Here is a 114,285-nt window from a genome sequence, read left to right as displayed (position 1 = left end):
CCTTGATGTTGTGCGGGTAACCGACCACCGCGGCTTCGGCGACGCTGTCGTGCAGTACCAGGGCGCTCTCGATTTCGGCGGTTCCCATGCGGTGCCCCGAGACGTTGATCACGTCGTCCACCCGTCCGGTGATCCAGTAATAACCGTCGGCATCCCGGCGCGCGCCATCGCCGGTGAAGTACTTCCCCGGATAGAGGGCGAAATACGTTTCACGGAAACGATCGTGATTGCGGAATACGGTACGCGCCTGGCCTGGCCAGGATGCGGCGATCGCCAGGACGCCCTCTGCCGGGCCCGTCAGCTCGTTGCCCTGGGGATCCAGGATGACGGGGACGACGCCGAAGAAGGGGCGGGTGGCGGAGCCGGGTTTGAGCGGTGTGGCGCCGGGCAGTGGGGTGATCATGATGCCGCCGGTTTCGGTCTGCCACCAGGTGTCGAGCACGGGGCAGCGTTTCTCGCCGACTTCCTGGTAATACCATTCCCAAGCTTCCGGATTGATGGGTTCGCCGACCGAGCCCAGTATTCGCAGGCTGTGGCGGTCGGCCTGCTTCACCCAGTCCGCGCCCAGTCCCATCAGCGCCCGGATGACCGTCGGCGCCGTGTAGAAAATGCTGACCTGATATTTGTCGATGATCTGCCATAGCCGTGCCGGTGTGGGGTAGGTCGGCACGCCCTCGAACATCAGTGTGGTCGCCCCGTTGCACAAGGGGCCGAAGACCACGTAGCTGTGGCCGGTGATCCAGCCGATGTCCGCGGTGCACCAGTACACTTCGCCGTCGCGGTAATCGAACACGTATTTGTGCGTAACGGCGGCAAACAGCAGGTAGCCGCCGGTCGTATGGACCACCCCTTTCGGCTTGCCGGTCGAGCCGGAAGTGTAGAGGATGAACAGCGGGTCTTCCGCATCCATGTCCTCGGGGGGGCAGTCGGCCGATGCGGATTGCACGGCCTCGTGAAACCAGTGGTCGCGCCCCGCGGTCCAGTCCACCGGACGGCCCGTATGGCGGACCACCAGCACGGTTTCGACATGCGGGCACTGGCTCAGCGCGGCGTCGACGTTACGTTTGAGCGGGACGAATTTGCCGCCCCGTCGGCCTTCGTCGGCGCAGATCAGGACGCGGCAATCGGCATCCAGAATCCGGTCTTTCAATGCCTCGGACGAAAACCCGCCGAACACGATCGAGTGGATGGCGCCTATATGGGCACAGGCCAGCATGGCTACGGCGGCTTCCGGGATCATCGGCAAATAGATGCACACCCGGTCACCCTTGCCTACGCCATGGGATTTGAGCACATTGGCAAACCGGCAGACCCGGTCGTGCAGCTCGCCGTAGGTCAGGGCGCGCTGGTCGCCGGGCTCGTCGCCCTCCCACAGAATGGCCGTTTGGTCGCGCCGGTCAGCCAGATGGCGGTCCAGACAATTGTAAGACACGTTAAGGCGGGCACCGGAGAACCATTCGATGGATGGGGTATGGAAATTCCAGCGCGCCACCCGCTGCCAGGGGGTGTTCCAGCTGATGAACTCCTGAGCCAGCTCGGCCCAGAATCCTTCCGGGTCCCTGATAGACCGGTCATACATTTCCCGATAGATTTCGTCGGTTATTCTGGCGGACGTCGCAATATCGGAGGGCACGGGGTAGACATGTTCTGTTTTCATTCGATTGTCGCTCGTCCGGTCGGCTGCGGACCGGGAATTATACTCAGGAAGCACCGGTCAAATCGGGTGAATTTTAGGGCGGCATCGGTGACAATGAAATCGAAAACCAGTCCACGGTATCGCAGGCATTCGCCGGTGGCGGTTACCTGGACAACAGGTGTTCGTTTCCTTCATGCAAATAGGGTTTTTCTTGCCCGGAAAGGTATACAATGCGGGGCGAGGTTAAATGGAAGGGGCGTTGTCGCGGACGTTCGCGATAACGGGTGGTGCGAATGCCGCTTCGGCTCATGGGCCGCGGCCGGCGTGTCTGTTGAGGATGAAAATGATGTCGTCTGAAGTCGTTTTGGGGTTGGACGGGAGCCTCGTCGAAGGTTTGGGATATGCCGAAGAGGTGGTCGAGATCGAAATCGAAATGGATGCCGGGGGGGAGAGCGAAAGGGACGCCGAGGATGGCTGCGGCGCCGAGATCTGGTGCGAGGATATCGTCGATGACGGCGGAGATACGGTCGAGACGGGTTCGGAGCTTGATGCAACACGCATCTACATGAACCAGTTGGGGAAATGGAGGCTTTTGACGGCGGAGGAGGAAAAACACTTCGGGCGGCTCGCCCTCGAGGGTGACGAGGATGCCCGCCGCCTCATGATCGAAAGCAATCTGCGCCTGGTCGTCAAGATTGCGCGCCGCTATCTGAACCGCGGATTGCCTTTGCTCGATCTGATCGAGGAGGGCAATCTCGGCCTGATCCGCGCCGTCGAAAAGTTCGAGCCGGAACGTGGTTTCCGTTTTTCCACCTATGCCACGTGGTGGATACGGCAGACGATCGAGCGCGCTCTGATGAGTCAGGTCCGGGCGATCCGGCTTCCAATCCACGTGGCTAAGGAAATGAACGCCGTCCTGAAGGCCTATCGGAGCCTTTCCGCCAAGATGCAGGGCACGCCAACGGCCCAGGACGTGGCCCGGCAACTCGACAAACCGTCCGAGCGCGTCGAACAGCTTCTCAGGCTGAGTGAAAAAGATTTGTCGGCCGATGCGCCGATCACGGCCGATTCTTCCAAATCCTTGCTGGACATGGCGCCGGATGACAGCCAGAGTCCGGTTACCGACACGCTGCTCGCCGAGCGGATTGAACAGAAAATCGACGAATGGCTGGGACGGCTGAACCCGCGCCAGCGGGAAGTCCTCCAGCGCCGTTTCGGCCTCGGCGGGCATGAGGTATCGACGCTCGAGGCAGTGGCCGCGGACTTGGGAGTGACACGCGAACGGGTGCGTCAGATTCAGCGGGAGGCTCAGCTCAAGCTCCGTTCGATCCTGGAGGCGGAAGGCTATACGGCGGATGCGGTCTTGCAGAGTTGAGCAGGCCCGTCGACCCTGCGTTCGATCTGCGCTAAATTTAGCTGGAATGCAACGGCTTCGAGAGACAACCATGATGCTTCGTAAACTCGGAAGCCTGGGACTTGCCGCCGGCTTGGCGGCATGCGCTTCTCTGGAGGAGAAGGTCCAGGATACGGAACAATTGTTGGCGGCGGCGGGATTCAAGATCAACTATGCACAAACGGCGGAGCAGCAGGCCAATGTCAAGGGGATGACTCAGTACAAACTGGTTGCGCATCCGAAAGGTGACAAAGTGATGTACATTTACGCGGATGCCAACATTTGTCAGTGCATCTATGTCGGCGATGCGGATGCCTACGCCCGCTTCCAGAAGCTCGCTGTGGAAAAGGAAATCGCCGACGAACAGAGGCAGGCGGCGGAAACCAACCTCGACGCCACCATGAATTGGGGCATGTGGGGGCCTGGATTGTGGTGGCCGTGAACGGCGGTCGCCCGCCCCGTTGATCGATCAACCCGAGGCGCCCTTTCAGTGCGTTCTTTGGGAGCCTATTTGCGCCAGAACGCCGGCGTGAAAATGATCAGTGCCGTGAAAACCTCGATGCGGCCCAGAAACATCGCGATGGTGCATGTCCAAGTCTGGAAGTCGGAAAGCGCGGCGTAATTGCTGGCCGGCCCCACCACGTTGAGTCCGGGGCCCGCGTTGTTGATACTGGCGATGATGGCGGAGAAGGATGACACCATGTCCAGCCCGCTGACCACCAGCAGCAACGTCAGAATGACGATGCTCATGAAATAGACGAAGATGAAACCGAGCACCGACAGGATGATATTGGAGGGAATCACCATGTGTCCGATCTTGAGCGGATTGACCGCCGTCGGATGGGTGAGCAGCAGCATCTGCAATTGACTTTGTTTGATCAGGATCAGTGTGCGCATCATTTTGATGCCGCCCCCCGTCGAGCCGGTACAAGCCAGAACGCTGCTCAGGAATAACATCCATAGCGGTGCGAACAAAGGCCACTGGTTGTAGTCCACCGAGGCGAACCCGCAGTCGGTGGCGATGGACACGACGTTGAAGCTCGCATGCCGCAGAGCGGTCCAGAAATCAGAATAACTTTGGTGTGCGACCAGGAACAGCGCGATGGCCACGCAGCTACCCAGCGCCAGAACCAGGTAGGGAATGGCCTCGATGTCATGCCGATACACCTTCAGACTCCGGGCGTGGATCGCCAGGAAGTGGGTCGCGAAGTTCATGCCCGCGACCAACATGAAGACCATCAGGACCCCTTCGATCAGGGGGGAGTCGAAATAACCGACGCTGGCGTCATGAGTCGAGAAGCCGCCCAGGCTCATGGCGGCGAAGGCATGGCAGACGGCGTCCAGCCAGCTCATGCCGGCCATCTTGAGGCACAGGATGCAAGCCGCGGTAATAGATGCGTAAACCAGCCAAAGTTTTTTGGCGGTCTCCGTGATCCGGGGTGTCAGCTTGTTTTCTTTCATGGGGCCGGGCGTTTCCGCCATGAACAACTGGCGTCCGCCGATGCCGAGGACGGGGAGGATCGCAACCGCCAACACGATGATTCCCATCCCCCCGAGCCAGTTCAGTTCGTGCCGCCAGAGATTGATGGCGGGTGGCAGCTGATCCAGGCCGGCCAGCACCGTCGCCCCGGTGGTGGTCAATCCAGACATGGCTTCGAAATAGGCGTCCGTGAACGACAGCCCTTCGATGTACGATATCAGCGGGAACGTGGCGAAGGCCGCCATTCCGGTCCAGGCCAGCACGACGAGGATGAAGCCGTCTTTGGACTTCAGATCGTAGCGGTACTGCCGGGTGGCGATCCAAAGTAAAGCGCCGGCGCCGATGGTGAAGAGCGCGTCTTCGATGAAGAGAAGGGCAGTACCGTCACCCGTCAGCAGGGATGCCATGATCGGGAGCAGATAGGTCAGACTGAAGACGATCAGCATCAGTCCGAAGACGCGGGCCAAAGACAGCAGGCGCTTCACGGTGCTACGGGAGGCAGGCCAGGACATCGTCAACGGCATTGTTGGGATAGGCATGGGCACCATGCCGCGCTCAGATTGCCGGCGCGGGCCGCTCTGCGGGATCGGGGCCATGATCCCGGCGCGCCCGACGACCTTGGGCGGTTCATGGGGGCGTCGGATTTACCGCGGCAAGTCGGATCGGCCCATGAGGAACTCGTCCACCGCGCGGGCTGCCTGGCGTCCCTCGCGTATGGCCCAGACTACCAGCGACTGTCCTCGCCTCATGTCGCCGGCCGCGAAGATCTTGTCCACCGAAGTCCGATAGTTTCGAGTATCCGCCTGGACATTGCCGCGTTCGTCCAGCCGGACGCCGGTTTCCTGCAGCAGTCCCTCCTGTACCGGATGGACGAAGCCCATGGCGAGTAGAACCAGGTCGGCCTGGAGTGTGAACTCGGTGCCGGGGATTTCCTCCATGACCCAGCGCCCGCCTTCCTGTTTCCAGTTGACCTTGATGCAATGGATCGCGGTCACCTTGCCGTTTTCACCGCTGAAACGCTTGGTTGCGATGCTCCAATGCCGTTCACAGCCCTCCTCCTGGGAGGAAGAAGTGCGTAGCCGGTTCGGCCAGTTCGGCCAGGTGAGACTCTTGTCTTCCTTGGCCGGCGGTTGGGGCAGGATTTCCAACTGCACCACCGAGGCGGCTCCCTGGCGCACCGAGGTGCCAATGCAGTCGGAACCGGTATCGCCGCCGCCGATGACGATGACGTGTTTGTCGGTCGCCAGAATGCCTTCTGCTTCGTCTATCGTATCACCGGCAACACGCCGGTTCTGCTGCTTGAGGAACTCCATCGCGAAATGGATGCCGGCCAATTCGCGTCCGGGGACGGGCAGGTCGCGCGGTTTTTCCGATCCGCCCGCCAGCACGATGGCGTCGAAATCGGCCGTCAGCCGGCTCAGGGGAATATTGGCTCCGATGTGGCAGTTGGGACGGAAGATCACGCCTTCCGCCTGCATCTGTGCGATGCGGCGGTCGATCAGGTGCTTTTCCATCTTGAAGTCGGGAATGCCATAGCGCAGCAGGCCGCCGATGCGGTCGGCCTTCTCATAGACCACCACGCCGTGACCGGCGCGAGCCAGTTGCTGGGCGCAGGCGAGACCGGCCGGCCCGGAGCCGACGACCGCGACCCGCTTGTCAGTGCGCTTGAGCGGAATCTGCGGCCGGATCCGGTTCTCTTCCCAGGCCTTGTCCACGATCGAGCATTCGATGGTCTTGATGGTAACCGGCTCGTCGTTGAGATTCAGCGTGCAGGCCGCCTCGCAAGGAGCCGGGCAGATGCGGCCGGTGAATTCCGGGAAGTTGTTGGTGCTGTGCAGCACCTCGATCGCTTCCTCCCAGTTGCCCTGGTACACCAGATCGTTCCAGTCCGGAATGATGTTGTTGATCGGGCAGCCCTGGTGGCAATACGGGATGCCGCAGTCCATGCAGCGGGCGCCCTGGCGGCTGACTTCCTCGTCGCTCAGCGGCACGATGAATTCGCGGTAGTGCTGAATCCGGTCGGCGACCAGGGTATAACGCCGATCCTGCCGCGCGATTTCCATGAAACCGGTGGGTTTTCCCATTTTTCTCGATACCTCGTTCTTGATTTTGTGGGCCGGGCTCAGTGAGGCGCGGCTGCACCGGTTCGGGTTTGCTGCATCTTCTCCAGCGCTTTGCGGTAGTCCACTGGCATGACTTTGACGAACTTGGCAGCATAGCAACCCCAGTCGTCCAGAATCAGGCGGGCACGGCCGCTGCCGGTATAGCGCAGGTGTTTTTCGATCAGAAAACGCAGGCGTCGCATGTCGTTGCGGGTCATGTCGCGCATGATGTCGACCATGCCGTGGGTCTCGAGATCCCCGCCCTGGTGCTCGAAGTGTTCCAGCGCGTCGTCCTCCGCAGGTACCGGCTCGAGCTCGACCATGGACAGGTTGCAGCGCCGTTCGAAATCACCGGATTCGTCCAGGACATAGGCGACACCGCCGGACATGCCGGCCGCGAAGTTGCGCCCGGTCGCGCCCAGTACCACCACTACGCCCCCGGTCATGTATTCACAGCCGTGATCGCCCACACCCTCCACCACGGCGATTGCGCCGGAATTGCGGACTGCGAAGCGCTCACCGGCGACGCCGCGGAAATAACATTCGCCGCTGATGGCGCCGTAGAGGACGGTGTTGCCGACGATGATGTTCTGCTCCGGCGTGATCGGACAATCGGCTGGCGGATAGATCGCCAGGCGGCCGCCGGAGAGTCCCTTGCCGACATAGTCGTTGGCCTCGCCTTCCAGTTCCAGCGTCACGCCGGCCGCCAGGAAGGCGCCGAAGCTCTGGCCGGCGGTGCCATGGGCCTTGATGTGGATGGTGTCATCCGGCAGTCCGGCGTGTCCATAGCGCTTGGCGATCTCGCCCGAGAGCATGGCGCCCACGGTCCGGTTGTAGTTGCGGATGTCGATGTCGATGTGGACCGGCTTCTTGTCTTCCAGTGCATGTCGGGCGAACTCGATCAGCTTGCGGTCGAGCGCCTTGTCCAGCCCGTGGTCCTGCGTTTCGCAATTGAAGATGGCGACGCCCGGCCCGGCTTCGGGTTTGTACAGAATCTTCGAGAGGTCGATGCGGGACGCTTTCCAATGGTCGATGGCCTTGCGCATGTCGAGTAGGTCGGAGCGGCCGACCATCTCCTCGTAGCGCCGGAAACCGAGCCGGGCCATGAGTTGGCGTACTTCCTCGGCGACGAAGAAGAAATAGTTCACTACGTGTTCGGGCTGGCCGGTGAAACGCTTGCGCAGCTCCGGATCCTGTGTCGCCACGCCTACCGGGCAGGTGTTCAGATGGCATTTGCGCATCATGATGCAGCCCTCGACGATAAGGGGGGCGGTAGCGAAACCGACCTCGTCCGCGCCGAGCAGGGCCGCGATCACCACGTCTCGACCGGTCCGCATGCCGCCGTCGGCCTGGACGCAGATGCGTCCGCGCAGACGGTTCAGCACCAGGGTCTGGTGGGTCTCGGCCAGGCCGATTTCCCAAGGCAGCCCCGCGTGCTTGATCGAGGTGATCGGGCTGGCGCCCGTGCCGCCGTCGTAGCCGGAAATGGTGACATGGTCGGCATGGGCCTTGGCGACGCCTGCCGCTACCGTGCCGACACCCACTTCCGACACCAATTTGACGCTGATGCGGGCCGCGGGATTGACATTCTTCAGGTCGTGAATCAGTTGTGCCAGGTCTTCGATCGAATAGATGTCGTGATGTGGCGGCGGCGAGATCAGACCAACGCCGGGAGTCGAATGACGCACCTTGGCGATGACCGCATCGACCTTGTGGCCGGGCAGCTGGCCACCTTCGCCCGGCTTGGCGCCCTGGGATATCTTGATCTGGATGTCGTCGGCGTTGACCAGGTACTCCGCCGTGACCCCGAAACGGCCGGATGCGACCTGCTTGATCGCCGATCGCAGGGAATCGCCGTTCGCCAAAGGCACGAAACGCTCCGGCAGCTCCCCGCCTTCGCCGGTATTCGACTTGCCGCCGATCCGGTTCATGGCGATCGCCAGGGTGGTGTGGGCCTCGTACGAGATCGATCCGAACGACATGGCGCCGGTGGCGAAGCGTTTGACGATTTCCCGGGCCGGCTCGACTTCGTCCAGTGGCACGGGTTCGACCGCGAAGCGGAAATCCATCAGGCCGCGCAGGGTCAACAGCTGCTCGTTCTGCTCGTTGATCAGCCGGGCATACTCGGCGTAGGTCGCCGGGTCGTTGGCGCGGGTGGCGTGTTGCAGCTTGGCGATGGTTTCCGGGGTCCACATGTGGCCCTCGCCGCGCAGCCGGTAGGCGTATTCGCCGCCGACGTCCAGCGCATTGCGGTAGAGCGGCGCATTACCGAAAGCCAGGCGATGACGGCGCACGGTTTCCTCCGCAACCTCCCTGAGCTCGATACCGCCCGTCGTGCATTCGGTTCCATGGAAATAACGGTCGAGCAAGTTCTCGCCCAGTCCGACGGCGTTGAAGATCTGCGCCCCGCAATAAGACTGGTAGGTGGAGATGCCCATTTTCGACATGATTTTGAGCAGCGCTTTGCCGATCGCCTTGATGTAACGCTTGTGGGCCTCGTCTTCGCTGATCTTTTCCGGCAGCGAGCCGAGCAGGTCGGATAGGGTATCGAAGGCGAGGTACGGGTTGACGGCCTCGGCGCCGTAACCAGCCAGGAGAGCGAAATGATGCACTTCGCGGGCTTCCCCGGTTTCCACCACCAAACCCGAATGCGTCCGAAGGCCGGCCCGGATCAGATGATGATGCACCGCCGAGGTGGCGAGGAGTGCCGGAATGGCGATGTGACCGGCGTCCATGCTCCGGTCCGACAGGATCAGGATGTTGTTGCCCTCCAGCACGGCCTGTTCCGCGCGTTTGCACAGCGCCTCGAGCGCCGGCTCCATGCCCGGGGCTCCGGCATCGGCCGGGAAGCAGATGCTCAGGGTCTTGGTCTTGAAAGCTCCCTGGGTGCGTGCCTCGATGCGGCGGATCTTTTCCAGGTCGCCGTTGCTGAGGATCGGCTGGTGCACCTCGAGCCGTTTGTTGTTGCCGCCGTTGTCCAGCGCCAGCAGGTTGGGACGTGGACCGATGTGGGACACCAGCGACATCACCAGTTCCTCGCGGATGGGATCGATCGCCGGATTGGTGACCTGAGCGAAACCTTGCTTGAAGTAGTCGTACAGCATCCGCGGCCGGTCCGACAGAACCGCGAGGGCGGCATCTGTGCCCATGGATCCGACCGGTTCCTGGCCGCTCAGGGCGATCGGCTTGAAAAAGACCTTGATGTCCTCCTGGGTGTAGCCGAAGGCCTGCTGACGGTCGAGCAGGGTGGCATGATCCGGTGCCATGGCGGCCACTTCGGTCGGCAGGTTCTGGACGTTGATTTGAGTCTTGTCCAGCCACTCCTGATAAGGGTGGCGACCGGCCAATTCATCCTTGATCTCCTGATCCTCGATGATGCGTCCCTGCTCCAGGTCGATCAGGAACATCTTTCCCGGCTGCAGTCGCCACTTCTTGACGATTTTGTGCTGCGGGACGTTCAGGACGCCCATTTCCGAACCCATGATGACATAGTCGTCATCGGTGATCAGATAGCGGGCGGGCCGCAGGCCGTTGCGGTCGAGGGTGGCGCCGATCTGGCGGCCGTCGGTGAAAGCCACGGCGGCGGGGCCGTCCCAGGGTTCCATCAGCGCCGAGTAATACTCGTAGAATGCCCGCCGCTTGGCATCCATCAGGGGATTGCCGGCCCAGGCCTCCGGAATCAGCAGCATCATGGCATGGACCAACGAATAGCCGCTGGCGACCAGCAGCTCGAGGGCGTTGTCGAAGCAGGCCGAATCGGACTGACCTTCCGCGATCAGGGGCCAGATCTTGTCCAGGTCCTCCCCCAGGAGTTCGGACTTCATCGACTGGCGGCGCGCCGCCATCCAGTTGATGTTGCCGCGGATGGTGTTGATTTCGCCGTTGTGGGCGATCATCCGGAACGGGTGGGCCAGATCCCAGGTCGGGAAGGTGTTGGTCGAGAAGCGCTGATGGACCAGCGCCAGGGCGGAGACAAGGCTCTCGTCGCGGAGGTCGAGGTAGTAGGACCCCACCTGGTCCGCCAGCAGCATCCCTTTATAGACGATGGTGCGCGACGACAGCGACGGCAGATAGAACATCCCGTCGCCGGCGAGTTGACCATCGCGGATGGCATTTTCGGCCTGCTTGCGGATGACGAACAGCTTGCGCTCGAAGGCATTCTGGTCGGCGCAGCCGGTGCCGCGGCCGATGAATACCTGGCGTATGAAAGGTTCCACGGCTTTGACCGTTTCGCCGATGCCGGTGTTGTCCACGGGGACATCGCGCCAGCCGAGCACTGTCTGCCCTTCGGCGATCACATACTGAGTCAGAATTTCCTCGCAGCTGCGCCGCTTCTGTGCGTCACGCGGCAGAAACAGCATGCCGACCCCGTAGTGTCCGGCTTCGGGAAGCGTGATGCCGAGTTTCGCGCACTCCTTGCGCAGAAATGCATCGGGCAGTTGGAGCAGGATGCCGGCGCCGTCGCCTGCCAGAGGATCGGCCCCCACCGCGCCGCGATGCGTCAGATTCTTCAGTATTTCCAGCCCCTGCAGAATGATGTCATGGCTCTTTTTGCCCTTGATGTGGGCGATGAAGCCGACGCCGCAAGCGTCGTGTTCGTGACGTGGATCGTACAGACCCTGCTTGTGGGGCAAAGTATGGTGGCTCATTGGGGTTACCTCTTGAGGATCGCGCCGGGTCAACGAGCGAACGCGTCTGGATTGGCGCCCCGCCCGTTCCGATACGTGACTTCGTCCGCTACGGCACGGCCGCGGTCTGCTCGGACTCGGTGATCGATGGAGCCGGACGGGTTCATGGCATTCGGGGGCGTGGGTCGGCCCGCAAAAAAATGGCTGGACACTATAGGGAATCGAACATGTATTTGCAACACGCCCGGTTTGCCGCGCGGTAGGGACAGTTGTTCAGGGGCTGTGAAAGGGGTATAGTGCACCGTTTTTTGGTGGGGCATAGACCCCTTCTCCTTGCTTTACCGCGTGTGGCGGGAAGCTGACTCAATCCGAAAGGAGCATCAACGTGCGACATTACGAGATAGTGTTCATGGTCCATCCGGACCAGAGCGGGCAGGTGCCGGCGATGATCGAACGGTATCGTTCCATCATCGAGGGTGCGGCAGGCCGAATCCATCGCCTGGAAGACTGGGGCCGTCGTCAGTTGGCCTATCCCATCGCCAAGCTGCACAAGGCGCATTACGTGTTGATGAACATCGAGTGTGATCAGGCGACCCTGGAGGAGCTGGAAAGCGGTTTCCGGTTCAACGATGCGGTCCTGCGCAGCCTGACGATCAGGCGCGACGAGGCGGTGACCGAGCCGTCCGCACTGGCGAGGTCCGGCAGCGACGCCGAGACCGACCGCGCGCCGGCGGACGAGGGAAGTGTGGAAGCCGCCGGCGCCGAGCCGGGTAGCGAGGCGGAGGCGGAGGCTTGAAGCCTTGCTGGCCGATCCAAGAAACATTATCGCCGATCAGATTCTGGAGTTCACCGATGGTTCGTCAATTCAAACGTAGAAGGTACTGTCGCTTCACCGCGGAAGACGTCAAGGAAATCGATTACAAGGACTTGGACACCCTGCGGGAATATGTGTCGGAGACGGGAAAGATCGTTCCCAGCCGCATCACCGGGACCAGTGCGAAGTATCAGCGTCAGCTGGCCACGGCCATCAAGCGCGCGCGCTTCCTCGCGCTGCTGCCGTTCTGCGACGCGCACGAGCAATAAGCGCGGGCCCGTTTGCGCGGAAGGGCTTGAAGATTCGTGAAGGGGCTCGCGGCCTTCGTCATGAAGGAACGATGGCAGGCGGTGTTGGTCATCGCAGGCTTCGTTTGTCTCTCGTTCATGATACCGCTGGTCGGTTTGCTGAGTTCCGCGGCTTTGGGGCTCGTGGTGCTGCGGCAGGGCTTGCCGGCCGCCGCCACGGTGCTGGCTCTGTCCGCGGCGGCGGTCGCCGTGTTTGGCGGTGTGGTTCTGGGCAGTGTGGCGGCCCCCTTGATCTATGCGCTGCTGCTCTGGTTTCCGACGGCCGTGGCGGCATGGGTGCTGCGGATTTCCCGCCGGATCGAGTGGGCCCTGGCATCCGTCGTCGTGCCCGCGTTGATGGCGGTGCTGGCGGTTTACGGTTTGATCGGTGATCCATCGGAGTTCTGGAACGAAAAGCTCATCCGGCTGGTTCAGCCGCTGCTGGATCAGGCGCCCGACGGTCTCGACGCGGACGGCGCGCGGTTCGGTCTGCGTGTGGCGGCCCATTATGCAACGGGATTCGTGAGTGCCGGTTCCGCCCTGAGCGTTTTCTTGACGCTGATGTTGGCGCGGTGGTGGCAATCTCTGCTCTACAACCCCGGCGGGTTCCGCGCCGAGTTTGTCGAGCTGCGGCCCGCACCGGCGTTTGCGTATGCCGCGTTGGCCTGCATTGGTGGCGCCATGTCGTTGCCGGCCGTGGCCGAATTGCTGTGGAATCTCGGTCTCGTGTTTTTCGTGCTGTACCTCATGGTGGGAGTCGCCGTGATCCATGTGCTGTTGTCCCGTCGTTCTGCGGGTAAGTTCTGGTTGGCCGGCTTCTATCTATTGTTGTTCGTGATTCCTCAGGTCGCCCTTCCCGTGGCGCTCATGGGGTTCACGGATGTCTGGATGGACTGGCGCCACAGGCGTGCAGCGGGCGTCTGAAACGCCTGGGCAGAAACAGTTTATTTCTTAAATCGGTTTGTTCGAGGTCTTGGAAGATGGATGTGATTCTTCTCGAAAAGGTGCCGAATCTCGGCAGCCTGGGTGACAAAGTCTCGGTGCGTCCGGGATATGGCCGTAATTTCCTCATTCCAAAAGGAAAGGCCGTTGCCGCGACGGCGGCCAAGCTGGCGGAGTTCGAGCAGCGGCGGGCAGAGCTGGAGAAAAAGGCGTCCGAAGAGTTGGCCGCAGCACAGGCCCGCGCCGAAGCCGTGGCACGGCTGAACGTATCGATCGCCCAAAAGGCCGGCGAGGAAGGCAAGCTGTATGGCTCGGTCGGCACCAAAGATATTGCCGAAGCCGTGACTGCGGCCGGGGTGCCAGTGGAACGGCACGAAGTGCGGCTGCCTCATGGCCCGATCCGGCTCGCCGGGGACTATGAAATCACGTTGCACTTGCATAGCGACGTCAATGCGACGCTGAACCTGAAAGTCATCGGCGAGTGATCCGAACCCTGGCGCCAGAGGGCGGAGCGTGAGGTCCGTTTATACGAGCCTGTTTTACGCGTCCCTCCCTTGGGTGCTAGCGCGCCTGTTATGGCGCAGCCGGGCGAATCCGGCTTACCGGCACCGGATTGCCGAGCGGTTTGGATTCTATTCCGGCCCGCCCAAGCCGGTGGATATCTGGATTCATGCGGTTTCCGTGGGCGAAGCGGAAGCCGCATTTTCATTGATCGCCGCCCTCAGGCGGCACGCGCGGGCTTCCATTCTCGTCACGACCACCACGCCGACCGGGTCGGCGCGGGTGCGCAAGGTGCTTGGCGACACGGTCGAGCACGTTTTTCTGCCGTATGACTTGCCCGATGGCGTCGGTCGTTTTCTGGGGCATTTCTCTCCCCGTGCGGCCGTCATCATGGAGACGGAAATCTGGCCCAATTTGTTCACCGCCTGCCGGAAGCGCGGAGTCCCGCTTCTCATCGCCAACGCCCGTTTATCGGATCGCTCGGCCCGGCGCTATGCTTGGATCCGCGGTACTCTGAGGCGCCTTCTGGCCGGCGTCGACATTGCCGCGCAGACCGAGGCCGACGCGCGGCGTTTCGTCACCATCGGCGCGGATCCTGCGACCGTCACCGTCACTGGCAATCTCAAATTCGATACCGAACCGGACGCTTCGGTCACCGCGGTCGGCGCGGCTCTCAGGCGGTCCTTGTTCCAGGAGCGGCCGGTTTGGCTGGCAGCGAGTACGCATAGGGGGGAGGAAAAGGCGGTGCTGGAGGCTTTCGCCGGCCTCCGTTCCCGGCATCCCGAGCTGCTGCTGGTGATCGCGCCCCGTCATCCCGAGCGTTTCGAAGAAGTCGCGCGGCTGGCCGTAGAGGCCGGTCACCGTGTCGCCCGGCAGACGCAAGCGGGGGGGAGCGTGGCCGGGACGTTCGACGTTTTCCTGCTCGACACGCTGGGGGACCTCATGCGCTTCTATGTCGCCAGTGATATCGCATTCGTCGGAGGGAGCCTGGTCGACATCGGCGGCCACAACGTGGTCGAGCCCGCTTTGGCGGAGACCGCCATCGTGTTCGGGCCATTCACGCGGAATTTCCAGCAGATATGTGATGATCTCGAAAGGAAGGGGGCTGCCGTTCGGGTCCGCGATACCGGAGAACTGGCAGCCGCGGTCGACCGGCTGGTGGCGGATGAGGGCAGGCGCGGTGACATGGTGCGGCAGGCCCTTGCCTTCGTAAGGCGCAACCGGGGGGCTGCGGAGCGGCATTGGCGACTTCTCGCCCGTCATTTGGGAGACTCTTTCCAGGCGCATTGATTTTTTCGGAGGTACGCACCATGAGTAGCGTAACGGTCAAGCCGCTCATTCTCTCGGGGGGAGTGGGCTCCCGTCTCTGGCCGCATTCGCGCGAGGCCTATCCCAAGCAGTTCCTTCCGCTGTTGGGCGAACGCACCTTGTTTCAGGAAACCACCGGGCGTATCGGGGGGATGGCAGAGTCGCGCTTCGACATCCACTCGCCCCTGATCGTGTGCAATGAACAGCATCGTTTCCTGGTGGCCGAGCAGCTTCGGCAGATGGGGTACGACAATGCCGACATCCTCCTCGAACCGAGCGGCCGCAACACGGCTCCCGCGTTGACGATCGCGGCGCTGCATGTAAGTGAGCGGATCGGGGGCGACTGCATTCTGGCGGTCATGCCGGCGGATCATCACATCGCCGACGTGGAAGGTTTCCGTGCCGGTCTGGCGCGGGCGCTGGGGGTTGCTGGGCGCGGGCTGATCGGGACCTTCGGTATCGTGCCGGACCGGCCGGAGACGGGTTACGGCTACATTCGCAAAGGAAGATCGCTGGAGGATGGCACGGTTTTCGAACTGGAAGCCTTCGTGGAAAAACCGGATGCCGAAACTGCCGCGCAGTATCTGAGTTCCGGCGACTACCTCTGGAACAGCGGGCTGTTCGTGCTACGGGCCAATGTCTGGTTGGAGCGGATCGGTTCGCATCGGCCCGACATCCTGGAGTCCTGTTCCGCAGCCTATGAAAAAGCCACCGCAGACGGCAATTTCATCCGGGTTGACCGGACCGATTTCCTGCGTTGCCCGTCCGATTCCATCGACTACGCCGTGATGGAAAAGCTCAATGGCACGGGCCAGGCGGTCGTCATACCGCTGGACGTGGGCTGGTGTGATCTGGGTTCCTGGGCATCGCTGTCTGAAGTCAAGCCGCGGGACGAGCACGGCAACGTCGTGGAAGGTGACGTCTATGCGCGCGATACCAGGAATTCGCTGCTGTATGCGGACAGCCGGTTCCTCGCGGCCATCGGCGTGGACGATTTGCTGGTGGTGGACACGGCGGACGCGGTGCTGGTCGCGCACAAGTCGAAGGCTCAGGACATCAAGCAGATCGCCGAACATCTCGAAGCGGCGAACCGTACCGAGCACAAGGTCCATCGCCGGGTGCACCGGCCGTGGGGAACCTACGAGTCGATCGACACCGGCCAGCGTTACCAGGTCAAGCGGATCACGGTGACGCCAGGCGCCGCCCTTTCGCTGCAGATGCATCACCATCGAGCCGAGCACTGGATCGTCGTGCGGGGTACCGCCCGGGTCGTCCGCGGCGAAGAATCATTCCTGCTGACGGAAAACCAGTCCACTTACATTCCCATCGGGGTCCATCATCGCCTGGAAAATCCAGGAACCATTCCGTTGGAAATCATCGAGGTGCAATCAGGCAGTTACCTCGGGGAAGACGACATCGTCCGCTTCCAGGACCACTATCATCGTACCAAAGAAGGCTAGGAACATTCCCACATGGCATTACACGTCGGCATCGTCGGTCTGCCCAACGTCGGCAAGTCCACGCTTTTCAACGCGCTCACCAAGGCCGCCATCGCGGCCGAAAATTATCCTTTCTGCACCATCGATCCCAACGTGGGTGTCGTGCCCGTTCCCGACCCGAGACTCGAGGTCCTGGCGGGAATCGTGAAACCCGAGCGCGTGGTTCCGACGGCCATCGAGTTCGTCGACATCGCAGGACTGGTGGCCGGCGCATCAAAAGGGGAGGGTCTGGGCAACCAGTTTCTCGCCCACATCCGCGAAACCGATGCGATCGCGCATGTCGTCCGCTGCTTCGAGAATGACGACATCGTGCATGTTGCCGGAAAGGTTGACCCCTTGTCCGACATCGAAGTGATCGGGGTGGAACTCATCCTCGCCGACATGGCGACGGTAGAGAAATCCCTCCAGCGTGCCCAGAAGGCCGCCAAGTCCGGGAACAAGGAAGAGATCGAGCGGGTACGCGTGCTGGAACTCGTCAGCAAGGGTTTGAATTCGGGAACGCCGGTGCGGGCCATACCGCTGCCTCCGGAGGACGCGGCCCTGTTGCGCGAGCTGCATCTGCTCACCGCCAAGCCGACGATGTACATCGCCAACGTCCAGGAAGGCGGCTTCGACAACAACCCCCTCTTGGAGCAGGTCGAAGCCTTCGCACGCAACGAGGGTGCGGTGGTTGTGCCGGTCTGTGCCGCTTTCGAGGCCGAACTGTCCCAGCTCGAAGACGAAGACAAGGCGGATTTCCTGGCGGAGATCGGTTTTGAAGAGCCGGGGCTCAACCGGGTGGTGCGGGCGGCATACCGTCTGCTGAACCTGTTCACTTATTTCACCGCGGGTGTCAAGGAAGTCCGGGCTTGGACCATTCCCGCGGGCGCCACCGCGCCCCAGGCGGCGGGTGTCATCCATAGCGATTTCGAAAAAGGTTTCATCCGCGCGGAAGTGATCGCCTACGAGGACTTCGTCGCCTGCCAGGGCGAGCAGGGGGCCAAAGACGCCGGAAAATGGCGTTTGGAAGGCAAGGATTATGTCATGCGCGACGGAGACATCGTGCATTTCCGCTTCAATGTCTGACCGCTTGCATGGGAGGCGAGGTCGGGGATGATCGCTTCGAGGGAGCCGGCGCCCTGCCACCGAGGTTCGGGCGTTTGCAATGGGAGAAGGGCTGTGGCGGCCCGGAAATTTTTTTAAAGTTTGATCCAGGTCAACTATTGTTTTTCATTGTTTTGTAGGGGTAAACTTGCTGTCAATGAAGCGGTGCGCCGAGTTTGGTCCTGCTTCAGAGTGCAACAATCAATTATACGATGGGGAGGCGGACAGTCCTGGGGCTGAAAGCACAATCCCTGCAACATCGACAACGATAGGAGGATAGAATGGAAAATCAAGAAAAAGACAACTTCTGGTTGTGGATTGGCGCATTGATCGTTGGAACCGTCGTCCTGGTCGTCTTGTTCAAGGCCCGGGAGAACGAAGTGAGCGGCTGGCAGAGCGGTGCCGCGCAAGAAGCCGCCAAGGAAGTCGACGCTCAGATCGCCAAACAGAAGACGAAATAAAGCAGGCGATTCGTAGCTTCCTTAGCTAAATATATCCTTACAAAGAGGGAGCCATTCGCCCTGCGAATGGGAGGCTGAGGTGTATTTGCCGAAGCGATGACAGGACAGTCAGACAAGAGCGCATGCTCACTGTTCGTTTTGGTGCGTAGAAAGAGTGAGTTCTTGACAGCCGGTCCAAGAGGCTCATTTTTTCTGCGCATCAAAACCCGCACAACAGCTTCCTCCTCCTCCCGTATCACGAAAATTCTTCCCTGCGACTAGCCGTTGGCGGGGTATCCTGCGCCCGGAAGTCCGGTCTTACAGTCTGTGGAAAGCGGTTTCGATCGAACCGCAGCCTCCGATCAGTTCAGGAATCGACGACCACGGCGATCCCAGTGGAATCAGCCGCTGGCGCCGCTTGATCGCCCGAACCGCATAGGCCGTCGCCAAACGGACCCGCGAACGGTTCAAGAGAGAACCACGGTTGGGCAGACAGCATTCGGGAGTGAGGCTGAAGCCGGCGACCAGGCAAGTGTCCAGATTGAGGTTTTTCAGCCAGGCCATCAGGCGGGATGGAGTGATGAGGCTGGTCTCAGCATGCTTCAGAAGGAGCGGGACACAACGCGGCAGATTTTTTGGATTCCACGGATTCAGTGCGAGGACGTGAAGTTCCCCTTGAGGTTTGAGAATGCGCTCGCACTCTTTCAAAATCCGACACGGCTCGGGTGAAAACTCCAGGACATGGACGAGGTAGACGAGGTCGACGCTCTGGGAGTCGAAGGGGATGTCGTCGGGTGCGGCGATGAGCCGGGCGGGTGGCCGCTGGGGCTCCTTCGGTCCGCTGGTCATGAGGCATGAAGTGCCGCGCGGGAAACCGTTCAGTGGTGAGATGTCGCCGGGGCAGCCAACTTGTAATGTAATCTGATTGAAAGTAAGCTTTAGCCCACTCGACAAATAATGGAATTCCAATCGCTTGAGTGCCTGCCCCGGCGTCGTGTCTCGATACCATTCTGAGAATATCTCGTGAGGGTGTTGAGCAAAGCCTTTGTTCATACTCATAGAGTTGAGCGGCCTGTTGTAGCTAGCCTCAGCCAGCTGCCTAACTGAGGGAGTATTTTATGAAGCGATTCCCGTTCCGTCCGCGATTGCTTGTCACCGTGTCGCTGGTGGCGCTGCTTCTTCCCGGCTGTGCCAGCAAGCCGAACAACCTCAAACCATCGATGCCAGAGCCCCGGCTGGGGGTCGCTTCCGAGAATCCCGGCAAACCCAAAAAGGGGAAACAGGCATCGTCGGGTTCCCAGTACGACACGTTGTGGGAGCGGATGTTCTCGCTGTATGCCTTGCCCCAGGTTGAACACCGCTCGGTGGAGCGTGAGGTCTCGTGGTTCATCAACCACCCCGATTATTTGAAGCGCGCGCAAAAGCGCGCTGAACCCTTCTTATATACCATCGTTCGGCAACTCGAGAAACAGAAGATGCCGGGTGAGCTGGCGCTGTTGCCCATCGTCGAAAGTGCATTCCAGCCTCACGCGGTTTCTCCCGCACGGGCCGCCGGGATATGGCAGTTCATCCCCGAAACGGGGCGGCGCTATGGTCTGAAACGGAGCCGCTCGTACGATGGGCGCCGCGATGTTTATGCGTCGACGCGCGCGGCGATCAAGTACCTCAAAAAGCTCCACAACGACTTCAATGGCGACTGGCTTCTGGCGATAGCCGCTTACAATTGCGGCGAAGGCGCGGTCGCCAAGGCGATTCAGCGCAATGAGGCACGGAATCTGCCCACCGACTTCTGGTCGTTGGATCTCCCGGACGAGACGAAGGCCTATGTGCCGCGGTTGCTGGCCGTGTCGAAGGTTTTCGCGAACGCCGATAAATACGCGATCGATCTCCATTACATTCCGAACGAAGCCATTTTCAAGCCGGTGAAAGTGAGTTCTCAGCTGGATCTCGCGCTGGCGGCCGATGCTGCCGACATGAGTCTGGAACGGATGCTCGAATTGAATCCCGGCTTCAAACATCCGCATGCCGACATAGAAGGTTCCTACCGTCTTTTTGTACCAGCGGACAAATCGCGTAAATTCAAGAAGGAGCTGGCCAGGTTGGCGATGAGCGGACAATTCGATTCCCGTCCCCCCGCTGATGAGGGGGACGGAAGTACCGGCTTCGGGCATCGTGGCTCGCTCGAGACCGCTACAGAAGATGACGCCGCTCCGGGGCGCGAACGGTCCGTGCGAAAGCCGGTGGTTTCGGGTTACGGGGCGGAGTATGCCGTCCCATCCCGCTCTGCCGAACGGGGCGGTCCGGCGAAGGATTCGAGCCGGAGCGAACGCTGGCAGAGTGTGGAGACGCCAAGCAGGGGAGGTTCGGCCGTGGTTGCCCATCTGCGGGATGGCTCCCGTCTCCGGGACGTTTGGGGGCGGGAGCATGGGCAGGAGGACAAGTCACTGAAAGGAAACCGGCGTCCCGATGAACGCCTTGGTCTTTCCAGCAAGGCGAATCCCAACCGGAAGGAGGGGGGACGGAAAGTGGCGGGAGGGTCTGCACTTTCCCGGGAGGAGGCGCTTCGCGAGGAACGGGGCGACCGTGGCAAGGAAAAGCACGCCATATCGATACCATTCGACGAGCGACATGGCGGCGGGATCAAGGCTTCCCAATCCATCCGCCATACCGTGAAACCAGGCGAAACCCTGTTTGCCATTTCCCAGCGGTTCGGCGTCAGTGTCGCGGATCTCCGGAAATGGAACGGTGTGAAGGAAAACAAGCTCGAAGCAGGCAGGAATATCAGAGTTTCGGCCGGGAAAGATTGACTCGAGCGTGCCGGTCTTGGCGGCGGGGGAGCGACAATAGCCTTTGATTTCACCAACGTTTCTTGCAATTTCGCCCGAGCGGCCTCATGTCGAGCGACATGCCGCTTCCGGTCCTCAGTATCGTTTCATACCGGGCTACTCGGTTCGCCAGTCCTTGATTTCCTTGGTTTCATCCGCATCCTCGCCCGAACAGGGCCTGCCGGCATGCGCTTCGTCCCTTGTCTCCGTTCACAAATTATCTGGAGTCACCCATTTAAGATGACTATATCTGTCGAGTCGTTGCTTGGAATCGTCGTGGCCGCGCTGGATGAAGGTAAAGGGCGCGACGTGAAGATCATTGATCTGCGCGGAAAGACGACGATCGCCGAGTTTTTCGTGATCGCGAGTGGAACCTCCGATCGTCATGTCAGGTCCCTCGCGGGGAATGTCGAAGCCAGTGCCAAAGCGCACGCGCTTCAGCCTTTCGGGTTGGAAGGCGAAGATGCCGGCGAGTGGGTGGTGGTGGATCTCGGTGACGTGGTTGTGCATGTGATGAAGCCGCCAGTGCGGGAGTTTTATCAGCTCGAGAAACTCTGGGCTGAGACTTTCCCCGTTGCCGCCTGACGGGGTGGGGCACCGCCCGCCCGGTATTTTATTGCGGCTGCGGCTTTTTCTGTTTTTTCTTCGATTGAGTGCTGGCCTGACCCTGCCGATAGCCTTCGGCATAGGTCGCGGCCTGGTTTTCCTTGTATTTCTGATAAAGATAGCCACCGGCGAGTCCCGCGGCGGCGCCGATACCGGCCCCCATGGCGGCATTGCCCGCCAGCGCTCCTATGACCGCTCCGCTGCCGGCACCGATGAGTGTACCGGACGTCATGCGCTGTTGGGTCGGGGTCATTCCGGCGCAGCTGGCCAATCCGAGCGCAACGATCGACGCGCAGACGAGGTGGCCGAAACGGGGGGGATCCGGGCATGGTTGTACGGCGGGGGGGCTGGTCATGGCGAACCTCTCGTTACCAGGTCGGACGGATAAACGGGTGACAGTCTATCAACTCGAGGCGTCCGTAGCCATGGCGTCATGCGCCGGCGTAATGAACGCCTCGTCCGACCCAACGGTCGATCAGCGGCGCGACCAGTTCGGGATGGTGTTCGAGCACGCGCTCGGCGCTTGCGCTCACCGTTTCGATCAGATCGGCGTCCCGGGTCAGGTCCGCGATCCGGAATCGGGCCAGGCCAGTCTGACGGACGCCCAGAAACTCGCCGGGTCCCCGCAGTCGTAGGTCTCTTTCGGCGATGGCGAAGCCGTCCGAGGAGTCTTTCAGGATTTTCAGCCGCTCCCGGCCGATGGCGGACAGCGGCGGCTGGTACAGGAGGATGCAGTAGGCGTCGCCCGGTCCTCGACCGACCCGTCCCCGAAGCTGATGGAGCTGGGCGAGTCCGAGGCGCTCGGGGTTCTCGATGATCATCAGGCCGGCATTCGGCACATCCACGCCGACTTCGATCACCGTCGTCGCGACCAGGATGTCGGACTCGCCGGCTTTGAACTCCCGCATGACGCCGTCTTTTTCCGCCGCTGACATGCGTCCGTGCAGCAGTCGGATGCGCAGGCCGGGCAGGGCCTGGGCCAGGCTGGCAGCCGTATTTGCGGCGGCTTCGCATTGCAGCGCCTCCGATTCGTCGATCAGCGTGCAGACCCAATAGGCTTGTCTGCCTCTGGCGATCCAGCTGGCGATCCTGTCGATGATTTCACCGCGGCGGGTCGAGGGAATCAGACGGGTGACAACGGGTGTCCGTCCCGGCGGGAGTTCGTCGAGGACCGAGCAGTCCAGATCGGCATAGCCGAGAATCGCCAGGGTGCGCGGGATGGGCGTCGCCGTCATGACCAGCTGGTGGGGCAGCGCGGCGAGCGGGTGGGCCTTATCGCGCAAAGCCAGGCGCTGATGGACGCCGAAGCGGTGTTGTTCGTCGATGATGGTAAGGCCGAGCCGGTGGAACTCGACGGCATCCTGGAACAACGCGTGAGTGCCGATGACTAGCGCCGTGGCTCCGCTCGCTATCGCCGCCAAGGCGTCCCTCCGACCCTGGCCCTTGATCTTGCCGGTCAGCAGCGTCGTCGTGACGCCGGAGGATTCCAGCCAGCCGCTGAACGTGTGGAAATGCTGTTCGGCAAGCAATTCGGTGGGCGCCATGAGGGCGGTCTGCCAGCCACTGGAGGCCGCAGCCAGTGCCGCATGGGCGGCGACGATGGTTTTTCCCGAGCCGACATCGCCTTGCAGCAGCCGTAGCATGGGGCGGCCGCTGCGCAAATCCGATTCGATTTCACCGATCACCCGCCGCTGGGCGCCGGTCAGAGAAAAAGGCAGTCCGCTCTGGAAAGTCGTTTTGATGGCTTCGTCGGTGTTCAGCACCGGTGCCGACCGGCGACGGATCTCCTGCCGGAAGCGGGCCAGGCTCAAATGATGGGCCAGCAGTTCCTCGTAAGCCAGGCGGCGACGGGCTCGCTCCAGCGCCTTCGGACAGTCGTCCATGGGCCGGTGGAGGGTGCGCACCGCATCCCACCATGACAGGGCGTCGAGCTCGGGGGCCAGCCGCGGAGGAAGTCTGAAAGATTTTTCGTGTTCCGGTTCGGCCAGGCGCAGGGCTTGAGCTACGAACCGTCGCAGGCTCTGCTGACTCAGTCCGTCTGTAGTGGGGTAGACCGGCGTCAGGCCCGTTTCCAGGGGAGCGGGGGCGGTTTCAGGCAGTGCCTCGTACTGCGGGTGGATCATTTCCAACCCATGCGCGCCGACGCGTACCTCGCCGAAACACCGGATCCGCCGCAGGCTGCTCAGTGCCCGGAGCTGCTCCGGCCGGAAATGGAAGAAACGCAGATCGAGGAATCCGGTACCGTCACTGATGCGGCAGATCAGTGACCGGCGGCTGGTGCCGGCGACATCGGTGAACGCCACGCCGCCTTCCACCAGTGCGGGTTGGCCGGGCTGCAGTGCACCCAGAGGCGTAAGCCGGGTCCGGTCTTCGTAGCGGATCGGCAGGTGGAGCAGGAGATCCTGCAGCTTGAAGATGCCAAGTTTGTTGAGGCGGCTTAGGGTTTTTGTTCCCGCTCCCTGCAGGTTGTCGAGGGAGACCCCATCCGGTCTCCTCGATGTCGCCATCGCTCGCTGGGGCTAGTCCGGCAGCACGAGGATCGCGTCCATTTCCACCCCGGCTCCGCGGGGGAGGGCGGCGACGCCTATGGCGGCGCGCGCGGGGTAAGGTTCCGAGAAGTAGTTCGCCATGATTTCGTTGACCAGCGGAAAGTGCCCGAGATCGGTCAGGAACACATTGAGCTTGACGACGTCTCCGAGCGTGCCTCCGGCAGCCTCGGCGACCGCGCTGAGGTTGTCGAAGACCCGCCGGATCTGCATCTCCATGTTGTCGTCGACTAGCGTCATGGTGGCCGGATCGAGTGGGATCTGGCCCGACAGGTAAACGGTGTTTCCGACCCGCACGGCCTGGGAATAGGTGCCGATGGCTTTGGGGGCATGTTCGGTATGAATGACTTGGCGCGGCATGGTTCTCTACTTTCTCAGTTCCGATTTGACTCTGGATATTTTCAGGACGATGCTCAGTCGGCGCAATTCGCGCATGACCCGCGCGAGGTGGACCCTGTCCTTGACGCCGATCGTGATGACGTCCGTGGATATCTGGTCGTCCTGGTTGGTGATCTGGACGTTTTCGATGTCGGCTTCCATCCGGGAGATCGCCGATGCCACCTGGGCGAGGGTGCCAACCCGGTTCATCAGTTCCAGCCGAATCATCGCCGGGAACATCCCGCTCGCCGCGCGATCCCACTCGACGTCCAGGCTGTTGATCTGCTTGCGCCGCAGCTCGGCAGCATTTTTGCAGTCGGTGAGATGCACCACGATGCCCTTGCCTGGGTTGAAGAAACCGACGATGGGGTCGCCTGGAATCGGCCGGCAGCACTTTGCCAGGTTGACCACGACGCCCTCGGTTCCCTTGATGACGAGCGGCATCCTGGCGCTTTTTTCGGCAGCTGGCGACGGCGCGCCTTTGCCGCTTTCGCGTTCACCATGCAGCATTTGCTGCACGACGAGGAAGGGGAGCCGGTTGCCGAGGCCGAGATCTTCCAGCAGGGATTCGAACGAGGCCAACTCCAGGGAGCGGGTAAAGTTTTCCAGTTGCTGCGGCGGAATCGCCTCCAGATTCAGCCCGTGATTGGCCAGTTCCTTTTCCAACAGGCGCCGTCCGAGGTTGACCGCTTCCTGTTTCTTGAAGTTTCTCAAATGGCTGCGGATTGCGGCCCGAGCTTTGGCCGTTACCACATAGTTCAGCCACAGGGGATTCGGTCTGGCCCAAGGCGCGGTGATGATCTCGATGGTCTGGCCATTCTCGAGCACGCTGTGCAGCGGCGCCAGAATGCGGTTGACGCGGGCTGAGACACAGGAATTGCCGATGTCGGTATGTACCGCGTAGGCGAAATCGACGATAGTGGCGCCACGCGGCAGCTTGATGATGCGGCCCTTGGGGGTGAACACGTAGCACTCGTGCTGGAACAGGTCGACCTTGAGGTTGTCGAGGAATTCCAGGGAATCGCCGGCACTCTTCTGGATTTCCAGCAGGTCTCGCAGCCATTCCCGGGCTCGCGCCTGGCTGCCGGCGGCGGGATCGGTTTCCGATTTGTACAGCCAATGGGCAGCGATCCCCGACTCCGCCATGTGGTGCATCGCATGGGTGCGGATCTGGATTTCCAGCGGCAGGCCGAAGGGGCCGATCAGGACGGTGTGGAGCGACTGGTAGCCGTTGGCCTTGGGCAGGGCGATGTAGTCTTTGAAGCGGCCCGGAATCGGTTTGTACAGGTTGTGGACGGCGCCCAGAGCCCGGTAACACTCGTCGGGCGAGTCGACCACGATGCGGAACGCATAGACGTCGTAGACCTGGGCGAAGGGTAGATGCTTGCTGCGCATCTTCTGGTAGAGACTGTAGAGATGCTTCTCCCGGCCGATGATCCGGGCGTCCGGCATGCCGCAATCCTTGAGGCGCGCTTTGAGCGTTGATTCGATGGTGGCGAGGACCTCCTTGCGGTTGCCTCGCGCTTTCTTGACGCACTGCTCGAGTACCCGGTGCCGCATCGGGTACATGGCGGAGAAGCCGAGATTCTCCAGTTCCAGCCGGACCTCGTTCATTCCCAGCCGATGGGCGATGGGGGCATAAATGTCCAGGGTTTCCCGGGCGATGCGACAGCGCCGTCCCGGGTTCATCACATCCAGCGTGCGCATGTTGTGGAGCCGGTCCGCCAGCTTGACCATGATCACGCGCAGGTCCTTGACCATCGCCAGGACCATTTTGCGCACATTCTCCGCCTGAGCCTCGGCGCGCGATTTGCAGTCGAGCTGGGTGAGCTTGCTGACGCCATCGACCAGTTCCGCTACTTCGGCTCCGAAGCGGGCGCTCAGATCCTCCTTGGTCAAGGGCGTGTCTTCGATGACGTCGTGGAGGAGGGCCGCCATGATGCCCTTGGCATCCATCCGCATTTCGGCAAGGATGATGGCGACCGAAAGGGGGTGACAGACGTAGGGCTCGCCGCTGAGGCGAAACTGCCCCTCATGCGCCTTGGCGGCGACTTCGTAAGCCTTCTGGATTTCCGCGACCTGGGCCGGTTCGAGGTAGCTCGAAGTCAGATGGCCGAGCCGGCGCGCCAGTTTTTCCTGAGGCGTTTCCGCCGGCTCTTGCGGCGGCGGGGCATCGGCGACGGCGTACGAGCTCATTGCGGCGGTTGAAGGTTTTCCGGTCGACCTAGATGTCGTCGTCAAGGTCGGCGAGATCGTCGCGGGGTGCCGGCATCGGGCGTTCGATTGGATAACGGTCCGTCTTCACCTTCTCCTTCATGTAGGCAGGTGTAATGTGCCCTTCGGCGATTTCGCGCAAGGCTACCACGGTCGGCTTGTCGTTGTCCCAGGTCACCTTGGCTTCTTCGGGATGGCGTGCCAGCACACGGGCCCGCTTGCTGGCGAGCAGCACGAGCTGAAAACGGTTTTCGACTTTGTCCAGGCAATCTTCGACGGTGATGCGAGCCATTCAAGTCCTCGATCGGTGGCTTTGAGAAAATAGGTAGTATGTATCGCAGTTCCGCGCTCTGTACAGTGCGTTTGACTGCGGAAGCGGCGATTTGTTGCGGACGGGATACAGTCGTCTTGTCCGCCGGGGATTCAGTCCGCGCGGCTCTCCAGCATGGCAACCGCCGGCAGTTGCTTGCCTTCGAGAAATTCCAGGAAGGCGCCGCCCCCCGTCGAGATGTAGGAGATGCGGTCGGCGATGCCATATTTGTCGATGGCTGCCAGTGTGTCTCCCCCGCCGGCAATGGAAAATGCATGGCTTTCGGCGATGGCCAGACCCAATCGGCGGGTGCCTTCCCCGAACTGGTCGAATTCGAAGACACCTACGGGGCCGTTCCAGACCACCGTGCCGGCGCGGCCGATGAACTCGGCGTAGCGGCGGGTGGTCTCCGGACCGATGTCGAAGATCATGTCGTCCTCGGCGATGTCCGCGACGCTCTTGACCATGGCGGGTTCCGCGGCATCGAAGCGTTTGCCGACCACCACGTCGACCGGTACGGGGATCTCCCCGCCCTTGGCCTTGGCGGCTTCCATCAGGCGCCCGGCTTCGGCCACCAGGTCCTCCTCGTACAGTGATTTCCCGACGTTGAAGCCGGCGGCTTTGATGAAGGTGTTGGCGATACCGCCACCGACGATGAGCTGATCGACCACCTGCGAAAGGGAATCCAGAACCGTCAGTTTGGTCGATACTTTCGAGCCGCCGACGATGGCGACCAAGGGGCGCGCCGGGTCGTGGAGCGCTCTGCCCAGTGCGTCCAATTCCGTCGCCAGCAGCAGGCCGGCACAGGCGGTGGGAGCGTATTTGCCCACGCCGTGCGTCGAGGCCTCGGCGCGGTGCGCCGTACCGAAGGCATCCATCACGTAGACGTCGCACAGCGCGGCGAGCTGGCGCGCCAAGACCTCGTCGTCCTTCTTCTCGCCCTTGTTGAAACGCACGTTCTCGAATAGCACGACCGACCCGACCGCCGGGTCGGCGCCACCCAGGTAGTCCTTCACCAGTGTCACCGGCTGCCCCAATAGTTCGGACAGCCGGTCGGCAACGGGTTTCATGGAAAACTCCTCGGCATATTCCCCTTCGGTGGGGCGGCCGAGATGCGACATCAGCATCACCGCAGCGCCGGCGTCCAGCGCGTGGCGGATGGTCGGGAGGGCGGCGCGGATGCGGGCGTCGCTGGTGACCCGGCCATCTTTGACGGGGACGTTGAAGTCTTCCCGGATCAGGACGCGCTTGCCGGCGAGATCGATGTCGGTCATGCGTTTGAAAGCCATGGGATGCTCCTTGGTTCTTTGGAATCTTGAAATGGTGCCCTCAGGCGTTGCGCCACTTGATTGAACAACCCATGCTGGGAATCTGCTCGGCCGGGCCCTTGCCGGTCTCGGCAATCTGCTTCATGGCCTCGTACAGCTCGCGGCGGCAGCCGGGCGGGGACGCCTCCCGCCGGCTGGCGTCGAGCCGGCCGCGGTATTGCAGTTCCAGATCGGCGTTGTAACCGAAGAAATCCGGCGTGCACACGGCGCCGTAGGCCCGGGCGACCGCCTGGGTTTCGTCCAGCAGGTAGGGGAAAGGGTAGGATAGATCCGCGGCGACTTTCTGCATGTTTTCGAACGAATCCTCTGGATAATCGGTCGGATCGTTGGGCATGATGGCCACCACGCCGATGCCCAACGCCTGGATGTCTTTGGCATCGCGCACGAGGCGGTCCTGCACCGCCTTCACATAAGGACAGTGATTGCAGATGAACATGACCAGGAGCCCTTTGGGACCCCGGCATCGTTCCAGCGTCCAGATCTTGCCGTCGACGCCGGGCAGGGCGAAGTCAGGGGCCTTCCGGCCGAATTCGCACTCAGGGGTTTCTGTACTTACCATGCTTGTACGCTCCAAACGGGGGAGTGCCGCATCATAACAGACATCAAGCGAGGCGCTCGCACCGTTTTAGCGCAGTGTCCAGGCGTAGGCGAACAGGCCCAGACCCAGCGTCGCCACCGTCCAGATCAGCGTCGGAGAAGCGAACGCCGTGCTCAGAAGGGTGGCGCTCAGAATCAGCGATCCGCCGCCGATGCCCCCCAGGATACGGCGTTGTCCCAGGCGGATTTCCCGGGTCAGGATACGCAGTTCGTCCGAGCGGATGCTGAGTTCGAGCCGGCCGTTGACCGCGCGATGGAGCGCCTGATAGCCGAGGCCGGGCATTTCCGGCCATTGCTGGGCCCATTCGGGCAGTTTTGCCCCGAGTCTCCGGACCGCGGATTTCGGGCCGCGCTCATCCTGGAACCAGTTTTCGAGAAAAGGCTTGGCGGTCTGCCAGAGATCGAGGTCGGGGTAGAGCTCCCTTCCCAGACCTTCGATATTGAGCAGGGTCTTCTGCAATAAGACCAGTTGCGGCTGCACTTCCATGTCGAAACGCCGGGCGACCTGGAACAGCCGCAGCAACACCTGTCCATAGGAGATTTCTTTCAGCGGCTTTTCGAAGATCGGTTCGCTGACGCTACGGATGGCCGATTCGAATTCCTCGATCCGCGTCGTGGGGGGTACCCAGCCGGATTCCACGTGCATTTCGGCGACCCGGCGATAATCCCGGTTGAAGAACGCCAGGAAATTTTCGGCCACGTAATACTGGTCGGCCTTGGAGATGCTGCCGACGATGCCGAAGTCGACGGCGATGTAGCGTGCGTCCGTCGTGGCGAAGATGTTGCCGGGGTGCATGTCGGCGTGGAAGAAACTGTCGCGGAATACCTGGGTGAAGAAGATTTCCACCCCGCGCTCCGCCAGCAGCTTGAGGTCGACGCCCGCGCGCCGGAGCTGCGGAACGTCGCCGATGGGGATGCCGGCGATGCGTTCCATCACCATGACGTCCCGGCGCGTATAGTCCCAGTACACCTTGGGGACGTAGAGAATCCCGGATGTTTCGAAGCGGCGCCGGATCTCGGCGGCGTTGGCCGCTTCCCGCACCAGGTCCAGTTCGTCCAGGATGGTCTTTTCGAATTCGGCGACGACTTCGGTCGGGCGCAGTCTGCGGGCATCCGGCCAGAACCGCTGCGCCATGCCGGCCAGTGCGTAGAGTAGTTCGATGTCCGCCTCGATGCGTTGCCGGACGCCGGGCCGTAATACCTTGACTACGACTTCTTCGCCGCTGTGCAGGCGGGCGGCATGGACCTGCGCGACCGAAGCCGAAGCCAACGGCTCTTCGTCGAAAGACCGGAACAGCGTGCCGACCGGCTGGCCCAGTGCGGACTCGACCGTCCGGCGGGCCTCGACGCCGGGAAACGGGGGCACGCGGTCCTGCAGCTTCACCAGTTCTTCGCCGATGTCGTCGGGCAGCAGGTCGCGGCGCGTGGAAAGCGTTTGGCCGAACTTGACGAAGATCGGCCCGAGTTCCTCCAGCGCCCGACGGAGGCGCACGGCACGCGGTGCTTCGACGTCGCGGGCGCCCAGCGCGGTGGAGAAGCGGACGGCATGGCGCAACGGCCGGTACAGATGCGTGGCTTCGACCAGTTCGTCGAGTCCATGGAGGACCAGCACGCGCTGGATGTGCAGTAAGCGGCTGACGAGTCGGATCGGGATCACGGCGTTTTCGCTTGAGGCTGGCCGGGAGCGGTGAGCTGCTTGTTCTCGATGCGGACGAGACGGGCTTCCAGCCTTGCGATGCCATCGCGCAGATGGTCGATTGCCGTGTACAGCGCCTCGGCTTCAGGATCGGCGGGGACGATCCGGGTTTCCTCCTGCAGCAGTTCGCGGGTATTCAACCGGAGGGTGGTGCCGAGGTCGGTGCTCCAGTGACGGAGCGTCCGCCCGGCCCCGGTGATGTTCCGGGCCATCGTTGGTCCCAGATAGCGTGCCAACATCGCCTCCCAAGGGATGTCCAGGTCTTTCAGTAATGCGGAAAATTTCCGCGCGGTTTCCGTGTCACCTTCCAGCACCAGCGGTCCGGTCGTGCCCGGACCGATGCGGGCGCGGCTCAATGCCGCCCGCGCCAGCGTGAGGGGAGAACCCGCAATCACGGCATCGGGCGTGCCGGTGCTTTCCCCCAACACCTGGATACCCTCGGGAGTGGGGCACAACAGGATGCCGATGCCGGGCGGCGTCAGCACCAGGGCGATGGTCTTGCCGGCCAGGGCTTCCAGGCGTGCTCGGCTGGAGGGGCTCGACGTGACATAGCGCGACAGCGCTTGCTCCATGGCACCGCGCAGGGCGGCCGCCAGCAAGAGTTTGGGCATTCCCGCCATCTTCAGAACTTGTAGCCCCGGTGCACGGCGACGATGCCCTGCATCAGGTCGAAGTATTCGCAGCGCTCGAAGCCGGCCTTCTCCATCATGGCCTTGAGCTTCTCCTGGTTCGGGTGCATACGGATCGACTCGGCGAGATAACGGTAACTTTCGGCGTCGTTGGCGACGAGCTTGCCCAGGAACGGCAGGACCTTGAACGAGTACAGGTCATAGGCCTTCCTGAGCAGCTCGTTGTGGACCTCCGAGAATTCCAGCACGATGAGTCGTCCCCCCGGCTTGAGGGCTCGGTACATGGAGTTCAAGGCCTTGTCCTTGTGGGTGACGTTGCGCAGGCCGAAGCCGATGCTGATGCAGTCGAAGCTGTCGTCGGGAAAGGGCAGTTTTTCCGCGTCGATCTGGGCGTAGGCCACCGATTCGGCAAGACCATCGTCGATGATCCGGTCGCGGCCGCGCCTGAGCATTTCCGCATTGATGTCGGACAGTACCACGAAACCTCGGGCGCCGACCCGCTTGCGGAACAAGGCGGTCAGGTCGCCGGTGCCGCCGGCCAGGTCCAGCACCTTCTCGCCAGAGCGGACATGTGCCAGGTCCACTGCGATTCGCTTCCAGAGTCGGTGGATGCCAATCGACATCAGGTCGTTCATGACATCATACTTGCCGGCGACGGAATCGAACACGGCGCGGACCATGTTCGCCTTTTCGTGCTCGGGCACGGTACGGAAGCCGAAGTGGGTGGTGTTTTCACTCATGGGGATGTGTTCTCGAAGGGGGCAATGTCAGGCTTTGCGACTGCGGTCCGCCGCCGCCACTTTGCCGAGGTATTCCTGCCAGAGGGTGCTGTAATGGCGGCCGAGATCGTACAGCAGCTTCCAGGTATAGATGCCGGTGTCATGACCGTCGCTGAAGGTCGGTTTGATGCCGTAATGGCCGACCGGATCGACCGCCGTGATGGTCACGTCTTCCTTGTTCAGTGGCAAGGTCTCTTGCCCGGGGCCGTGACCGCGGACTTCCGCCGAGGGCGAATACACCCGCAGGTACTCGCAGGGCAGCTCGAAGCGGCTACCGTCGTCGAAGGAGATCTCGAGCACACGGCTTTCCCGGTGCAGGGTGATGGCGATGGGTGTGGGATCGCTCATGATCACAGGATGTAGCGGCTGAGATCTTCGTCCAGGGCCAGAGAGCCCAGGTGGGCGTCGACGTAACCGGCGTCGATGGTAATGCTGGTGCCGGAGCGGTCGGCGGCGTCGAACGAGATTTCCTCCAGCAGCCGTTCCAGCACCGTGTGCAGCCGCCGGGCGCCGATGTTCTCGGTGCGTTCGTTCACCTCCCAGCTGATCTGGGCGATGCGCCGGATGGCGCTGTCGGCGAATTCCAGGTTGACGCCTTCGGTTGCCAACAGTGCGGCGTACTGCGCCGTCAGCGACGCATCCGGCTCGGTGAGGATCCGCACGAAGTCGTCGGCCGACAGCGGATTCAGCTCCACCCGGATCGGGAACCGCCCCTGCAGTTCCGGTATCAGATCGGATGGCTTGGCCAGATGGAACGCCCCCGAGGCGATGAACAGGATGTGGTCGGTGCGGATGGTGCCGTATTTGGTGCTGACGGTGCAGCCCTCGACCAGGGGCAGCAAGTCACGCTGCACCCCTTCCCGGGAAACATCCGGTCCACCGTAGTCCGCGCGCTTGCAGATCTTGTCCAGCTCGTCGAGAAAGACGATGCCGTTCTGTTCCACCGCATGAACGGCCCGCAGCTTGATCTCTTCCTCGTTGATCATCTTGCCGGCCTCCTCTTCCTTGAGCAGCTTGAGGGCATCCCGGACGCGCAGTTTGCGGGTCCGGGTCCGTCCGGCCTGGAAGTTCTGGAACAGGTTTTGCAGCTGGCTGCTCATCTCCTCCAGGCCGGGCGGGGCCATGATCTCCACGCCGATCGGCGCGGCGGAGACGTCGATTTCGATCTCTTTGTCGTTCAGTTCCCCGGCACGCAGCTTTTGACGGAACTTCTGCCGGGCCGGCGAGTCTCCTTCTTCCCCGGCGTTCCAGGTGCTGGCGTGAGGCACCAGGGCGTCGAGCACGCGCTCTTCGGCGGCGGCTTCCGCCCGGCTCTGCACCTTGGCCGTTTCTGTCTGGCGGATCATCTTGATCGCCGCATCGGTCAGGTCGCGGATGATGGATTCGACGTCGCGTCCAACATAACCGACTTCGGTGAACTTGGTCGCCTCGACCTTGATGAACGGCGCATTGGCCAGCCGCGCCAAGCGGCGGGCGATTTCGGTCTTACCCACGCCGGTGGGGCCGATCATCAGGATGTTCTTGGGGGTGATTTCGTCGCGCAGCGGCGCGCCGACCTGGGCGCGGCGCCAACGGTTGCGTAGCGCGATCGCGACGGCGCGCTTGGCCTCCGCCTGGCCGACGATGTGTTTGTCCAGCTCGTGGACGATTTCGCGGGGAGTCATCTGGCTCATGCTGGATTAGGGAAATTCCGACCTGTCTCGAGTTCTTCGATGGTCAGATTGCGGTTGGTGTAGATACAGATGTCGGCGGCGATGATCAAGGACTTCTCGACGATGTCGCGGGCGCCGAGTTCGGTGTTTTCCAGCAGCGCGCGTGCGGCCGACTGGGCGAAGGGACCGCCGGAACCGATTGCGATCAGTCCGTTTTCCGGCTCGATCACGTCGCCGTTGCCCGAAATGATCAGCGAAGCCTTGTCGTCAGCGATCGCCAGCAGGGCCTCCAGACGGCGCAGCATGCGGTCGGTGCGCCAGTCCTTGACCAGTTCCACGGCGGCTTTGGTGAGGTTGCCGCGGTGCTTTTCCAACTGGCTCTCGAAGCGTTCGAACAGGGTGAAGGCGTCCGCCGTGGCGCCGGCGAAACCGGCCAATACCCGTCCGTTGTAGAGGCGTCTCACCTTCCTGGCATTGCCTTTCATGACCGTGTTGCCGAGGGTGACCTGGCCGTCGCCGCCGATCACCACCTGGTCGCCCCGGCGGACGGAAACGATGGTCGTGCCGTGAAAATTTTCCACAGGATTCCTGAAGTGGTGGCTGAAGCTTGCGCATTCTATACGAATGCAGCAGATACTTACCGGCTTTCCGAACGGTCGCGGAGGAATTCGATGACCCCGTCGATGCCGATCGACTGGTTGTCGGCATCCCGGCGGCCCTTGTATTCCAGGGCACCGGAGTCCAGCCCACGTTCGCTGATGACGATGCGGTGCGGAATGCCGATCAGCTCCATGTCGGCGAACATCACGCCGGGGCGTACCTTGCGGTCGTCATACAGCACCTCGAAGCCGGCGGCCGACATCTCCGCATAGAGCCGCTCGGCGGTAGTCCGCACCCGCTCCGAGGTCTGCATGTTGATCGGGCAGAGGGCCACCTGGAAGGGCGCCAGGGCTTCGGGCCAGACGATGCCGCGCTCGTCGTGGTTCTGTTCGATCGCCGCCGCGACGACCCGGGAAACGCCGATGCCATAGCAGCCCATCAGCATGACCTGGCTGCGGCCTTCCTCGTTGAGTACGGTGGCGTTCAGCGCTGCGCTGTACTTCGTGCCGAGCTGGAAGATGTGGCCGACCTCGATGCCGCGCGCGATCCGCAGCGTGCCCAGACCATCCGGACTCGGGTCGCCCTCGACCACGTTGCGGAGATCACACAGATACTCGTCCTGCGGCAGCGGCAGATCGCGCTCCCAGTTGACGCCGCTGAAGTGGTAGCCGGCCTCGTTGGCGCCGCAGACGAAATCACTCATCACCGCCACGGCGCGGTCGGCGTAGACCGGGCCGACAGCCGTGCCGGCCGGCAGGTTCAACGGGCCGATGTAGCCGGGACGGCAGCCCATGTGGCGTTCGATCTCGTCCTCGCTGGCAAAGCGGAACCGTCCCAGCACCTTGCCCAGCTTGACTTCGTTCAGCTCGTGGTCGCCCCGCAGCAAGACCGTCACGAACATGTCGCGGTCCAGCCCGTCGTCGTCGACGATGGTCTGCATGACTGCGACGGTCTTGAGGATCTGGTGGGGAGGAACACCGAGGAATTCGCTCACCTCGGCGATGGATTTCTTGCCCGGCGTTTCGACTTTGAGCAGTGCGGCAGTGGGCGCCGGACGCGGCGCCGTCGGGGCGAGCGCCTCGGCCTGCTCGACGTTGGCGGCATAGTCGCTGACCGTGGAGAAGGCGATGGCGTCCTCGCCGGAATCGGCCAGCACGTGGAATTCGTGCGAATGGCTGCCGCCGATGGCGCCGGTGTCCGCCAGCACCGGGCGGAACCTCAGTCCCAGTCGGCTGAAGATGTTGCTGTAAGCCACGTACATGGCATCGTAAGTCTGGGCCAGCGATTCCTGATCGAGGTGGAAGGAATAGGCGTCTTTCATGACGAACTCGCGCGCCCGCATTACGCCGAAACGCGGCCGGATCTCGTCGCGGAACTTGGTCTGGATCTGATAGAAGTTGACTGGGAGCTGCCGGTAGCTCTTGAGTTCGTTGCGGGCCAGATCGGTGATGATTTCCTCGTGGGTTGGCCCCAGACAGAATGCCCGGTCGTGGCGGTCGTGCAAACGCGCCAGCTCTGGTCCGTACTGCTCCCAGCGGCCGGATTCCTGCCACAGTTCGGCCGGCTGGACCACCGGCATCAGGACTTCCAGCGCCCCGGCCCGGTCCATTTCCTCGCGCACCACCCGCTCGACTCTGCGCAGTACCCTCAGTCCCAGGGGCAGCCAGGTGTAGAGCCCCGCCGCCAGTTTCCGGATCAGCCCGGCGCGCAGCATCAGCTGATGACTGACGATCTCGGCGTCGGAGGGAATTTCCTTCAGGGTGTTCAAGGGGAACTGGGAGGTGCGCATGGAGGAGGTTTTCGGGCGGTTACAAAATTCTTCATTTTATCGGGATGTGGCGGCGCAAGTCAGCAGATTTTGCAGGTCGGCGCTCGCGGCCTTGTCAATGAATGTGCATTTCCCGGTTGCCGGCTTTGTCGCTCCGCTCCAGCCGGTACCGGTCCGGGTCGCCGGGTAGCGGCTTGCCGTCGCTGGCCAGATAGATCAGTGTGCCTTCATCCTTGATGGCGAGCCGGCGTGGCGGTGCTTCTTTGTTGGGTGTCAGCACGACGATCCCGTTCTTGTCGTCCCACTGGTATTTGCCTTTTTCGAAGGACTCCCGATTTTGCGGCTTGGCGGGTTGGATCACCAGCAGGTAGCGGTCCTTGTCGTTCAAGGACAGCGTCATTTTCAGTCCGTCGCAGTTTTCTTCCTGGCACGGAAGGTAACCGTAGAAGACGCCGCGGAATCTGCCTGTCGTTTCGTCGCCGGCATGCGCCGAATGGTCCATGCCGCCATGTTGACCCAGTTCGCGTGCCTTGAGGGCTCTTTCCTGGATCTCTTTGTCGCTTTCTGCCCCAGCCGGAGGGATCGCGCCCAGCAGCGCGATAAAAACGAGGAAGGATGCCTTCTTGATCATTTTTCCGTTCAATGTCTGCATTGGGGTTACTGAGGATCGGTTTGCCCGGCGGCGGTTCCTGCGGAAGCAAAGTCCGCGCAAGGCTCGACGTTCCGCACGCCTGTCACTCATTTTCACATACTCATTGCCTTCGGAGCACATCCGGCCCGCGGTTTGGGGAAGAAGGGGTTCGCAACTTGCATATGCGGGGAAGGCCAGACCCGATTCATGGCGAGGGCGTTCGCTCCACCGGGCGTCGGGAATGTCCATATCATCGGAAACTTATATACAATGCCTCCAGGGCATCCGTTCGCCATGCGGCCGGAAGCCTTCCCGCATGAAACTCCCCGCCGGGGCGCCCGCAGCAGGGGGTTCGCCATAACTACAGCGACCTCGAGGTCGATAAGGAGGAGGTTATGCCGTCCAGCATTCATCTGTCGCGCCGCCGTTTTCTCCGCCAGACCGGTCTGGGTATGTTCGCTCTTGCCGGGGTGCCGGCCTGGGTGCGGGCCATGACCATGGCGGGTGGTCCGAAGCTCAGCCCGAACAAGGCATCGCCCGCGTTCGCCCCGGACGTGGAAATCGAGCTGGCGGCTCGCCAGTCCTCGGTGTCCATCCTGCCTGGTCCGCCGACCCGGGTTCTGCAGTATGCCGCGCGGCTGGTGAAAGGCCCGGAAGGTACGCTGACGAACCTGCCGGGGTCTTACCTCGGCCCGCTGATCCGTCTCCAAAAGGGGCAGAAGGTGCGCATCCATTTCCGCAACGAGCTGGCCGAGCCGACCATCGCCCACTGGCACGGTATGCATGTCCCGGCGCTGATGGATGGCCATCCGATGTACGCGATGGATCCGGGAGAAACGTTCGTCTACGAATTCGAGGTGCTCAACCGGGCGAGCCTCAATATATACCATCCCCATCCGCACGAGCTGACGGGGCGGCAGGTCTATTACGGTCTGGCCGGCGGCATCCTGGTGAACGACGACGAGGAGGCGGCTCTGGGTCTGCCCGTCGGGGAGTACGAAATTCCGATCGTGCTGCAGGACCGGCGCTTCGATGCCGACAACCAGCTCGTCTATGTCCGCCACATGCACGAAAAGATGATGGGGTTCCACGGTGACCGCATCCTGGTCAACGGTCGCCCGGACTTCACACTGGAAGTGGCGAGCCGGGCGTACCGGCTGCGGATCATGAACGGCTCGAACGCACGTATCTACAAGCTGGGCTGGGACGACGGCACGCCCTTGACGGTCCTCGGTACCGACGGCGGCCTGCTGGAGACGCCGGAGGTCAAGCCCTATGTGATGCTCGCGCCGGGCGAGCGCCTGGACGTGTGGGCGGATTTCAGCGGACGCGCCGTTGGTTCGCAGCTGGTGATGCGGAGCCTGCCGTTTTCGGGGGCTCTGCCGATGATGGCGCGGCGGATGATGGGTGAGATGATGCACAGCGCCTTGCCGCCGGGCAGCGATTATCCGCTGTTCACGGTCCGGGTCAGCCGGGGGGTGAGCGAAAGCCCCAGCCTGCCGAGGCGGCTCGCGAGGATTTCTCGCTACACTCTCGCCGATACCGCCAACCCGGACAAACCGGTGCCTCTGGAGATTTCCGAAGGACCGATGTCCATGCTGATCAACCGGCGGCCATATGCCCACGACGACCTGCAGCCGTTCGAGCGGATTCCGCTGGGCAGCGTCCAACTGCTGGAGATATTCCACGGCCATGGGGGTTCGGGGCATGGCGAAGGAGGGGAGGGCATGGCGCATGGAGGCGGATCTGGCATGGGCATGCATGGCGGCATGGGGATGGGCATGATGGGGCATCGCGGCGGCATGGGGATGATGGGAGGACATGGCGGAGGCATGGGCATGATGATGTCGATGGCGCATCCCATCCATCTGCACGGCCAGTCCTTCCAGATCGTCAGCCGCACCGTGAGCAATGCGACGATGGACGACTATGCCAGCGTGCGCGATGGCTTCGTCGACAGCGGATGGAAGGACACCGTGCTGGCGATGCCCGGCGAACGTATCCGTCTGATCAAGCCATTCCAGGACTTCAAGGGCCTCTTCATGTACCACTGCCACAACCTGGAGCACGAAGACATGGGCATGATGCGCGAATTTTCCATCGAATGAACGAAGTTCGGGCAGGGCAAGGACTGTCCTGCCCGAACTTGCGAGGCACTCGTCTTTTCCTGCGTCCCTGAGGGACGGGAGGGAGTGGTAGCTCCCGGTTCCCGTCATTGATTCCTCTGGAGATTCGGTTCGCGCATGTGGGCTTGCCATTGAACTATTAAATACGAATCATTATCATTTGAATTCGTATCTACTCCGATTCGCCGTTTGGGTAGCCGTACTTTTTCCGAATAACGAAACCACGCGAGCGCGACATGAGATTTCATCTTCTTCTTTCCCGATCCTCCTTGAATTGGCTGGGTGTTTTGATTCCGCTGTGCCTGAGTCCGGCGAATGCTGCGCCGCCGGACCCTTTCGAGGGGGCTCGGCATGTATTGACCGTAAAGTTCAACGTCAACAGGCCCGTTACGGACACGGAGGACCAATTCCGGGCCGTCCTCCAGCTCATGGACGCCATCGATGGTGAAACGGCTGGCGTGGCCGAACATCATCCGGCCAAGGACGCCACCTGCGATCAGTGTCACGTCAAGGATTTCATCTCCGTGGACCATTACGGCCTGATGATCAATGAAGCGAACCCGGCCAAGAGCTGCGAAAAGGCCGGCTGCCATAGCCTGACGGTGGCGGGGGAGATGCCGTTCTACGTCAAACCGTTTGCGTCGCTGGATGAAACCAGGAACGCTGGACTGGCGAAGCAGCGTTTGGCCGCGGCCCGGACCCTGTTGCGATATGCCGGGTCGTTCAAGGGAAACACGGCTGCACGCCTCAGCGGGCTGCCTCAGATCGGATCGTTTTCGATCGACGTCCGTGCCCAGGACAAGAACATCAACAATCTGACGCACGACGTGCCGCTGGTGTTCTTCGAGCCGAAAAACGCCTTCGACGTGAAGAAAAACGCCGATCTGCTGCCCCAGTATGCCGCCGCCCTGTCGAACGAGGTGCTGTCCCTGGTTGAGCAGGACATGAGCGTCCCGACCCGGCTGGAGGCGACGGTGGAAGCCAGGATGGCCAGGGCGGCCGATTTGCACAAGCATCTGGCGCTCGCGGATCAGGATATGTCCATACAGCCTCTGCTGACGAATTCGCAGATCGTGCTGCGTTATCTGGCGACCCTGCCGGCCGAAGCCGCCGATTTCATGTCGTCCCGGCTGGCGGAAGACTTTCCTGCCGCTGTGCTCAAGACCGACGCCACGACCGGCGAGACCTCGACCGGCCTGCGCCGCACCGTCACCTGGGAAATTCCCGCGGTGGCCAATGACGGGGTGAACGCCGCTACGATCGTCTTGCAGCGCAACGAAGAAGGCAGCCGGACCCAGCCCTCGACGCAACTGCAGTTCCAGCGGCTGGCCGGCTCCATGCGCGGTACCGCCGTCCGGATGCTCGAATCCTTCCAGGAACGTTATTCCGCGTTCGCCGCCGATCATGCCCGCTTCACGTTGACCTATCAGGCCAGCCGGGAGGAGGACAAGAGTCTGTTGACCACGGCGATAGGGAATTCCAGGGAAGCTGCGGGTGCGGGCGAGCTCAGGCGGACACTGACGCACAACGAAAACACGGCCACTGGCACCCTGCCGGCGCCGGGCCAAGTGAGTGCGGCCATCGGCGCGGCCAAAGAGATCGCTGCGGCGAATCCTGCCGCGATCCGCAGGGTCCGCAGCACCCTGCGCTTCAAACCCGATCTGACGACCGTGTCCCAGATCGCCGGCGAGGTGCTGCTGGGCTCGCTTCCGCGCGTCTGGGTGTCGGCTGCCCGGACCGAAATTGCCGAAGGAAGCGGAGAGCGGCTGGTTTTCACCGTGTCTCGCGAGACGCCGATGGACAGGTCCTTGACCGTTAATCTGACGCTGGGCGGCACTGCCCGGCCGGGCAAGGACTATATCAAGCCCAAGCTCCGGGTCACTCTGCCAAAAGGCGTCGCCAGCGTGGATGTGTCGGTGAAGCTCCGCGACGACCGCCTGGTCGAAGGGCGGGAAACGGTCACCATGGCCATCGCCGGAAGGCGGGAGTACACCCGCTTGCCGGCGACGGAGGCCACGGTCGCCATCGCCGACGACGATTGATCCCGTCGGGAAGGACGGAGGCTTGGCAACGGAGGGCCGGGGGGGATTAAAATCACCGCCCTTCGGCCTCCTTTCGTCGCCGGTTCTTCCTCCCATTGCTTCGGCCATCGTCCCTATGCGTATCGGAACCCCCAATTCCCCCTCCGCCGTCCGGGTGATACTCCTGGGCGGCGGCGAACTTGGCAAGGAGGTGGCGATTTCCCTCCAGCGTTACGGCGTCGAGGTGATCGCCGTCGACCGCTATGCCGGCGCGCCGGCGCAGCAGGTCGCCCACCGCTCCCACGTCGTCGACATGACCGACCCGGGGGCGATCCATCGGTTGGTCGAGTTCGAGCGCCCACATTTCGTCGTGCCCGAGATCGAAGCGATCGCCACCGATGCCTTGGTCGAGATCGAGCGGGCGGGGTTGGCGGAGGTCGTTCCCAATGCCCGCGCTGTGCAACTCACCATGAACCGCGAAGGCATCCGGCGGCTGGCGGCGGAAAAGCTGGGCCTGCCCACCTCACCCTATGCCTTTGCCGATTCCTGTGCCGCCTTGGCCGAGGCCGCGGCGAAGATCGGCTTTCCGTGTTTCGTCAAGCCCGTCATGTCGTCCTCCGGCAAGGGCCAATCTCTGCTCGAGAGCCCGTCGGATGTCCAGGCAGCCTGGGATCACGCGCGGGAGGGTGGCCGGGTCGGGGCAAGCCGTGTCATCGTCGAAGGCCGGATCGACTTCGATTTCGAGATTACCCTGCTGACGGTGCGCACCCCCGTTTCCGGAGGTGACGCCGGGATCGCGTTCTGTGAGCCCGTGGGGCACCGGCAGCAAGCCGGGGATTACGTGGAAAGCTGGCAGCCGCAGTCCCTGAATCCGAAGGCCAGGGAACGGGCCGAGGCGATCGCCCGCACCGTGGTTGATGCGCTGGGAGGGCGCGGGCTGTTTGGTGTCGAGCTGTTCGTCCGGGGGGATGAGGTGTGGTTCAGCGAAGTGAGCCCCCGGCCGCACGATACGGGCATGGTGACCATGGTCAGCCAGGCACAGAACGAGTTCGAACTGCATGTGCGTGCGATTCTGGGATTGCCGGTCGATTCCTCCCTGCGGCGTCCCGGCGCCAGCGCCGTCATTTACGGAGGGGTGGCGGCGGAAGGCATCGCGTTCGAGGGATTGGAGCGGGCGCTGGCCGTGCCGGAATCCGAGGTCCGCCTGTTTGGCAAGCCGGAGGCCCATCCACGGCGGCGTATGGGTGTGGCGCTGGCGGCGGCGGATACGGTGGAAGAGGCGCGAAGGCGGGCGGTGTTGGCGGCATCGCGGGTGCGGCCGGTCAAAATACCGGCTTGAGGCTTGTCCGGCCGAACGGAGCGGTGGTATAAACCCGCTCGTCCGGATTCGAGAAAACGACGTAAAAACATGCGGATGAAACGACGTCTTTGGATCGCCTTGCTGCTGGGGGGGCTGCCGGCGGCGCAGGTCTCGGCGGATGTCTACAAGTTCGTCGACAAGAAGGGTCATGTCTATTACACCGATCGTCCCCCGCATAGCGGCTACCGGCTGATCGCCACCACCAGGGTGTCGGGCAGGCTGGGGTCACCGGCCCCCGCGTACCAGGAGGCGTCATCGGGCCGGGCTTCGGCTCCGGTCGCCTTCAGGTCCGGGACATTGGCGCGCAACCGCGAAATGCTGGCGCCGCTGATCGCCGAAGCGGCCGAGCGCTACGACCTCGATCCCCTGCTGCTGCACGCGATGATCCAGGCGGAATCGGCATACAACTCGGAGGCGGTTTCGGGTAAGGGGGCTGTGGGCTTGATGCAACTGATGCCGGACACTGCAGCACGCTATGGCGTGCGGGACCGGACCGACCCGGTGGAGAACGTCTACGGGGGGGCCCGCTATCTGCGCGACCTCATTGGCATGTTTAACGATGTCAGCCTGGCGGTCGCCGCCTACAATGCCGGCGAGAACAACATCATCAAATACGGCAACCGGGTGCCTCCTTTTCCCGAAACCCAGGATTATCTGAACCGAGTGATCGAATACTACAATCGCCTGAACTGACGCCGCATCGTGTGGGTTCTGTTCAGAAGACGGCGATGCCAAAGCGTTTCAGTATTTCCGTCAGCAGGATCAGGGGGAGACCGACCAGGGCGTTCGGATCTTCGCCCTCGAAGCGTTCGATGAGGGCGATGCCCAGTCCTTCCGACTTGAAAGCGCCGGCGCAGTCGTAGGGTTCGTCGGCGGTGACGTAGCGTTCTATCTGGTCTCGGTCGAGGCGGCGGAAATGGACGTGGCAGCGGTCCAGGCCGGTATGGCTGACCCCGCTGACCGCGTCGTGCACGCACAATCCCGTCAGGAATGTCACGGTGTTCCCCGAGGCCCGCAGCAACTGTGCGACCGCCTTCTCATGAGTACCAGGCTTGCCCAGTCTCGAATCGCCCAGCACGGCCACCTGATCCGAACCGATGATCAGATGGTCGGGATAGGCGGGCGCCAGTGCCAGCGCTTTCTCACAGGCCAGCCTCAAGGCGAGATCATCCGCAGCCTCTCCCGGTCTCGCTGCTTCGTCGATGTCCGGCGCCACAGCGGTAAAGTGCAGACCCAGTTTGCGGAGTAGCTCGCGGCGGTAACTCGAACCTGAAGCCAGGAGGAGCGGCCTCGACTGCGGTGGGGGAGTCGGCATCGCGGTGTTTCCGGGCTTTGACAGAAGTTGGATTTTGCCTGTATTATTACACGATTATGCTTTCCCGCTTGCCTGAATTCGTCGATCCGCTGAGGTTCGCCGACAAGTGTCGCCGGGTAGCGGGCGAATTGTCGCTGACGCTTTTCGATCGAATCGAAGAGTCCTTGTTTGAAAGGGCCGGAAACGTCCGGGTTGCACTGGATTTCGGCAAGGACGGTCGATGGTCGGTGGTAACCGGTACGGTTGAAACGGATCTCGTGCTGCGGTGTCAGCTCTGCCTGGATCGGCTGCCATGGCCGGTGCGGTTACGGGTCGCGCTGGGTGTCGTGGCCTCGCTGGAGGAGGCTGACCACCTGCCGGCGTCTTACGAGCCGCTGCTGTTCGATGGCGGAGCGCCGATCCGCCTGTCCGACCTGGTTCAGGATGAGCTGGTGCTGGCCATCCCGTTGATACCGCAGCACGCAGCCTGTGGGGATGCCGCGCCGCTTGGGCCGCGGGCGGAAAAGGGAAAGAGGGAAAACCCGTTTGCCGTGCTAGAGCAATTGAAAAACAACGATAGCAAGTCTTCTTAAGGAGTCATCATGGCTGTTCAACAAAATCGCAAGACCCGTTCGAAGCGCGGCATGCGGCGGTCGCACGACGCATTGAGCGCGAGTGCCCTGTCCGTCGAGGCGAACACTGGCGAAACCCATCTGCGCCACCATGTGAGCCCGGACGGTTACTATCGTGGTCGTCGCGTCATCGCGCCGAAGCACGGCGACGAGACTGAAGAATAAGCATAGACCCTCCGGTCTGACGGTTCGTTGCCTTTCTATATCGACTCTTGATGGCGATGCATGCGGCGCGGTGACGGTATGACGACCATCGCATTGGACGCGATGGGTGGTGACCACGGGCCCAAAGTCGTGGTGCCGGCGGCCTTGGATAGTTTGGAGCAAAACCCTTCGCTGCGGTTGGTGCTGGTCGGCGACGAGTCGGTGCTGAGAGAGTATCTCAAGGATACCCGGCGTCGGTTCGGGGATCGGTTGAGGGTGCATCATGCCTCGGAGGTCGTGGAAATGCACGACCAGCCTTCCAAGGCGCTTCGCAACAAGAAGGACTCGTCGATGCGGGTGGCCATCGATCTGGTCAAGCAAGGCGATGCCGACGCCTGCGTGAGCGCCGGGAATACCGGCGCGTTGATGGCAATCGCCAAGTTCGTTCTCAAGACCCTGCCAGGCATCGACCGGCCAGCGATCATCGCGGCCGTTCCTTCCATGACGGGGCATACCCATGTCCTCGATCTCGGTGCCAACGTCGATTGCACTGCCGAGCACCTCTATCAGTTTGCGGTCATGGGTTATGAGCTGGTCAGGGCAGTGGAGGAGCGGGAGCATCCCACGGTCGGTCTTCTCAACATCGGCGAAGAGGAGATCAAGGGGAACGAGCAGGTGAAGCGGGCCGCCGAGCTGCTCAGCGGAGCCCACGTCAACTTCGTCGGCTTCGTCGAGGGCGACGACATTTTCAAGGGCAGCGTCGACATCGTCGTAACCGACGGTTTCGTCGGAAATGTCGCGCTGAAAAGCAGCGAGGGTCTGGCGAAAATGATCTCTCATTTCATCAAGCGGGAGTTCTCCAGCAGTTTGCTGACCCGGCTGGCCGGCCTGATCGCGCTGCCCGTGCTCAATGCCTTCAAGCACCGGATCGACCCGCGCCAGTATAACGGTGCCAGTCTCCTGGGCTTGCGCGGCATCGTGATCAAGAGCCACGGCAACGCGGATCGCTTTTCTTTTGCCAATGCCGTTACGATCGCTGTGAAAGAAGTCGAGAAAGCCGTTCCGCACCGTATCGGCGAGCGGATGACGGATGTGTTCGCCGCGAGGAATCTGGCGTGAGCCGTTACTCCCGCATCGCGGGCACCGGCGGCTACCTTCCCCGGCAGGTGGTGACCAACGACGATCTCGCCATGCGGGTCGAGACGTCGGACGAATGGATCGTCGAGCGCACTGGCATCCGCCGCCGACACATCGCGGCTGCTGACGAAACGGCCTCCAGCATGGCCGAGATTGCCTCCCGGCAGGCACTGGAGGCTGCCGCCATCGATCCCCACGATCTCGATCTGATCATCCTCGCGACCAGTTCGCCGGACCGGGTTTTTCCCAGCACGGCATGCCTCCTGCAGCAGCGTTTGGGCGTGCGCAGCTGTGCGGCTTTCGACGTGCAGGCGGCGTGTTCGGGGTTCATCTTCGCGTTGAGCATCGCCGACCAGTACATTTCCGCCGGCAATGCCAACCGCGTGTTGGTGGTCGGTACGGAGGTCAATTCGCGTTCCGTGGATTGGGACGACCGCTCGACTTGCATTCTGTTCGGTGACGGTGCCGGGGCCGTGGTGCTCGAATCTGCCACCGAGCCCGGCATCATGAGCACCCATATCCATTCCGACGGCCATTACCAAGATCTGCTCTATCTGCCCAATCCCGCCAGCAACGGCGAAGGCAGCGACGAGAGCCGCACCATCCGGATGCAGGGCAGCGAGGTTTTCAAGGTCGCGGTCAACACACTCGGTCGCATCGTCGATGAAACCCTGGAACAGAACGGCCTTCAGAAATCTGACGTCGACTGGTTGGTGCCCCATCAGGCCAACATCCGCATCATTGCGGCGACCGCGAAGAAGCTCCAGTTGCCCATGGAGCGGGTGGTCGTGACGGTGGACGAGCAGGGCAACACTTCTTCGGCATCGATTCCTCTGGCTTTCGACGAGGCCGTTCGCGACGGCCGCATCAAGCGCGGACAAACCGTGCTTATGGAAGCCTTCGGCGGCGGGTTCGCCTGGGGCTCCGCTCTTCTGCGCTATTAAAGACCATTCGTAATGCCCAACATCGACAACAGCCTCGCTTTCCTTTTTCCGGGGCAAGGCTCTCAGTCCATCGGCATGCTGGCGGATCTCGCCGCAGTCCATCCGGTGGTCGGCGAGACCTTCGCTGAAGCCTCGGAAGTGCTCGGTTTCGACCTCTGGTGTCTGGTCCAGGAGGGCCCCGAGGAAGAGCTCAACCAGACCGTCAACACCCAGCCGGCGATGCTGGCCGCCGGGGTCGCGACCTGGCGGATCTGGTGCAGTTTGACCGATCGCCGCCCCGCCTGGATGGCCGGCCACAGCCTGGGGGAGTATTCGGCATTGGTCGCCGCCGGCGCGCTCGGCTTCGCCGATGCGGTGAAACTGGTGGCCCAGCGCGGCAGACTGATGCAGGAAGCGGTCCCGCCGGGCGCGGGATCCATGGCCGCCATCCTCGGTCTGGAAGATCCCCAGGTCGTCGCGGCATGCAAAGAGGCATCCACCCGAGATTCGGTGGTGACGCCGGCCAATTTCAATGCCCCGGGCCAGGTGGTGATCGCCGGCGCGAGCCAGGCGGTGGAGCGTGCGATCGTGGCGGCCAAGGCGCTGGGGGCGAAACGGGCGGTGCTGCTGCCGGTCAGCGTACCCTCGCATTGTGCGCTGATGGCGCCGGCCTCGGAAAAATTCGCGGCCCTGCTGTCGGAGACGTCGTTCGAATCGCCCCGTGACCGGATCGGCGTGGTCCACAACGTCGACGTCGCCATGCATCCGTCTCCCGAGGTGATCCGGGCGGTGCTGGCTCAGCAGATTTCCCAGCCGGTGCGCTGGTCGGAAACCATCCGCTTCCTCAGCGACCAGGGCGTGAGGCGCTTCGTGGAATGCGGGCCGGGCAAGGTGCTGGCCGGCCTCAACAAGCGGATCGTCAGCAGCGAAGCGACGCTCGCCATCGTGGATCAGGATTCGTTGAATACAGCCTTGGAGTCGATTCAATGACGGACCAGATAGCCATTGTCACGGGGGCCAGCCGAGGAATCGGGCGGGCGATCGCCCATCGTTTGGCGCAGGCCGGTCATACGGTCGTAGGCACCGCCACCTCGGAAGACGGAGCCGCAGCGATCGGATCCGCGCTCACCGATGCCGGCCTGAACGGCTGCGGGCGGGTGCTGGACGTGAGCGATCCCGCTTCGGTCGAGGCCTTCGTGGCCGCCGTCAACGAGGAATTCGGCATACCGACGATCCTGGTCAACAACGCCGGCATTACCCGTGACGGTCTGCTGATGCGTATGAAAGATGAAGACTGGGATGCGATCATCGACACCAATTTGTCTTCCGTCTACCGCATGAGCAAGGCTTGCCTCAAAGGCATGATGAAGGCCCGTACCGGCCGCATCGTCAACATCACTTCGGTCGTGGGGTTGACTGGCAATGCCGGGCAGACCAACTATGCGGCGGCCAAGGCCGGTATCATCGGTTTCACCAAATCCCTGGCCAAAGAGATTGGCTCGCGCGGCATTACGGTGAATTCGGTGGCGCCGGGCTTCATCGATACCGATATGACCCGCGCCCTTCCGGAAGCACACAAGACGGCCCTGCTGGCGTCGATTCCCCTGGGACGGCTGGGACAGGCCGAGGAGATTGCGGGGGCCGTGGCTTTTCTGTGCTCCGACGACGCCGCTTACATCACCGGAGAAACCCTCCATGTCAATGGCGGTATGTTCATGCCCTGAGCGGCTTTTTACGCCAGAGTGCTTGTGTTCGCGGGAATTCACACTAAAATCTCCGCACCTCTAAACTTGAATAACACTGAGGACAAAAAACAATGAGTGATATAGCAGAACGTGTAAAGAAGATCGTCGCCGAACAGTTGGGCGTGAAGGACGAGATCTCGAACGAGGCATCCTTCGTGGACGATCTGGGCGCCGATTCTCTGGACACGGTCGAGCTGGTGATGGCACTCGAGGAAGAGTTCGAGTGCGAAATTCCCGACGAGGACGCCGAAAAGATCACTACGGTTCAGCAGGCGATCGATTACATCCAGAGCCATACCTGATTCGTCTTACCGTTCCATCAGCCCCACGGGACAGCGTCATCCGGTGGGGTCTTCTTTCGTTTACCTCCAGGTGTCAGCGTGAGCAAGCGTCGCGTCGTCATCACCGGACTGGGGATGGTCTGTCCGGTGGGCCTCAATGTCCCCGAGAGCTGGGACAGCATCCTGAACGGCCGCAGCGGAATCGGCCCGATCGAGCATTTCGATGTATCCGACTTCGCTACCCGCTTCGGTGGCAGCGTGCGTAACTTCGATGTCACCCGGTATCTGCCCGAAAAAGAAGCCAAGAAGATGGATACTTTCATCCACTACGGCATGGCAGCGGGCAGTCAGGCGTTCGAAGATTCGGGGCTGGAGGTCACCGAGTCCAATGCGGACCGCGTTGGCGTCTGCGTCGGCTCCGGCATCGGCGGGATCACCGGTATCGAGCACGGTTACGGCGTGTTCCTCAAAAGTGGACCCCGCAAAATTTCTCCTTTCTTTGTGCCGGCCAACATCATCAACATGATTTCCGGCAACCTCTCCATCAAGTACGGCCTGAAAGGCCCGAATTACGCGATCGTCACTGCCTGTGCCACGGCGACTCACAGCATCGGCAGCGCGGCCCGAATCATCCAGTATGGCGATGCCGACGTCATGTTGGCCGGTGGTGCCGAAATGGCGAGTTCACCGACGGCCTTGGGTGGATTCATCTCGGCCCGTGCCTTGTCGCGCCGCAATGACGACCCGGTGCGGGCGAGCCGTCCTTGGGACAAGGACCGCGACGGCTTTGTACTGGGTGATGGTGCCGGCGTGGTGGTGCTGGAGGAGCTGGAGCATGCCAAGAAGCGCGGTGCCCGCATCTACGCGGAGCTGATCGGCTTCGGCATGTCAGGAGATGCCCATCACATGACCCAGCCGCCCGAGGACGGCGATGGTGCGGCGCGTTGTATGATGCACGCGATGCGGGATGCTGGAGTGAATCCGGAAGACATCGATTACGTCAATGCCCACGGCACTTCGACGCCGGCCGGCGATCTGGCGGAGACCCGCGCCATGAAGACGGTGCTCGGGCCGCATGCGTACTCGACGGCTATCAGCTCGACCAAGTCCATGACCGGCCATCTGCTTGGTGCGGCGGGTGGAATCGAGGCGATCTTCTCTGTCCTTGCGATTCGGGACCGCGTGGTACCGCCGACCATCAATCTGGATACGCCCGATCCGGAATGCGATCTGGATTATGTGCCTCATACCGCCCGGGAAAAAGATCTCGAAGTGGTCATGTCCAACTCGTTCGGCTTTGGCGGTACCAACGCCACTTTGATTTTCAAGAAATTCAGATAGGCGCTGGAAGCCACCCCAGGCTTCCGCACCTGCTGTCATCTCTGCCGGATTCCGCCGATGAGGGTCCTGGTCAATGGTCGATCCAGCGGTTGTGTCGATGTGCGGGACCGGGGATTTCAATACGGCGACGGCATCTTCACTACCCTGCGCTTGCGCGCGGGAAAAGCCATGCTGCTGTGTCGCCACTTCGGTCGTCTGGCAGATGCCTGCTTCCGTCTCGGCATCCGTTATCCGGGGGACGAGGCGCTGTCCGCCGATCTGCGACGGCTGGGATTGGAAGCGGCCGAGGGTGTCGTCAAGATACAGATCACACGAGGCGTCGGCGGTCGCGGCTATCGGCCCGTGGCGGAAGGGGAGCCGACGCGCGTGGTGTCGCTTCATCCCGCCCCCGAGTTTCCGCAGGACTATTACCGGTCTGGGGTGAGTGTGACGCTATGCCGTACGCCGCTCGGCATCAATACCGCGCTGGCCGGGGTCAAGCATACGAACCGTCTGGAGCAGGTGCTCGGGCGGGGTGAGTGGGCCGATGAATTCCAGGAAGGCTTGATGTGCGATACCGAAGGCTTTCTCGTGGAGGGTACCATGAGCAACGTCTTCATGGTGAAGGCCGGTAGGCTCGAGACTCCGCTGATCGACCGCTGCGGTGTGGCCGGTGTGATGCGGCGTCTGGTGCTGGAAATCGCCCGGTCTCGAGGTGTCGAGGTGAGCGAAAGGCGTATCCGGCCGGAAGAACTGGCAGCGGCCGATGAGATTTTTCTGACCAACTGCGTCATCGGCATTTGGCCGGTGGCACGGGTGGCGGAGACGAATTACCCGGTGGGCGAGATGACGACGATGCTGAGCCGGGGCTTGGAAATCCATCAGCTGTATGAGGCCGTGGCTGGATGAGGCGTACCCTGCTGCTCGCGGTAATGGCGCTGGTGGCCGGCGTCGCGGTGAAGGATTTCATCGAGTCTACCGAGCGGCCGCTTGCCAACACCGAGCCAGTCGTGTTCGAGATCGCACGGGGACAGGGCCTGAAGGACGTGGCTCTGGCGCTGAAGGAGGCGGGCGTGATCGATGAGCCCTGGTGGCTCATGCTGCAGGCCTGGAGGGAAGGTCTGGCGCGCAGGCTCCAGTCGGGGGAATACGAGATTCCGCCGGGCCTGGACCGACGCGGGTTGCTGGCGCTGTTCGCTTCCGGGAAAGTCCGACAGCATGCCGTGACCCTGGTCGAAGGCTGGACTTTCCGGCAGATGTTGGCGGCGCTGCGGGCCCAGCCGGCTCTCGAGCACCTCGTCACGGCGGAGAGCGACGGTGTCGTGCTGATGCGGGTGCTGGGAATCCCGGAAGGAGATCCGGAAGGGCGGTTTTTCCCCGATACTTATTTCTTCACCAAGGGCACGTCGGACATCGAGATCCTCAAGCGCGCTCACCGGCGTATGGCGACGGTCCTGGCTGCGGAATGGGCGCGGCGGGCGCCGGACCTTCCCTACCGGACGCCGGACGATGCACTCATCATGGCTTCCATCATCGAGAAAGAAACCGCCCTGCCCGCTGAAAGAGCCGAAGTGGCCGGTGTGCTGGTCCGGCGGCTGCGCACCGGTATGCCTTTGCAGGTCGATCCGACCGTGATCTACGGTCTGGGCGACCGCTTTGACGGCAATCTGCGTCGCGAACACCTCAAGGCGGACACCCCCTACAACACCTATCTTCATCGCGGTCTGCCGCCGGCACCGATCGCCGCGCCCGGGCTGGCTTCGCTGCGGGCCGCTCTGAACCCGGCACCGGGCGACAGTCTGTATTACGTGGCACGGGGAGACGGCGGCCACCGCTTCTCGCGGACCTGGGACGAACACCGACAGGCGGTAGAGCTTTATCAGAAGGTCGGGCAGCCGTGACACCGGGCAAATTCATCACGCTGGAGGGAGGCGAAGGCGTCGGCAAGAGCACCAACGTCGATTTCGTCGTGAGCCGGCTGCGCGCCCGAGGCCTGAAGGTCGTCGCGACCCGGGAGCCGGGCGGTACCGCTTTCGGGGAAGCGGTACGGGAAATTTTCCTGCGTCAGGATACGGTGCGGCCGGAAGCCGAATTGCTGTTGTTGTTCGCGGCCCGCGTGCACCATCTTCGGGAAGTGATCGAGCCGGCTTTGCGGCGCGGTGACTGGGTGGTCTGTGACCGTTTCACCGACGCCAGCTATGCCTATCAGGGCGCCGGGCGTGGTATCGCCCCTGGCGTCATCGATTTCCTGCGGGACTGGATTCAGGCCGGGCTGAGGCCCGATCTGACCCTCCTGCTGGATGCACCGGTGGACACCGGTTTGAAGCGGGCGCATCAACGCAGCGGTCCGGATCGGTTGGAGAGAGAAGACAGCGCCTTTTTCGCCCGGGTGCGGGAAGGCTATCTGGCGCTGGCGCGGGCAGAACCGGGCCGGATACGGGTGATCGATGCCGACCGGCCTCTGGCCCTGGTTCAGACGGCCATCGCCACCCAGGTGGATTCCCTGTTGGCCGCTCATGTCTGAGTCCATCGGTCGTTATCCGTGGCTGGCACCGGCACGCCGCCGGTTGAGGGCGTATCTGGAGGCGGGACGTTTGCCGCAGGGCTTGCTGATTTCGGGCGCCGCCGGCGTGGGGAAGGGAGTGCTGGCCGACGATTTCGCCCGCCGGCTCCTGTGCGCCAGCCCGCCGGCCGAGGGGGCGTGCGGTACCTGCCATGCCTGTCGTCTGGCGGTGGCTGGCAATCATCCGGACTATCTTCACATCGAGCCGGAGGAAGCCGGTAAACGTATCACCGTCGAGTTGGTTCGCCGGCTGATCGACAGACTTTCGCTCAAGCCGCAATATGGCGCTTCCCGGGTCGTGGTCATCCGTCCGGCGCATGCCATGAACATGGCGGCCGCGAACAGTCTGTTGAAAACGCTGGAAGAACCCGACCCGCATACGCTTTTCCTCCTCATCAGCGAACGACCTGCGCAACTGCCGGCGACGGTGCTCAGTCGCTGCCAGCGGCTGGATGTGAGGCTGCCGGAGCGGGAAGAAGCATTGCGCTGGCTGCGTGGACAGGGGGTCGGGGAAGAGGCAGAGGCCTTGCTGGCGATGGCGGGTGGTGCACCGGTGCGAGCGGTCGAGCTGCATGGGGGCGATCTGGCGCAGCGCAGAAGAATGCTCTTCGATGAGTGGGTGGCCGTGCTCAGGGACGAGAGCGATCCGCTCGCGGTGGCCGAGCGTTGGGCCAAGGAGGACGGCGAGACCGTCCTGATTTGGTTGCGCGGCTGGATCGCGGACCTCATCCGTATCAGTAGCACTGAAGCATCGGTTCCGTTGCGCCTGGCCAACGCCGATCTGGAACCGGGATTGCGGAAAGCGGCGGCGGGCCTGGATCTCCGCGCCCTGTTCGCCTGCCTCGACGGTGTTGATGCGGCCCGCCGCAATCTGGAGGGCCAGGCCAACCGGCAGCTGGTCATGGAAGAGATCCTGATAGACTGGAACCGGTCGAGACCACGGGGGGCGAGGCATTGAGCGAAGAGCAGACGGGTGCCCGCCAGGGTATCCTGGCGCTGACCATCAAAGACAAGAATGCGCTTTACGCCGCCTACATGCCGACCATCAAGAACGGCGGTCTCTTCATCCCGACGACACGCAGTTACCGTCTGGGCGACGAGGTCTTCATGTTGTTGCAGCTGATGGACGAGCCGGAGCGGATCCCGATCTCGGGACGGGTCGTCTGGATTACCCCGAAAGGGGCCGCCGGTTTCCGTTCCGCCGGCATCGGCGTGCAGTTCAGCGACGAGGACGGCGGCGTCACCAAGGCGTTGATCGAGAGTTATCTGTCCGGGCACCTTGAATCGGATCAGCCGACCCATACCATGTAAGCTTTGCCGGCAGCGCCCGGCCTCCCCTCTTGCATCCAATCCTATGTTCATCGACTCCCACGCCCACCTCGATCGCCTCGACCTGAAACCGTTCGGTGGCGATTTTTCGCGCTTCATGGAGGCGGCCGGCGCCGAAGGCGTCGACCGCATGCTGTGCGTAGCGATCAATCTGGACGACTATCCCGCCATGCGCCGGCTCGTCGAACCCTATCCGAACGTGTGTGTTTCGGTTGGCGTGCATCCCAATGAAACCGATACCGAGGAACCAAGCGCCGAACGGCTGGCCGCACTGGCGGATGACGACCGTGTCGTCGCCATTGGCGAAACCGGCCTGGACTATTTCCGCAGCGCGGGTGACCTCGCCTGGCAGCAGGAGCGCTTCCGCATCCACATTCGCGCCGCCAAACTCATCGGCAAGCCGCTGATCGTCCACACCCGCGATTCCCGCTCCGACACCCTGCGCATCCTCGCGGAAGAGGAGGCGGGCGAGGTGGGTGGCGTGTTCCATTGTTTCACCGAAGACTGGGACACGGCGCGCCGCGCGCTCGATTTGAATTTCTCGATATCCTTTTCGGGAATCGTCACGTTCCGCACCGCCGAAACCATTCAGGACGTCGCGCGGCGAGTGCCGGACGAGCGCTATCTGATCGAGACCGACTCGCCCTATCTGGCCCCGGTGCCGCTGCGGGGCAAACCGAACTATCCGCAGCATGTCCGCCATGTCGCCGGTATGATCGCCGAGCTGCGCGGCGCGTCACTGGGCGAGGTGGCGGATCGGACGACGCGGAACTATTACACGCTGTTCGGAAATGGCTAAGTTTACGGAACAGATATTGCTAGCCCCATTGGGTTTTTCCTACCATCCGGTTTCTTGATGGATTCGTACGCTAACTCCCGGCGTTTCGATGCGCTGCCCCCCCAATGGCTGGCGGTGGCCCTGTGCCTGGCCTTGTCAGCAGGATGCGCGCAGCGGAAAGTGGTCAGGCAGCCTGCTATGCCGAGCGTCCGTCCGGCCCCCACGGCAGCACCGGCGCCCAGTCCCAGGCCGAAAGCGGCGGCTCCGCCCGCGAGGCCGGCACCGGGAGCCTGGGCAGGCGCGAAGAAGCAGCCGGCGCCGACCCCCGCCGTGGCAGCCCTGATGTCCGAGGCGGACAAGGCTCAGGGTTCCGGTCAGCTCGACAACGCCGCCACCACCCTGGAGCGCGCCATCCGCATGCAGCCGCGTAATCCGGAGTTGTGGTACCGTCTGGCGACGGTCCGGATGGCCCAGCAGCAGCCGCGTCTTGCGCTCGATCTGGCACGAAAATCCAAGGTCTTGGCTCGGGGCAATCCGGATCTGGTCCAGAAATGTCAGGCGCTGATCGAGGAAGCCGGCCAGCTCGCGGGCGGCGTGGAAAAATAGGGTGAGCGGCGTCGACGACGTCTTCGCGGAGGACGGCCCGCTGGCGCGTTTCCTGGCGGGCTTCCGCCCGCGTGATGCCCAAATCGGTATGGCGCGGGCGGTGGAACAGGCCATCCGCGGCGGCCGCTGTCTGATCGCCGAGGCCGGCACCGGCACCGGCAAGACATTCGCCTATCTGGTGCCGGCCCTGTTGAGCGGCAAGCGGGTGCTGGTCTCCACCGGCACGCGGAATCTGCAGGATCAACTGTTTCAGAAGGATCTGCCCTTGTTGCGGCAGGCGCTGGGGACGCCGGTGCACACCGCTCTGCTCAAGGGCCGATCGAATTACCTTTGTCCCTACCGGCTGGAAAACGTCGTCGATTTCGGCTTTCGCGCCGGCTTCAGCGCCGAGGAAGCCGATCAGCTCGAACGCATCCGGCGTTGGGCGAAGACGACCCGCAGCGGCGATGTCGCCGAGGTGAACGACGTACCGGAGGCTTCACCGCTGTGGCGCTCGGTCACCTCCACGGCCGAAAACTGCTTGGGACAGGAGTGTCCGCTCTACGAAGGCTGTCCTGTGGTCCAGGCCAGAAAGGCCGCCCAGGAGGCGCAGATCACCGTCATCAACCACCATTTGCTGTGGGCCGACTGGGCGGTCAAGACCGACGGCTTCGGCGAACTGTTGCCGGTGGCCGACGTCATCATCGTGGACGAGGCCCACCAGTTCGCCGAAACCGCCACACAGTTCCTGGGGGTCAGCCTGAGTAGCCGCCAGTTCGCCGAACTGGCGGACGACACCCTGATCGAGCGGGCCAAGGATGCACCGGACATGGGTGGGCTGGCCGACGCCGCGACTCTGCTCAAGGTGGAGCTGACGGCCATGCGCGCTGCGCTGGGCGAGGAACCTCGGCGGGACGCCTGGCACGCAGTGGCCGGAAAGGAGGAGGTGAATGCCGGACTCGGGCGTATGGAGGAAGCCTTGCTGGCGTTGGCCGCGCAGCTCAAGATTGCGGCGGTGCGCGGCAAAGGGTTGGAATCTTGCTGGAAGCGCTGCGACGAGTTCATCCAGCGGCTGGAGGCGTTCCTGGCCGAAGATACCGAGGAATCGGTACGCTGGTTCGAGATCCATCGCCGCGGCTTTTCCCTGAGCCGAACGCCGCTGGACATCGCCGGCGAGTTCACGCGTTTCCGCAAGGCGCGGCAGGCGACCTGGATCTTCACCTCGGCGACGTTGAGCGTGGCCGGGCGTTTCGAGCACTTCTCCCGTCAGCTTGGTATCGTCGATGCCGAGTGCCGGCGCTGGGAGAGTCCCTTCGACTACCGCCGCCAGAGCCTCCTGTACCTGCCGCCCGGTTTGCCCGATCCGGGCGCCGGCAACTACACCCGGGCCGTGCTGCGGGCGGCATGGCCGGTGCTCAAAGCGAGCCGGGGGCGCGCCTTTCTGCTGTTCACCAGCCATCAGGCACTGACCGAGGCGGCCTCTATTCTGGAAGGCAAGACCGAATTTCCGCTGTTCGTCCAGGGCAGCCGGCCCAAGACCAGGCTGCTGGACGACTTCCGCGCCTCGGGCAACGGTCTGTTGCTCGGGACCGCCAGCTTCTGGGAAGGCGTCGACGTACGGGGAGAGGCGTTGTCCTGTGTGGTGATTGACAAGCTGCCGTTCGCATCGCCCGGCGATCCGGTCGTCAGTGCCCGGCTCGAGGCCATCCGCAAGCGCGGTCACAGTCCATTCGGCGTGTTCCAGCTTCCGGCCGCCGTCATCGCCCTCAAACAGGGTGCCGGCAGGCTGATCCGGGACGTGGACGATCGCGGTGTCCTGGTACTGGCCGATCCCCGGCTCGTGTCCAGGAGTTATGGGCGAGTGTTCTTGGACAGCCTGCCGCCGATGCGTATCGCCCGCGATCCCGGTGCGGTGCGGGCCTTTTTTGCCGATCCGCCGGCGGAAGGTTCCGTCTGAGTTTTTCGGACGGCCTCGGCTCGTGCCCGGCGGGTCGGCGATTGGCATAGAATATGTGGTTTTTTCGTTCCGCAAACCTGTTCCATGTCCGAACTTGAATTCGAAATCGAGCGGCGGCGAACCTTCGCCATCATTTCCCATCCCGATGCCGGTAAGACCACGCTGACCGAAAAGCTGCTGCTGTTCGGCGGAGCGATCCAGCTTGCGGGTTCGGTCAAGGGTCGGAAGGCGACGCGGCATGCGACCTCGGACTGGATGGAGATGGAGAAGCAGCGCGGCATCTCGGTCACGACCTCAGTGATGCAGTTCCAGCACCGTGACCGCATCTTCAACCTGCTCGACACGCCGGGCCACGAGGACTTCTCCGAGGACACCTACCGGACCCTTACGGCGGTGGACTCTGCCCTCATGGTGATCGACAGCGCCAAGGGTGTGGAGGAGCGGACCATCAAGCTGATGGAGGTGTGCCGGCTGCGCGACACGCCGATCCTTACCTTCATCAACAAGCTGGACCGTGAGGGCCGGGAGCCGGTGGAGCTGTTGGACGAGGTCGAGCGGGTGCTGAACATCCAGTGCGCGCCCATCACCTGGCCGATCGGTATGGGCAAACGCTTCAAGGGCGTTTACCACTTGTACGAGGATGCGATCCATTTGTTCAGTGCATCGCACGGCGACCGCATCGTCAAGGGCGAGGTCGTGGAGGGCTTGAACAGCCCGAAGCTGGATGAACTCCTGGGGGATATCGCGGACGAACTGCGCATGGAGATCGAACTGGTGCGGGGTGCGAGCCACGAGTTCGATCCGGACGCCTATCGCGCCGGGCGCCAGACGCCGGTGTTCTTTGGGTCGGCGATCAACAACTTCGGCATCCTCGAATTGCTCGATGCCTTCGCCGAGTATGCACCGCCGCCGCAGGCGCGCCAGGCGCGGGAGCGCCTCGTGGCGCCGGGGGAGGACAAGTTTTCCGGCTTCGTATTCAAGATCCAGGCTAACATGGATCCGGCCCACCGCGATCGTATCGCTTTCCTGCGCGTGTGTTCCGGTCGTTACACCAAGGGTGTGCGGCTGTTCCATGTGCGCTCGGGCAAGGCCATGCAAGTGGCCAACGCCATCACCTTCCAGGCCGACAGCCGCGAGAATGTGGAAGAGGCCTATCCGGGCGACATCATCGGTCTGCACAACCACGGTACCATTCAGGTTGGTGACACCTTCACCCAGGGAGAGAACCTGAAATTCGAGGGAATCCCCTCCTTTGCCCCGGAACTGTTCCGCCGCGTCGTGCTGAAGGATCCACTGCGCTCCAAGGCCTTGCAGCGCGGTCTCCAGCAGTTGAGCGAAGAGGGAGCGACTCAGCTGTTCAAGCCTTTGCGCAACAACGATCTGATTCTGGGTGCGGTGGGGGTGTTGCAGTTCGACGTGACGGCGTTCCGGCTCAAGGCCGAGTACAATGTGGATTGCGTCTACGAAGCGGTGCCGGTGACGACGGCACGTTGGGTGTCGTGCAGCGATCCCAAGAAGCTGGAAGAGTTCAAGCGCAAGGTCCACGACAACCTGGCCGAGGACGGCAGCGGCTATTTGGTTTATCTTGCCACCAGCCGGGTGAATTTGTCGCTCACCGAGGAGCGCTGGCCGGAGATCCGTTTCAGCGCGACCCGGGAACTGTAATCACTCGATGACGCCTTCCTGCGATTCTGTGTTGCCGAGATTGTCGGTCCAGTTCACCCGGATGCGTTCGCCCGGTCGTCCGCCGCGGAATTGGAAGGAAAAATAGGGGTCCTTGGACACGGCGGTGGTGAGGCGGCAGCGCACCACGGGTTTGCCGTCATGCTCGAGGGTGAGTTCCTCGATATAGTGTGCGGGGACGACCACACCGCTGGTTTCGTCCCGGCGGCGGCCGGTTTCCATCGGATGGGTGATCAGCAAACGGACGGTCGTGATGCCGTCAGCGGTTCGGGCGCGGATTTTCATACTACCTGATATCCGTGTTCATGGCCGGTGCGGAACGCCGGTTTCTGCTGCGCGGGGCTTCTTCAGGGAGAGCGGCCCGCGGTCGGGAGATCCTCATGAACGGCAGGAAACACTGCGGTGAGCGGGCGGGTTCGGCCGAAATCGGGAATCCGCCGTGGGGCCTTGCGAAGAAACGAGGCCGCCCGAGCCGGATGACGCACCGTGGCCGATCGGCATCGGCCCGGCGGTCGAGGTCGAGTGGCGATTCGGTTCTTTCCGCCGGAGGCCGCGATCGATCATGAGGGGGGAGCGGAAACGTAGCCGTCATCCCATGTATGGCATCGGCTTGGATCAAAAGGCTCACGGATTCAGGATAGTGGAGAACAAGGGGTTTGGCCGGGGCTCAGGGTAACGATAAGCTGGTTGCACCGGCAAGTTGGGCATGTTCGATGAGCTTCCATCTCTCCCGCCGCCGTTTCGTCCTCTCCGCCCTGAAGGGCATCGCCGTATGGCGGTTGTCCGTTGCCCCCTCGGCTTTCGGGAGGGAGGCCGATCCGGCGGCCTATGAGGCCGTTCTGCGCTCCCTCACCGCCGATCGCAAGCTGGAAGAAACCGCCTTGCTGGCCTTGGATGTCCCCGACAGTGCGGAAAACGGCGCGATCGTGCCGGTCACCCTGGAGAGCCGTCTCGAGGGCACCACGGCGTTGCATCTTCTGGTGGTGCGCAATCCCAGGCCACTGGCGGCATCCTTCGAGTTCCGGAACGGAGCCGTACCTTTGGTTTCGTTCCGAATCAAAATGAACGAGAGTAGCCCCGTGGTGGCATTGGTTGAAGCCGGGGGCCGCATTTACGGGTGCCGCAAACAGGTCAAGGTAACCATCGGCGGCTGCGGCTGATCCGGATCACGAGGACTCGGCGAAGCGGGTCAGCAGCGCGACGAAATCGGCCATCCCCCGCGCTAGATGCCGCTCGATTTCGGCCAAGGTGATTTCACCTTCACTCTTGCCGGCAGCCCAGTTGGCCACGATCGCGCAGGCCGCGTAGGGCAGTTCGAGTTCACGCGCCAGCGCGGCTTCCGGCATCCCGGTCATGCCGACGAGGTCGCAGCCGTCGTGTTCCATTCGTGCGATTTCAGCCGCCGTCTCCAGCCGTGGTCCCTGGGTGCAGCCATAGACGCCGCCGTCGACGACGGAAAGGCCGGCGGCACGGGCCGAGGCGATGAGCTTCTGGCGCAGGCTTTCGCTGTAAGGGGTGGTGAAGTCAATGTGGGTGACATGGTCCAGCCCCTCCTCGAAGAAGGTGGCGGCCCGCCCCCAGGTGTAATCGATGATCTGGTGCGGGATGGCCAGTCGGCCGGGGGAAAGGTCGGGCCTGATGCCGCCAACCGCGGCGGCGGCGACGACGGCCTCGGCGCCGGCCTGTTTCAGGGCCCAGAGGTTGGCGCGGTAATTGATCCGGTGGGGCGGGATGGTGTGCGGGTCGCCATGGCGTGCCAGGAATACGAAATCGCGACCGGCCAGCCGGCCGAAAGTCAGCTCGGAGGACGGTGCGCCATAGGGTGTGGCCGGGGATTCACGGCGGTGGACTTGGAGGTGCGTCAACCGAGTCAGGCCGGTGCCGCCGATGATTGCGGTGAGGCTCATGTCAGGTTCCTTGGGATTCGATCGGGGGGCAGGCATAAATGCCCGCGGCGTTGCGCAAATAGCCTTTGTAGTCCAGACCGTATCCGAACAGATAGCGGTTTTCGGTCACCAGGCCGACGAAATCTGCCCGGCAGGGCTTTTCCCGGCCCAGATCCTTGTCGACCAGCACGGCGATCAGGACGCGCTCCGCCCCTCGGTCGAGACAGTGTTCGCGTACCTCGGCGAGGGTGACGCCTTCGTCGAGGATGTCGTCGACCAGCAGCACGGTGCGGCCCTGCAGGGAAAGGCCAGGTTCCAGTCGCCAGTGGGTTACGCCGCCTGCGGTCCGGCCGCGGTAGCGGGTGGCGCCGATGGCGTCGAGCTCCAGCGGAAACCGTAGATGGGTGAGCAGCTTGCCGGCGAACACGATGCCCCCGGTGAGAATGGTCATGACGATCGGATTGCGGTCCGCGATGGCTTCGGTGATTTCCGCGGCCAGGCGCATGATGGCGTTTTCGACCTCGGCTTCGGAGTACAGCCGTTCGGCGGCCGTCTCGACCTGCCGTATTTCTTCGAGTCTGTTCATTGCGCAGAGTCGTTGAAAGAGTGAATGCGGTCGACCGCATTGCGCCATTCGCTACTTGCCACCAGCGCGTCGCGGTCGATTCGCGAGCGGCCGTACATGGCGGCGAGACGGCGGGTACTGCCGGGGGATGCGGTACGGTTTTCCAGGGCTTCCAGAATGCTCGCCGTCGCCTCGGGGGTGTTGCAGACCACCAGCATGTCGCAGCCTGCCTCGAGTGCCGCCAGCGCACGCGCGGCATAGTCGCCGGCCACGGCTGCGCCGGCCATGGACAGGTCGTCCGAGAAGATCGCGCCATCGAAATTCATCCGTTCGCGCAGGATGGTCTGCAGCCAGAAAGGGGAGAAGCACGGCGGCCGGGCGTCTATGCGGGAGTAAAGGACGTGGGCCGGCATGATGCCTTCGAGGTTCTCACGGATCAACGCCGAGAAGGGCAGCAGATCACGCGCGAGCAATTCTTCGAGTTCGCGTCGGTCTTCGGGCAGCACGAGGTGCGAGTCGCCGGCCACACCACCGTGGCCGGGGAAGTGTTTGCCCACCGCCGCCATGCCCGCACGCCGCATGCCGGTGGCGAAGGCGCGGGCCGCGGCGGTGACTTCCTCCGGTGTACGGGCGAAGGCGCGGTCGCCGATGACGGTGCTGATGCCGCTGTCGATGTCGAGCACCGGCGCGAAGCTGAAGTCCACGCCCACGGCGCGCAGCTCCGCTGCCATCAGCCAGCCTGCCGTTTCGGCCGCTGCCAGTCCGGCTTCGCCAGCCACTTCGAGGTACGCGGAGGCCGGCGGCAGCCGGGTGAAGCCTTCGCGGAAACGCTGGACCCGACCGCCCTCATGATCCACGGCGATCAGCATGTCGGGCCGCAAGCTGCGGACCTCCGATACCAGCGCCAGCATCTGGTCCGGTGACGCGTAGTTCCGGCTGAACAGGATCAGCCCGCCGGCGGCGGGGTGACACAGGAATTCACGTTCGTCTGCGGACAGCCGGGGCCCGACGAGGTCGAACATCACACAGCGCGGGGGGGAGATGGGGTTCATGGAGCTCTCTTCGCTTCGGGGCCGGCATTGTAAACCATGGAGCGTCGGTTGGACGGCGGCGGTTTTCCATTGAATTGTAAAAGGGACGACTGGGATCGGCGATGAGGCGGGAAGGAGAGGAGTCGGATCCTGGCACCGCGGAAAATTTTCATGGGAAGGCTTGAATTGCAAACGGTTTGTCTCAAGATTGTGCAGATAGCGATGCCGGTGTAATTCTGTTAATTTGTTCCGAGTCTTGGATGGGAAGGTAATCCAATCCAAAAAACAACAAGGAGAAAGAGGATGTCGAAGGGCCAAAATCTGCAAGATCCATTCCTGAATACACTCCGGAAAGAGCATGTTCCGGTTTCGATCTATCTGGTCAACGGAATCAAGCTGCAAGGAAAGGTGGATTCGTTCGACCAGTACGTAATCATGCTGAAGAACACCGTCAGCCAGATGGTATACAAACATGCGATTTCGACCATCGTGCCCGGCCGCCCGGTGCGCGTCCCACATGCGGGTGAAAGTGGCGACGAGGAGGCCGAATGAGGCAGAGGGAGGTGTGCCTCATGGAACCGTCGTCGTGAGGGAGTCGGTTGTTCGATAGGCCGGGTATCGGATCACGCGCGGTACTGGTGCACATGCCGCTGGCCGGGCCGGATCAGGAGGATCTGGACGAGTTTCGGCTCCTGTCTCTCTCCGCGGGGGCCGAGGCGGTGGCGACTCTGGCGGGACGGTTGCGTGCGGTCGATCCGCGCTTCTACATCGGTCAGGGCAAGCTGGAAGAGCTGGCCGAGACGGTCAAGGTGCATGAGGCCGATCTGGTGCTCTTCAATCACGCGCTCACGCCGAGTCAGGAGCGCAATCTCGAAAAGGCACTAAACATCCGGGTGGTCGACCGTAACGGCCTCATTCTGGACATCTTCGCCCAGCGCGCGCGCTCGTTCGAGGGGCGGCTCCAGGTCGAACTGGCTCAGCTGAAACACCTTTCCACCCGGCTGGTAAGGGGCTGGACTCACCTCGAGCGCCAGAAAGGTGGGATCGGCCTGCGCGGCCCGGGCGAAACCCAACTCGAGACCGACAAGCGTCTTCTGGCCAACCGTATTCGCCAGATCCAGAAGCGGTTGCAGCAGGTGGAGGTGCAGCGCGATCAAGGGCGGCAGGCCCGTCGCCGGGCGCAAGTGCCGGTGGTCGGCCTGGTCGGTTACACCAACGCCGGCAAATCGACTCTGTTCAACGCCTTGACCCGGGCTGACGTCTATGCGGCGGACCAGCTGTTCGCGACCCTCGATCCGACCCTGCGCCGTCTGAGCACCGGCGGTCTGGACATGGTGCTGGCAGACACCGTGGGGTTCATACGTCATCTCCCGCACGAACTCGTTGCGGCGTTCCGCTCCACCCTCCAGGAATCGGCCGAAGCGGATCTTCTGCTGCATGTCGTCGATGCCACCGATGAACGGATGGATGAAACCATCGCCGAGGTGCGGCAGGTGCTGGCGGAGATCGGTGCCGACCGGATTCCGTGCATCGAGGTACATAACAAGGTCGATGGCCTGGACGGTGTGGTTCCTCACGTCGAACGCGATGCGTCGGGTCGGCCCGCCCGGGTCTGGATTTCGGCGCGGAGTGGCGCCGGCCTCGATTTGCTCAAGGGGCTTCTGGAGGAGGTCTTGGGGGGCGGCGTCGAGCGTCGCATCCTGACCCTGACCGCGGGTCAGGGTCAACTCCGGGCACGCCTCTATCGCGAAGCGAGGATATTGTGGGACGAGCCCGATGGCGAAGGCGGCTGGCGGCTGTCCGTGGAGTTTCCGGCCAGTGCCCGCGCTTTGCGCCGTGCCATCGGGGACGCCCCCGAACGTGCCGACTGCGAGGATTTGCTGACCGTGAGCCCCCGATGATTCCACTGGGGATTTTTGTATGTTTGAGGAATTTCCGGGATAATCCGGGCAATGCTGCAAATCGAAAGCAATGGCTAATAGATCGTCACAGGAGTGTTCACATGGCTTGGAATGAACCGGGCGGTGGAAAGAAGGACCCGTGGAGCGGGCGCGACCAGCAGGATACCCCGCCGGATCTGGACGAAGTTCTTCGCAATTTGCAGGAACGCATCAACAAGCTGTTCGGACGCAAGCCCGACGGGGGCGGCGGGAACGCGACCCGGTTGGCGGGTATGATCGGTGCGGCCGCCGTGGCGGTATGGGGTCTGACCGGCATTTACATCGTCGACGAAGGCAGCCGCGGCGTGGTCTCGCGTTTCGGCAAGTACGTCGAAACCACCCAGCCCGGTCCGCACTGGCACTGGCCATCCCCGGTAGAGACCGTGACGGTGGTGAACGTCGAACAGCAGCGCTTCGTCGAAGTCGGTTATCGTTCGGGGGGGCGCCAGCAAGCGGTTGGCTCACTGGGTTCGGTGCCGCGCGAAGCGCTCATGCTGACCCAGGACGAAAACATCGTCGATGTGCGTCTGGCCGTGCAGTACCAGATCAAGGACGCCAAAGAGTATCTGTTCAACGTGCTGGATCCCGAGGGCACGCTGAAACAGGTCACCGAGAGTGCCGAACGATCGGTGATCGGCAACAGCACCATGGATTTCGTGCTCACGGAAGGACGCAGTAGCATCGCCTCGGACATCAAGTCCGAAATCCAGGAGATTCTCGATCAGTACCACGCAGGCATCCGGATCATCACCGTCAATCTGGTCGATGCGCAGCCCCCGGAAGATGTGCAGGCGGCGTTCGAGGATGCCATCAAGGCGCGCGAGGACGAGCAAAGGCTCAAAAACGAGGCCGAGGCCTATGCGAACGAAGTGGTCCCCAAGGCGCGGGGCGCGGCGTCGCGACTGATTCAAGAGTCGGAAGGCTACAAGGAAAAGGTCATCGCCCGGGCGCGCGGCGAAGCAGGCCGGTTCGAGCGCATTTTGGCCGAGTACGAGAAGGCGCCGGAGGTGATGCGAGAGCGTCTTTACATCGAATCGATGCAGGAAGTGATGGGGCGTGCCAACACTCTGTTGCTGGACGTGAAGGGCGGGAACAACGTGGTCTATCTACCGCTGGACAAGATCAGATCGGGTCGGGTCGGCGCCGATACGGCGGTTTCGGAAACGGAAACCGGCAGCGTTTCCGTGCCGACGCAGATCGATGGGCAGGACGGAGGGGCCAAGGGCGGCGGCGGGCGCGCCTCGAGCCGCGGCAGGGACGGGAGGGGACAATGATGGTGCAGACCAAGGTAATCATCGCAGTGGCAGGCGCGGCGGCGGTGCTGGCGTCGTTGTCGGTATTCACCGTCTCCGAAACCCAGAAGGTGATCCGGTTCAGGCTGGGCGAAATCGTGCAGTCGGACTATACGCCCGGGATTTACTTGCAAGTTCCGTTCATCAACAACGTCAAGAAGTTCGACGGACGGATTCTGACCCTGGAGTCCAAGCCGGAGCGCTTCCTGACATCCGAAAAAAAGAACGTCATCGTCGATTCCTTCGTGAAATGGCGGGTGAAGGACGTTGCCAAGTATTACACGACCGTCGCGGGCGACGTGATCCAGGCGAACATTCGCCTGGATCAGATCGTCAAGGACGCGATGCGCAGCGAATTCAGCAAGCGCACCATCCGGGAACTGGTATCGTCCGAACGTTCGCAGATCCGTGACGTGCTGAGCAATGCGGCGAGTCCGGTGGCGGAACAGCTGGGGATCCAGATAGTGGATGTCCGCGTCATGCGTATCGATCTGCCGAGCGAGGTCAGTTCCTCGGTCTATCGGCGGATGGAGGCCGAGCGGGCGCGGGTGGCCCGCGATTTCCGTTCTCGCGGCGCCGAGGCGGCCGAACGGATTCGTGCGGATGCCGATCGTCAGCGGGAAGTGATCCTGGCCGACGCCTACCGGGATTCCGAGCTCAAGCGCGGCGAAGGGGAGGCCGCGGCGGCGGATATTTACGCCCAGGCCTATGGGAAGAACAAGGAATTCTTCAGTCTCTATCGCAGTCTTTCGGCTTACCGCACTGCGATCCAGGAAGACGACGCCCTGGTGCTCGAGCCTGATTCCGAGTTCTTCAGGTATTTCAAGAAATCCACCGGCAAGTAAAGGAGGCGGGGTGCCCGTCGCCGACGGGCACCCGGGCGATTCCTCCGCTATAATCCGTCACCGACGTCTTTCGCCCAACGGTGTTCCGGGAAGGGCCGGTTGATTGCGGTCCGACCCCACGATTCCTTATGTTCCCTTTTTCTTATCCGGCCGATGACCGCTGGCTGTTGCCGGAAGGCATCGAAGAACTCCTGCCCGAGGAAGCCGAGCGGCTGGAACTGCTTCGGCGAAGGGTGCTCGACCGCTTTGCGGCCTGGGGCTACCGCCTGGTGATGCCGCCGCTGATCGAGTTTATCGACTCGCTGTTGACGGGCGCCGGCCACGACCTGGATATCCAGACGTTCAAGCTGATCGATCAGGCCAGTGGGCGCCTTCTCGGCATCCGCGCCGACATGACACCACAGGTCGCCCGCATCGATGCCCGCACCCATGCCGGCGATACGCCGGGACGGTTCTGCTACCTGGGGTCCGTGCTGCATACCCAGGCCGATCGTCTGGAAAAATCGCGCAGTCCCATCCAGTTCGGCGCCGAGCTTTACGGCCACAGCGGCCGGGCCAGTGATCTCGAGATCATCCGCTTGATGCTAGAGGTTCTGACGACGGTCGGCGTGGAACGAATCCATCTGGATTTGGGGCACGTCGGTATCTTCCGTGGCTTGGCACGCCAGGCTGGTCTGACCGGGGAGCAGGAAGGCGAGCTGTTTTCCCTCTTGCAGCAGAAGGCGCGCCCGGAACTCACCGCGGCTGTCGCAAGCCTGGACATCGATCCACCGCTGGCCCGCATGTTTACTGAGCTGGTCGACCTCAACGGTCGTCACGGTGTCATGGAGCGGGCCCGGGAATGCCTGTCCGAGGCCAATGCCGCGGTGCACACGGCTCTGGAGGAGCTGGCGGTGCTGGCAGAGCGGCTCGGCGACTGCTGCCCCGAGGTTCCCGTCAATTTCGATCTGGCCGAGTTGCGGGGCTACCGTTATCAGACCGGTGTGGTGTTCGCTGCGTTCGTGCCGGGCTATGGGAGGGAAATTGCTCGCGGCGGGCGATATGACGACATCGGGAAGGTGTTCGGGCGGGCGCGCCCGGCAACGGGATTCAGCGCCGATCTCAAGGTCGTCCTCCGACTGTCCGGGCTCGGCGAATCTTTTGTCGGCAGTGGAGAGGCCATATTCGCTCCCGCCGTCTCCGACCCCGCACTGATCGCGGCCATCCGTGAACTGCGCGACGCCGGGCGGATCGTGATAGAGGCACTTCCGGGTCAGCAGGGCGATGCGGCAGCTCACGGATTCCGCAGCGAGTTGCGGCGCAATGGTGAGCGCTGGTGTGTCTGTCCTGTTGCCTCCAAAGACACCTGACACCGGTTTCCGGCTTTTGCCGTCCCCGCGGCGGTGAAGGCCAAACGATACAGCTACGGAATCATCTTCAATGGCAAAAAACATAGTCGTCATCGGAACCCAATGGGGGGACGAGGGTAAAGGAAAGCTGGTCGATCTCCTGACCGAACACGCCAACGCCGTCGTTCGTTTCCAGGGGGGACACAATGCGGGGCACACGCTGGTCATCGACGGCCGCAAGACGGTGCTCCACCTCATTCCCTCGGGCATTCTTCGGGACAGCGTCACCTGTCTCATCGGAAACGGCGTCGTGTTGTCACCGGAAGCCCTGATGCAGGAGATCGGGGTGCTGGAGAGCGTGGGACTGTCGATTCGTGACCGGCTGATCGTCAGCGAGGCCTGCGCCTTGATCCTGCCGGTGCATATCGCTCTGGACAATGCCCGGGAGGCGGCGCGGGGGGGCAAGGCCATCGGTACGACCGGCCGCGGCATCGGACCTGCCTATGAAGACAAGGTCGCGCGCCGGGGGCTGCGGGCGGGCGATCTCCGGGATACGGCGGGACTGCCCGAACGCCTGCGCGAGCTGCTCGACTATCACAATTTCATGTTGACCCGTTATTACGGCGCGCAGGGCGTGGATTTCCAGGAAACCTTGGACAGCCTGCTGGATCTCGGTGGGAAAATCTGCCCCATGCTGGGGGACGTGGCGGGCATCCTGCATCGCTACCAGAGTGCGGGCGAGAACGTTCTGTTCGAAGGCGCCCAGGGAGCGATGCTGGACATCGACCACGGCACCTATCCTTACGTCACTTCGTCGAACACCACCGCCGGCGGCGCTTCCTGTGGTACCGGCGTCGGTCTTCTGAACTTCGACTACGTGCTGGGAATCACCAAGGCCTATGCCACGCGCGTGGGCAACGGGCCGTTTCCGACCGAATTGCTCGATGCCACGGGGGAGATATTGACCCAGAAGGGTGCCGAATTCGGCGCGACGACGGGGCGCCGCCGGCGCTGCGGCTGGTTCGATGCCGTACTCATGCGCCGGTCGGCCAAATTGAACGGTCTCAGCGGCATCTGCCTGACCAAGCTGGACGTACTCGACGGTTTGCCCCGGATCGGGATTTGCACCGGCTACCGATACGACGGACAGGAAATCGATACCGTCCCTATCGGTGCGGACAATTACGCCCGCTGTGAACCGATCATCGAAGAGATGCCAGGCTGGCAGGAGTCAACCGCGGGTATCCGGGCTCTGGACGATCTGCCGGCCAATGCCCGGGCCTACATCAGGCGGTTGGAAGAGACCACCGGAGTCAATGTCGATATCATCTCGACCGGCCCCGACCGACAGGACACGATCGTCATACAGAATCCCTTCGCAGCGGGCTGAAATGTCCGGGATGCGGGTTTCCTCGACAGGGGAGGCCCGCAGGTCGACGAAATCGACCATGACATGCCACGCCGGCGCGGATACAGGCTCAAACCCTCAAAGTACGCTCGAATCGCGCATGAGGAGAGTTACGCGACTTGAGAACGGCGGTGCCGTCACGACGCCGCCGCTTACCCTCTTCGCGGCTCCTTCCGCCCCTTTTCCTCCCGATTCTTTCCCATTCATCCCGGTCAAGGTTTCGTCACGTCGTCGGGCGCTTGGTCCGTTCGGATGGCGGCTCGAAGTCTGGCGATGGCGCTATCTTTCGGCGCTCCGGCAGGTGCTCGGCATGGTTGCAGGCCGCTTTCACCTCGTTGCCTTCCGCGCGGCCAAGCTGCCGCTCGATCATGTCCATGGGCCATCCCTGCCCGTTAACATGGGAGACTTCGGCTTGACGGGATCGGTTCCGCCAAAGGCCGCGGTACCGTCAGGAATACCATCGAACGTCACGGGATGGGACGCTAGCCGGTGACACGGTATGAGACGAAAAAACCCGCCAAGCCTTGGCGCTTGCGGGTTCGTGGCACGCCCTGAAACGGCGTGATACAGTAGTATTTTGGTGCCGAGGAGAGGACTTGAACCTCCACGAGTCGCCTCACATGTACCTGAAACATGCGTGTCTACCAATTTCACCACCTCGGCAAGATGATGAGGCCCGAAAGCCTTGCTAGAGCTGATATCATAGCTAGCTCCACCTTCACTGTCAACAATCAAGCACTCGAGAGAACACATTGAGCATCAAGGAGCAGGAAAGCGATTTGAATACGTCTTCGGCCGCTGCGGCTTCCCGCGAGCGGGAATTCCGCCACAAGGATCCGTATGCCGAACGTGAGGCGAGGAAGTACGAACGCCCCATCCCCAGCAGGGAATTGATTCTCAAGGTGCTGCAGGACATCGGTGTGCCGGCCAACCTCGAGGAGGTCGCCGATGCGCTCGGCGTGGATGACGCCGAAGACCGTGAATCGTTGCGGCGTCGGCTCAATGCCATGGAACGCGACGGGCAATTGTTGCGCAATCGCCGCGACCGTTTTTGCGTGGTCAATGCCAAGGATCTGATTGCCGGTCGGGTGATCGGCCATCCCGATGGCTTCGGTTTTCTCCATCCCGACGACGGCAGCGCCGACCTGTTCATCTCGCCGAAGGACATGCGCGCGTTGATCCACGACGACCGGGTGGTCGTCAGTGTGCGCGGCATCGACCGTCGGGGGCGGCGGGAAGCGGCGGTGGTCCAGGTTCTGGAACGAAACACCCACAGCACCGTCGGCCGGCTCTACATAGAGAACGACATCGCTTACGTCGTTCCGGACAACAAACGCATCCCCCTCGATATCCTGGTTCCGGAAAATGCCCTCGCCGGTGCCAGCCACGGCCAGATCGTCGTGGTCGAGATCGTCGAGCAGCCGACCGCGCGGCGCGAACCCATCGGCCGGATCGTGGAGATCCTGGGTGACCACATGGCGCCCGGCATGGAGATCGAGGTCGCGATCCGCAATTACAATCTGCCGAACCAGTGGCCGGAAGAGGTCGAGACCGTGATCGCCAGTCTGGCTCCGGCGGTGCCGGAGGAGGCCAAGGCCGGTCGGATCGATCTGCGCGAGCTTCCCCTGGTCACCATCGACGGCGAAGACGCGCGCGATTTCGACGACGCCGTGTATTGCCGCCGCACCCCCAAGGGCTGGAAGCTGTATGTCGCGATCGCCGACGTTTCGTATTACGTCAGGCCGGGCACGGCTCTGGACCGGGAGGCACAGACCCGTGGCACTTCGGTGTATTTCCCCGAACGGGTGATTCCAATGCTGCCGGAGGTGCTGTCCAACGGGTTGTGCTCCCTCAATCCGGAGGAAGACCGCTTGTGCATGGTCTGCGAGATGGTCCTGGATGAAGACGGAAATATCGGCCGCGCGAAGTTCTACGAAGCCGTGATGCGGTCTCATGCGCGCCTGACGTACACCCAGGTCGCGCGCATCCTGGTCGACGGCGACAAGGAGCTCAGGCGCCGTTACAAGGCACTGGTGCCGCATCTGGAGAACCTTTATTCGGTCTACCGGAATCTGCGGCGGGCGCGGGAGGAGCGCGGCGCCATCGATTTCGAGACTCAGGAGTCCCGGATCGTGTTCGGCGCCGGACGTAAGATCGACACCATCATACCGGTCGTGCGCAACGACGCCCATCGTCTCATCGAGGAGTGCATGATCGCCGCCAACATGGCGACGGCCCGCTTCCTCGCGAAGAAGAAGGTTCCGCATCTGCTGCGTGTCCATGAGGGTCCGACGGCGGAGCGTCTGGCCGATCTGCGCACCTTCCTTGGGGAGGTCGGCCTGAACCTGGGCGGCGGAGACAATCCAGAGCCCCGGCATTATGCCGAGCTGATCGAAGCCATCCGGGGTCGTCCGGACGAGCACCTGGTGCAGACCGTGCTTCTGCGGTCGCTGGCGCAGGCCGTCTACAGTCCGGACAAGAAAGGGCATTTCGGTCTGGCTTCCGACGCCTATACCCATTTTACTTCGCCCATCCGGCGCTACCCCGACCTGCTGACCCATCGCGCCATCAAGCATGCTCTGAGCAAAGCCAAGGCCAGCGACTTTGCTTATTCCCACAACGATCTGGTGCTGGCCGGCGAGCATTGCTCGACCTGCGAGCGTCGCGCCGACGAGGCCACCCGCGACGTGGTGAGCTGGCTCAAATGCGAGTTCATGCTGGACAAGCTGGGTGAGGAATTCGACGCCGTCATCTCGGCCGTCACCTCGTTCGGCTTTTTCGCGGAACTGCGCGACATCTTCGTCGAGGGACTGGTGCACATTTCCAACCTCGACAAGGATTTCTTCCACTACGATCCCATCGGTCATCGCCTCACCGGAGAGCGCAGCGGCGTTCGATACCGGCTGGGCGACACGGTGCGGGTCAAAGTCGCCCGGGTCGATCTCGACGAGCGCAAGATCGATCTCGATCTGGTCAAGAAGACCGCGGATGCCCCGGAGCCGCGTTCCAAGCGCAGAAAGCGCAGCCGGAAGCGGGGCAAGAAATGACCGGAGTGCGCCGGGTCTGGGGCATTCACGCCGCCGAGGCGGCTCTGGACTACTCGCCCGACAAGATAGTCAAGGCCTGGCTGGACGATCATCGCATGCAGAACCGCCTCCAGGCCGTGGCGACGCGGTTGGACGAACTGGGGGTGGAGATCGTCCGGGCGGACCGGAAACGACTCGATCGCCTGGCCGATCCCCGCAAACACCAGGGCATCCTGCTAGAACTCGATCTGCCGGGGGAGCAGGGAGAGGCCGAATTACTCGATACACTGGATGCCGCCGACGGCCACCCTCTCTATCTCGTGCTCGACCACGTGCAGGATCCCCACAATCTCGGGGCTTGCCTACGCACCTGCGACGCTGCGGGGGTGAAAGGGCTGGTGGTCACCAAGGACCAGTCGGTCGGGCTGACACCCACGGTGGCGAAGGTCGCTTCGGGCGCCGCGGAGACCGTGCCGGTCTACCGGGTGACGAACCTCGCCCGCTGCCTGGATCGATTCAAGCAGCGCGGCTATTGGGTGGTCGGGGCTGCGGGTGAGGCGGAGCGGACGCTGTACGAGCTGGACCTCCGCCTCCCGCTGGTGGTCGTGATGGGTGCCGAAGGCGTGGGGCTGCGGCGCCTGACCCGCGAGCGCTGCGACTTCCTGTTACGGATACCGATGGTGGGCGGGGTGGAGAGCCTCAATCTTTCGGTGGCAACCGGCATAGTCCTGTACGAAGTGATGCGCCAACGGAGCCGGCCGGCACCGTGAGCCGTCTCCCGGGTGTCCATGGCCAATCGTGCCTTCAGTCCGTAAAATCGGTCCTTTCTGCCGCTCGCCGGCAGCCATAGCAACGCTTCAGGGTATCCTTGCCGTGTCAGATCATTCATTTTCCGCGGTTTCCGCCGTCCAGGCACTGAAATGGTCGGATGGTGGCCTGGAGGTGCTCGACCAGCGTCTGCTGCCGGGAGACGTGGTTTACCAGATTTTCGACACGGCGGCCGGCGTGGCCGAGGCGATCGCCAGCATGCGGGTCCGTGGGGCGCCCGCCATCGGTATCGCCGCGGCGTATGGCGTGGTCCTCGGCGCGCGGGCCGCTTACGCACGCGATCCCGCCCACTGGAAACGGGCGGTCGAGGACGACATCGCCGTGTTGGCACGCTCCCGGCCCACCGCCGTCAATCTGTTCTGGGCGCTGGAGCGCATGCGCGAGGCCATGGCCGCTATCGAAGGCGACCCGGTACCGGCGCTCCTGGCCGCAGCCCGCAGGATTCACGAAGACGATCTCGCCGCCAACCTGGCGATGGGCGAACTCGGCGCCGCCATTTTGGGCGGATGCAAAGGGGTCCTGACGCATTGCAACACGGGCGCGCTGGCGACCGGTGGATATGGCACTGCGCTGGGCGTCATCCGAAGCACCTGGCGCCGTGGCGCGCTGGAAAGGGTCTACGCCACCGAGACCCGGCCCTGGTCCCAGGGTGCGCGGCTGACGGTCTGGGAACTCGGTCAGGACCGAATCCCGGCGACGCTGCTGGCCGATTCCGCCGCCGCCTGGCTGATGAAATCGGGGGCCGTGCAATGGGTGGTGGTGGGTGCCGACCGGATCGCGGCCAACGGCGATGTCGCGAACAAGATCGGCACGTATTCACTGGCGGTGCTGGCCAGACATCACGGAGTGAAGCTGATGGTGGTGGCGCCGATTTCGACGGTGGACTGGGCGACGGCAACAGGGGAGGACATCGTGGTGGAAGAGCGCGATCCGCGCGAATTGCTGCATCCCCTCTTCCTCGGCAGCGACAGCGTGATCGGCGCCTGGAATCCGGTGTTCGACGTGACCCCGGCAGCGCTCATCGACGCCATCGTCACGGAGGCCGGGGTGGTGACGAATCCTTCGCCCGATACCATGGCTACTCTGCGCGGAAAAGCCCGATGAATCTGTCGCTGTTTGCAATCGCGCTGGGCGGAGCCGCCGGGGCGTTGGCGCGCTTCTGGGTTTCCAACGGCCTGTACGGCTGGCTTGGACGGGATTTCCCGCACGGAACCCTGTTCATCAACGTCAGCGGCTCGTTCCTCATGGGATTTTTGTCGGTAATGCTGATCCAGCGTTTCGCTCTGGCTGCGGAATACCGGGCCGCCGTGCTGGTCGGCTTTCTCGGTGCCTACACGACGTTTTCGACGTTTTCTCTGGAGACGCTGGCGCTGTTCGAGGAGGGGAGCCTGCTCAAGGCGGCGCTCAACGTCCTGCTGAGCGTCGTTCTGTGTCTTGCGGCGGTTTGGGTCGGGGCGGTGCTGGCGCGCCGGCTGGCCGTCGGTGAGATTGCGGCGCTGGTCGGCGGGCCAGGACTGCGGATCTTCGGAGCCGCCTGTGGGATGTCCTTGCTGGCCGGTTTCGCTGCGGCTCTCGCCTTCGCACGGGCCGGCTTGGGTCCGCAGCTCGAATCGTTGGTGCTGGTGGCCCTGACCGGTCTCGTCGTGGTGGGCACGCTGGTCGCCCTGGTCGTGACGGGCACCGAGTTGCGGGGTGCGTTTCAGCTTTGGGGCGCTTTCACGCTGTCGGCGTTCGCCGCCGTGGTATTTCTCAGCCTGGGACTGGTGCTGGCAAGGGGGGCGGGATGAGCCGGTTGGTGGCTCCCTCCGGACCGATCCCCGCGAGGGCGAGGACATCCTGAGCGACCTGGTGAAGCAGGTGCCGGCAACGCGCTAGGTCGCCGGGTCGTTCGCCCCACCCGTGCGACTCGAATCGGCCCCGGCCAACCTCAGCGAAACATACGACTTTCATCATGCGGTGACCTGGCCGGCTCTGGCTTACGGCGCCACGAATCCCAATCGAGGAGAATGAGCGATACATGTTGGATCCACGTTTATTCCGCACCCAACTGGAAGAGACCGCACGGCAGCTCGGTCGCCGCGGCTTCGTTCTGGACACCGCTGCCTTCGGTGCGCTCGAAGAGCGCCGCAAGGCCCTGCAGGTGGAAACCCAGAACTTGCAGAACGAGCGTAACAGCCGTTCCAGGTCCATCGGCCAGGCCAAGGCGCGGGGGGAAGACATCGAGCCCTTGCTGGCAGCCGTGCAGGGGCTGGGGGAGCGGTTGAAGGAAAACGAGGCTGAATTGGCGTCGATCCAGGAACGCATGGAAGCCCTGCTGCTCGGCGTGCCCAATCTCCTGGACACCGACGTGCCCGAGGGGCGCAGCGAGGCTGACAACGTCGAGATCCGGCGCTGGGGCGAGCCGCCGCAATTCGACTTCGAACCCAAGGACCACGTCGATCTAGCCGTCGGTCTGGGCTGCGCGGATTTCGAAGCGGCCGCCAAACTGAGCGGTTCGCGTTTCGTGGTCCTGACCGGGCCACTGGCACGGCTGCAGCGTGCCCTGACGCAGTTCATGCTCGATATCCACACCGGCGAGCATGGCTACATCGAAACCTACGTGCCGTTCCTGGTCAACGCCGACAGCCTGCGCGGCACCGGTCAGCTCCCGAAGTTCGAGGAGGACCTGTTCAAGGTCCAGCACGAGCCGGTGTTCTATCTGATTCCGACCGCCGAGGTCCCGGTCACCAATCTGGTGCGGGACGAGATCGTGGAGGAAGAACGCCTGCCGCTGAAATACGTCTGTCATACGCCGTGTTTCCGCAGCGAAGCCGGCTCCTATGGCCGTGACGTGCGCGGACTGATCCGGCAGCACCAGTTCGAGAAGGTGGAACTGGTCCAGATCGTCCGTCCCGAAGACTCGCGCGAGGCCCACGAGGCATTGACCCGCCACGCCGAAGTCGTCCTGGAGCGGCTCGGTCTGCCCTACCGGCGTGTGCTGCTGTGTGCAGGAGACACCGGCTTTTCCTCCGCCAAGACCTACGACCTGGAAGTCTGGCTACCGGGCCAGCAGTCCTACCGGGAAATCTCGTCTTGCAGCAATTTCCGCGACTTTCAGGCGCGCCGGCTCCAAGCGCGTTGGCGCAATCCGGAAACCGGCAAACCGGAGCTGGTCCATACGCTCAACGGTTCGGGACTCGCCGTCGGACGTACCCTGGTCGCGGTCCTGGAGAACTGCCAGGATGAAGCCGGGCGGATCCGGGTGCCGGAAGTCCTGGTGCCGTACATGGGCGGCGTGAAGTTGATCGGCCCCGCCGCATGACCGGCTCGGCGACGGAAAAAACCGCTGACCGCGGCACATGAGGTCCTGGGAGAGGGAGTTTCCGTGTCTCCGGTGACCCGGCAGCGGCAGATTCGCCCGAGTCCCGAATCGCGGCGCGCGCTGGCCGAAGCTGGAACCGACCTGCCGCAGCGGCCGGACGGGCTGGATTTGTTTTTCCATTTGGCACAGGACGTCGGGGACGCGGATTCCCAGGCGTTCTGGGCTCGCGTGTCCATGAAAGAAACGTCCGCCCCCGGGTTCCATGCGCGCCGCTCGCCCTCAGCCGGATGGAGGTGGGGGAGCTGGCCGGTTTCCCGGAATGCCGCGTCTTCGTTTTCACCTTCGAATCCGGCGGGCGTTTCCTGTTCGACGGGTCGCTGATGCGGCCGGAAACGTGGAGCCACGTACATCGCAACGACCTGACTCAGCATTGCATCGGCAGCGGGCGGCTGGCATCGGAGTCCGGCGTCTGGAGCGCTGGTTCTCGCAGACCTTGGGTGGGGTATTTCGACCGGGTCTGTGAAATCGCTGCCACGTGGGCGGAAAATCCGGGTGTCATTGGTTACCGCGGGTTTTCACCCATCGGCCAGCGGCTCGCCGCTATCCAGGTCAAGCCGTGCAATGGCTATGCCCGTATTCCGATCAAGCGGGTCAACGAGGAATGTGGCGTCGCGTTGGAGGCCGTCGAGCTTTGAGCCGTTCTGACGGGATTGATTGGAAAAGGTTTTTCGTGGACACAGGAGCGGTTCGAGTTGACTGAATCCAACCCAGTCCCGACAATACGCCTTTTTTGCGTTTTGAACTGACGATACGACGCGCGTAGCGGCCCAATGACCTTCCAGCCTTCGGACACCCCGGCGCTCGTTTCCATCCGCGGCCTGAGTTTTTCCCGCAATGGTCGCAAGATTTTCGACAACATCGACCTCGACATTCCCCGCGGCAAGATCACCGCGATCATGGGGCCCAGCGGCACCGGCAAAACCACGCTGCTCAGGCTCGTCGGCGGCCAGCTCCGTCCCGACAGCGGTACCGTCCGGGTGGCCGGCATCAACGTTCACCGGCTGGGGCTGGATGAACTTTATGCCTTGCGCAAGCGCATGGGCATGCTGTTCCAAAGTGGAGCGTTGCTAACCGATCTTTCGGTCTACGAGAACGTCGCTTTCCCCTTGCGCGAGCACACCCGACTGCCGGAGTCCATGATCCGCACCCTGGTGCTGATGAAGCTCGAGGCGGTGGGCTTGCGCGGCGCGCGCGATCTGATGCCGGCTCAACTTTCGGGCGGCATGGCTCGGCGAGTCGCGCTGGCGCGAGCCATCGTGCTCGATCCCATGATGATCATGTACGACGAGCCGTTCACCGGCCAGGATCCCATTTCGATGGGGGTGCTGGTGCAACTGATCCACGATCTCAACCATGGTCTGGGGCTGACCAGTATCGTGGTGTCGCATGACGTGCAAGAGACCGCGTCCATCGCGGACTATGTCTACTTGATCTCGGGCGGCAAAGTGGTCGGGCGCGGCACGCCGGCGGAGCTGGCGCGGTCGGATTCACCCTGGATCCGGCAGTTCATGGACGGGTTGCCGGACGGTCCGGTCCATTTCCATTATCCTTCCAAGGATTACGCGAGCGACCTCTTGGGTTTCGTGGCAAGCCGATGAATATCGTGTTGAAGCCGTTCCAGCTGCTTGGCCAGTCGGCCTTGGTCGGCATCCGCAAACTGGGGCGGGCCCATTTGTTCATCCTGCATGTGCTGACCGGGTTGCCCGGGCTGGTTGCTCGCCTGGACCTCCTCATCGTTCAGATGTATTCGGTCGGTGTGCTGAGCATCCTCCTGATCATGATCTCGGGGCTGTTCGTCGGGATGGTGCTCGGGCTGCAGGGCTATTATGTTCTCTCGGATTTCGGCGCGGAGGAGAGTCTGGGCGTGATGGTGGCCGCATCGCTGGTGCGGGAGCTGGGGCCCGTGGTGACGGCGCTCCTGTTTGCGGGTCGGGCTGGTTCCGCCCTGACGGCGGAAATCGGTCTCATGAAGGCGACCGAGCAGCTCTCGGGCATGGAAATGATGGCGGTCGATCCGGTGAAACGGATCATAGCGCCACGCTATTTCGCCGGTGTGGTGTCGATGCCGCTGCTGGCGGCGTTGTTCAGCATCATCGGCGTGCTGGGCGGCTATTTCGTCGGCGTCGGTCTGCTCGGCGTGGACGAGGGCGCGTTCCGCTCGCAGATGCAGGCCAAGATCGATTTCGACGAGGATATCGTCAACGGTTTTATCAAGAGCCTGGTGTTCGGCGCGGTCGTCACTTGGATCGCCGTTTTCGAAGGTTACGATGCCACGCCGACCTCGGAGGGCGTCAGCCGGGCGACGACGCGGTCGGTGGTCTACTCGGCATTCGCAGTGCTGGGCTGCGACTTCGTGCTCACGGCCCTGATGTTTGGAAAGGATTGAGGCGTGCATTCGAAAACGATTGAAATCTGGGTGGGGATATTCGTCGCCCTGGGGTTGGCGTCGCTGTTCCTGCTTGCCATGAAAGTGAGCAATCTCAGCGAATTCGAGACCGGTGCCGAGGGCTACCGGATCACCGCGCGGTTCCAGAACGTCGGCAGCCTGAAACCCCGGGCGGCCGTCTCCATGGGCGGGGTACGGATCGGGCGGGTCACGTCGGTGTCTTTCGACAAGAAATCCTACGAGGCGGTCGTGGAAATGCGTATCGACCGGCAGTACGACACCCTCCCCGACGATACCAGCGCCAGCATCCTGACCGCCGGACTCCTGGGGGAACAGTACGTTGGTCTTACGCCGGGCGGGAGCGACGACTATCTGGCGGACGGGGGGCAGATCGAACTGACCCAATCGGCGCTGGTCCTGGAGGAAGTCGTCAGCCGGTTCCTGTTCGACAAGGCGGAAGGCGGGGATAAGTCCCGGGACGAATCGGGCAAGAAGAAGAAATAGCGATGCGTCCGGCAGCGGGACAAAAACGCGTCTTCGTCTTACGGGAGGAGGCACCGGGGCGGTACGCGGTGAGGGGCGAACTCACATTCACGACCGCACCGGCGGCGCTCAAGGAAACGCTCCCTCTGTTTCGTACCCGAAACGGGGTGGCGATCGATTTGCGCGGGGTGGAGCGCGCTGACAGCGCCGGCATCGCCCTGCTGATCGAATGGGTGAGGCTGGCACGGAAGCGCGGGGTGTCCCTGCGCCTGGAAAACATGCCGGCCCAAGTCGAGAATCTGGTTCGCGTGTCCGGAACTGGTGTGTTGCTGGCGTCTTGTTCCGGAGCGGCATCTCAAACTACGGATACAGAACTGCATGGATAAACTTCTCATCGGGGGCGGCAGGCCGCTTTCCGGCGAACTGCGGATATCGGGCGCCAAGAACGCGGCGCTGCCGGTGCTCGCCGCGACCTTGCTGTCGGACGGCCCCGTGACCGTGGGGAACGTCCCCCATCTTCACGACATCACGACCACCATGGAGCTGCTCGGCCGCATGGGTTTGAATCTCATGGTCGACGAGAAGCTGAACATCGAGGTCGATCCGAGCACCATCCAGAATTTTTTCGCGCCCTATGAATTGGTCCGCACCATGCGGGCTTCCATTCTGGTGCTGGGGCCATTGCTGGCCCGTTTCGGGCGGGCGGAGGTGTCCCTGCCAGGCGGTTGCGCCATCGGTACCCGACCGGTCAATCTCCACCTGGAAGGACTGGCCGCCATGGGGGCCGAAATCAACGTCCGCAACGGATACATTTACGCCGAGGCGAAAAGGCTGAAGGGCTGCCGGCTGGTGCTGGATCAAGTGACCGTGACCGGCACCGAAAACCTGATGATGGCCGCAGCACTCGCCGACGGTGTGACCATCATCGAAAACGCGGCAAGGGAGCCGGAGGTGGTCGACCTCGCCAATTTCATCAATGCCATGGGCGGCAAGGTGAGCGGGGCGGGGACGGACGTCCTGCAGATCGAGGGCGTCGACTCACTGAGCGGCGCGGGGTTGAACTACCGGATCCTGCCGGACCGCATCGAAACGGGGACCTACCTGGTTGCCACGGCGATGACCGGCGGTCGCGTCAAGCTCAAGGGGACCCGCCCCGATCTGCTGGACGCGGTTCTGGCCAAGCTGGAGGAGGCCGGCGCGGAAATCACTCTGGGAGACGACTGGATCGAGCTGGACATGAAGGGCCGGCGGCCTCAGGCGGTATCGCTCCATACGGCGCCCTATCCGGCGTTCCCCACCGACATGCAGGCCCAGTTCACCGCCATGAACGCCATTGCCGAGGGCGTCGGCGTGATCACCGAAACGGTGTTCGAAAACCGCTTCATGCACGTTCAGGAAATGCAGCGCATGGGGGCCGACATCAAACTGGAGTCCAATACCGCCATCGTCAAAGGCGTGTCCCGCCTGACCGGGGCGCCGGTCATGGCCACCGACCTGCGCGCATCCGCCAGCCTGGTGCTGGCAGGACTGGTGGCCGAAGGGCAGACCAAGGTCGACCGTATCTACCACATCGACCGCGGCTACGAATGCATCGAGGAAAAGCTGGCTCAGCTCGGTGCCGAAATCCGCCGTGTGCCGAATTAGCCGCATGCTGACCATCGCCGTTTCCAAGGGCCGCATTTACCAAGAAGCCCTGCCGCTCCTGGCCGAGGCAGGCATCGTGCCGTCGGTGGACCCCGATAAAAGCCGTAAGCTGATCCTTCCTACCGAGCGGGACGACGTGCAACTGGTCATCATCCGGGCGGCGGACGTCCCCACCTATGTCGAATACGGCGCGGCCGATCTCGGCATTGCTGGCAAGGATGTCCTGGTGGAATATGAAGGCGAGGGACTCTACGAGCCGCTCGATTTGGGAATAGCGCGCTGCCGGCTGATGACCGCGGGTCCGCCGGGCAGGCCGGTGGCCAGCCGCCGTCTGCGGGTCGCCACCAAGTACGTCAACACCGCCAAGCGTTTTTTCGCCCGCCGCGGCGTGCAGGCCGAAGTCATCAAGCTGTACGGCTCGATGGAGCTGGCGCCGCTGGTAGGTCTGGCGGACTGCATCGTCGATCTGGTCGATACCGGCAACACCCTGCGCGCAAACGGCCTGGCGCCGCAGGAGCTGATCATGGACATCAGCAGCCGGCTGGTGGTGAACAAAGCGGCCATGAAGATGAAGCACGGGCCTATCACGGAACTTGCAGGCCATTTGGCCCGGATCGTTTCGGCGCGGGCCGCTCGGGAGAGGTGAGTTTATGACCGAAGTAAAAATCAAACGGCTTTACACCGGCGATGCGGACTTTGCATCGCAACTGGACAGGCTGCTTGCCTGGAGCGAAAGCGAGGACACCGACATCCACCAGCGCGTGACCGAGATCATCGGCTGCATCCGCCGCGATGGCGATGCGGCCCTGGTGGAGCTCACGGCCCGTTTCGACCATTTCGTCGTGGATACCGCTGCGGCGCTCGAGCTGCCGCGTGACGTGCTGGAAGCGGCCTGGCAGGCGCTGCCCGCCGAACAAGCCAAAGCCCTGCGGGAAGCGGCGGAGCGCATCCGGGCCTACGCCGAGCGGCAAAAGCTCGATTCCTGGGACTACCGTGAAGCCGACGGCACTTTGCTGGGACAGAAGATCACGCCGCTCGACCGGGTCGGCCTGTATGTACCCGGTGGCAAGGCCGCATATCCTTCCTCGGTACTGATGAATGCGGTTCCTGCCAAGGTGGCGGGCGTGCCGGAACTCATCATGGCGGTGCCGGCTCCGCGGGGAGAGCTGAACGCCCTGGTGCTGGCTGCCGCCTATATTTCCGGAGTGGACCGGGTTTTCCGCATCGGTGGCGCACAGGCCGTCGCCGCCCTGGCTTATGGGACGGAAACGGTGCCGCGGGTCGACAAGATCGTCGGCCCCGGTAACATCTATGTGGCGACCGCCAAAAAGCTGGTGTTCGGCCAAGTCGGGATCGACATGGTCGCAGGCCCCTCGGAGATCCTGGTGATTTCGGACGGGCGGACCGACCCGGACTGGATCGCCATGGATCTGTTTTCGCAAGCCGAGCATGACGAGGATGCCCAGGCGATCCTGATCAGCCCGGATGCAGCCCATCTGGAGGCGGTACAGGCAAGCATCGAGCGGCTGTTGCCCGGCATGGAGCGCGCCGAGGTCATCCGCACCTCGCTGGAGCGGCGCGGCGGCATGATCCTGGTCGATGATCTGGAGCAGGCGGCGGCGGTCGCCAATCGCATCGCGCCAGAACATCTGGAGCTTTCGGTGGAGAGTCCGGAGGTCCTGGTGGAGTCGATCCGCAATGCCGGGGCCATCTTCATGGGGCGCTATACCGCGGAAGCGCTCGGCGATTACTGTGCCGGTCCCAACCACGTCCTGCCGACTTCGGGCACGGCACGCTTCTCGTCACCGCTGGGCGTCTATGATTTCCAGAAGCGGTCCAGCCTGATCTACTGTTCGCCAGACGGCGCAGACCAACTGGGTCGTACCGCTTCGCTGCTGGCCTGGGGCGAAGGGCTGGGGGCGCATGCCCGTTCGGCCGAATATCGGATCAGGCACCATTAAAGCGTGCCGTGTCGCTCGGGTTCACGGGGGTAGCGGCAACGGGCCCGCCGTGGAAACCGTCCCCGGGCGGACCGGAGGCCGCCGGCCCCCTGGGTGTTACAATAAACCCGGTTTGGCTTGACCAAACTGCGCACTATGCAACACAATCGGCGGCCAAACAATAAGGAGGATTTCGAAATGGATTGTTTCCAAAGGGGGGTAAGAACGCTCCCGATCACCGCTGGAGAATTTTCACCATGACTGAAGGCGTCGATTCGGAGAAGCGCCGGTTCCTAACTCAAGCCGCAACCATGATCGGTGCCGTCAGCGCCGGCATGGTCGCCGTCCCGTTCGTCGGCTCCATGCAGCCCAGCGCCAAGGCTCAGGCTGCCGGCGCCCCGGTCGATGTCGATATCACCAAACTCGAACCGGGCCAGCTCATCCGCGTGCTCTGGCGCGGCAAGCCCGTGTGGATTCTGCGCCGGACGCAGCAGGAACTCGATCGTCTGGCAACGCTCGGCGAAGACGTTCTGCGCGATCCTTTGTCGAAGGAGTCCGATCAGCCGAAAGCGGCGACCAATGTCGTTCGCGCGATCAAACCCGAAGTTTTCGTGGCGATCGGTGTCTGCACCCATCTGGGCTGTGCCCCGACCTTTCGTCCGGACGTGGCGCCGGCGGATCTCGGTTCCGACTGGCCCGGAGGCTTTTTCTGCCCTTGCCACGGCTCCCGCTTCGATCTGGCCGGCCGCGTGTTCAAGGGAGTGCCGGCGCCCAAGAATCTGGACATCCCACCCTACAAATACCTGAGCGACTCCCGGATCCTGATCGGAGTGGCCGGCGAGGAGGAGGCCTGATGCCCAACGAGAGAATGAGAGCCGTCATGGACTGGGTGGACCAGCGTCTTCCGGTGAGCGCCTTCGTCCGTGATCACCTGACCCAGTACTACGCGCCGAAGAATTTCAATCTGCTGTATTTCTTCGGCTCGCTCGCCCTGTTCGTCCTGGTCAACCAGATCGTCACTGGCATTTTCCTCGCGATGCACTACAAGCCGGATGCCGGTCTCGCCTTCGATTCGATCGAATACATCATGCGCGACGTCAAGTGGGGCTGGCTGCTGCGCTATATGCATTCGACGGGTGCGTCGGCGTTTTTCATCGTGATCTATCTGCACATGTTCAGGGCGCTCTTCTACGGGTCGTTCAAGAAGCCCCGGGAACTGCTGTGGCTGTTCGGTATGGTGATCTTTTTGCTCTTGATGGCCGAGGCGTTCATGGGTTATCTGCTTCCGTGGGGACAGATGTCCTACTGGGGGGCGCAGGTGATCATCTCGCTGTTCGGCGCCATACCGGTGATCGGCGAGGATCTCGCCACCTGGGTGCGGGGCGACTACGTGGTGGCCGACGCCACGCTGACCCGCTTCTTCGCCCTGCACGTCGTGGCGATTCCGCTGGCCATCGTGCTGCTGGTGGTGCTGCACCTGGCGGCGCTGCACACTTCAGGATCGGGCAACCCGGACGGCATCGAGATCAAGGAGAAGAAAGATGCCGACGGTGTGCCGCTGGACGGCATTCCGCTCCATCCTTACTACACGGTTAAAGATCTGTATGCCATGGCGGTATTCGTGATTTTGTTCGCCCTGGTCGTGTTCTACGCGCCGGAAATGGGGGGCTATTTCCTGGAGCACCCCAACTTCGAGCCGGCCGATCCCATGAAGACGCCGGAACACATCGCGCCGGTGTGGTACTTCACGCCGTTCTACTCGATCCTCAGGTCAGTGCCGGACAAGCTCGGCGGCGTCATCGCCATGGGGGCGTCGATCGTGTTGCTGTTCGGACTGCCGTGGCTGGACCGCTGCCAGGTACGCTCGATTCGCTACAGGGGCATCTATTACAAGACCGCCCTGACCCTCTTCGTTCTGAGCTTCGTTGGGCTCGGCATCCTGGGCACCAAGCCGGTGACACCCGCCACAACGTTCCTGGCCCGGTTTTTCTCGCTCAATTATTTCGCCTTTTTCCTGCTGATGCCTTGGTACAGCCTGAAGGACAGGACCAGGCCCCTGCCGGAGCGTCTGACCGAAGCCGTGATTCCGCTGGAAAAGCGGCAGGGCGTCGTGTGGGAAGGGGTGAGGCGGGCCATCGCCGCGGTGGCGAATTCCAAATGGTATAGAAAGGCCGGCGCAAGGGTCGCCGCTTGCTTGGACAGAGCCAGGGAATTTAGCGGAATCGAAAAATGAGACGAATCGCCGGATTTTTTTTGACTTTGGTAGCCGGCAGTGCTCTAGCCGTGGAGAGCGTCATGCCGCTGGACGACGTCGCCGTCGACGTTTTCGACAAGGAGTCGCTCAGACGCGGGGCCGTGACCTATGCAAACTACTGCCAGGGGTGTCATTCCCTCAAGCATCTGCGCTATTCGCGCATGGCGCACGATCTGAAGCTGGAGGAGGGGGTGCTGGAGCGTGATTTCCTGCGGGGTCAGGCCAAACTTCAGGACAGCATGCTCAGCGCCATGCATGCCGCCGATGCGGAGCGCTGGTTCGGAGTCGCTCCGCCCGATCTTTCGCTGATCGCGCGTTCGCGTCATCCCGACTGGATCTACAGTTATCTCCGTGGCTTTTATCTGGATCCGTCACGGCCGAACGGCGTGGACAATGCTTTCTTCCGGCAGGTCGCCATGCCGGACGTATTCGCCTCGCTCCAGGGTGCTCAGCGGCCAGTGATCAAGAAAGGCGGCGGCGTGGAAGCCATCGTCGGCCTGAAACACGTCAACCAGGGGGCGTTGCCGCCCGAGGAGTTCGACGGGATGGTGGCCGATCTGGTCAATTTCCTGGTTTATGCCGCCGAACCCGCCCAATTGGATCGGCTGCGCATCGGCAAATACGTGATCGTCGTGCTGATCGTTCTGGCGTTCGTTCTCTACCGGCTCAAGCAGGAATACTGGAAGGACATCGCCTGAAGCGATCATGATACAATCCGGACCAGTCGGGGACGCTCCAAGCGTCCCGATCCGTCCGGCCAACGCACGGGGATTCGCTCCAAGCGGGCGAGCGGTCCGGGAACCCCGGGATGGGAATTCCCCGAAGGGCTCGGGTGTTCTGCCGCTCCCACGGGGACGGGCCCGCCGATACGCGGTTGGCCATGATCAGGAAGGGGATTCCGGGCGTGATCACGACATGAAAGAGGTGTGATACGTGGCAACTGCGGCCAGCCGAAAATCCGTGATGACTCTGTTCTGTTCCCCGACCTGCGTGTACAGTCATCGTACACGGATCGTGCTGCATGAAAAGGGAATTTCCGCGGACGTCGAATATGTCGACATGGGCGACCCTCCCGAGGATTTGGTCGAACTGAATCCCTACGGCACCATGCCGACGCTCGTCGATCGGGATCTGGTGCTCTATGACTCCCGCATCATCATGGAATACCTCGATGAGCGTTTTCCCCATCCTCCGCTGCATCCGATGGACCCCGTGTCGCGGGCCCGGGCGCGTTTGCTGGTCCATCGAGTGGAGCAGGACTGGTACGGTCTTGTCGAGGAGATCGAAAACGCGTCCGATGGGGGCGCCCAGAAGGCCAGGAAGCAGTTGCGGGAAAGTCTGCTCGCTGCCACACCCGTGTTCGCCGCCAAGCCCTATTTTCTGAGTGACGAATTCTGCCTGGTCGATTGTTCGCTGGCGCCCTTGCTGTGGCGACTGCCCATGCTGGGTATCGAACTGCCGCGCCAGGCCGAGCCGGTCAAGGCTTACGCGGCCCGGCTGTTCGAACGTCATTCGTTTCAGGCGAGCCTGAGCGACGAGGAGCGGGAGTTCGGCGCGGCGGCCCGCCTCACCCCGGAAAACGCATGATTCCGCTCAAGCCCTATCTCATACGGGCGGTGTACGACTGGCTGGTGGATAATGATTTCACGCCCTACCTGCTCGTCGACGCCGAAGTGCCCTCGGTGGACGTGCCGCGTCAGTATGTGCAGGAAGGGCGCATCGTGCTCAATCTCCGCCCCCAGGCAGTGCAGCATCTGGACATGAACAACCGCGAAGTGACGTTCAGCGCCCGTTTCGGCGGCACGCCCACCCGCGTGTACATCCCGATATCGGCCGTCATGGCGCTGTATGCCCGGGAAAATGGTCAGGGCATGGTGTTCGACCAGGAAGAGGGGCCCGGCGGCGGACCGCCCACTTCGCCCGAGCCGCAGGAGCCGGCGCAGAAAAAGCGGCCGGCGCTGCGGGTCGTGAAATAGGGCTTTTCCCTAATAGGTCAGAGTGAGGCCGCCGTAGGCCGCGGCCCCGGTGGTTCCGTAGCCGTAGACCTCTTCGTGCCACTTGTTGAGCGCGTTGTCCACCCGGGTCCACAGCGACAGTCGGTCGCTCACTTCATAGGATGCGGCAAGATCGAGGATGACATAACCGGCTGCGGTCCGGTTTCCCGTGCTGAGCCGGGGGCCGACCATCACGATGTTGGCGTGGACGTTGGCGCCGTTGTCGAAACGGTAGTTGAGGTCGAACGCTCCTTTGTTCCGGGCTCTTTGATAGAGCGGGGTTCCGGTATCCTGGTCCCGGCTGTCCATGTAGGTATAGGTGCCCCGCAGATCCAGGCCGGCCAGCGGATTCAGTTCGACATAGGTTTCCACCCCTTCGGCCGTGGCATTGTTGACGTTTTCCATGCGGAACGCGACGGGATCGAACTGGATCAGGTCTTTGAATCGGTTGTTGAAATACACGATGCCAGCATTGCCTCTCACGGCTTGCCCGAACGGCTGTTCGACGCCGATGTCCCAGTTGGTGCTGGTTTCAGGACGAAGGTTCGGATTCCCTGTGTCGTACAAGGGGTCGTAGAGCTGGGCGAGCGCCGGCACCTTGAAGCCGGTTCCGTAGTTGGCCTTCAAGCGGGTTTCCAGAAGCGGCAGGGTCCAGACTTGACTGACCCGCCAGGTCGTCTTGCCGCCGACGGAATTGTTGTGGTCATGCCGTACGTTCGCCGTGGTGGACCACCCGTCGAAGGGGTTGAGCTGGTCTTCGAGAAAATACCCGAGGGTGTTGTAGCCCTCGACGAACTGCGAGGGTTCCATGATGGTCATGGTGTCCTCTTCATCGTCGATGCCGAAGGATACGGTGTTGGTTTCGTGCGGACGCAGCGTATTGAGCCAGTTGCCCTTGATCTTTTCGCCCAGGTAGGCGGCGCGGAATGGGAAGGGATCGCCCGGGTTGGCCGCATTGTCGTACTGGCGGTCCACACGGGTGTAGGCCATTCCGACCGTCTGCTCCCATAGGCTGTCGAAGAGCTTGAGGGTGCCGAAGCCGCGGGTATAGAGCTCGTTGGCGTTGCCGGTATAGTTGGGGTCATCCACGGGTCGCCGGAGCAGGAAGTCGTAATTGTCCAGCTTGGTGAAGCCGTCGTCGTAGCGCAGGCTCCAGCCCAGCTCCAGGCCGTCGGCGGGTGTGCCGCCGATGCGGGTGCTGACGGTGGTGTTGCGGTACCCGTCGCGCTCGGATGCGCCGAAGTGCTGGTCGGCGGCGGAAAAGCCGCGGACCTCGCGGTGACTGGCGGTGAGGCTGTAGTCGAAGCCGGGATCGCCGCCGGCGAGGTCGCCCATGACTCGCCAAGTGTCGTAGCTACCGCCGTCGACGCTGGTTTTCAGCCTCGGTTTGCCAGAGCCCTTCTTGGTGATGATGTTGATCACTCCGCCGATGGCTTCGGAACCATAGATCGAGCTCGCCGCGCCGCGCAGGATTTCGATGCGCTCGATGTTGTCGACGGTCAAGTTGGCGAAGTCGAACCCGGCGTTGGCCGACGAGGGGTCGTTCATTTCGGTCCAGTCGATCAGGACGATGGTCTGGCCGGAGTTGGCGCCGCGCAGGAACACCGAGGTTTCCCGTCCCGGACCGCCGCTCTGGGCCATGTCGAGACCGGGAACGATGCGCAGGATCTGGTCGACCGAATAGACGCCCCGCTCCTTGATGTCCTCGGCGGTCAGGACGGTCACGGAGCTGCCGACCTGCCGGCTCGGCGTTTCGGTGCGGGTGGCCGTGACCACCACGGTATCGAGTTCCGCGGGATCGCTGTCGATGGCCGGTGTGTCAAGGGAAAGGGTGGCGCCGAGCGCCGTCAGGGAAAGGCGGAAGAGCCGGGATTTCACGATGGACCTCTGCATGGGATGGCCATGCACACCCGCATGGCGTCAACGGTTCCGCGGAGGTCGAAAGGCCGGCCCGAGCCGGTGGGGAACCTGCCGGCAAATGCGGGATGCGACCCGCGCCCTCCGCGGGGTCTTCATGTCATCGCAGGCCGGTCTCCGGGCTGATGAGCGGCATGACGCCGGGCGGTGTTCCGCCTTCCCGCGCAGGCGCGCAGTGGCTTGAGGAAGCCGCCTCGGAACGTTTGTTACGTTTCGGCTCAATCACCGTTGCGGGGGCAGCGCCGGATTGGGACAAGGTATCCGCACCGGCTTCCCGTTTCACCGACCGGCCAGGCCGCCGGTCGACACCTGTGAAGGGCGCGGATTGTAGCGGATGGAAGCCGGAACGCCAATGTTCAATAATTGATTTTCTTAGAGATTTCGACGGAGATACGGTTATGGGCTGGGACCGAAAGAACTTCAGGAGGCCGACGGAGGAAGAGATCAAAGAACGGCTGAGCGAGGAACAATATGCGATTTGCCGGGGAAACGGCACCGAACGACCATTCGCCAATCCGTACTGGGACAACCATCGGGAAGGCATCTACGTGGATATCGTGTCGGGTGAGCCGTTGTTCAGCTCGGTCGATAAATTCGATTCGGGAACGGGCTGGCCGAGTTTCACCCGGCCGCTGGAGCCCGATCACATCGTCACGTTGACCGACCACTCCCACCTGATGGTCCGGACCGAAGTACGCAGCAGATATGGAGATTCCCATCTGGGACATGTCTTCGACGACGGGCCGGCGCCGACCGGCAAACGCTATTGCATCAATTCCGGCGCCTTGCGCTTCATCCCCAAGGAGGAACTGGCGGAGGCCGGCTATGAGGAGTATCTGAAACTGTTCGATTGATGGAGACCGTGGAAGGCAATAGAACGGAGAAGGAGGGGGGACGTTTGGTCATCAGTAAAGTCAAAGGCATCAGCAAGTCGACACGGATCATGCTGGCGGAGCACGGGATCTTTTCGGTCGAGGAGCTCGCCGACGCCGACGTCGGCCGGCTCACCAAGATTCCGGGCCTGAGCCGGCAGAAGGCACTGCGCATGGTCAGGGCCGCCAAATTCATGGTGGGTGACATGGAAAAAGGGCGCGATGAGGCCTCTGCCGGCACGGGCTCCGCCGAAACGGCGGAGATTTCCTCGGCGGACGTCGGTCTGGATGATTCGCGATGCTTCCTGAACCGTGAACTCAGCCTGCTGGAGTTCAACCGCCGGGTACTGGACCAGGCCAAGGATGTACGGACGCCGCTGCTGGAACGGCTCAATTTCCTGAGTATCGCCTGTTCCAATATGGATGAGTTCTTCGAAATCAGGGTCGCCGGTCTGCTGCAAAAATCTGAACTCGGGGCGGCGCAAACCGAACCGGATGGCATGACGCCGCAGGAGGTCCTCGCCGCCATCAGCGAACGCGCCCACGAGCTGGTCGCCGAGCAGTATCACGTGCTCAATCAGGAACTGCTGCCCGCGCTGGAAGCCGAAGGCATCCGCTTCATCCGCCGTTCCGACTGGACTGATGCCCAGCATAAATGGCTGCGGCGCTACTTCGAGGAGGAGCTGGCGCCGATTCTCAGCCCGATCGGGCTGGATCCGACCCATCCGTTTCCGCGTCCCCTCAACAAAGCCCTCAATTTCATCATCTCCCTTGCCGGTAAGGATGCCTTCGGCCGCAACATCCATCTCGCCATCCTGCAGGCGCCGCGGGCGCTGCCGCGCATCATCCAGTTGCCGAAGAGCGTGACCAGCGGCCGGCTCCACGATTTCGTATTCCTTTCCTCCGTCATCCACGCCTTCGTCGATGACCTGTTTCATGGCATGAAGGTGAAAGGGTGCTACCAGTTCCGGGTGACCCGCAACAGCGATCTGTTTCTGGACGAGGAGGAAATCGACGATCTGCTGCAGGCGGTCGAAGGCGAACTGGCGAGCCGCAACTACGGCGACGAGGTACGGCTGGAGGTGGCCGACAACTGCCCGGACGCAGTCATCGAGTTCCTGCTGAGCCAGTTCGGTCTCGGCGAGGACCGCCTGTACCGGGTGGACGGTCCGGTCAATCTGAGCCGGGCCCGCGAGATCTACGATCTGGTCGACCGTCCGGACCTCAAATATCCGCCCTTCACGCCGGGCTGGCCGGCGCAGCTCACGGGCCACCAGGATTTCTTCGAGGTCCTGCGCCGGCAGGACATCCTGCTGCACCATCCTTACGAGTCCTTCATCCCCGTCATCGACCTGATCCGCCAGGCCGCCGACGATCCGCAGGTGGTAGCCATCAAGCAGACGCTGTATCGCACCGGACCGGATTCACCCATCGTTGATGCACTGGCGCGGGCCGCGCGGGCTGGCAAGGAGGTGACCGTCGTGGTCGAGCTCCTGGCGCGGTTCGACGAGCGTGCCAATATTTCACTCGCCACCCGCCTGCAGGATGCCGGGGTCCAGGTGGTCTATGGCATCGTCGGCTACAAGACCCACGCCAAGATCCTGCTGATTCTGCGCCGGGAAGGGCGTTCGCTGCGGTACTACACCCATCTGGGCACTGGCAATTACCACCCCCGTACCGCCCGGATGTACACCGACTACGGCCTGATGACTTCCGACAAGGCGCTGGGTGAGGACGTGCAGCGAGTGTTCGTCCAGCTCACCAGTCTGGGCAAGATGGGCAAGCTGCACAAGCTCTTGCAGTCACCTTTCACTCTCCACAAGACCCTGATCCGCAAGATCGAGCGGGAAATCGAGCATGCGAAGGAGGGAAAGCCGGCGCGGATCGTCATCAAGATCAATTCCCTGGTCGAGCCCAAGCTGATTCGCGCGCTTTATCGCGCCTCGTGCGCTGGGGTACAGGTCAGGCTGATCGTCCGTGGCATCTGCTGCTTGCGGCCTGGTATTCCCGGTGTTTCGGAGAACATCGAGGTGCGTTCCATCGTCGGCAGGTTCCTCGAACACAGCCGCGTGTACTGCTTCGAAAACGGGGGAGAACCCGAGGTCTATGCGGCGAGCGCGGATTTCATGGCGCGCAACATGTTTCGCCGGGTGGAAACCTGCTTTCCCATCGAAAACAAGAAGCTGGCCGAGCGGGTACGCAATGATCTCGAGCTTTATTTGAGAGACGATTGCCAGACCTGGCAGCTGCGCTCGGATGGAAGCTACGAGCGGCTGCCCGACGTCCACCATTGCGACGCTCAGGCGGAACTGCTGGAGGCGCTCAAGAAAACCGTCTGACCGTCCTGCGGGGCCGGCATCCCTGCTGGAGCTCACACCGCGAGCATGAGGCGGACGGGGTCTTCGAGCAGTTCCTTGATGGTAAAGAGGAACGAGACGGCATCACGGCCGTCGATGAGTCGGTGGTCGTAGGACAGTGCCAGATAGATCATGGGCCGGATCACGATCTGGCCGTCTTCCACCACCGGCCGTTCCTTGATGGCATGCATGCCGAGGATGGCGCTCTGCGGCGGATTGAGGATCGGAGTCGACAGCATGGAGCCGAATATGCCGCCGTTGGTGATGGTGAAGGTCCCGCCGCTGAGTTCGTCCAGGCTCAGCTTGCCACTGCGCGCTTTCTGCCCGAATTCTGCGATCGCTTTCTCGATCCCGGCGAAATCGGTCCGGTCGGCATCGCGCAGGATCGGTACGACCAGCCCGCGGTCCGTGGAAACGGCGATGCCGATGTCGTAATAGTCGTGGTAGACGATTTCCTCGCCTTCGAGGGAAGCGTTAACGATGGGAAATCGGCGCAGCGCTTCCACCGAGGCCTTGACGAAGAACGACATGAAGCCGAGCTTGATGCCGTGCTGCTGCTCGAAACGGGCCTTGTGTGCGTTGCGGATGTCGAACACCTTCTGCAGATTGACCTCGTTGAAGGTGGTCAGGGTGGCGGTCCGATGCTGGGCTTCCAGCATGCGCTCGGCGATCCTGGCGCGCAGTCGGCTCATCGGTACCCGGCGTTCGCTTCGCCCTCCGGCTGGCAGGCGTGCCTTCTCCGCAGCGGGTCTGGTTTCCAGGAAGTCCAGCACGTCCTGTTTGGTCAGCCGTCCTTCGCGTCCACTGGCCGGAATCACCGCCGGATCGAGGGCATGTTCGGCAACCAAGCGGCGTACCGCCGGGCTCAGCACCGGCGCCGGTTTCTCCGTCGCCGCGCTGGCGGCGGGCGCGGCGGGCCGAACCGACGTGTCGATCACGGCGATCGGCTGTCCGCTGACCACGACATCGCCCTTGCCGCCCCGCACCTCCACCACCACCCCGTCCTCCGGAGCCGGAACTTCCAACACCACCTTGTCGGTTTCGAGGTCGACCAGGTTTTCGCCCTTGCCCACGGTCTCGCCGACGTTCTTGTGCCAGTCCAGCAACTTGGCGTCGCTGACGGACTCAGGCAGAGGAGGCACACTGATTTCGATGCGCATGGGCTATTTCCGTCGTGGCAGTGGGAGTGACAGGAAGAACGAGGGCGCGTTCCACCAGCATTTTCTGCTGTTCGATATGCTGGCGGAAATGACCGACCGCCGGAGAGGCGGACATCGGCGGACCGGCATAGCCGATGTCGAAGGGACGGTCCAGAATGCCAGGGAAACGGTGTTTGATTTGATGCCAGGCCCCCTGGTTTTCCGGCTCTTCCTGGCACCAGATCAGTTCCTGCAGATTGGGATAGCGTTTCAGCATCGCCAGAAAGTCATTCCGCGGGAAGGGATAGAGCTGCTCGATACGGACCAGGGCGACGTGGTTCGTCTGGTACCGCCGCCGGGTTTCCAGCAGGTCGTAATAGACCTTGCCGGCGCACAGCACCAAGCGGGTGATGCGGGCCGGCTCATGCCGGTCGGTTTCATCGATCACGCAGCGGAAACGACCCTGGGCGAACTCGGAGAGGCTGGAGGTGGCCAGCTTGTGGCGTAGCAGGCTCTTGGGTGTCAGGACGATCAGCGGTCTGCGGTAAGGACGCAGCAGCTGGCGCCGCAGGAGGTGGAAAATCTGAGCCGGGGTGGTCGGCACGCAGACCTGGATATTGTCGCCGGCGCAGAGCTGGAGATAGCGTTCCAGACGGGCGGAAGAATGTTCGGGGCCTTGTCCTTCGTAGCCGTGCGGCAGCAGCAGCGTCAGCCCGCTCAGGCGTCCCCACTTGGTTTCGCCGGAGGAAATGAATTGGTCGATCACCACCTGCGCGTTGTTGGCAAAGTCGCCGAACTGGGCCTCCCAGATCACCAGCGTGTCGGGTTCCGAGCTGCTGTAACCGTATTCGAATCCTAGCACGCCCTCCTCGGACAACAGCGAATCGTAGATGTCGAACCTGCCCTGGCCCGCCCTGAGGTGCTGGAGCGGGGCGCAAACCTCTCCGGTCCGCTGGTCGTGGACGATGGCATGGCGGTGGAAAAAAGTGCCGCGTCCGACGTCCTGGCCCGTCAGTCGGACGTTGCGGCCTTCCCACAGCAGGGAGGCGTAAGCGAGGGTTTCGCCGAAGCCCCAGTCGGCGGGAAGTTCGCCCGCCGCCATCCGCCGGCGCGCGGTATGGATCGCTTCGACCCGGGCGTGTGCTTCGAAGCCGGCGGGCAGCGCCGTCATCCGTTCCGCAATGGCGGCGAGGTCCGCCATCGGCAAGCCGGTCTCTGCCGCTGCAGTCCAATCGGTGTCCCGGTAGCGGTCCCAGCGGGTCTTGACATAGCCGGCGGAGTCGCCGAGCAGCGGTCTGGACACCGGTTCGCCGCGGGCGAGAGCGTCCTGGTAGTCCTGCTCCATCCGCGCCGGCTCGTCCGGGGTGACGATGCCTTCCGCGATGAGCCGTTCGGCGTACAGAGCCCGGACCGGCGGATGCCGGCGGATGAAGCGATACATCAACGGCTGGGTGACCGCCGGTTCGTCCGCTTCGTTGTGCCCGTGGCGGCGGTAGCAGAGCAGGTCGATCACGACGTCACGGCGGAATTTCATACGGTAGTCGACGGCCAGCCGGGTGACGTAAAGAACGGCTTCCGGATCGTCGCCGTTCACGTGGAACACCGGTGCCTGGATCATGTTGGCGACATCGGTGCAGTACAGGGTGGAGCGGGCGTCGAAAGGATTGCTGGTGGTGAAGCCGATCTGGTTGTTGATGACGATGTGGATCGTGCCGCCGGTGGTATAGGCCCGGGTTTCCGCCATGTTGAGGGTTTCCATGACCACGCCCTGGCCGGCGAAAGCGGCGTCGCCGTGAATGAGTACCGGCACCACCGCGGCCTCGGCATCCCCGGCGAGCCGGTCCTGGCGCGCCCGCACCGATCCCTCGACCACGGGATCGATGATTTCCAAATGCGAGGGATTGAACGCCAGGGTCAGATGGACCGGACCGCCGGGGCTTGCCACATCGGAGGAGAACCCCAGGTGATACTTGACGTCGCCTGAGCCGCCTTCGTGACTCTCGGTGCCCTCGAATTCGCGGAACAGCAGTTCGGGTTTCTTGCCGAGGATGTTGATCAGGACGTTGAGGCGGCCCCGGTGCGCCATGCCGAGCACGACTTCCCGCGTGCCCTTGGCACCGCAGCGCTGGATCAGTTCATCGAGCAGCGGAATCAGGCTTTCGGCGCCTTCCAGCGAGAACCGCTTCTGACCCACGTATTTCCGGTGCAGGTGTTTCTCGATGCCCTCGGCCGCGGTGAGCAGGCGCAGCAGCTCCCGCTTCTGTTCCGTGTCGAAATCGCCTTGGGCGCGCGATCCTTCCAATTTCCGCCGCAGCCACTCCCGGATCTCGGAGTCCATGATATGCATGTATTCCACGCCCACGTGCCGACAGTAGGTCGCCTGCAGGGTATCCAGGATGTCTCTCAGCGGCAATTTCTCATCGCTCTGAAGAATGTCCAGATAGAAAACGGCGTCCATGTCGGTGGCATCGAGGCCGTAGCGGGCCGGCTCCAGGTCGCGCGAAGGCGAAGCCGGCTTGAGGGGGTTGTTGTCCGCCGACAGATGGCCGTGGGTGCGGTACTGGTCGATCAGTCGGTCCACCGCCGCCTGTTTGCGCACGGCGCGGTCGACGTCGACGGTGAGGGGGGGGATCGCCCGCTCGGCCGGCCTGCCTTCGCGGAAGGCGCGGAACTTCTCGCGCCAGTCCGGCGCCACGGTTTCCGGATCGCGCAGGTATTGTTCATACAGCGCCTCGACGAAGCCGGCGTTGTCCTCGGAAAATGCGGTGCTGTTCGGAAATAGTCCGGATTGGGTGCTCATCTCACGCGTTCCTTGCCAAAGACAGGCGGGCTCGGAGGAATGCCCGGGAATTGTGGGGGGCAAGGCGGCGAGCTTTCAAGGGTTGAAACACTGGGGAAATCCTTGGGGGACGGACCGGTTCACTTTTGGACCGTAAACACGGCATCGCTGACATCGCAAATGGCCGGGGTTTTCCGGGTCATGGGCAGGCAGACCCGGATCAGCGCCTGAGACGTCGCCTGGCTTTTCCTGACCTTCCAGTTCCAGCTCCCGCTGTTCCGGGCGCCGGACTTCAAGAGACTCCATTTCGCTCCGCCGTTCTTGGACAACGCGATGTTCACTTTCGCTTTGGAGCCGTAGCCGGTCAGTTGCCACTGGACCGGCACGACTTCTCCCGCCGTGAAGGTTTCGCCGCCGGCAGGATGAACGACGGTCATGGAGGCGGAGTCGGCGGAATTCGTGCAGGTCTGATGCTCATAGCTGCCGCTGAGGCTGCCGTCCGAACATCGCCGGACCTCGGCGACCGATGCGCAGTTAACGGCTTTGTCGATCTGATAGGCGGTGACGCTCCGCCCGTCTTCCAGGCTGCCGCCCCAAGGCAGGGTACAGGATGCTCCTGCCACGTAGGTACAGGTTTCGTAGGTATGGCTTCCGCTGAGCTGGCCGTCGGTGCAGGTCCGAACTTCGGCCACGGCAGCGCATTGTGTGGCAGTGGGTTTCTGATAGGCGGTGACGCTTTGGCCGCCCGGGATGCTGCCGCCCCAGGGCAGGGCGCAGGACGTGAGCCAGGGCTTGATCTGCTCGTAATACCCGGCGAAATGGCTGTACACACTGTCCTGGTAGTCGTTCTCCGAGCCGCCGAACAGCGAGCCTTTCCAATACGCATTACCGCCGGAGACGGCAAACAGACCGGAGCCGCTGCTGCCGCCTTCGGTACCGCCGTAGGTATATTGCACTTCGTCCAGCAGGTGGGTTCCCCCCTGGCCGCTGTCGGTGAACGTCTTCTGCAGCGCCGTGACCTTGCCTTTGCTGACCATGGTGTGGTCGCCACGCGGGTGATGCACGCCCCATACGGCATCCCCGACATGGATGGCCGTATCCCAGCCGGAGAGATAGACGTCTGCCGGGGGGGGATTCCGAAGCCTGAGAAACGAAGGCTCCCGGTTGAACTCAGTCCAAAGCAGTTGTGCGCCGCCGAAGGTCTGGCCGTAGCGCGGATCGGTGGCGTAGGCGTTGCAGTCTATCGCCTGCCAGAACCATTCGAAGGATGCGGTATCGGCGACGGTCTGATCCGGCAGGCAGTGGTTGGCTGTGGCGAACCAGGGGGTCTGGGTATCGCCCTTGTCTCTGAGGAGGGTGCCGCTGCAGAGATAAGAAGAGCCCTTTCTCAAAAAATGGATGTTGGCGGTGGCGGCCGCCGCGGTCTGCAGCGCAGGATACGCCGGATCGTTCGACCAGCAGGCGAGATCGTATTCCTTGTATTGGGCGAGTCCTGCACTTTGGGCGCTGAAGCCCGAAGTGCTCGCCCCGCTGGTGTCCACCAGGATGAGATTGATTTTGTCCAGCCGCAGGTCGAGTGCCTCGGGGGAAACGTCGGCACCGACGAAAATTTCCAGATCGGCGTCGCTTCCCCGGGTGACGGGCAACCAAAGCTCATTTCCATGAATCTCCGTGCTGGCGATCGGCGCCGGCAGGGTCACGTCCTCGCTGCCCTGAAGGCGCAATTCGAGGGAGGGCGGAACACTGCCGAAAACCAGGTGCAGCCGGAGCCCCACCGCATTTGCCGTCGATATCCGGATACGGCTGGCATGACCGCCCGCGACCGATTCCCAGTACGACAACGACGGCGTGACGGGGATGGGCAGCGAATATACCGTGCCGGTCTTGAACTCGCCGGGGTTTTCAGGAGTGAGGTCCGCCACTACGGTGGGGACCTCGAGTTCGAAAGGCCGGCTGCCACTGCCGAGAAAACCGCTCTGCGGGACGCCTGCCGTGTTCAGCGGCGCGACCGGCCGATACCGCGCCGGTTCGGCCCGGTCGGCGAACGCGGGGTAAGAGCTTGCGATGGCAATGGCCAGGGAGAGCGAACGCAGCTTCATGACCGGAGTCCTTGTTGAGAAAGTCGCAGCCGTATAGTAGTGCATGTGCCGACTTTTTTTCAGACAGCGCAAAAACCGGGGAGGTTCCCGCCTTTACTCGCCGCGCAAAGCGTTCTAAGGTGACTTCCGAATCTTGCCTTTCGGAGCTTGTCGTGATGAAGAACGGGAATGCTGACGTCGGACTCATCGGCCTGGCCGTGATGGGCCAGAATCTGGCCCTCAACATCGCCGATCATGGCTATACGATCGCGGTTTACAACCGCAACTACCAGCGTACCCAGGAATTCATGGCCCATTGCGAACGCGCGGAGCCGTCACGGGTACGCATTCGTCCCTGCGCCGAATTGGCGGAATTCGTGCAGGCCATCGCAAGGCCGCGGCGCATCATCCTCTTGGTGAAAGCCGGTGCGGGAACCGATGCCGTGATCGGCCAGCTGCTGCCGCTGCTGGACCCGGGCGATCTCGTCGTCGATGGCGGCAATGCCCATTGGCTGGACACGATCCGGCGGGAGCGGGAACTGGATGCCGCCGGGATCCGCTTCATCGGTTCCGGCGTCTCCGGCGGAGAAATCGGCGCCCGCTTCGGGCCCTCCTTGATGCCGGGCGGCAGTGCGGAAAGCTGGCGTTTGCTGGAGCCGGTCTGGCAAGCGATCGCCGCCAAGGTCGATCCGGCCACCGGGAAGCCGCTGGAGGGGGCGGCGCCCGGTCGTCCCGTGACCGGCGGCGAGCCCTGCACGGCCCTGATCGGACCGAACGGCGCCGGGCACTATGTGAAGATGGTGCACAACGGCATCGAATACATCGACATGCAGCTGATCTCGGAAGGCTATTGGCTGCTGAAGCACCTGGGCGGTCTGGAGTCCGGTGCCATCGCATCCATTTTCCGGGACTGGAACGAAGGCGAGCTTTCGAGCTATCTGATCGAGATCACCAGCGACATCCTGCAGCAGCAGGACCCGTCCGGCGACGGATTCCTGGTCGACAAGGTCCTGGATGCGGCGGGGCAGAAAGGCACCGGCCAATGGACCGCGGCCAGTGCGCTGGAGCAGGGCGTACCGGCCAACGCCATCGCCGAGGCGGTCTTCGCCCGGGCGCTGTCGGCCCTCAAGGAGGAGCGGGTGGCCGCGAGCGTCGTCCTGCAAGGCCCGGAGGTCCGGTTGGAGGCCGATACCGTTCACCTGGTCGAGGCGGTCCGGGATGCCCTGTACTGCGCCAAGATCTGCGCCTATGCCCAAGGTTTCCAACTCATGGCCCAGGCCCAGAAAACCTATGGTTGGCAACTGGACTTTGCCACCATCGCCCGCATCTGGCGGGGCGGCTGTATCATCCGCGCCCGTTTCCTGCAAAAGATCACCGACGCTTATGGTCGGGATGCCGCGTTGTCGAACCTGATGCTCGATCCCTATTTCCGCGATGCTCTCCATCGCGGCCAGGGCCACTGGCGGGAAATCGTGGCGCTCGCCGTCCGCAACGGGCTGCCGGTCCCGGCTTTCGGTTCGGCCCTGGCGTATTTCGACGGCTACCGCAGCGCCAGCCTTCCCGCCAACCTGTTGCAGGCCCAGCGCGACTATTTCGGCGCTCATACCTACGAACGCACCGACCGGCCGCGGGGCCGTTTCTTCCATCTCGACTGGCCGGCGCCGGATCGTCCCGAGGCGGAGGCCGGCGGCTGAATGTGTCCGCGAGAGGGTTCGCCGGAACGCGAATCCGCCCTGTGCAAGCTTCCGGCCGCTACCGGAGCTTTCAAGGCGCGGTCAACGATGGGAGAATACGCGGCATGACCGTTTCGCTCGTTCCCATGGCCAGCACTTCCGCGCCACCCTCCGGTCTGATCGACCGCTTCGGCCGCCGCGTCAACTATCTGCGCATTTCGATCACCGACCGCTGCGATCTGCGCTGCGTGTACTGCATGAGCGAGGAGATGGATTTCCTGCCACGCGCGCAGATTCTCACGCTGGAGGAGATTCACACCCTCGCCGCCGCGTTCGTGGCGCTGGGGGTCGACAAGATCCGTATCACCGGCGGTGAGCCGCTGGTGCGCAAGGGCGCCCTCGACCTGTTGCGGCGGCTCGGACGGCTCGAGGGGCTGCGCGAACTGGTGGTGACCACCAATGGCATGCGGCTGGCGCAGTCCGCCGCCGAGCTCAAGGACTGTGGGGTGCGCCGCATCAACATCAGCCTGGATTCGCTTCGACCCGAGCGGTTCCGGGCGCTGACCCGCGTGGGCGATCTGGCCATGGTCCTGCGGGGCATCGACGCCGCGGTGGCGGCCGGCTTCGAGCGGATCAAGCTCAATGCCGTGATCCTGAAGAACCGCAATCACGACGAGGTGGCGGATCTGGTCGGTTTTGCCGTGGACAAGGGCGTCGACATCAGCTTCATCGAGGAGATGCCCCTGGGATGGGTCGATGGCCGCGACCGCCTGGAAGGCTACTATTCGAGCGACGCCATCCGGAGTGATCTGGAGATGCACTTCAGCCTGCTGCCGACCCCCGAAACCACCGGCGGGCCGTCGCGCTATTTCCGGATCGCCGGGACCGACACCCGGGTCGGCTTCATCTCTCCCCACTCGCACAATTTCTGTGGCAGTTGCAACCGGGTGCGGCTCACCGCGGAAGGGAGGCTGCTGCTCTGCCTGGGCAACGAGCATTCCGTGGACCTCAAGCGGGTCGTGCGGGCTCATCCCGGCGATGTCGAGCGACTCAAGGGGGTGATCGCGGAGGCCATGAGCCGGAAGCCGGAGCGCCACGACTTCGATCTGGCCGCCCGACCGGTGATCCTGCGCCACATGAACGTCACGGGGGGTTGAAAAGGGGCGATGACGGCGCGGGGTTTCCGTCGTCGGGCGGATCGGTTCGGCCGGTGGCCGGTCGTTTCCCTGATATTGCTGTGCTTGGCGGGCTGTGCCGGCAAGCCGCCGGTAGCGTCCGCGCCGCAGCCCGTACCCGCCAAACCGGCCAGGCCGGTCGTGCAGAAGTCGCCGGAGCCGCTTGCCACCGACCGTCGGGAGGTATCCCCGGTGCCCGGCGTTCCGCTGTGGCGATGGGAGTCCTGGGATCAGCACGGCAAGATGCATCTGGTGTCCAAACCGGAAAAATACACCTTGCAATTGCTCGCCAACGGCTGGCTCAAGTTTTCGGCCGAATGCCTCAAGGGCGAGGGCATCTATGAGACCCACGGCGACCGGATCGTGATCGCCGTCACCCGGTCCGATGCCGGGCGCTGCCGGCCGGGGCCGACCGCCGAGCACTTCATTCAGTCGCTGGAGGCCGCGTCGCATTATCATCGGTCCGGCGGCCGCTTGTTCCTCGATCTGGGGCGCAACGGCGGCGGAATGAGCTTTTCCCTGTTGCCGGACTAGCCGTCGGTCGCAGCGGACCCGCGGAGGCATGACCGGCAGGGGCACCCCCGACCGCCTCGGCAAACGGTCGTCCCGTATGGCCGCGATCCACCGATACGTTCCCGACCTGGATCGGGTTGGCCGCACAGCGGTCCATCGCCTGTAGCGCGCCTTGGCGATCGGTCACCTCCGCCGTCGTCATCGCGATGGCATGCGGCAACCCTTGGGCATCCACCGCAGGATGACGCTCGATGGCCGAAACCTCTTTGCCGGCGTCGCAGCCTTTCCGACCGGCGCCGTCGGTGTTCTTGAAGCTCTGGGCATCAATGGTCAGAAAACGCGTCCTGGCCCGGCGCCTCATGGAACCGGACCTGGACACGCCCGCCACGGCCGGCCTTTTCCGGTGCCGCAGGTCAGCTCCCCGACGGCTTACGTCCGGCATCGGTCATGAACACGGAATCCGGGGTATTTGAAGACGACCCCTTGTGGCCACTGGCCTCTGGGCGTCTATCCAAGACGGACCTGGTCGGAGAGATGGACGGCCTGCGCATCATCGATGTTTGGGACAGACCCCCGGGCACGTCCTCCCGGTTATCCTCCCCTCTGGCCCCCGGCGCTCCCCGGCGTCTTTGGGAAACAGGTGTCGTTCGCGGCTGCCTTGGCGTCCTTGAGTTTCTTGCGCAGCTGTTCGGATTGCGGCGGATCGCGGAACACGGCGCCGCGTTCGCCCCCCATGCCGAACAGGTTGGTGAAGGTCACGGCCTGGTCGTATTCGTCGGGGGTCATCGCCTTGGCGACGACGTCGACGGCGCAGGCGCAGTGGTACATGTTGTCGTAGTTTTGACCGCCGTGTTCCTGCATGCACTGCAGAACGTATTCGACCCGCGTCAGCGTCGGGAAATCTCCGGTGCCCTGGGAGGCGGCGGGCTGCTCGGAAGCGGCGGAGGACTGGACCGTCGGCTGCACCGGTTGGGGATCACAGGCAGCCAGACCCGCCAGCAGCAGGGTCAGTGCAACGGGCCGGGTCGTTCTGGCAGGGAAGGTTTTCTTCATGGTCGTGTCGGATCGGTGAGAGGAGAGGAAACTAATTCTCGGCGGCAAAGTCGACGATTTTCTTGAGTTTTTCGTTCATGCCCCTGGCGAAATCGTCGAGGGGCGGGTTTCGGGTGGTTTCGGGCAAGAGATGCGCCGTGATCCGTGTGCGGCCGCCCTCGAAGCGGACGGCGACGTTGCAGGGCATCCAGGCCACCGCCGCCGGCTCGATTTCGAGCATCTGCCGGGCCAGGGTCAGGTTACAGAATTGCAGCGTGTCATAATCGGGAAAGTCTATCTGATCCCGCTGGCGTATCACACTGCCGATCTTGTTGTGGCCGGTGATCCGGAAATTCTGCTCGGTGATCGCCAGCTCCAGCTCGGCCATCACGTCGGCGTACGGTTTGGCGGTTTCCACTTCGTAATAGTCCGCGCGCCAGTCCGCCGGCTTCGAGGCGCAGGCGGACAAGACCGCTACCGCCAGGAGGGGCAGGTGCCGCATTGGTTTTTCGATCATCGTCAGGATTTGCGCCGTGAAATACCCTTCCCCCAAGATTACCGGATGCGTGCTGGCCGGCGGAAGAGGAAGCCGCATGGGCGGCCGCGACAAGGGCCTGGTGCCGTTCCGGGGCAGGCCGCTGGTGGTTTATGCGCTGGATGCCTTGCGGGCGGTGGCAGGGCAGGTGGTGGTCAGCGCCAACCGTAGCCGGGAAATTTACGCCGGCTTCGGCTGCCCGGTGATCGCCGACGCGAGCGGGGAATTCGAGGGGCCGCTGGCGGGACTCTTGAGCGCAATGGCCTGGGCCGACACGGAATTCGTTCTGACCGTGCCTTGTGATACGCCGCTGGTCACCGGCTGCATGTTGAAACGCCTGGCCGAGGATCAGGCAACGTCGGACTGCGACATCGCGGTGGCGCACGATGGCGAGCGCCTGCATCCGGTATTCCTCATCGCGCGGCGGTCCCTGCTGGCCGATCTCCAGGCATTTCTGGCTTCGGGGGAGCGCAGGGTCGAAGCCTGGCTGGCCCGGCACCGGACCCACCGGACCGACTACAGCGACGTGCCGGAGCTGTTCGCGAATGCGAATTCCCTCGAGGAGCTTAAGGTACTGGAAGCGCGCAGGGGTCAGCCCAGCGCCTGACCGGCCCCGTCGAAAAAATGCCAGTCTTCCGGCGCCATCCTGAGGCGGACGGCATCGCCCCGGGCAAAGGGCTGCAGGCCGGGGAGGCGGGCGATGAGGCAGGCCGGTCCCGCTTCATGGGCGAAATGCAGCAATGTTTCATGGCCGAGATATTCCACCTCCTGGACGCGGGCGGCGATCCCCTCGGACGATTGTTCCGCCAGCCGGACAGCTTCCGGCCGGATGCCGGCGACGGCCGTCTGTTTCGGCGCCTCCGTTCTTCCCGGCAGCGGGCAGCCGCCGAATGTGGGGAGGACGATCCGGCCGGAGTGCTCGAGCCGGACCGGCAGGAGGTTCATGGGTGGGCTGCCGATGAAGCCGGCGACGAAAGTGTTGGCGGGGTGCGCATAGAGATCGCGGGGCGAGGCGGCCTGTTGCAGCCGGCCGCGGTCCAGGACCGCGATGCGCCGGCCCAGCGTCATGGCTTCGACCTGGTCGTGGGTGACATAGATCATGGTCGTCCCGGTCCGCCGCTGCAGTTCGGCGATTTCGGCGCGAACCTGCACGCGCAGGCGGGCGTCCAGGTTGGCGAGGGGCTCGTCGAGCAGGAACACCGCGGGCTCGCGGACCAGCGCCCGTCCCATCGCCACGCGCTGGCGCTGGCCGCCGGAGAGCTGGGCGGGGCTGCGGTCGAGGAGCGGCGCAAGTTCGAGCATCGCGGCCACCTGCTCGATCCGGCGCCGGCGTTCGGCGCGGCCCATGCGGCGCATCTTCAGCGGAAATTCGAGGTTGCCGCGCACCGTCATGTTGGGATAGAGCGCGTAATCCTGGAACACCATGGCGACATTGCGCGCCGCCGGGGAGAGCGTGTTCACGTTGGTGCCGCCGATCCGGATCGAACCGGCGGTGGGGCGGTCCAGCCCGGCGATGAGCCGCAGCAGCGTGGATTTGCCGCAGCCCGAGGGCCCGACGACGACGAGGAGTTCGCCGCCGGCGATGTCGAGGCTCAGGTCCGACAGCGCGGGGAAGCCGCCCGGGTAGGTTTTGCTCAGGCCTTCGAGTGCGATGCTGCCCATGCGGAGTCGCCTGATCCGTTGCCGGCATAGCACTTCACCTGATTGCGGCCGGCATGCTTGGCTGCGTACAGCGCCCGGTCGGCGGAGCGGATCAGGAGGTCGCCGGTGTCGCCATGGCCCGGAAATGCCGCGACGCCGTCGGTGCCGCCGATCAGCCGCGCATGTTCCCGGAGCGCCGGCCGTCCGTTGATTTCCCGGACGATGCGGTGGGCGGTGTCGGCTTCGGTGACCACCACCCGTTCGTCGGTGACGGCGAAGTGTTCGGTCGTGAACGCTTGGAAAGGCGAGGGCGTGCTGAAAAGCGTCAGAACCGCGGCGTCGGTGTCGAAATGGCCGTCGAAATAGACCTGGGTCTTCGCGAACTTCATGCCGTCGCCGGCCGCCCCGCCGATCAGCGGAAGTTTGCCCAGAGCGTCCTGCAACACATGGGCGACCTCTTCCCCGCGAACCGACAGGCCATCGATCATCAAGAGGGCGAAACCGTTCTCCGGACGCGCCCCTGGGGCCGAAACCTCGAGCCGTTGCAGGAGTGCTTGCGCCAGGGCATAAGCTCTGGCTCCGTCGAATTGCCGCAGACCGGTCAGGATGTCCGCCACCGCATGGAAGCTCGCGCCCGCCAGGCTGTGGTCGCGGTAGCCGGCCGGTCCGATTTCTCCCGCCGTGGTGCAGCCGACGACGGGGATTCCGGCGAACAGGCGGCGTATTTCAGCGGCGATCGCATCGAGATCGTATTCGCTGGAGCAAAAGAACGTCACGAGTGCCGGCTGTTGGGACGCGACGCCCGCATGGAATTCACGCACGGCTTCGCGGGGGTCTTCAGCGCAGGATTGTGCGATTCGGATGGAGGACGAACCCGCTTCTCCCGTGCCTGAGCGGACATCCCGGTTTTTCATGAGCATGGGGGGCCAGATATCCTAGCCATTCCGTCGATTGAGCTGGCTGACATGAGCGTTATCCCGACAGCGAAAATCCATAAATGCAAGTGACACCGCGGTGACCTTACAATTGTATACGACTTGACATATCTGGCTGTCTGGATCAGCATGCAAGCGGGCCTGGGGGATTGTCCAATCGTGCTGAACTTGTTCAGATACAGAAGACGTCGATGCTGGATAGGCTTTCTGGCGTTGACGTTAATCGCCTTGCAGGTGTCGTCCTTGCTGCGGGTGAGCTGCAACGGGCGTGTGACACCCGAGGAACATCCTGTCTCGCTGGATTGTGCGGGCCAATCCTCCCATATGCATGAGGGTGGCGGTCATCGTGTCCCGGTATTGCTGGATTGTGCGGCCCATCCGTGTATAAACGCCTTTTCCGGCAGCGACGACGATGCCGTCCTGAAAAAAGAAAACCAGCCTGAGTTGGTTATCTGGATAGCCATGGCTATACTTCAGACGCTGATATCCGTCGCGCTTCTTGAGATTTGCAGTTACTCGCGTCGTTCACGCGATTTCCGGCTGCGAGAGCGCGAAATCCCCCTTATCTATCGATTCTGCAGTCTGCTCAACTAGCCCCTTCCCGTCTAAAAGCCTCGAGATATAAGGTTTTTACGACGAGGAGTGGCTATGTCTTTGTTACGCCGGATTTACCCGGCAAACTCAAATTCGTTCATTGCGGCGCTTTATGTCATCGGGGCTTATCCGAGGAACGCGTTCGCCCGCAAAAAACCGGGGGCTGAACGGATGCCATCAGAGGTCGCAGGTCCGTTTTCCGAACATCACGCAGAAATCAAGGAGGTAACATTAGGCGGACAGTTAATAATATGTTGTGTTTGAATAAATAATCCGGTAATCAATCTAAAATAGGTCAATGAGGTATGCCATGAACAAAATGATCAAAACATTAGTGCCAGTTGCTATAGTCCTTGGGATGCTGGCGAGTTGTGCCCAACCGAATCTTCATCCCATGGACATGACCGCGGCGGTACAGAGCGCCAAGACCAGAGCCGATCACGAAGCGCTGGCGGCGCATTATGAGCAAGCCGCCCAGGAAGCGGTGAGCAAGATTGACGAGCACAAGAAGCTGCTCGAGCAATATAAAACGCGGGGCTATCTTTATGGAAAACAAGCCTTGAACTTACAATCTCATTGTGAAGCGATTATTCGATCTTATCAGCAGATTGCGAATGCCAACTCGGAGATGGCAAAAACGCACCGGCAGTTGGCCGAAAGTGCGAATTGATCGGTAAGACCAAGGGGCGCGGCAGAAGCGGGCTTTCAGGTCTGTCGCGTCACTCCAGGTGGTTATTTCATTGATGAGATATGGCATATAGCGCGGAGGACAGGCGCCGTGAAATCCGCATTACTCTGGTTGGGGCTGATGTGGCCCGTTTTCGCTGCCACTCAGGTGAACCTCCCGCAGGTGTCACTGGAGCAATTGATCCAGGAGGCGCGGGACCATAACCCGGAGATTCACGCCATGCGCCAGCGATGGGAGTCCGCCAGAGCGGTGGTTCCGCAGGTGCAAACTTTGCCGGACCCCAAGATTGCCGTCGGGTACACCGATATAGCCCCGATGAAGGGCCCGATGTACGGGATAAGCCAGGAAATCCCCTTTCCCGGCAAACTGGCTCTCAAGGGTGAAATTGCCTCACGCGAAGCCGAGCGTACCGAACAGGATTATCTGGCGACCCAGTTGACTGTCATCGCGCGCTTGAAAGAGCTGTTTTACGAACTTTGTTTCATCCATAAATCCAACCAGGTCATCACCAAGAACAAGTCTCTGCTGGAGGGTTTCGCGAAAACCGCGGAGGGACGTTATTCGGTCGGACAGGCCGCCCAGCAGGACATCTTGCGGGCGCAGACCGAAATATCTCGTCTATTGGCCCGCTTGGCCATACTCGAGCAGCGCAGGCAGTCTCTGCATGCCGAAATCAACCGCATCCTGAACCGCTTGCCCAGCGATCCTTTGGGCGCCCCGCAGGAAATTCGGATCACGCCGATGAGGCATGCGCTCACGGAGTTGAACACCTTGCTGGAGCAGGGCTCCCCGCTGCTGCGCGGCCAACAGAAGGGTCTCGAACGCGGCAATCAGGCCGTCGCGCTGGCGAACCGGCAGTATTATCCGGACTTTGAACTGGATGCACGGGGACAACACGATACCGCCATGCATGCGGAAGGCTACCAGGTCATGTTGCGCGTTCAGGTTCCGCTTTATTTCGCCACCAAACAGCGGCAAGGCGTGCGCGAGGCTGTCGCCAGCCGCGAGGCTGTTTTTCAGGATCTGCAAGCGCTGCGTCAGGACTTGTTGGCCCGGATCAAAGACAACGTGGCGCAGGCCGAGCGGGCGGAGCAACTCGTCAGGCTGCTGAGAGACGGCATCATTCCCCAGTCCCGGCTTACGCTGGCCTCCGCCCAGGCCAGCTATGCGGTCGGCAAAGTGGATTTCCTCACCCTTCTCAACAGCCTGCTGACGCTTCAGGAAAACGAACTGGAGTTTCACGGCGAGATAACCGAGCACGAGAAGGCACTGGCGCGGCTGGAAGCCATCATCGGAGAAACGCCGTGACCTTTCGCTATCGGGACGTGCTTGTCGGCGCAGTCCTGGGGTCGGTCGTCACCTTGGCCTTGGTCCTGCTCTTCCGCGCGGATCACCCGAACCTACGGCAGGCATCGCCCGCCGATGGAACGGAAAAACCGGCTCAGGGTGATTGTGGAACGGCGGTGGAGCTTCCCGCGACAGGGGAAGATCATGCAGGCCATGTACAAACCTCGACGGCACCTGAAAACTCCCTGGTCATCAGCCCGGAGCGGCTGCAATCCGTCGGCGTCAAGTTCGAGCCCGCGGCGCGGCGCCTCCTGGAGCGGACGATCCGCACGGTGGGCAGGGTGGAGGTCGACGAGCGGCAGCTCTCCCGTGTCACCGTCAAGCTGGAAGGCTGGATCGATCGGCTGTTGGTCAATACCACTGGAGCGTCGGTCAGACGGGGCCAAGTCTTGTTCACGCTTTACAGCCCGGAACTGGTGGCTACCCAAGAGGAGTACCTGATTGCTCTTCGCAGCATCGAAACCTTGGGCGAAAGCGAGTTCCCGGAAGTTGCGGCCGGTGCAAGCGCCTTGTTGGAAGCGTCACGCCGCAGGCTGTTGCTTTGGGACATCCACGAAAGCCATATCCGTGACCTGGAGCGTACGGGGAAGGTATGGACGACCTTGCCGATCCACGCGCCACGCAGCGGCACGGTCATCAACAAGATGGCGGTGGAGGGCTTGCAGACAAAGCCGGGGGATGAGTTGTACACGATCGCCGATCTGTCCCGCATCTGGATCATGGGCGACATTTACGAGTACGAAATGCCCCTCGTTTCCGTCGGTCAAGTCGCCAGCGTGAGTCTGTCCTACGTGCCGGAAGTCTCTCTCCAGGCGCGCATTGGCTTCATCTATCCCACGGTAGACCCGCAGACCCGCACCGCCAAGGTTCGCTTCGAGTTGGACAATCCGGGCGAACGGCTCAAACCCGGCATGTACGCCAATCTGGAACTGAAGATTCCACTCGGTATGCGATTGGTCGTGCCCAAGGATGCGGTCCTGGAATCCGGGGAGCGGCAGATCATTTTTATCCATCTCGGCGGCGGTCGGCTCGAATGGCGTAACGCCAGGATCGGGCTTCGCAGCGGAGACTGGGTGGAAGTCCTGGAGGGTACTCGGGAAGGCGAACACGTCGTGACCTCGGCGAATTTCCTCATCGACTCCGAAAGTCGGTTGAAATCGGCGGTCGGTGGCATGCCTGGCATGAAACATTAACTTTTTTATCGATCGGGGTTTTTTCTCATGAGTGGTTGTTGCGATGACGGCTGTTCTTTGGATCGGCTGCGCGAACGACAGCGAGGAACGTTACAGATCGTTCTCGGCATCAACGCCGCGATGTTCCTGGTCATCGTCGCCGCTGCCTTCTATGGAAAGTCATCCGCCCTGTTGTCCGACAGTCTCGATAATCTCGGAGACGCGCTGACCTATGGCCTTAGCCTTCATGCCGTTTCAAGGGAGCGTGTCGTCAAGGCCAAAGTAGCCTTGTTCAAAGGCGGGCTCATTTTTCTGGCCGCCTGCACCGTGGCCGTTCAAATAGCTTTCAAACTGAGTGCCCCCACCATCCCCCTGTTCGAGGTTATGGGCGGCTTTAGCCTTCTAGGCCTTGCCGCCAACTCCCTTTGCCTGTTCCTTCTATGGCGCCATCGCCGTGACGACGTGAATATGAGTTCGGTGTGGGAGTGTTCGCGAAACGACATTGCATCGAATCTGTCCGTTTTTATCGCGGCCGGCGCGGTTTGGTTCAGCGGATCGGGCTGGCCCGATATCGTCGTCGCGTCCTGTCTCGTGCTGCTCTTGATGCGCTCCGCCCTTGGCGTCATGACCGCAGCAAAGGCGGAGATGAGAGCGGCAAGCTAACGCTGACGCGAACCTTCGGATCGGAACCATGAGGTAACCGTGTGGTAGAAAAACTCATCGAGTTCTGCGCCAAGAACCGCTTTATCGTCTTTCTGTTGGTCTTTGGCTTGGCCGCCGGCGGCTTTTGGGCCATGAGGAACACCCCCATCGACGCCCTGCCGGATCTATCCGACACTCAGGTGATCGTCTATACCCCATGGATGGGGCGCTCGCCGGACCTGGTGGAAGACCAGATCACCTATCCCATCATCACCGCGTTGCTGTCCGCACCCAATGTGACGGTCGTGCGGGGATTTTCGGACTTCGGTTACTCCTACGTCTACATCCTGTTCAAGGACCGCACCGACATCTATTGGGCGCGCTCCCGTGTACTGGAATATCTCAACCAGCTCTCGGGACGTCTGCCGGAAGGGGTGACACCTCAGCTTGGCCCGGATGCTACGGCGGTGGGTTGGGTATTCCAGTATGCCCTCGTGGATGAAACCGGCCAGCAAGACCTGGGTTCGTTGCGTTCCTTTCAGGACTGGTATCTGCGCTATTGGCTGCGGAGCGTCGACGGCGTGGCCGAGGTCGCCAGTGTGGGGGGCTTCGTGCGCCAGTACCAGATCAATCTCGATCCCACCAAGGTACTGGCGTACCGGCTCAACCTCAATGAGATCATCGAGAAAGTGCGGATGAGCAATCTCGATGTGGGGGGGCGTGTCGTGGAGTTCTCCGGGGTGGAATACATGATCCGGGGTCGCGGTTATATCAAATCGACCGCCGATATCGAGCAGATTGCGGTAGGCGTGAATCCGAACGGAACACCCGTCCTGTTGCGCGAGGTCGCCACGGTTACCCTGGGTCCGGATATGCGGCGTGGGCTGGCGGAATGGAACGGCCGGGGCGAGGCGGTAGGCGGCGTCGTCATCATGCGCTACGGCCAAGATGCCTTGGAGGTGATCGACCGCGTCAAGGCCAAGCTCAAGGAAATCGAGCCCTCTCTCCCCAAGGGTGTCAGGATCGTCACCGCCTACGACCGCAGCGACCTGATCAAGGAATCGGTGGCAACGGCCGCCGAGAATTTGACCGAAGAGCTGGTCGTCGTCAGCGTACTGATCATCGGATTTCTGCTCCATATCCGCTCCGCTTTGATTCCCATCATCACTCTGCCTCTCGCCATCCTTATTGCGTTCATCCCGATGTACTGGCTCGGTGTCGGCCTGAACATCATGTCCATCGGCGGCATCATCGTCGCCGTGGGCGATATGGTGGACGCGTCCATCGTCATGGTGGACAACGCCCACCGTCGGCTGGAGGAATGGGAGCGGGGTGGAGGGGTGGCGGAGCGCAATCGGGTCCTCATCGATTCCGCCAAGGAGGTTGGTCCGCCGATTTTCGCCTCGCTCCTGGTGATCGCCGTTGCCTTCATGCCGGTGTTCACCCTGGAGGCTCAGGAAGGCCGATTATTCAAACCTCTGGCGCTGACCAAGAACCTGTCTATCGCCATGAGCGCGGTGCTGGCCGTTACGCTGATCCCGGCTCTTCTATCCCTTTTTATTCGGGGCCGGATCATTCCGGAGCGGCGCAATCCGGTCAGCCGAATCCTGCAAGCGCTTTATGTCCCGATACTGAGGCTGGCGCTGCGCTATCGGGCGCTGGTGGTGGTACTCGCCCTCCTGTTGATGGCCAGCATCGCCGTACCGTTCCAGCGCATGGGTTCGGAATTCATGCCGCCATTGTACGAAGGCACCATTCTCTACATGCCGACCACGCTGCCGGGCATCGCCGTGACCGAGGCCGGGCAGCTCCTGCAACAGATGGATCGCAAACTCATGGCATTCCCCGAAGTCGAGCATGTGTTCGGCAAATCCGGCCGTGCCGAGACCTCCACCGACCCGGCCCCGTTCAGCATGATGGAGGTGGTGGTGGAGCTCAAACCGAAGGAGCAGTGGCGAGAAGGACTGACCTACGAAGACCTGATCGCCGAAATGGATCGCGCGCTGCAATTCCCCGGGGTGACCAATGCCTGGACTATGCCGATCAAGGCGCGCATCGACATGCTCACCACCGGTGTGCGCACCCCCGTAGGCATCAAGATCTTCGGGCCGGATCTCAAAAAGATAGAGGAGATCGGAAAAGCCATCGAGATGATCGCCAAGGCGGTCCCCGGCACCCGCAGCGTTTACGCGGAACGGGTTTCTGGCGGCTATTTCCTGGACTTCGCGATCAAGCGCGACGAGATCGCCCGCTTTGGGCTGACCGTCATGGATGTGGGCAAGATCATCGAGTCCGCCATCGGAGGGGAAAGCATCACCACCACCGTCGAGGGGCGCGAGCGCTATCCTGTCAATCTGCGCTATCTCCGGGAACTGCGAGATGACCTGGACAAACTGGGCCGTCTGACCGTCAGTACGCCCAGCGGTGCCCAGGTGCCCCTCGCCCAGCTCGCCGATTTACGGATGGTCAGCGGGCCGGCGATGATACGCGACGAGGACGGCATGTTGTCCGGTTATGTTTATGCGGACATGGCCGGGCGGGACGTAGGCGGTTACGTGGAAGACTTAAAGCGCGTGGTGAAAGAGAAAATCGAGCTGCCCGCGGGTTATACCCTGATTTGGTCCGGACAATACGAATTCATGGAGCGGGTCCGGCAAAGGCTCACGATTTTCGTGCCGTTGACGCTGGCCATCATCTTCGTACTGTACTACTTCACCTTCCGTTCAGTGGCGCAAACCCTCATGGTCATGCTGGGTGTGCCGCTGGCGCTTGTGGGCGGCGTATGGGCGTTGTACGGGCTCGGTTACAACTTGAGTATCGCCGTGTGGGTGGGACTGATCGCTCTGGCCGGTGTCGCCGCTGAAACCAGCGCGGTCATGCTGGCCTACCTCGACGAAGCTGTCCGGCGGCGTCGGGACGCCGGCCAACTACATTCGCTGGCGGATCTGGTGGAAGCCGTGCAGACGGGCGCCAGGGAGCGCATCAGGCCGGTGATGATGACAGGCCTGGCCAATATCGTTGGCCTGTTCCCGACCATGCTGGCGACCGGTACCGGCGCGGATGTGATGAAGCGCCTGGCGGCACCCATGATCGGCGGCATAGGTTCGGCCATGTTGTTGACATTGCTGGTCATTCCGGCGATTTACGTCATCTGGCGATGGCACGGCGACATAAAGTCGATCGCCGAAGAGGCAAGGGCTTGAGGTGACCGGGATAGGGGGCAGTACCTGATCAGGTTGGCGCCGGCATGGAATTCCCGCGCGGCTTTACGTAGATCGGCGGAGTAGTACCTTACTCGGACTCGGCGGCCATTCGACAACAGCGGTTCCTCGTCATGGCAATCACGGCGGATCCAGCAGGCGGCGACAGGCGCGGGACGTCAGGCCCCGCGCTGTTGATCCAGGCACCGCGAGCGATCTACCTGCTAGCGGACGACGAGACCGGTGATGCCTGGGGGCAGGGCGCCCAGGCTCTGGAGCTTTTGCAGCGCGCCTCCCTTCAGGATGCGGTAAACGCCGATACTGTGGTCGCCACCGCTCAAGGTATACAGCATTCGGCCGTCGGTAGAAACGGCGAGGTCGGTGGGCCGGTTTTCCTCGGCTGCACGGGTGTGCAACAGCGACAGACGGCCGGCGGCATCGATTGAGAATGCGGAAATGGCGTTGGCGGGGGTATCGGCGGTGAAGGCGATGCGGCCCGTGGGTGTCGTGGCCAGCCAGCAGGCGGCGGTTTGTCCGGCCGCGACCGCTCCATCGATCAATTGGGCGGTTCCGTCTTCCAGCAATTGGTAGGACGACACGGTCGCGCCATCCGGGGCACCGCCCTGGGCTTCGGAAACGAAGAACTGGTCGCGCTTGCCGAAGGCAAAGCCGAAGGGCGTCGATCCGGCGGAATCGATCGAATGCCTGGCCTCCGGGCTGCCGTCCTCGTTCAGAGAAAATGTCGTGATTTTGTTGGTCGCTTTTTCGGTGACGACCAGGGCGTCGCCCCCGCGGTCGAAGCTGATCTGGGCCGGTGCCGTGCCGTCTCCGCTGAGCTTCTGGTGGGATTCGGGCAGGGGGTGCAGCTTGCCGGTGCGGTGGTCGAAGCGGAAGCCGAAGATGGAATCGTCTCCCGAGTTCACGACATAGACCCGATTCGGGCCGACGGCCACGCTGACGGGGGTGGTGCCTTCCTCACCGGCGCGGTCGATGAGTTGCAGCCCGTCCCGGTCGATCCGGAACACCGATAAGTCGTTGCTGCCCGCATTGACGGCGAACAGGTACCGCGCATTTGCGCTCAGTGCCAGAGCACCCTGGTTGCCGAGTCCGGAGCCGGTACCGGTTCCCCCGGTGGCGAAGCGGCCTGCCGGCTCCATTTGGCCGTTGCCGTGGTGGTGAAATGCGAGCACCTCGTTTCCATCGGCATTGTTGGACAGCGTGTATACCGTCTCCAC

105 protein-coding genes, 1 tRNA gene, 1 pseudogene and 1 riboswitch (2 of these 108 cut by a window edge) are annotated in these 114,285 nt (G+C 62.7%); of the genes and pseudogenes, 70 read left to right on the top strand and 37 right to left on the bottom strand.

Going from position 1 to position 114,285, the window contains the following annotated elements; genetic code table 11:
• Positions 1–1,657 carry the 5' portion of an acetate--CoA ligase gene (acs, locus tag ACSHWJ_RS04930; protein ID WP_432539417.1) on the bottom strand. 278 nt of this gene lie to the left of the window's left edge, so the window shows 1,657 of its 1,935 coding nt (coding positions 1–1,657); the start codon lies at positions 1,655–1,657; its stop codon lies beyond the left edge, outside the window.
• A 322-nt stretch (positions 1,658–1,979) separates the two neighbouring features.
• Between acs and rpoS the strand changes: the two genes are divergently transcribed.
• Both rpoS and ACSHWJ_RS04920 read left to right on the top strand, forming a co-directional pair.
• Complete coding sequence (rpoS, locus tag ACSHWJ_RS04925) at positions 1,980–3,011, top strand: RNA polymerase sigma factor RpoS (RefSeq protein WP_238536912.1); 1,032 nt, start codon at positions 1,980–1,982, stop codon at positions 3,009–3,011.
• A 70-nt stretch (positions 3,012–3,081) separates the two neighbouring features.
• Positions 3,082–3,471, top strand: a complete 390-nt coding sequence (locus ACSHWJ_RS04920; RefSeq protein WP_017366339.1) for a hypothetical protein — start codon at positions 3,082–3,084, stop codon at positions 3,469–3,471.
• 65 nt (positions 3,472–3,536) lie between these two features.
• Here the strand turns inward: ACSHWJ_RS04920 and ACSHWJ_RS04915 are convergent, their stop codons facing one another.
• From ACSHWJ_RS04915 to gltB, 3 genes are all read right to left on the bottom strand, one after another.
• Positions 3,537–4,994, bottom strand: coding sequence for a TrkH family potassium uptake protein (locus tag ACSHWJ_RS04915; RefSeq protein WP_017366338.1), 1,458 nt, complete (start codon positions 4,992–4,994; stop codon positions 3,537–3,539).
• Positions 4,995–5,153: 159 nt separating this feature from the next.
• Entirely contained in the window at positions 5,154–6,593 is a 1,440-nt protein-coding gene (locus ACSHWJ_RS04910) for a glutamate synthase subunit beta (RefSeq protein WP_432539418.1), read from the bottom strand.
• A gap of 38 nt (positions 6,594–6,631) precedes the next feature.
• Positions 6,632–11,260 carry a glutamate synthase large subunit gene (gene gltB, locus ACSHWJ_RS04905; protein ID WP_017366336.1) on the bottom strand — a complete coding sequence of 1,543 codons (4,629 nt, stop codon included), beginning with the start codon at positions 11,258–11,260 and terminating at the stop codon, positions 6,632–6,634.
• Between the two features lie 364 nt (positions 11,261–11,624).
• Here gltB and rpsF point away from each other — a divergent pair, with 364 nt between their 5' ends.
• The 8 genes from rpsF (at position 11,625) to ACSHWJ_RS04865 (ending at position 18,134) form a co-directional block, all read left to right on the top strand.
• On the top strand, positions 11,625–12,035 hold the full coding sequence (gene rpsF / locus ACSHWJ_RS04900; RefSeq protein ID WP_017366335.1) for a 30S ribosomal protein S6: 411 nt from the start codon (positions 11,625–11,627) through the stop codon (positions 12,033–12,035).
• Between the two features lie 56 nt (positions 12,036–12,091).
• Entirely contained in the window at positions 12,092–12,322 is a 231-nt protein-coding gene (gene rpsR, locus ACSHWJ_RS04895) for a 30S ribosomal protein S18 (protein ID WP_010961282.1), read from the top strand.
• A 36-nt stretch (positions 12,323–12,358) separates the two neighbouring features.
• The gene (locus ACSHWJ_RS04890) at positions 12,359–13,264 is read left to right on the top strand and encodes a hypothetical protein (protein ID WP_017366334.1); all 906 of its coding nucleotides are present in this window, start codon (positions 12,359–12,361) and stop codon (positions 13,262–13,264) included.
• A 56-nt stretch (positions 13,265–13,320) separates the two neighbouring features.
• Positions 13,321–13,767 carry a 50S ribosomal protein L9 gene (rplI, locus tag ACSHWJ_RS04885; RefSeq protein WP_010961280.1) on the top strand — a complete coding sequence of 149 codons (447 nt, stop codon included), beginning with the start codon at positions 13,321–13,323 and terminating at the stop codon, positions 13,765–13,767.
• A 28-nt stretch (positions 13,768–13,795) separates the two neighbouring features.
• Positions 13,796–15,073 carry a lipid IV(A) 3-deoxy-D-manno-octulosonic acid transferase gene (waaA, locus tag ACSHWJ_RS04880; protein ID WP_432539419.1) on the top strand — a complete coding sequence of 426 codons (1,278 nt, stop codon included), beginning with the start codon at positions 13,796–13,798 and terminating at the stop codon, positions 15,071–15,073.
• Between the two features lie 20 nt (positions 15,074–15,093).
• Positions 15,094–16,551 (top strand): mannose-1-phosphate guanylyltransferase/mannose-6-phosphate isomerase, encoded by a 1,458-nt coding sequence (locus tag ACSHWJ_RS04875; protein ID WP_218800324.1) that lies wholly within the window; start codon positions 15,094–15,096, stop codon positions 16,549–16,551.
• 12 nt (positions 16,552–16,563) lie between these two features.
• Positions 16,564–17,655 (top strand): redox-regulated ATPase YchF, encoded by a 1,092-nt coding sequence (gene ychF, locus ACSHWJ_RS04870; RefSeq protein WP_432539420.1) that lies wholly within the window; start codon positions 16,564–16,566, stop codon positions 17,653–17,655.
• A gap of 299 nt (positions 17,656–17,954) precedes the next feature.
• Positions 17,955–18,134 (top strand): hypothetical protein, encoded by a 180-nt coding sequence (locus ACSHWJ_RS04865; RefSeq protein ID WP_010961275.1) that lies wholly within the window; start codon positions 17,955–17,957, stop codon positions 18,132–18,134.
• Positions 18,135–18,431: 297 nt separating this feature from the next.
• On the opposite strand, the gene ACSHWJ_RS04860 is transcribed toward ACSHWJ_RS04865, so the two are convergent.
• Positions 18,432–18,962: a class I SAM-dependent methyltransferase gene (locus tag ACSHWJ_RS04860; protein WP_017366330.1), complete on the bottom strand. Its 531-nt coding sequence runs from the start codon at positions 18,960–18,962 to the stop codon at positions 18,432–18,434.
• Positions 18,963–19,231: 269 nt separating this feature from the next.
• Here ACSHWJ_RS04860 and ACSHWJ_RS04855 point away from each other — a divergent pair, with 269 nt between their 5' ends.
• Both ACSHWJ_RS04855 and rsfS read left to right on the top strand, forming a co-directional pair.
• Complete coding sequence (locus ACSHWJ_RS04855; protein WP_218800321.1) at positions 19,232–20,920, top strand: lytic transglycosylase; 1,689 nt, start codon at positions 19,232–19,234, stop codon at positions 20,918–20,920.
• A 294-nt stretch (positions 20,921–21,214) separates the two neighbouring features.
• Complete coding sequence (gene rsfS, locus ACSHWJ_RS04850; RefSeq protein ID WP_238536911.1) at positions 21,215–21,523, top strand: ribosome silencing factor; 309 nt, start codon at positions 21,215–21,217, stop codon at positions 21,521–21,523.
• Between the two features lie 28 nt (positions 21,524–21,551).
• Here the strand turns inward: rsfS and ACSHWJ_RS04845 are convergent, their stop codons facing one another.
• The 15 genes from ACSHWJ_RS04845 to ACSHWJ_RS04775 all read right to left on the bottom strand — a co-directional run bounded on the left by ACSHWJ_RS04845 (position 21,552) and on the right by ACSHWJ_RS04775 (position 36,921).
• Positions 21,552–21,797: a YMGG-like glycine zipper-containing protein gene (locus ACSHWJ_RS04845; RefSeq protein WP_228370174.1), complete on the bottom strand. Its 246-nt coding sequence runs from the start codon at positions 21,795–21,797 to the stop codon at positions 21,552–21,554.
• A gap of 178 nt (positions 21,798–21,975) precedes the next feature.
• Complete coding sequence (gene recG, locus ACSHWJ_RS04840; RefSeq protein ID WP_432539421.1) at positions 21,976–24,051, bottom strand: ATP-dependent DNA helicase RecG; 2,076 nt, start codon at positions 24,049–24,051, stop codon at positions 21,976–21,978.
• Between the two features lie 12 nt (positions 24,052–24,063).
• The gene (locus ACSHWJ_RS04835) at positions 24,064–24,450 is read right to left on the bottom strand and encodes a RidA family protein (protein WP_010961269.1); all 387 of its coding nucleotides are present in this window, start codon (positions 24,448–24,450) and stop codon (positions 24,064–24,066) included.
• Positions 24,451–24,456: 6 nt separating this feature from the next.
• Positions 24,457–26,664 carry a RelA/SpoT family protein gene (locus tag ACSHWJ_RS04830; RefSeq protein WP_010961268.1) on the bottom strand — a complete coding sequence of 736 codons (2,208 nt, stop codon included), beginning with the start codon at positions 26,662–26,664 and terminating at the stop codon, positions 24,457–24,459.
• Positions 26,665–26,692: 28 nt separating this feature from the next.
• Entirely contained in the window at positions 26,693–26,974 is a 282-nt protein-coding gene (gene rpoZ, locus ACSHWJ_RS04825) for a DNA-directed RNA polymerase subunit omega (RefSeq protein WP_010961267.1), read from the bottom strand.
• A gap of 131 nt (positions 26,975–27,105) precedes the next feature.
• Complete coding sequence (locus tag ACSHWJ_RS04820) at positions 27,106–28,281, bottom strand: phosphoglycerate kinase (RefSeq protein WP_432539422.1); 1,176 nt, start codon at positions 28,279–28,281, stop codon at positions 27,106–27,108.
• A gap of 40 nt (positions 28,282–28,321) precedes the next feature.
• On the bottom strand, positions 28,322–28,879 hold the full coding sequence (locus tag ACSHWJ_RS04815; protein ID WP_010961265.1) for a thioredoxin family protein: 558 nt from the start codon (positions 28,877–28,879) through the stop codon (positions 28,322–28,324).
• 66 nt (positions 28,880–28,945) lie between these two features.
• Entirely contained in the window at positions 28,946–30,574 is a 1,629-nt protein-coding gene (gene ubiB / locus ACSHWJ_RS04810; RefSeq protein ID WP_282213296.1) for a ubiquinone biosynthesis regulatory protein kinase UbiB, read from the bottom strand.
• Positions 30,571–31,224: a ubiquinone biosynthesis accessory factor UbiJ gene (locus tag ACSHWJ_RS04805; RefSeq protein ID WP_017366322.1), complete on the bottom strand. Its 654-nt coding sequence runs from the start codon at positions 31,222–31,224 to the stop codon at positions 30,571–30,573. The genes ubiB and ACSHWJ_RS04805 overlap by 4 nt, the downstream gene beginning before the upstream one ends.
• Before the next feature lie 11 nt (positions 31,225–31,235).
• Positions 31,236–31,982, bottom strand: coding sequence for a bifunctional demethylmenaquinone methyltransferase/2-methoxy-6-polyprenyl-1,4-benzoquinol methylase UbiE (gene ubiE / locus ACSHWJ_RS04800; RefSeq protein ID WP_017366321.1), 747 nt, complete (start codon positions 31,980–31,982; stop codon positions 31,236–31,238).
• Positions 31,983–32,009: 27 nt separating this feature from the next.
• Positions 32,010–32,375, bottom strand: coding sequence for a gamma-butyrobetaine hydroxylase-like domain-containing protein (locus ACSHWJ_RS04795; protein ID WP_218797985.1), 366 nt, complete (start codon positions 32,373–32,375; stop codon positions 32,010–32,012).
• Positions 32,372–33,694: an ATP-dependent protease ATPase subunit HslU gene (gene hslU, locus ACSHWJ_RS04790; protein WP_010961260.1), complete on the bottom strand. Its 1,323-nt coding sequence runs from the start codon at positions 33,692–33,694 to the stop codon at positions 32,372–32,374. Before hslU ends, ACSHWJ_RS04795 begins: the two co-directional genes overlap by 4 nt.
• The gene (gene hslV, locus ACSHWJ_RS04785) at positions 33,691–34,254 is read right to left on the bottom strand and encodes an ATP-dependent protease subunit HslV (protein ID WP_017366320.1); all 564 of its coding nucleotides are present in this window, start codon (positions 34,252–34,254) and stop codon (positions 33,691–33,693) included. The genes hslU and hslV overlap by 4 nt, the downstream gene beginning before the upstream one ends.
• 56 nt (positions 34,255–34,310) lie before the next feature.
• Positions 34,311–36,062 (bottom strand): proline--tRNA ligase, encoded by a 1,752-nt coding sequence (locus tag ACSHWJ_RS04780; protein ID WP_282213297.1) that lies wholly within the window; start codon positions 36,060–36,062, stop codon positions 34,311–34,313.
• 94 nt (positions 36,063–36,156) lie between these two features.
• Positions 36,157–36,921: a copper resistance protein NlpE N-terminal domain-containing protein gene (locus tag ACSHWJ_RS04775; RefSeq protein ID WP_432539423.1), complete on the bottom strand. Its 765-nt coding sequence runs from the start codon at positions 36,919–36,921 to the stop codon at positions 36,157–36,159.
• A 146-nt stretch (positions 36,922–37,067) separates the two neighbouring features.
• Between ACSHWJ_RS04775 and ACSHWJ_RS04770 the strand changes: the two genes are divergently transcribed.
• The 4 genes from ACSHWJ_RS04770 (at position 37,068) to ACSHWJ_RS04755 (ending at position 42,872) form a co-directional block, all read left to right on the top strand.
• Positions 37,068–38,780 (top strand): multicopper oxidase domain-containing protein, encoded by a 1,713-nt coding sequence (locus ACSHWJ_RS04770; protein WP_432539424.1) that lies wholly within the window; start codon positions 37,068–37,070, stop codon positions 38,778–38,780.
• A 374-nt stretch (positions 38,781–39,154) separates the two neighbouring features.
• On the top strand, positions 39,155–40,840 hold the full coding sequence (locus ACSHWJ_RS04765; RefSeq protein WP_432539425.1) for a Calx-beta domain-containing protein: 1,686 nt from the start codon (positions 39,155–39,157) through the stop codon (positions 40,838–40,840).
• Positions 40,841–40,955: 115 nt separating this feature from the next.
• Entirely contained in the window at positions 40,956–42,158 is a 1,203-nt protein-coding gene (gene purT, locus ACSHWJ_RS04760) for a formate-dependent phosphoribosylglycinamide formyltransferase (RefSeq protein WP_218797979.1), read from the top strand.
• Between the two features lie 69 nt (positions 42,159–42,227).
• The gene (locus tag ACSHWJ_RS04755) at positions 42,228–42,872 is read left to right on the top strand and encodes a lytic transglycosylase domain-containing protein (RefSeq protein ID WP_017366314.1); all 645 of its coding nucleotides are present in this window, start codon (positions 42,228–42,230) and stop codon (positions 42,870–42,872) included.
• Positions 42,873–42,894: 22 nt separating this feature from the next.
• Here the strand turns inward: ACSHWJ_RS04755 and ACSHWJ_RS04750 are convergent, their stop codons facing one another.
• Positions 42,895–43,494 carry a Maf family protein gene (locus ACSHWJ_RS04750; RefSeq protein WP_432539426.1) on the bottom strand — a complete coding sequence of 200 codons (600 nt, stop codon included), beginning with the start codon at positions 43,492–43,494 and terminating at the stop codon, positions 42,895–42,897.
• A 68-nt stretch (positions 43,495–43,562) separates the two neighbouring features.
• On the opposite strand from ACSHWJ_RS04750, the gene ACSHWJ_RS04745 reads away from it, so the two are divergent.
• The 17 genes from ACSHWJ_RS04745 to ACSHWJ_RS04665 all read left to right on the top strand — a co-directional run bounded on the left by ACSHWJ_RS04745 (position 43,563) and on the right by ACSHWJ_RS04665 (position 58,532).
• Complete coding sequence (locus tag ACSHWJ_RS04745) at positions 43,563–44,066, top strand: YceD family protein (RefSeq protein ID WP_228370171.1); 504 nt, start codon at positions 43,563–43,565, stop codon at positions 44,064–44,066.
• A 9-nt stretch (positions 44,067–44,075) separates the two neighbouring features.
• Positions 44,076–44,270: a 50S ribosomal protein L32 gene (gene rpmF, locus ACSHWJ_RS04740; protein ID WP_010961250.1), complete on the top strand. Its 195-nt coding sequence runs from the start codon at positions 44,076–44,078 to the stop codon at positions 44,268–44,270.
• A gap of 78 nt (positions 44,271–44,348) precedes the next feature.
• The gene (gene plsX / locus ACSHWJ_RS04735; RefSeq protein WP_010961249.1) at positions 44,349–45,368 is read left to right on the top strand and encodes a phosphate acyltransferase PlsX; all 1,020 of its coding nucleotides are present in this window, start codon (positions 44,349–44,351) and stop codon (positions 45,366–45,368) included.
• The gene (locus ACSHWJ_RS04730) at positions 45,365–46,330 is read left to right on the top strand and encodes a beta-ketoacyl-ACP synthase III (protein WP_010961248.1); all 966 of its coding nucleotides are present in this window, start codon (positions 45,365–45,367) and stop codon (positions 46,328–46,330) included. Before plsX ends, ACSHWJ_RS04730 begins: the two co-directional genes overlap by 4 nt.
• A gap of 12 nt (positions 46,331–46,342) precedes the next feature.
• Entirely contained in the window at positions 46,343–47,299 is a 957-nt protein-coding gene (fabD, locus tag ACSHWJ_RS04725; RefSeq protein ID WP_218797975.1) for an ACP S-malonyltransferase, read from the top strand.
• Positions 47,296–48,033 (top strand): 3-oxoacyl-ACP reductase FabG, encoded by a 738-nt coding sequence (gene fabG / locus ACSHWJ_RS04720; protein WP_218797974.1) that lies wholly within the window; start codon positions 47,296–47,298, stop codon positions 48,031–48,033. Before fabD ends, fabG begins: the two co-directional genes overlap by 4 nt.
• 92 nt (positions 48,034–48,125) lie before the next feature.
• Positions 48,126–48,356, top strand: coding sequence for an acyl carrier protein (gene acpP, locus ACSHWJ_RS04715; protein ID WP_010961245.1), 231 nt, complete (start codon positions 48,126–48,128; stop codon positions 48,354–48,356).
• A 78-nt stretch (positions 48,357–48,434) separates the two neighbouring features.
• Complete coding sequence (fabF, locus tag ACSHWJ_RS04710; RefSeq protein ID WP_017366310.1) at positions 48,435–49,676, top strand: beta-ketoacyl-ACP synthase II; 1,242 nt, start codon at positions 48,435–48,437, stop codon at positions 49,674–49,676.
• A 57-nt stretch (positions 49,677–49,733) separates the two neighbouring features.
• Complete coding sequence (gene pabC, locus ACSHWJ_RS04705; protein ID WP_010961243.1) at positions 49,734–50,564, top strand: aminodeoxychorismate lyase; 831 nt, start codon at positions 49,734–49,736, stop codon at positions 50,562–50,564.
• Complete coding sequence (mltG, locus tag ACSHWJ_RS04700; RefSeq protein ID WP_432539427.1) at positions 50,561–51,556, top strand: endolytic transglycosylase MltG; 996 nt, start codon at positions 50,561–50,563, stop codon at positions 51,554–51,556. Before pabC ends, mltG begins: the two co-directional genes overlap by 4 nt.
• Positions 51,553–52,179 carry a dTMP kinase gene (tmk, locus tag ACSHWJ_RS04695; protein ID WP_432539428.1) on the top strand — a complete coding sequence of 209 codons (627 nt, stop codon included), beginning with the start codon at positions 51,553–51,555 and terminating at the stop codon, positions 52,177–52,179. The genes mltG and tmk overlap by 4 nt, the downstream gene beginning before the upstream one ends.
• A complete protein-coding gene (gene holB / locus ACSHWJ_RS04690) occupies positions 52,172–53,176 on the top strand; it encodes a DNA polymerase III subunit delta' (protein WP_432539429.1) in 1,005 nt (334 codons plus the stop codon). Before tmk ends, holB begins: the two co-directional genes overlap by 8 nt.
• On the top strand, positions 53,173–53,529 hold the full coding sequence (locus ACSHWJ_RS04685) for a PilZ domain-containing protein (RefSeq protein WP_010961239.1): 357 nt from the start codon (positions 53,173–53,175) through the stop codon (positions 53,527–53,529). The genes holB and ACSHWJ_RS04685 overlap by 4 nt, the downstream gene beginning before the upstream one ends.
• Positions 53,498–54,346, top strand: a complete 849-nt coding sequence (locus tag ACSHWJ_RS04680; protein WP_010961238.1) for a TatD family hydrolase — start codon at positions 53,498–53,500, stop codon at positions 54,344–54,346. The genes ACSHWJ_RS04685 and ACSHWJ_RS04680 overlap by 32 nt, the downstream gene beginning before the upstream one ends.
• A 57-nt stretch (positions 54,347–54,403) precedes the next feature.
• Positions 54,404–54,931, top strand: a complete 528-nt coding sequence (locus ACSHWJ_RS04675) for a tetratricopeptide repeat protein (RefSeq protein ID WP_143708517.1) — start codon at positions 54,404–54,406, stop codon at positions 54,929–54,931.
• A 1-nt stretch (position 54,932) separates the two neighbouring features.
• Positions 54,933–56,867: an ATP-dependent DNA helicase gene (locus tag ACSHWJ_RS04670; RefSeq protein ID WP_432539430.1), complete on the top strand. Its 1,935-nt coding sequence runs from the start codon at positions 54,933–54,935 to the stop codon at positions 56,865–56,867.
• 84 nt (positions 56,868–56,951) lie between these two features.
• Complete coding sequence (locus ACSHWJ_RS04665) at positions 56,952–58,532, top strand: peptide chain release factor 3 (protein WP_010961235.1); 1,581 nt, start codon at positions 56,952–56,954, stop codon at positions 58,530–58,532.
• Here ACSHWJ_RS04665 and soxZ read toward each other — a convergent pair whose 3' ends face one another.
• Positions 58,533–58,835 (bottom strand): thiosulfate oxidation carrier complex protein SoxZ, encoded by a 303-nt coding sequence (soxZ, locus tag ACSHWJ_RS04660; RefSeq protein WP_017366302.1) that lies wholly within the window; start codon positions 58,833–58,835, stop codon positions 58,533–58,535.
• A 428-nt stretch (positions 58,836–59,263) separates the two neighbouring features.
• On the opposite strand from soxZ, the gene ACSHWJ_RS04655 reads away from it, so the two are divergent.
• Positions 59,264–59,710 carry a thiosulfate oxidation carrier protein SoxY gene (locus ACSHWJ_RS04655; RefSeq protein ID WP_010961232.1) on the top strand — a complete coding sequence of 149 codons (447 nt, stop codon included), beginning with the start codon at positions 59,264–59,266 and terminating at the stop codon, positions 59,708–59,710.
• A 6-nt stretch (positions 59,711–59,716) separates the two neighbouring features.
• On the opposite strand, the gene ACSHWJ_RS04650 is transcribed toward ACSHWJ_RS04655, so the two are convergent.
• From ACSHWJ_RS04650 to nagZ, 3 genes are read right to left on the bottom strand one after another with little or no spacing between them, the layout of a single operon-like run.
• The gene (locus tag ACSHWJ_RS04650; protein WP_010961231.1) at positions 59,717–60,457 is read right to left on the bottom strand and encodes an S-methyl-5'-thioinosine phosphorylase; all 741 of its coding nucleotides are present in this window, start codon (positions 60,455–60,457) and stop codon (positions 59,717–59,719) included.
• A gap of 1 nt (position 60,458) precedes the next feature.
• On the bottom strand, positions 60,459–61,022 hold the full coding sequence (locus tag ACSHWJ_RS04645) for a hypoxanthine-guanine phosphoribosyltransferase (RefSeq protein ID WP_432539431.1): 564 nt from the start codon (positions 61,020–61,022) through the stop codon (positions 60,459–60,461).
• Positions 61,019–62,053 carry a beta-N-acetylhexosaminidase gene (gene nagZ / locus ACSHWJ_RS04640; protein ID WP_256992955.1) on the bottom strand — a complete coding sequence of 345 codons (1,035 nt, stop codon included), beginning with the start codon at positions 62,051–62,053 and terminating at the stop codon, positions 61,019–61,021. The genes ACSHWJ_RS04645 and nagZ overlap by 4 nt, the downstream gene beginning before the upstream one ends.
• Before the next feature lie 282 nt (positions 62,054–62,335).
• On the opposite strand from nagZ, the gene hfq reads away from it, so the two are divergent.
• The 6 genes from hfq (at position 62,336) to ACSHWJ_RS04610 (ending at position 68,827) form a co-directional block, all read left to right on the top strand.
• A complete protein-coding gene (hfq, locus tag ACSHWJ_RS04635; protein WP_010961228.1) occupies positions 62,336–62,584 on the top strand; it encodes an RNA chaperone Hfq in 249 nt (82 codons plus the stop codon).
• A 47-nt stretch (positions 62,585–62,631) separates the two neighbouring features.
• Complete coding sequence (hflX, locus tag ACSHWJ_RS04630; RefSeq protein WP_218797964.1) at positions 62,632–63,933, top strand: ribosome rescue GTPase HflX; 1,302 nt, start codon at positions 62,632–62,634, stop codon at positions 63,931–63,933.
• A 101-nt stretch (positions 63,934–64,034) separates the two neighbouring features.
• Complete coding sequence (hflK, locus tag ACSHWJ_RS04625; protein WP_432539432.1) at positions 64,035–65,246, top strand: FtsH protease activity modulator HflK; 1,212 nt, start codon at positions 64,035–64,037, stop codon at positions 65,244–65,246.
• Positions 65,246–66,109: a protease modulator HflC gene (gene hflC, locus ACSHWJ_RS04620; protein ID WP_432539501.1), complete on the top strand. Its 864-nt coding sequence runs from the start codon at positions 65,246–65,248 to the stop codon at positions 66,107–66,109. Before hflK ends, hflC begins: the two co-directional genes overlap by 1 nt.
• A 128-nt stretch (positions 66,110–66,237) precedes the next feature.
• Positions 66,238–67,458: an ATP phosphoribosyltransferase regulatory subunit gene (locus tag ACSHWJ_RS04615; protein ID WP_432539433.1), complete on the top strand. Its 1,221-nt coding sequence runs from the start codon at positions 66,238–66,240 to the stop codon at positions 67,456–67,458.
• A gap of 70 nt (positions 67,459–67,528) precedes the next feature.
• The gene (locus ACSHWJ_RS04610; protein ID WP_010961223.1) at positions 67,529–68,827 is read left to right on the top strand and encodes an adenylosuccinate synthase; all 1,299 of its coding nucleotides are present in this window, start codon (positions 67,529–67,531) and stop codon (positions 68,825–68,827) included.
• A gap of 241 nt (positions 68,828–69,068) precedes the next feature.
• On the opposite strand, the gene ACSHWJ_RS04605 is transcribed toward ACSHWJ_RS04610, so the two are convergent.
• Positions 69,069–69,221: a phage integrase site specific recombinase gene (locus tag ACSHWJ_RS04605; protein ID WP_010961222.1), complete on the bottom strand. Its 153-nt coding sequence runs from the start codon at positions 69,219–69,221 to the stop codon at positions 69,069–69,071.
• Positions 69,222–69,423: 202 nt separating this feature from the next.
• Positions 69,424–69,508 (bottom strand) — tRNA-Leu (locus ACSHWJ_RS04600).
• A gap of 116 nt (positions 69,509–69,624) precedes the next feature.
• On the opposite strand from ACSHWJ_RS04600, the gene rnr reads away from it, so the two are divergent.
• The 18 genes from rnr to ACSHWJ_RS04510 all read left to right on the top strand — a co-directional run bounded on the left by rnr (position 69,625) and on the right by ACSHWJ_RS04510 (position 86,743).
• Complete coding sequence (gene rnr, locus ACSHWJ_RS04595; RefSeq protein WP_432539434.1) at positions 69,625–71,892, top strand: ribonuclease R; 2,268 nt, start codon at positions 69,625–69,627, stop codon at positions 71,890–71,892.
• On the top strand, positions 71,889–72,641 hold the full coding sequence (gene rlmB / locus ACSHWJ_RS04590) for a 23S rRNA (guanosine(2251)-2'-O)-methyltransferase RlmB (protein ID WP_010961220.1): 753 nt from the start codon (positions 71,889–71,891) through the stop codon (positions 72,639–72,641). Before rnr ends, rlmB begins: the two co-directional genes overlap by 4 nt.
• Positions 72,642–72,744: 103 nt before the next feature.
• A complete protein-coding gene (gene mtnA, locus ACSHWJ_RS04585; RefSeq protein WP_010961219.1) occupies positions 72,745–73,803 on the top strand; it encodes an S-methyl-5-thioribose-1-phosphate isomerase in 1,059 nt (352 codons plus the stop codon).
• Positions 73,800–74,486 (top strand): fluoride efflux transporter CrcB, encoded by a 687-nt coding sequence (gene crcB / locus ACSHWJ_RS04580; RefSeq protein WP_218797961.1) that lies wholly within the window; start codon positions 73,800–73,802, stop codon positions 74,484–74,486. Before mtnA ends, crcB begins: the two co-directional genes overlap by 4 nt.
• Positions 74,487–74,716: 230 nt before the next feature.
• Positions 74,717–76,000 carry a serine--tRNA ligase gene (gene serS, locus ACSHWJ_RS04575; RefSeq protein WP_218797960.1) on the top strand — a complete coding sequence of 428 codons (1,284 nt, stop codon included), beginning with the start codon at positions 74,717–74,719 and terminating at the stop codon, positions 75,998–76,000.
• Between the two features lie 293 nt (positions 76,001–76,293).
• Positions 76,294–76,695, top strand: coding sequence for a hypothetical protein (locus ACSHWJ_RS04570; protein ID WP_432539435.1), 402 nt, complete (start codon positions 76,294–76,296; stop codon positions 76,693–76,695).
• Between the two features lie 135 nt (positions 76,696–76,830).
• Positions 76,831–77,658, top strand: coding sequence for an ABC transporter ATP-binding protein (locus ACSHWJ_RS04565; protein ID WP_010961215.1), 828 nt, complete (start codon positions 76,831–76,833; stop codon positions 77,656–77,658).
• On the top strand, positions 77,655–78,446 hold the full coding sequence (mlaE, locus tag ACSHWJ_RS04560; RefSeq protein ID WP_010961214.1) for a lipid asymmetry maintenance ABC transporter permease subunit MlaE: 792 nt from the start codon (positions 77,655–77,657) through the stop codon (positions 78,444–78,446). The genes ACSHWJ_RS04565 and mlaE overlap by 4 nt, the downstream gene beginning before the upstream one ends.
• Before the next feature lie 3 nt (positions 78,447–78,449).
• Positions 78,450–78,950: an outer membrane lipid asymmetry maintenance protein MlaD gene (gene mlaD, locus ACSHWJ_RS04555; protein WP_010961213.1), complete on the top strand. Its 501-nt coding sequence runs from the start codon at positions 78,450–78,452 to the stop codon at positions 78,948–78,950.
• 2 nt (positions 78,951–78,952) lie between these two features.
• Positions 78,953–79,315: an STAS domain-containing protein gene (locus ACSHWJ_RS04550; RefSeq protein ID WP_017366287.1), complete on the top strand. Its 363-nt coding sequence runs from the start codon at positions 78,953–78,955 to the stop codon at positions 79,313–79,315.
• A complete protein-coding gene (murA, locus tag ACSHWJ_RS04545; RefSeq protein ID WP_010961211.1) occupies positions 79,308–80,573 on the top strand; it encodes a UDP-N-acetylglucosamine 1-carboxyvinyltransferase in 1,266 nt (421 codons plus the stop codon). Before ACSHWJ_RS04550 ends, murA begins: the two co-directional genes overlap by 8 nt.
• Positions 80,574–80,577: 4 nt before the next feature.
• Entirely contained in the window at positions 80,578–81,219 is a 642-nt protein-coding gene (gene hisG, locus ACSHWJ_RS04540) for an ATP phosphoribosyltransferase (protein ID WP_017366286.1), read from the top strand.
• A 4-nt stretch (positions 81,220–81,223) separates the two neighbouring features.
• On the top strand, positions 81,224–82,534 hold the full coding sequence (gene hisD / locus ACSHWJ_RS04535; RefSeq protein ID WP_010961209.1) for a histidinol dehydrogenase: 1,311 nt from the start codon (positions 81,224–81,226) through the stop codon (positions 82,532–82,534).
• Positions 82,535–82,770: 236 nt separating this feature from the next.
• Positions 82,771–83,367, top strand: a complete 597-nt coding sequence (gene petA, locus ACSHWJ_RS04530; RefSeq protein WP_010961208.1) for a ubiquinol-cytochrome c reductase iron-sulfur subunit — start codon at positions 82,771–82,773, stop codon at positions 83,365–83,367.
• Positions 83,367–84,746, top strand: coding sequence for a cytochrome b (locus ACSHWJ_RS04525; RefSeq protein WP_432539436.1), 1,380 nt, complete (start codon positions 83,367–83,369; stop codon positions 84,744–84,746). The genes petA and ACSHWJ_RS04525 overlap by 1 nt, the downstream gene beginning before the upstream one ends.
• Positions 84,743–85,465: a cytochrome c1 gene (locus ACSHWJ_RS04520; RefSeq protein WP_010961206.1), complete on the top strand. Its 723-nt coding sequence runs from the start codon at positions 84,743–84,745 to the stop codon at positions 85,463–85,465. Before ACSHWJ_RS04525 ends, ACSHWJ_RS04520 begins: the two co-directional genes overlap by 4 nt.
• Positions 85,466–85,700: 235 nt before the next feature.
• Positions 85,701–86,354 carry a glutathione S-transferase N-terminal domain-containing protein gene (locus ACSHWJ_RS04515; RefSeq protein ID WP_010961205.1) on the top strand — a complete coding sequence of 218 codons (654 nt, stop codon included), beginning with the start codon at positions 85,701–85,703 and terminating at the stop codon, positions 86,352–86,354.
• The gene (locus ACSHWJ_RS04510; RefSeq protein WP_010961204.1) at positions 86,351–86,743 is read left to right on the top strand and encodes a ClpXP protease specificity-enhancing factor; all 393 of its coding nucleotides are present in this window, start codon (positions 86,351–86,353) and stop codon (positions 86,741–86,743) included. The genes ACSHWJ_RS04515 and ACSHWJ_RS04510 overlap by 4 nt, the downstream gene beginning before the upstream one ends.
• Before the next feature lie 9 nt (positions 86,744–86,752).
• Here the strand turns inward: ACSHWJ_RS04510 and ACSHWJ_RS04505 are convergent, their stop codons facing one another.
• Positions 86,753–88,639, bottom strand: a complete 1,887-nt coding sequence (locus tag ACSHWJ_RS04505) for a TonB-dependent receptor plug domain-containing protein (protein WP_432539437.1) — start codon at positions 88,637–88,639, stop codon at positions 86,753–86,755.
• Positions 88,640–88,769: 130 nt separating this feature from the next.
• Positions 88,770–89,006: riboswitch (cobalamin riboswitch) on the bottom strand.
• 70 nt (positions 89,007–89,076) lie between these two features.
• Between ACSHWJ_RS04505 and msrB the strand changes: the two genes are divergently transcribed.
• Positions 89,077–89,532 (top strand): peptide-methionine (R)-S-oxide reductase MsrB, encoded by a 456-nt coding sequence (gene msrB / locus ACSHWJ_RS04500; RefSeq protein ID WP_218797955.1) that lies wholly within the window; start codon positions 89,077–89,079, stop codon positions 89,530–89,532.
• Positions 89,533–89,576: 44 nt separating this feature from the next.
• On the top strand, positions 89,577–91,889 hold the full coding sequence (ppk1, locus tag ACSHWJ_RS04495) for a polyphosphate kinase 1 (RefSeq protein ID WP_218797954.1): 2,313 nt from the start codon (positions 89,577–89,579) through the stop codon (positions 91,887–91,889).
• A 32-nt stretch (positions 91,890–91,921) separates the two neighbouring features.
• Here the strand turns inward: ppk1 and odhB are convergent, their stop codons facing one another.
• The 3 genes from odhB to ACSHWJ_RS04480 all read right to left on the bottom strand — a co-directional run bounded on the left by odhB (position 91,922) and on the right by ACSHWJ_RS04480 (position 97,924).
• Complete coding sequence (gene odhB, locus ACSHWJ_RS04490) at positions 91,922–93,067, bottom strand: 2-oxoglutarate dehydrogenase complex dihydrolipoyllysine-residue succinyltransferase (RefSeq protein WP_010961200.1); 1,146 nt, start codon at positions 93,065–93,067, stop codon at positions 91,922–91,924.
• Positions 93,033–95,846: a 2-oxoglutarate dehydrogenase E1 component gene (locus ACSHWJ_RS04485; RefSeq protein WP_333687822.1), complete on the bottom strand. Its 2,814-nt coding sequence runs from the start codon at positions 95,844–95,846 to the stop codon at positions 93,033–93,035. The genes odhB and ACSHWJ_RS04485 overlap by 35 nt, the downstream gene beginning before the upstream one ends.
• 119 nt (positions 95,847–95,965) lie before the next feature.
• A complete protein-coding gene (locus ACSHWJ_RS04480) occupies positions 95,966–97,924 on the bottom strand; it encodes a trypsin-like peptidase domain-containing protein (RefSeq protein WP_017366278.1) in 1,959 nt (652 codons plus the stop codon).
• A gap of 155 nt (positions 97,925–98,079) precedes the next feature.
• Between ACSHWJ_RS04480 and gndA the strand changes: the two genes are divergently transcribed.
• From gndA to ACSHWJ_RS04465, 3 genes are all read left to right on the top strand, one after another.
• A complete protein-coding gene (gene gndA / locus ACSHWJ_RS04475; RefSeq protein ID WP_017366277.1) occupies positions 98,080–99,597 on the top strand; it encodes an NADP-dependent phosphogluconate dehydrogenase in 1,518 nt (505 codons plus the stop codon).
• Between the two features lie 104 nt (positions 99,598–99,701).
• Positions 99,702–100,733, top strand: a complete 1,032-nt coding sequence (moaA, locus tag ACSHWJ_RS04470) for a GTP 3',8-cyclase MoaA (protein WP_017366276.1) — start codon at positions 99,702–99,704, stop codon at positions 100,731–100,733.
• Between the two features lie 9 nt (positions 100,734–100,742).
• Positions 100,743–101,285, top strand: a complete 543-nt coding sequence (locus tag ACSHWJ_RS04465; RefSeq protein ID WP_017366275.1) for an META domain-containing protein — start codon at positions 100,743–100,745, stop codon at positions 101,283–101,285.
• Positions 101,286–101,334: 49 nt separating this feature from the next.
• Here the strand turns inward: ACSHWJ_RS04465 and ACSHWJ_RS04460 are convergent.
• The 3 genes and pseudogenes from ACSHWJ_RS04460 to ACSHWJ_RS04450 all read right to left on the bottom strand — a co-directional run.
• Positions 101,335–101,619 (bottom strand): annotated as a pseudogene (locus ACSHWJ_RS04460) (transposase); the annotation flags it as partial.
• Between the two features lie 236 nt (positions 101,620–101,855).
• On the bottom strand, positions 101,856–102,317 hold the full coding sequence (locus ACSHWJ_RS04455) for a hypothetical protein (RefSeq protein WP_017366274.1): 462 nt from the start codon (positions 102,315–102,317) through the stop codon (positions 101,856–101,858).
• Between the two features lie 31 nt (positions 102,318–102,348).
• On the bottom strand, positions 102,349–102,813 hold the full coding sequence (locus tag ACSHWJ_RS04450; protein ID WP_017366273.1) for a DUF302 domain-containing protein: 465 nt from the start codon (positions 102,811–102,813) through the stop codon (positions 102,349–102,351).
• Positions 102,814–102,829: 16 nt separating this feature from the next.
• Between ACSHWJ_RS04450 and mobA the strand changes: the two genes are divergently transcribed.
• The gene (gene mobA / locus ACSHWJ_RS04445; RefSeq protein ID WP_017366272.1) at positions 102,830–103,438 is read left to right on the top strand and encodes a molybdenum cofactor guanylyltransferase MobA; all 609 of its coding nucleotides are present in this window, start codon (positions 102,830–102,832) and stop codon (positions 103,436–103,438) included.
• Here the strand turns inward: mobA and ACSHWJ_RS04440 are convergent.
• Both ACSHWJ_RS04440 and ACSHWJ_RS04435 read right to left on the bottom strand, forming a co-directional pair.
• Complete coding sequence (locus ACSHWJ_RS04440; protein WP_017366271.1) at positions 103,423–104,493, bottom strand: ABC transporter ATP-binding protein; 1,071 nt, start codon at positions 104,491–104,493, stop codon at positions 103,423–103,425. The genes mobA and ACSHWJ_RS04440 overlap by 16 nt on opposite strands.
• Positions 104,466–105,392, bottom strand: coding sequence for an FIST N-terminal domain-containing protein (locus ACSHWJ_RS04435; RefSeq protein WP_017366270.1), 927 nt, complete (start codon positions 105,390–105,392; stop codon positions 104,466–104,468). Before ACSHWJ_RS04435 ends, ACSHWJ_RS04440 begins: the two co-directional genes overlap by 28 nt.
• 174 nt (positions 105,393–105,566) lie before the next feature.
• Here ACSHWJ_RS04435 and ACSHWJ_RS04430 point away from each other — a divergent pair, with 174 nt between their 5' ends.
• The 6 genes from ACSHWJ_RS04430 (at position 105,567) to ACSHWJ_RS04405 (ending at position 113,053) form a co-directional block, all read left to right on the top strand.
• Entirely contained in the window at positions 105,567–106,001 is a 435-nt protein-coding gene (locus ACSHWJ_RS04430) for a hypothetical protein (RefSeq protein WP_154656649.1), read from the top strand.
• 310 nt (positions 106,002–106,311) lie between these two features.
• Positions 106,312–106,671, top strand: a complete 360-nt coding sequence (locus ACSHWJ_RS04425; RefSeq protein ID WP_026597577.1) for a hypothetical protein — start codon at positions 106,312–106,314, stop codon at positions 106,669–106,671.
• 108 nt (positions 106,672–106,779) lie between these two features.
• On the top strand, positions 106,780–107,997 hold the full coding sequence (locus ACSHWJ_RS04420) for a TolC family protein (RefSeq protein ID WP_026046068.1): 1,218 nt from the start codon (positions 106,780–106,782) through the stop codon (positions 107,995–107,997).
• On the top strand, positions 107,994–109,229 hold the full coding sequence (locus ACSHWJ_RS04415) for an efflux RND transporter periplasmic adaptor subunit (protein ID WP_017366266.1): 1,236 nt from the start codon (positions 107,994–107,996) through the stop codon (positions 109,227–109,229). The genes ACSHWJ_RS04420 and ACSHWJ_RS04415 overlap by 4 nt, the downstream gene beginning before the upstream one ends.
• Positions 109,230–109,256: 27 nt before the next feature.
• Positions 109,257–109,871: a cation transporter gene (locus ACSHWJ_RS04410; RefSeq protein WP_026046067.1), complete on the top strand. Its 615-nt coding sequence runs from the start codon at positions 109,257–109,259 to the stop codon at positions 109,869–109,871.
• Between the two features lie 41 nt (positions 109,872–109,912).
• Complete coding sequence (locus ACSHWJ_RS04405; protein ID WP_432539438.1) at positions 109,913–113,053, top strand: efflux RND transporter permease subunit; 3,141 nt, start codon at positions 109,913–109,915, stop codon at positions 113,051–113,053.
• Positions 113,054–113,274: 221 nt separating this feature from the next.
• Here ACSHWJ_RS04405 and ACSHWJ_RS04400 read toward each other — a convergent pair whose 3' ends face one another.
• A protein-coding gene (locus ACSHWJ_RS04400; RefSeq protein ID WP_017366263.1) for a lactonase family protein crosses the window boundary here: on the bottom strand, positions 113,275–114,285 show its 3' portion. The gene runs 111 nt beyond the window's last position; the window shows 1,011 of its 1,122 coding nt (coding positions 112–1,122); the start codon falls outside the window, past its right edge; it ends in the stop codon at positions 113,275–113,277.

It is taken from the genome of Methylococcus sp. S1M (assembly GCF_051295855.1).
In the GTDB taxonomy this organism is placed as follows: domain Bacteria; phylum Pseudomonadota; class Gammaproteobacteria; order Methylococcales; family Methylococcaceae; genus Methylococcus; species Methylococcus capsulatus.
Note: the sequence above shows the minus strand (reverse complement) of the source record. Positions and strands in the feature narration are given on the sequence as shown.

Coding starts and splice junctions, on each gene's coding strand:
- rpoS (WP_238536912.1), top strand. CDS start 1,980: ATGATGTCGTCTGAAGTCGTTTTGGGGTTGGACGGGAGCCTCGTCGAA.
- ACSHWJ_RS04920 (WP_017366339.1), top strand. CDS start 3,082: ATGATGCTTCGTAAACTCGGAAGCCTGGGACTTGCCGCCGGCTTGGCG.
- ACSHWJ_RS04910 (WP_432539418.1), bottom strand. CDS start 6,593: ATGGGAAAACCCACCGGTTTCATGGAAATCGCGCGGCAGGATCGGCGT.
- gltB (WP_017366336.1), bottom strand. CDS start 11,260: ATGAGCCACCATACTTTGCCCCACAAGCAGGGTCTGTACGATCCACGT.
- rpsR (WP_010961282.1), top strand. CDS start 12,092: ATGGTTCGTCAATTCAAACGTAGAAGGTACTGTCGCTTCACCGCGGAA.
- rplI (WP_010961280.1), top strand. CDS start 13,321: ATGGATGTGATTCTTCTCGAAAAGGTGCCGAATCTCGGCAGCCTGGGT.
- ACSHWJ_RS04875 (WP_218800324.1), top strand. CDS start 15,094: ATGAGTAGCGTAACGGTCAAGCCGCTCATTCTCTCGGGGGGAGTGGGC.
- ychF (WP_432539420.1), top strand. CDS start 16,564: ATGGCATTACACGTCGGCATCGTCGGTCTGCCCAACGTCGGCAAGTCC.
- ACSHWJ_RS04865 (WP_010961275.1), top strand. CDS start 17,955: ATGGAAAATCAAGAAAAAGACAACTTCTGGTTGTGGATTGGCGCATTG.
- ACSHWJ_RS04860 (WP_017366330.1), bottom strand. CDS start 18,962: ATGACCAGCGGACCGAAGGAGCCCCAGCGGCCACCCGCCCGGCTCATC.
- ACSHWJ_RS04855 (WP_218800321.1), top strand. CDS start 19,232: ATGAAGCGATTCCCGTTCCGTCCGCGATTGCTTGTCACCGTGTCGCTG.
- ACSHWJ_RS04845 (WP_228370174.1), bottom strand. CDS start 21,797: ATGACCCCGACCCAACAGCGCATGACGTCCGGTACACTCATCGGTGCC.
- recG (WP_432539421.1), bottom strand. CDS start 24,051: ATGGCGACATCGAGGAGACCGGATGGGGTCTCCCTCGACAACCTGCAG.
- ACSHWJ_RS04835 (WP_010961269.1), bottom strand. CDS start 24,450: ATGCCGCGCCAAGTCATTCATACCGAACATGCCCCCAAAGCCATCGGC.
- ACSHWJ_RS04830 (WP_010961268.1), bottom strand. CDS start 26,664: ATGAGCTCGTACGCCGTCGCCGATGCCCCGCCGCCGCAAGAGCCGGCG.
- rpoZ (WP_010961267.1), bottom strand. CDS start 26,974: ATGGCTCGCATCACCGTCGAAGATTGCCTGGACAAAGTCGAAAACCGT.
- ACSHWJ_RS04820 (WP_432539422.1), bottom strand. CDS start 28,281: ATGGCTTTCAAACGCATGACCGACATCGATCTCGCCGGCAAGCGCGTC.
- ACSHWJ_RS04815 (WP_010961265.1), bottom strand. CDS start 28,879: ATGGTAAGTACAGAAACCCCTGAGTGCGAATTCGGCCGGAAGGCCCCT.
- ACSHWJ_RS04805 (WP_017366322.1), bottom strand. CDS start 31,224: ATGCCCAAACTCTTGCTGGCGGCCGCCCTGCGCGGTGCCATGGAGCAA.
- ubiE (WP_017366321.1), bottom strand. CDS start 31,982: ATGAGTGAAAACACCACCCACTTCGGCTTCCGTACCGTGCCCGAGCAC.
- hslU (WP_010961260.1), bottom strand. CDS start 33,694: ATGAGCCAGATGACTCCCCGCGAAATCGTCCACGAGCTGGACAAACAC.
- ACSHWJ_RS04780 (WP_282213297.1), bottom strand. CDS start 36,062: ATGCGCACCTCCCAGTTCCCCTTGAACACCCTGAAGGAAATTCCCTCC.
- ACSHWJ_RS04775 (WP_432539423.1), bottom strand. CDS start 36,921: ATGGACATTCCCGACGCCCGGTGGAGCGAACGCCCTCGCCATGAATCG.
- ACSHWJ_RS04770 (WP_432539424.1), top strand. CDS start 37,068: ATGCCGTCCAGCATTCATCTGTCGCGCCGCCGTTTTCTCCGCCAGACC.
- purT (WP_218797979.1), top strand. CDS start 40,956: ATGCGTATCGGAACCCCCAATTCCCCCTCCGCCGTCCGGGTGATACTC.
- ACSHWJ_RS04755 (WP_017366314.1), top strand. CDS start 42,228: ATGCGGATGAAACGACGTCTTTGGATCGCCTTGCTGCTGGGGGGGCTG.
- ACSHWJ_RS04750 (WP_432539426.1), bottom strand. CDS start 43,494: ATGCCGACTCCCCCACCGCAGTCGAGGCCGCTCCTCCTGGCTTCAGGT.
- rpmF (WP_010961250.1), top strand. CDS start 44,076: ATGGCTGTTCAACAAAATCGCAAGACCCGTTCGAAGCGCGGCATGCGG.
- plsX (WP_010961249.1), top strand. CDS start 44,349: ATGACGACCATCGCATTGGACGCGATGGGTGGTGACCACGGGCCCAAA.
- fabD (WP_218797975.1), top strand. CDS start 46,343: ATGCCCAACATCGACAACAGCCTCGCTTTCCTTTTTCCGGGGCAAGGC.
- fabG (WP_218797974.1), top strand. CDS start 47,296: ATGACGGACCAGATAGCCATTGTCACGGGGGCCAGCCGAGGAATCGGG.
- acpP (WP_010961245.1), top strand. CDS start 48,126: ATGAGTGATATAGCAGAACGTGTAAAGAAGATCGTCGCCGAACAGTTG.
- pabC (WP_010961243.1), top strand. CDS start 49,734: ATGAGGGTCCTGGTCAATGGTCGATCCAGCGGTTGTGTCGATGTGCGG.
- mltG (WP_432539427.1), top strand. CDS start 50,561: ATGAGGCGTACCCTGCTGCTCGCGGTAATGGCGCTGGTGGCCGGCGTC.
- holB (WP_432539429.1), top strand. CDS start 52,172: ATGTCTGAGTCCATCGGTCGTTATCCGTGGCTGGCACCGGCACGCCGC.
- ACSHWJ_RS04675 (WP_143708517.1), top strand. CDS start 54,404: ATGGATTCGTACGCTAACTCCCGGCGTTTCGATGCGCTGCCCCCCCAA.
- ACSHWJ_RS04665 (WP_010961235.1), top strand. CDS start 56,952: ATGTCCGAACTTGAATTCGAAATCGAGCGGCGGCGAACCTTCGCCATC.
- soxZ (WP_017366302.1), bottom strand. CDS start 58,835: ATGAAAATCCGCGCCCGAACCGCTGACGGCATCACGACCGTCCGTTTG.
- ACSHWJ_RS04655 (WP_010961232.1), top strand. CDS start 59,264: ATGAGCTTCCATCTCTCCCGCCGCCGTTTCGTCCTCTCCGCCCTGAAG.
- ACSHWJ_RS04650 (WP_010961231.1), bottom strand. CDS start 60,457: ATGAGCCTCACCGCAATCATCGGCGGCACCGGCCTGACTCGGTTGACG.
- ACSHWJ_RS04645 (WP_432539431.1), bottom strand. CDS start 61,022: ATGAACAGACTCGAAGAAATACGGCAGGTCGAGACGGCCGCCGAACGG.
- nagZ (WP_256992955.1), bottom strand. CDS start 62,053: ATGAACCCCATCTCCCCCCCGCGCTGTGTGATGTTCGACCTCGTCGGG.
- hfq (WP_010961228.1), top strand. CDS start 62,336: ATGTCGAAGGGCCAAAATCTGCAAGATCCATTCCTGAATACACTCCGG.
- hflK (WP_432539432.1), top strand. CDS start 64,035: ATGGCTTGGAATGAACCGGGCGGTGGAAAGAAGGACCCGTGGAGCGGG.
- hflC (WP_432539501.1), top strand. CDS start 65,246: ATGGTGCAGACCAAGGTAATCATCGCAGTGGCAGGCGCGGCGGCGGTG.
- ACSHWJ_RS04615 (WP_432539433.1), top strand. CDS start 66,238: ATGTTCCCTTTTTCTTATCCGGCCGATGACCGCTGGCTGTTGCCGGAA.
- ACSHWJ_RS04610 (WP_010961223.1), top strand. CDS start 67,529: ATGGCAAAAAACATAGTCGTCATCGGAACCCAATGGGGGGACGAGGGT.
- ACSHWJ_RS04605 (WP_010961222.1), bottom strand. CDS start 69,221: ATGGACATGATCGAGCGGCAGCTTGGCCGCGCGGAAGGCAACGAGGTG.
- rlmB (WP_010961220.1), top strand. CDS start 71,889: ATGACCGGAGTGCGCCGGGTCTGGGGCATTCACGCCGCCGAGGCGGCT.
- crcB (WP_218797961.1), top strand. CDS start 73,800: ATGAATCTGTCGCTGTTTGCAATCGCGCTGGGCGGAGCCGCCGGGGCG.
- serS (WP_218797960.1), top strand. CDS start 74,717: ATGTTGGATCCACGTTTATTCCGCACCCAACTGGAAGAGACCGCACGG.
- ACSHWJ_RS04565 (WP_010961215.1), top strand. CDS start 76,831: ATGACCTTCCAGCCTTCGGACACCCCGGCGCTCGTTTCCATCCGCGGC.
- mlaE (WP_010961214.1), top strand. CDS start 77,655: ATGAATATCGTGTTGAAGCCGTTCCAGCTGCTTGGCCAGTCGGCCTTG.
- ACSHWJ_RS04550 (WP_017366287.1), top strand. CDS start 78,953: ATGCGTCCGGCAGCGGGACAAAAACGCGTCTTCGTCTTACGGGAGGAG.
- murA (WP_010961211.1), top strand. CDS start 79,308: ATGGATAAACTTCTCATCGGGGGCGGCAGGCCGCTTTCCGGCGAACTG.
- hisG (WP_017366286.1), top strand. CDS start 80,578: ATGCTGACCATCGCCGTTTCCAAGGGCCGCATTTACCAAGAAGCCCTG.
- hisD (WP_010961209.1), top strand. CDS start 81,224: ATGACCGAAGTAAAAATCAAACGGCTTTACACCGGCGATGCGGACTTT.
- petA (WP_010961208.1), top strand. CDS start 82,771: ATGACTGAAGGCGTCGATTCGGAGAAGCGCCGGTTCCTAACTCAAGCC.
- ACSHWJ_RS04525 (WP_432539436.1), top strand. CDS start 83,367: ATGCCCAACGAGAGAATGAGAGCCGTCATGGACTGGGTGGACCAGCGT.
- ACSHWJ_RS04520 (WP_010961206.1), top strand. CDS start 84,743: ATGAGACGAATCGCCGGATTTTTTTTGACTTTGGTAGCCGGCAGTGCT.
- ACSHWJ_RS04510 (WP_010961204.1), top strand. CDS start 86,351: ATGATTCCGCTCAAGCCCTATCTCATACGGGCGGTGTACGACTGGCTG.
- msrB (WP_218797955.1), top strand. CDS start 89,077: ATGGGCTGGGACCGAAAGAACTTCAGGAGGCCGACGGAGGAAGAGATC.
- odhB (WP_010961200.1), bottom strand. CDS start 93,067: ATGCGCATCGAAATCAGTGTGCCTCCTCTGCCTGAGTCCGTCAGCGAC.
- ACSHWJ_RS04485 (WP_333687822.1), bottom strand. CDS start 95,846: ATGAGCACCCAATCCGGACTATTTCCGAACAGCACCGCATTTTCCGAG.
- ACSHWJ_RS04480 (WP_017366278.1), bottom strand. CDS start 97,924: ATGAAGCTGCGTTCGCTCTCCCTGGCCATTGCCATCGCAAGCTCTTAC.
- gndA (WP_017366277.1), top strand. CDS start 98,080: ATGAAGAACGGGAATGCTGACGTCGGACTCATCGGCCTGGCCGTGATG.
- moaA (WP_017366276.1), top strand. CDS start 99,702: ATGACCGTTTCGCTCGTTCCCATGGCCAGCACTTCCGCGCCACCCTCC.
- ACSHWJ_RS04465 (WP_017366275.1), top strand. CDS start 100,743: ATGACGGCGCGGGGTTTCCGTCGTCGGGCGGATCGGTTCGGCCGGTGG.
- ACSHWJ_RS04455 (WP_017366274.1), bottom strand. CDS start 102,317: ATGAAGAAAACCTTCCCTGCCAGAACGACCCGGCCCGTTGCACTGACC.
- ACSHWJ_RS04450 (WP_017366273.1), bottom strand. CDS start 102,813: ATGATCGAAAAACCAATGCGGCACCTGCCCCTCCTGGCGGTAGCGGTC.
- ACSHWJ_RS04440 (WP_017366271.1), bottom strand. CDS start 104,493: ATGGGCAGCATCGCACTCGAAGGCCTGAGCAAAACCTACCCGGGCGGC.
- ACSHWJ_RS04435 (WP_017366270.1), bottom strand. CDS start 105,392: ATGCTCATGAAAAACCGGGATGTCCGCTCAGGCACGGGAGAAGCGGGT.
- ACSHWJ_RS04425 (WP_026597577.1), top strand. CDS start 106,312: ATGAACAAAATGATCAAAACATTAGTGCCAGTTGCTATAGTCCTTGGG.
- ACSHWJ_RS04410 (WP_026046067.1), top strand. CDS start 109,257: ATGAGTGGTTGTTGCGATGACGGCTGTTCTTTGGATCGGCTGCGCGAA.